The following is a 115343-nucleotide window of genomic DNA, read 5'->3' as shown; positions in this document are numbered from 1 at the left end:
TCGGTGTTCAAGGAGCCGTCTGCATTCGTTCCGAACTGGTCGGCAGTCTGCATCGGCATGCCGCAGCTCTGGCAGAACAGGTTCATGTATTTATCGTTCTTCACGAATGCGTTGTCGATCCAATAGGTCGCCAACTCGGGTGTAAATTTCAGTACGCAATACTCCGGGTCCTCCACACCGCCGGGAAAATGGTCGAGCATCCAGTCGCCCCAGAGCGACCGCTTCACAGCCTCGTCCGTAACAATCTCCATTTTACCCGTGTAAACGATGCTGTCGCCGCCCCTGACAATCGAGACCCCCGCTTTGGGATTGGCCTTGAAATGGGCCGTCTTCGCCGAACTGGTTCCGGTCGAAACATAGATCGCACCGTCTTCGTCCTTGAGTTTCACCATCGCCACCGGACGCGGATAACCGTTTTCGTCGACGGATGCCACCGTAATAATTTGTGCCGTTGCGACCATCTGGGCCGCCTTTTCCTGGATCTTCATAGTCGTTTCTTAGTTTGTTAGCGTCTTCCGACAAAAATAATCATTTATTCCGGATTATCGCTTATCCGGATGCTCCCGGACAGAACATTCCGGCGCCGATTTATTTGCTTATCGGATTTTATTTTCATACCTTGCGGAAAAGATGCAAGGGGGGGGGAAGCCGAGACAAAACCCTCATTTTCAGGATACAGACACAGCCCTGAACTGAATTTTTCCCGACAAACCTCCGCTCCCGGTTGTTTAACTAAAACTCATTTAGTATGAAACATTGGGGACTTTTTCTTTTTGCGCTCGCATTTGCCGCCTGCCACGACGACAATCAGCCCGAACCACAGCCCGACTACTACATTACGCCGGAAGAAGACGAAATCGAAACCGACTGCAACGGCGTGAAACAACGTATCGCCGTCAGTTCGAACTGCGACTGGCATCCGGGTGCAGTCCCGGAGTGGTGCGTCGTGCAGAAAATCACAGCCGACGGCAAGGAATACCTCGATGTGGAGGTTTTACCCAACACCGAGGAGACTTCACGCGATACAACCATACCACTCCTCTATGGCAGGCGCATCGCAACGGCCACACTGACCGTTACCCAAAGCGGGAAAGAACCGGTCGATCGTTTGAAATGGTCCTTATTCTCGATTTACCCGGTTCTCTACAATCCCGATGCAACATATGAAGTGCTGGAAGACAACATTACGCGCAGGTATCGAATCTCCGGCAAGGCAGTCTTTACCAATCCATCGTGGCGAAAGCAAATTTTTCCGGGCAACGCGATCAGTTGCCGTTCCGACATGCTGACATTGACGGATTACCAGGATAAATTCACCTTCAACCCAATAACTCTTTGCACGACGGCGGCAGTCGGAAGCGAACTCGCATTCAGAGACCTGCCGGAGCCTTCCTACGAAAAATTCAACGAATGGATCCGGGAGATCACGGTGGCATTACCGAAAGAAGGCCTCGGACTCATTTATAATAACATTCCAACGCAGTATTATTCATACAGACACCTGCACCTGTTGGGCGTCGGCAACTTAGGATTAAAGCTGGATGAGTTGATAAGCGGAAAACCCTATACCGAAAAGGAGATGGCAAAATCGACGGGGTTGATCTATGATTTTACCTATAATTGGTTCAGCACCATTATGGATTTCCCCGACAAACCGATCAATGAAACGATCAGCGACGAGGACCGGCGAGATCTACGGTTTATAAACAACGTATATTTCGGAATCACGGCATTGCTGTTGGTCGAAACCAATTACGGGTATACCGAGGCCAACCGTGTTACCCGGAAAATAATGAAAGGGGAGGAATTAAACGGCGAAGAGACGAAGATCGGGAACGACCTCACCGCCTATTACATCTATTTCGACAAGAGCGGCACTCTGCGGACCGAAACGGGCGGCAGAATATTGATCGGAAAATACTTTCACGACATAACGACTTTGGAGGGCGGCATTGTTCCGCTGTGTTTTACGACCTTTACAGCCTCCGGTAACGAAGGCCAGATGGAAATAACCTTCGATTTGCCGTAATCCAGCGACGGAAAGCGCAAAACCAAAGGCAGGGACTTTATCCCTGCCTTTATCGTTATCGCGTGCAAAGCCGGATCGTGCTCCGGATCAGAAGTTCCGCCCCGTGTCCCACCAAAGGCGGGTTCCGCCGTCGTCCGGTCCCGCGAGCTCCTTGACCAACGCCGCATACTGGTCGGGATCGGAGGTTTCCAGCGTCGCAGGATAAGGCAGCCGTCGGATCATCGTCTCGGTGTCGATACTCTGCCCTTTGCTGTGGTTGTAGCGCACCGGAAACAGCCGCGGATAGCCCGTGCGGCGCTGTTCGGCCCATGCCTCGCAGCCTTCGGGATACATGGCGATCCACTTTTGGGTGATGATCCGTTCGAGTTTCAACTCGGGGCTCGCCGTCTCGTCCCAGCGGGGCGACACACGACACCGCGCGGCAATGTCGTTTTCCGGGGCCAGGGGATCGCTGTAATCGGCCGCCATAGCATCGCTCGCAAGGTATTTTTCATACCCGGGCGCCTGCCACTGGGCGAACGACATCGTCACGCCGTTGCGGTAACACGTCTCGGCATCTTCGTCGGTCCAACCCCGCAGGGCCGCTTCAGCCCGCAGGAACCACACCTCCGCCGCCGTCATCAGCACGGCATCGGTCGTCGTTTCGATCGCCAGCCGCGAAAAAGCGGCGTAATAATTATGGGAAAAACAGGTTCCCTGACGGATGCCGCGAAAGTCGCCTTTAAGCGCCACCGTCACCAGTTCCCCCGATTCATCCGGGATGACCAGGTCGCTCTTGCAGGGCTCGAAGAATTTCCCGAGCCGCGGATCGCCGTATCCTCCCATTATCGACTCCATCGAGGCATTCATCGCCGCTTCGTTCCAATTGCGGTTGATCTCGCCCAACGGGTTCATATAGGTCCCCGACGTGGATACCGCAGCGTTCGCTGGGTTCGCCTCGATCACTCCGAAAGGCCCCGCAAGGGATTTGCGGAACTCGGCAGCGCCCCGTTCGGGCATAACGCCCGACACCCGCATCGCCAGACGCATGCGCAGCGAGGCGGCAAAGCGAATCCACGACGTATAGCTGCCGTCGAGCAGCAGGTCGAATTTTCCGAACTCTTCGGACGGACCCCGGCTTTGGACGACGGCGGTGAGAATCTCCTCCGCCTCGTCCAGGTCGTTGAAAAAGTGGCCGTAAACCTCTTCCTGACTGTCGGGCACATACTCGTTGCCGCGATTACCGAAATGGGTGTAGATCACCGGACCGTAGTAGTCGGTCACACGATGCATGACAAGCACCTTGAGTATTTTCGTAATGGCGTAAAACGCCGGCATCTGTTCCGGCGCAGTCTGTTCCAGCCGGTAAATCTCAGGCATGATGTAGGAGTAGGTGAACTGCCACATGGCGCTGTTCCAGCCGTCCTGCAGGTTGTAATCGGAATTGTGGCTGCCGCCCTGCAGCGGTTTGGGGTCGTGCATATACCCCGAAAACATGTCCGCACTGAGGTTCTGGGTCATCTGGAACGGCCAGTTTTTCCCCTTGCCGTAGTCGTAGTTGAAATAGACTCCCTGCTGGATGATTCCCAGGCGATAGCCGAGGCCGTTGTTGTCGGCCTCCAGTTCCTTGTCCGTAATTCCGGACCGGTCGTCGTTCAGGTCGCGGAAATTCCCCGTGCAGGCCCCGAGGGCAACCGCACAGCATCCGGCGAACAGATAGGTATACCAACGTTTCATCCGTTAAAACTCCAGTTTAATGTTAAATCCGAAACTCCGGACCGTCGGCATGCCGAATACATCGATTCCCTGGTTGTCGTTGCCTGTCGAGAGGATAAGGTCGGGATCGAACGGCGCGGCATTGTAGATGAAAAAGAGGTTACGGGCCACAAACGATACCGTAGCGCCGCTGAACACGCCCGTTCGCCGCAACAGCTTGCCGGGCAGCGCATAGGAGAGCGACACTTCGCGCAGGCGGATGTTCGTCGCATCGTACATGTAATATTCCGTCACCCCGGCGCGGCCTCCGACCAGTTTGTAGAAACTCCGCACATTCTCGATCCGCTGCCCTTCGAGCGTCACATAGCCCCGGTCGCGCGCATCGGCCGTCGCTTTTGTAACGCCGTAGGAGTCGAGGTCGGCCATCGTCTGCGACAGCACATGGCCTCCGTAGCGGCAATCGACGAGCATCGACAACGACACGCCCTTGTAGGAAAACGTATTGTTCCACGACAACGCGAACACCGGATTGGCGTTGCCCACCTTGACGGTGTTTCCCTCGCCTCTGGTCCGGGGCAGCCCGGCGTAATCCCCGTCGGTCTCGTAGACGATAGCCCCGTTTTCGTCGCGTTCGAACGCCCGCCCGTAAATATCTCCGATCGAACCTCCTTCGACCAGCTTCATGGCATAGGACGAAGAGAAGCTCGACGGACCGTAGACATATTCGCGCAGTTCGTCATGGAGCTTGATTACGCGGTTCTTATTATAGGAAAAATTGACCGTCGACTGCCACGTCAGCGCCTTTCCGTAGACCGGATAGGCGTTGAGCGAAATCTCCACGCCTTCGTTCTCGATGTTTCCGGCATTCTCGTACCGGAAAGCATAGGCTTCGCCCGAAAGCGCCGGCAACTTGAAGAACTGGTTGCGGGTGTTGGTCTTGTAATAAGTCGCATTGACACCCAGCCGGTCCCCGAAGAAGCGCCATTCGAGACCGGCCTCGACAGCCTGGGTCATTTCGGGCTTGAGTTCGGTTCCGGGCGCCGCATCCGCAGCGTTTATGCCTCCGCCGGCCGTCACGTGGGCTTTCGGATTGGTAATGAACATCGGAATATCGTTGCCCACGCGGCTCCACGTCAGGCGCACCTTGCCCAGCGAAATCCACTCCGGCAGTTTGAACATCTTGCCGATCACCCACGACGTACCCAGCGAGTAGTAAAAGTAGCCCCTGCCCTCGGCCGAAGTGTAGGCCAATGTCGAAGCCCAGTCGTTGCGCCCCGTAACCTCGAAGGTGAGGCTTTCGGCATATTTGACCGACGCCGTGGCGAACAGCGACTGTATCTGGCGGCGGGCGTCGATCTGTTCGTCGACATAGGCCGAACTGTTCATGACGATGTTGGCGACGTTGAAAACATTGGGATAGTAGAGCGACGCGGTTTTCGAATCCATCCGCAGCGAGTTGACCGTACGGTCGTTGAGCGACGCCCCGGCTGTCGCACTGAAGATCCACTTCTCCGAAAAGCGCTTGTCGAACAGGGCCAGCACCTCGCCGTTGAAAAGCGTCTCCGAGAAACTGCTCTCGACATAACGCCCGTTCGCCCCGGCCAGCGCCGGAGCCGTCGACGCATAGAACTTCTGGCGGACCTTGTCGCTGAAGTGGTCCACATTGGCGCGGGCCCTGATCCGAAGCCAGTCGTTCACCTTCCAGTCGGCCGACAGCGAAGCCATCACCCGGTTGCGGACGCTCCGGCTGCGAATACGGTTGACGATCCAGTAGGGATTTTGCTCGAAATCGTCGCTCGGGGCGATCCACTGCTGCACACCCAGCTTGCGGTCCTGGTCATAGACCTCGAAATGCTCCCGGTAAGGAGTTATGTCCTCACCGCGCGGAAACCGGTAAAGCCCGACCAGCGGATTCATGTAGAAGCCGCCCGGCACGGGTTTATCCTCCACGGCCTGGCGCATGAAACTGATGTTCCCGTCGAGGCGGAGCCGCTCGCGGAACAACTCCGATGTCGTGCGCAGGTTGAAATTATGGCGCATCAAACGGTTCTTCCCGGTGATGCCCCGTTCGGCGGTATTGGCGTAGGAGAAATAGTTCTGAAGTTGTTTCGACCCCGTCGAGACCGAAACGGAGTTTATCGCCGTTATGCCCGTACGGAAAAACTCCCCGGCGTTGTCGTAAGCCTTTACCCCGCCGCGTGCGCCCCAACTCTCCACACCGCCGCTCGCTCCGTAACGGTCCTGGAACTCGGGCAGGCTGAAAGGAGTCTGAAAGGTAAGGTTCGTCGAGAATATCACGGGCTGCTGCTTCCCGGCTGAGCCTTTCTTGGTCGTAATCAGGATGACGCCGTTCGCAGCCTGGCTACCGTAGAGCGCAGCCGCCGGAGCGCCCTTGAGTACCGAAACGCTCTCGATGTCCTCGGCATTGAGGTTCGAAATACCGTCGCCGCCATCGCGGTTTCCGGCGTCGGCGATTCCGCCGATGGCCGAATAGGCCTGCTCGGGCGAGGAGTTGAGCATCGGCATGCCGTCGACCACATACAAGGGCTGGTTGTCGCTGGCCACCGAACGAACGCCGCGGATGCTCACCTTGGCCGACGATCCCGCCCCCGAGGAGCTCTGGTTGACCTGCATTCCGGCCGATTTACCGGCAAGCGAGAGGATCAGATTCGGCGATTTGACCGCCGTGAGCTGCGAACCTTTGATCTTGTCGGCAGCATAAGTCAGGTCGACGTAGTTGCGTTCGAGGCCCAGGGCCGTCACGATCACGTCTTCGATGGACTTCACGTCCTCCTGCAAGACGATCTCCAGTTCGGTGCGGCTCCCCGGCACGATGCGGCGCGGAAGATACCCCAGGCATGAAAAGTCGAGTACGGCGCCCGGACGGACGCTGATCGAGAACCCGCCGTCCGAGAGCGTAGCCACCCCGTTCGGGGTTCCGTGTTCCACGACGGTAACCCCGACCAACGGATTCCCCGCTTCGTCGGCTACACGGCCTTTAACGACTGTTTTCTGCGGCGCAGATTGTGCACGGGCCACAGGACCGGGCGCAAAACACGACCAGACGACCAGGAGCAAAGCGGCTGTAAACCTCACATATCCCGGACGCAATTTTTCAATACCATGCATAAGGGCGTCACTTATCACAGAATAATCCGCCACAAAAATAGCAAATTTAACATAAACGGCATAAAAAAGCACAAAAAAGACCAATTTATCTCATACATTTACGTTTATCAGGTCGGGCCGGGAAACAAACCGGTAAAAATGGTAGCTACGACCGTAATTCGTATAACCGCCGTTGTCCCGGAATTTAGGTATCTTTGCAGCATACAATCTGCAAATCATGTCTGTCAAGAAAAAAAGAAGAAAAATGGGAATGATCATAGGTCTGGTCCTCGCGGCGGCGATTGCCGCCGGGATAATCGCCGTCCTGCCGGGCTTCGGACGCCTGCCCCGGGGTGAACGGCGCGAACGGGTCCTCAATTCGCCGAACTACCGCGACGGCCAGTTCCGCAACCTCGAACCCAGCCCCCTGATGGCCGGCGGCAAAGGACGCGTGCGCGGCATGCTCGAATTCCTGTTCGGCAAAAAGGAGGGACTGCGCCCCGAACGCCCCGTGACGGCGATCCGCACCGACCTCAGGGCGCTCGCGCCGGAGAGCGACCTGGCGGTCTGGTTCGGCCACTCCTCCTGCCTGATCCAGGCCGACGGGCGGCGCGTGCTCGTCGATCCGGTTTTCCTCAGCGCGGCGCCCCTCCCGCTGCTTAACCGGCCGTTCAAAGGCGCCGATCTTTACCGTCCGGAGGATATGCCCGACATCGACTACCTGATCATCACCCACGACCACTGGGACCACCTCGACCGCGGGACCGTCACAGCGCTCAGGCCGCGCATCCGGACGGTCGTCTGCCCGCTGGGCGTCGGAGAACATTTCGAATACTGGGGCTTTCCCAAAGAGCGAATCGTGGAACTCGACTGGCACGAGCAGGCTGCGCTCGACGACGGCTTCACCATCCACTGCCTGCCCGCGCGCCACTTCTCGGGACGCGGGCTGAACTCCAACCAGACGCTCTGGGGATCGTTCCTGCTGCAATCGCCTTCGCGGAAAATCTACATAGGCGGCGACGGCGGTTACGGGAAACATTTCGCCCAGATCGGCCGCGAATTCCCGGACATCGACCTGGCGATACTCGAAAACGGACAATATAACGAAGCGTGGCGGTACATCCACACCCTGCCCGGCCAACTGGCGCAGGCGGCCAAAGACCTCGCGGCAAAACAAATCCTGACCGTTCACCACTCCAAATACGCTCTCGCCCGGCATCCCTGGGACGAACCGCTGAAGACCGAAGCGGCGCTGGCCGCCGACACCACACTGCACGTCCTGCGCCCCGAGATCGGCGAAGTTGTTCGGCTCGCAGCCCCGCAAGCGGCCGCCGTATCCCGCTAAAACAGGTCCGGCCCGAAACGCCGGGGTCCGCCGCCCGGCCCCGTACTACCCCATCCCGCCCCGGTCTCACGGCATTCGGCTGATTATCCGGACTTTTCCTCGCATCAGCCCAGGCGTCTCTGGTATGCAAATTGCTCGAAGAGGAAGAAATTCCTTATACCATGGACAATATTTCCTCACTGATCGAAAATTCGAAGCAGGCCGTCCGCTACTGGTGGCTGCTGCTGATCATCGGCATCGCGCTCTTCGTCGTCGGCGTGCTGACCTTCGTCTATCCGGCCCAGAGCTACCTGGGCATGTCGCTCCTCTTCGGCTGGCTGATGCTGCTTTCGGGCATCCTGGAGGTCGTACTCTCGTCGGCCAACAGGCACTTCATCACGGGCCGCGGCTGGATGATGGCCGGAGGCATCATCGAGATCATCCTCGGCATCATCCTGATCTTCAACGTCGGGCTCTCGGCCGCCACGCTGCCCATCTTCCTCGGGTTCTGGCTCATGATGCGCGGATTCAGCGCCATCGGCCTGGGCGGCGACATGAGCGCCATGGAGATCGCCGGCTCGGGCTGGACCATCTTCACGGGCGTTTTGCTGCTGCTCTGCTCGCTGTGGATTTTGTTCCAGCCGTTGGTTATCGGCACTACGGCCGTCATCGTCTGGGTCGGCATCACATTGCTGCTGGCGGGCATCACGGCCATCTCGCTGGCCCTCCAGCTCCGCAACGCCCACCACTGCCTGCGCGGCGACTGCTGACGCCCGCCGACAAAAAAACCGGGACGATCCGTTGTGGGTCGTCCCGGTTTTTCATTCCCGCAGCAGCTATTCGAAATCCTCTTTGAACAACCCGTACTTACGGATCAGGCGGGAAATTTCGGGATCGAGGTTCCCGCGGAATTTCAGGCTTTCACGCAATTCCACCGAGCGCAGGAAATATTTCACGGCCTGCTCCTCGTCGCCCAGACGCGCCGCGAGAATCGCCAGCATGTACTGGATATCGGGTGTCGAGGCCGCCCCCGACTCGGCGCGCAGGATGCGGTAGGCGGCGGCATCGTAGCCCAGCGACATGTAGGCCAATGCCGTATTGCGGTCTTCGTAGGGACGCAGGATCGCGAGCGCCTCTTCGTAACGGCGCTTTCGGAGCAACTCCACGGCGTGCATGTAGTTCGAATCGACCTCGGTCGTGTAGACCGTGTCCTGCTGCATGCCGCGGCGGTGGAGGTTAAACCTGAAATCCACGGCACGCATCTGCGGGTAGATCACCCGGCGCAGGCGGTCGTAGGCTTTGGGATACTTCATCCGGATACGCCATTCGCGGGTATCGGGATTCCCCTCCCACTTCATCATGGCGAGCACCTCCTGCTTGTCGGCGATCAGCGTATCGGCAACAGCCAGCCGGTAGAGTTCGTCCCAGTCCTCGGCCAGCCACTTCGTACGCAGCAGGTTCGGCAGGTCGGGAAGTTCTTCCGCCGGCTTAACGAGTACCTGCCGGCCGTTTTCGTCGAGCGTATAGCTGGCTGAAACCTTGAGCGAATCGTACAGCGTGCGGAACTCCGACACGAGCACACGCCGCAGCGCCTCGGCGCGTTCGCGGGCCAGCCGGTCGTTGACCTGCCAGGTTCCTTCGGGCGACGCCGTGGCCCGCAGCGTGATGCTGTCGATGATGTAGACCGGATCGGTCATCAAATCGCGCGTCAGCGACCGCACGGCGGCAATCTGGCGGCGGTTGGCGGTCAGCGTGTCCACGAGGGTCGACTTTCCCGAGGGGAAGGTGAAGAAGAAACGCGCGTTGGCCTCCGCGTCGCGCAGCACGATGCGCTGCATGTAACGGGTCGTCTCGTCGAGGAACGTGGTCATCGAAGCGACGTTGTAGGTCAGCGTATCCGACCGGGTGATGCGATACGTCCGCCCGCTCCGGTCCTCGACCTCTCCGGCAAGGCAGAGGTAAAGTTTCGAGGAGTTTTCGTCGGCCTGCACCTGTTCGGTATAGTAATAATCCACCCGTCCGTCGGGCCGGTAAATCACCGTATCGAGCCGGGCATCGGCATAGTAGGGATGGCGCACGAGACGCGCAAAAGCCGCAGGGCTGTTCGCCGCCAGCTCCCGGTTGCGCTGAACCTCGGCGTCGCGGAGCATGTTGCGCTGCACCTCCGCCGTGTCGATACCGTTCAGGTTCGCCAGGCGGTCGGCGACATAGAGTTTGCGAATCCGGTAATTCTCCCGGGCGGCGCTGTCGCCGGTCTCGCGCAGCATTCCTTCGACCGCCGGACGGCGCAGCCCCGTGTAGGCGAGCCGCTGTCCGGCCAGTGTACGTATCCGGGCATTGTCGGCCGTATAAACATCGCCGTACACGCGTCCCGGAGTCTCTGTCAGCGAACGGATGTAAGCCTCGCGTCGGCGGCCTCCGCCGACCGGGTATTCTCCCTCCACACGGGTATACACCTCGCCGCCGGGCAGCACGTCATCGCCCTCGTAGGCATGACGAAAACGGGGTGCGAAATAGTCGTTCAGATGGTCGAACTTGTCGTTCGCATCAGGCACATAGGAGGTCCGCTGCTGCACCTTGCGGTCGGTCGTCAGCACATACCTGCGCAGCCGGGCATACTGCCGGCGGCGTTCGCCGCGGGTCGTCCAGCCCACAACCTTGTCGAACATCGCCTCTTCGGGCTCCATGTGTTCCAGGCGATCCCGAGCATCGGCATACTTCGCCCGTTCTTCCGCCACATAGTTCATATACCGGAAATACCCCTTTTTGTCGCCGAAGCGCGCGAAATAATCGGCGCTGTCGACGATTCGCCCGAGGTAATGGTCGTAACGGGCATATTCGCGCCGCTGCATCGTGCGGAAGCGGTCGCCGCTGTAAACCAGCGGATCGAACGGAAGCGTATCCGCCCCTTTGAGCAGTTGCGGATCGACCACCAACTGCCAGTTCCTGGCCTGCAGTTCCTGCGGAACCGACACGATGAACTCGACGTTGATCTTGCCGTTGCGCTCCACCAGGTTGCGGCGGTTCGAGGCCGAAATGACCACCTCGTCGATGGCCACCGACATCATCTTCTCGCCCGACACCGAATCGACGGCAACCGGCGTAATGAAGAGTTCCGTGCCGTCCTGCTTACGATAGGTAATGATTTTCTGCGTCCGGACCGTATCGGCCGCCGCCGTCACAGGGGTCTGCGCCGTCCGGGCCGGCAGGTGCACCCCCACTTCGGGATCGCTCTTGCTCAGTTTGCGGATGTTTCCGCATCCGGACAGGAACGCGCCCGCGGCAACGACTGCCGCGGCATATCCTATCCATTCTCGCCGTTTCATCTCCGGAGGGGATTATTTGCGGGAGGTGTCGACCGCACCGTTCACATCGGCCGTAAATACCCGCCGGACACCGCCCGGCGAAGTCTGTACCTGACGCAGCACGAGCGTAGCGCCGGCCATCCAGCTTTCATAGGGGACCTTCATCTCGTAGCGGAACACCTGGTCGGTTTTCCGGTCGGCATTGATGGTCATATACGGCTGCCGCTCGGCCCAATAGGCGCCCGAAAGACGGCGGCGGCGCTCCTGCATGTGCTGCTGGTAGCGTCCGTTGATCAGGATATGGGGGAAGAGTTTCACCGACTTGCGGTCGGGAGTGCTCAACTCGGGCAGGATCGTCCAACTCTGCGAACGGGTCACGGCCTTGCGCGACACCGCGATTTCCAGTACCATGTGCAGTTGGCCGTTGCTTTCGGAGAGCACCTTGCGGGTCACGGCGACATCGCCTACGATCTGGGCTCGAAGCGAAAGCGCGGCCAGGAGAAATACGAAAAGGAGGCAGTATTTTTTCATGGGTCGCAGCGTTTATTTCTTGGAATTGAACAGGTAGACGAACGTAACGCCGACTTCGGTGGGAATCGGCAGGAACCGTTTGGTATCGACATACGATTTGCGTTTCGGACCGTTCACCGGCTCGGTATGGTAGCTCAGGCGCGCCAGTCCGGCCCCGGCCGAAAGTTCGAGGTTCCAATGGGGGCTGACGTAAAACTGATAACCGATGCTGAAGCCCGCGCCGACGAACGAACCCTTGTAGTAATTCGTCTTCAGCCCTTGCAGAATCCGGTTGCCGATGATCGGGAGCTTGAAACCGCCGACCTCGAACTTGCCGCCGATGGCATGCACCCCGAAAAAGAGACGCGTGTACTTCTCGGTCACCCAGTAGCGGTACTCGGGGCGAATGAACCAATGCTGGATTTTGTTGTCCGAACCGATGGTCCAGGGGTTGTAATTGGCCGAAAAGCCCACTGTGGAGTGTTTGCTGACAGCCACTTCGGCCCCCACGTTCAGGGTCGTCGTAGCCCAGTAAAGCAGGTTGGTCTTCACGGCCACCTGCTGCGCAGACGCTCCCGGCCAGCCGCACACAGCCAGCAGAAGCATCAGAACGATCTTCTTATTCATAATACACAGATTGATTCGCGTTTGCACCTGTCCGAGCGGGCCAAAATAGCCGTTCCCGTCGCCTTCTCAGACAATTATCGATACAAAAGTGGCCATAAAACCCAAAAATATGTGTATCATAAACAATACAAAACACCGGGAGGTTCAAAAAGTTCCGGACGCGAACCCGCTGGTTCTGAATACTTCCGTGTGAAGAATTTGGCTTTTCAGCCGGAAACAGCTACCTTTCGTACGCAAAAATACCCGATTGATGCTGAAACTAACGATCGCAATACTCGCGGCAACCCTGCTGACCGCCTGCGGAGGTCCGGGACGACGGGCCGAAAAGCAACCCCAAAAAACGGTTTTGTGCGGCGGCTATACCCAGCAGCGCCCCCTCAGCGACGCCGAGCGAGCGCTGTTCCGCCAGGTGACTGACAGTTTGACAGGCGTGAGCTACACCCCGGAAAGCGTCGCCACGCAAGTCGTGGCGGGAACCAACTACCGCTTCGTCTGCACGGCGAAGGCCGCAACGCCCGACCCCGCGACCTACGAGGCCGAAATCGTCGTCTACCAGCCGCTGCCGGGACGGGGCGAGCCGAAAATCACGAAAATTACGCGTCTGTAACGCGCTCGACCGCTTTCTGCAAATACTCCTGCAAGATAAGCGCATGGTTCTCCGCCGCGTTCTTCGAGGCGTAGAGCAGCGTCACCGTGTCCGCATCGCCGATATTGCGGATAAATTCCCGCACGGCCTGCGAAGCGCGCAGTTCATCGGTATAACGGCGGCGGAACTCCGCCCACCGCCCCGCGGGATCGGCGTGATACCAGATGCGCAGTTCGGCCGAGGGCGCCAGGTCCTTGGCCCAGATGTCGTAATGCAGCGCATCCTTGCGTACGCCCCGCGGCCAGAGTTTGTCGACCAATACCCGGCAACCGTCATCCGGCGCCGGCGCTTCGTAAACCCGTTTTATTCGTATTCGTGCCATAATACCCGATTGATTATTTACCAGATGCGGTGCAAAAAACAGACCGGAGCACCGCGAGCCCGTTCCCTGAAAGGACCGCATTATCCCAAACAAATGAAGGGCGCCTCCCGGCGCCCTTCCCCATCAAAAATTAACCCTTAAAAATTATCTCCTTTTCGGAAGACCTCCGAGAGGTAATGGTGTAAATAGCATAAATCCGCATCACCCTGTACAACCTCCCGCATCATTAAATCTTCGTCCTCGGAGATGCCGTTGTCTGAAACTTCATTTTTGTCAATCTCCTCCATAGGCCTTAATTTTAGCTTGCTTGCATTTATATAACGCAACCCATTCGGGAATATTGTGCGGAATCAGCTCAAGACCATATTTTTTTCCTTGATCATGCGGCGCAGGTTGATCAGCGCGTAACGCATGCGTCCCAGCGCCGTGTTGATACTCACGTCGGTCTGCTCGGCTATCTCCTTGAAGCTCAACCCGGAAAAGTAGCGCATGATCACCACCTCGCGCTGCTCTTCGGGCAGCAGTTCGACCAATGCGCGCACGTCGCGTTCGATCTGGTCGCAGACCATCGAATCCTCGATCGTACGCTCGGCCAGCTTCAGCGTCCCGAGTACGTCGTAACCGGCCTCCGCCTCACTCACGGACTTGTTCTGCCGCTGTGCGCGGAAGTGGTCTATCACCTGGTTGTGGGCGATGCGCAGAATCCATGAAAGGAACTTGCCGTTATCTGTATAACGGCCTTCGTCGATCACACGGACGGCTTTGATAAATGTCTCCTGGAAAATATCATCGGCCACGTCACGGTCCTTGACCATCATGTTGATGTAGTCACGTACGCGACGACTATGGCGTTCGATGAGTTTGGATATGGCACTTTGGTCACCTGAAAGGTAGTGATTAAGCAATACCTGGTCACTTAATACTTGCACGTTCATACTCTTGTCTCCTAATTAGTTACTAAGAGTAGATTTCTGTCCCGATAGGCAATCCTTTTTAGTGTTAGATGTCGTTACTGCTGTGTTCGGGCCTCGTCAAACATCGGAGTTTCCGGAGGCTTCACGTGGACAAGATAAGCACTTTTTCCGAAAATACCAAATTTTTCTACTCTGCCGGAAAATTTTCCGGCCCGTTCTTCCTGCCCGAAATGAACAAAATCCGTGCCAGAAAATACCCGAATCCGAACAAAATAAAAAACGGCTCTCAGTGAAAGGGCAGAACCGGCGGGTAAAATTCCACTCCGGTCGCACATACCTGACCCCGGCCGCCACACACCGCTGCTCGATACCGTGCGCCGCTTATTTCATCGGCTCGACATGAATGGCGATCATCGTCCCCTCGCCGAAACGGGCGCGCAGACGGTGTTCGATGTCGACCGTCAGGGCGTGGGACTGCGCCACGGTCATCGCCCCGTCCATACGGACATGAACCTCGATGGCGATCGAAGCCCCGATACGACGGGTCCGCAGGTTGTGCGGCTCCCGCACGCCGGGTTCGGCCGTCACGATTTGCAGGATCTCCTGCTCCACGTCCGCCGGAAGCGAACATTCCAGCAGTTCGTCGAGCCCCGTGCGAATCAGGTCGAAGGCCACCTTGAAGATGAACACCGCCACGATGAGCGCTGCGATCGGATCGGCGATGCGCCACTTCTGGCCCAGGAAATAGGCACAGGCGATACCGACCAACGTACCCAGCGACGACAGTGCGTCGCTGCGGTGATGCCAGGCATTGGCCACGACGCTCGGACTGTCGACCGCGCGGCCTTCGCGAACGGTATAACGGTAGAGAATTTCTTTGGCGACGATCGACAACACGGCCGCCACAAGGGCGATCAGTCCCGGCCGGGGCAGCAACCCGCCGTCGACCACGACCCGGATGTCCCGGATGCTGTTGACGAGAATCCCGGCCCCCACGACTCCCAGCGCAAGGCTTATGATGATCGTGGCGAGGGTCTCGTATTTGCCGTGGCCGTAATCGTGACCGTCGTCACGGGGCTTGGACGAAATCCGAACGAAGGCGATCACCACGACATCGGTCGCAAGGTCCGAAAACGAATGCACGGCATCGGCGATCATCGCCCCGCTTCGCCCGACGATTCCGGCGGCGAGTTTCGCAAACGACAATACGAGGTTGACCACAAACCCGACAAGGGTCACGCGGTAGATTCTGCGCTTCCGGATTTCCGCTTCACTGGACATAGGCGTAAAAGTTAAAATTCAAAAATACGTTTTTTTTCGGTTCCGACAGGAGCGGCCGGCAGTTTTTGATTTTAGATGAGCAGATTTGCACTTAACCGAAGGCGGCTCCTGAGCCATTTTTGATTTTAGGCGAGGTAGTTTCGTGTATCGCGAGGAACGGGACGGATGGGTAGTATAAGAATACGTCCCATTCGTCCCGTTCAGGGGATATGCGAAAATATGCGCCTAAAGCCGAAAATCAATAGCTGCGGGCAAACAGGACCCGGCGGTGCGACGGCTTGCCGGAGAAGACGCAAACGCCTTCCTCGTCGGGCGCATCGACCGGAATACAGCGGATCGTTGCCTTCGTGGCGTCCTTGATCGCCACCTCGGTCTCGACCGTACCGTCCCAATGTGCCAGAAGGAAACCGCCCTTCTCGTCGAGCACACGCTTGAACTCTTCCCACGTGTCGACCTTCGTGATCATCGACTCGCGGTAGTCGGAGGCCTTTCGGAAAATATTCTCCTGAATCTCGGTCATCAGACCTTCGATACGTTCGACGAGTCCTTCCTGCGAAACGGTCTGCTTTTCCAGCGTGTCGCGGCGTACCAGTTCGATCGTACCGTTCTCCATGTCACGGGGACCCATTGCCAGGCGCACGGGTACGCCCTTGAGTTCGTATTCCGCGAACTTGAAGCCCGAACGCACATTGTCGCGGTCATCGATCTTGACCGAAATACCTTTGGCCTTGAGCTGTTCGGCAATCGCCTCGAAACGCGCGCGAATCTCGACGAGCTGGTCTTCGCCCTTGTAAATCGGAATCATCACCACCTGGATCGGGGCGAGTTTGGGCGGCAGAACCAGACCGTTATTGTCCGAGTGGGCCATGATCAGCGCCCCCATCAGGCGGGTCGAAACGCCCCACGAGGTCGCCCACACATATTCGAGTTTACCCTCCTTATTGACATACTGTACGTCGAACGCCTTGGCGAAGTTCTGGCCCAGGAAATGCGACGTACCGCTCTGCAGCGCCTTGCCGTCCTGCATCAGCGCTTCGATCGTAAGCGTATCCTCGGCGCCCGCAAACCGCTCGTTGGGCGACTTGTGGCCCACGATCACCGGAACGGACATCCACTCCTCGGCGAACTTCTGGTAAACGCGGATCATCTTTTCAGCCTCCTCGATCGCCTCTTCACGCGTGGCGTGCGCCGTATGCCCTTCCTGCCACAAGAACTCGGCCGTGCGCAGGAACAGACGCGTACGCATCTCCCAGCGCACGACGTTGGCCCACTGGTTGCACAGGATCGGCAGGTCGCGGTAGGACTGAATCCAGTTTTTATAGGTGTTCCAGATAATCGTCTCCGACGTAGGACGCACGATCAGTTCCTCCTCCAGTTTGGCGTCGGGATCGACCACGACGCCCTTGCCGTGGGGATCGTTCTTCAGACGGTAATGCGTCACTACGGCGCACTCCTTGGCAAAGCCCTCGACGTGGTGGGCCTCCTTCGAGAAGAAGGACTTGGGAATAAAGAGCGGGAAATAGGCATTCTGGTGTCCCGTATCCTTGAACATCTTGTCCAGTGCGGCCTGCATCTTCTCCCAGATGGCATAACCGTAAGGTTTGATGACCATACATCCGCGGACGGCGGAATTTTCCGCGAGTCCCGCCTTCACGACCAGGTCGTTATACCACTGCGAGTAGTTCTCGTCCGACTTCGTGAGGTCTTTAAGTTCCTTTGCCATATCGTATTGGTTTTTACTTTTATTTCGGACTGCAAATATACAAAAAAATAAAGGTCCGTTGCAAAGACGAACCTTTATATTCCATGTATCTCTCCTTAGAAGCGGAATCCGAGCGTCAGCGCCACGTTGTGGCGGTTGATATCGGTCGAATAAACCGCGCTCTCGGTATGGCCGCCCTTATCCTCCGCATAGAACAGGTAGTAATCCGTGGTCTTCGACGACATGTACTGGTAAGCCACGTCGAGCAGTACGCCCCGGGCCAGCACGAAGCCTATGCCGGCGCCGTAATAGGTCGTCTGCTTGATGGCAGGCGACGCCAGCACCGTCTTATCGTCCTTGAGCATCGAACCGCTGTAACCGAAGCCCGCACGCAGCGCCAGCACCGGCAGGGGTTTGAACTCGGCGCCTACGCGCAGGATGTTCGAGCCTTTGAACACATCGCGGAACGTATCGTTGTACCACGACTGCGAATCCAATCCCGAAGGATTGTCCTTGATGCGGATACCGTTGTACCAGTCGCGCTCATAGTCCACCGAGATCACGCCCCGCTCGCCGAACGTATACGACGCGCCGAACATCAGCCGTGTCGGCGACACGAACGACCAACTGTTGGGACCGTCGTCGACCAGCAGCGGCGAAGTCATGTTGGGATCGCCGGCCGTCGAGATATAGCCTTCATCGTCGGGCTTCACGTTCGGGTCCGTATCGTTGTTGGCATAGGCCAGTCCGGCCGCAGCGCTCTGGAATTTCCGGTCGAGCGAATAGTAGGTCGGCGTATGGATCGCCACACCGAGGCGCAGGTTGGCCGTGGGACGATAGACGACGCCCGCCTTGAAGTTGACGCCCGTGCCGTCCACGATAACGCTCTGGTTAAGCTTCCAGCGCAACAACTGGTAATCCAGGCCGGAGTTGCCGAAATCGGGAATCGCCTGGCTCGGATCTGAATAGAAATATTCCTCGACATAGTCGATGTACTTGCGCTGGTAAACGCTCTGGATACCCAGCGACGCACCTATATAAATCTTATTGTTGATATTGGCGCCCACCGACAACACATATTCGCCGATCGAGCCTTTGCTCCGCAGCATCGTATAATGGTCGACATCGGCATTCGGAGTGACCCACGTCGGCTGCCACGAATCGGGTTTGTTCGGATCGACCTGGTCAATCAGGAATCCGCGGTAAGCCAGTGCGGCGTTCCAGTACTCGGGAGCGATATTGTTCCAATTCCAGTTGCCCGAACCGCCTCCGTTGTAAAAGCTGTTCTTCGAAATACCGCCCCAATACAACTGGCGCGCATAGGCGTCGCCAATGGTCGCCGCCTGATTCTGTCGCTGGAACGCATAGTCGTAGTTCAAGTCGGCGATACGGTTGTAACCGAAACCGATATTGAGGCTGACCAGCGAACGCGATCCCTCGTAGGCATTGATTACGACGCCGATGTTCGCCATCGAAAAACGGTCGCGCGAATTGTTCCCGTACTCCGGGGCGTTGGTCTTGCTCCGTGCAAAAGACATCATCGGAGTAACCGAAATGTCGTTATGGCGGTACATACCCAGACCGGCCGGGTTGATCGACATCGACGAAAGGTCGGCGCCCAGCGAAGTAAACGCCCCAGCCATGGCCATAGCCCGTGCCGTACCGAAATTGAACTGCGTCTGCGACAACTCGAACATGTCGGACGGCATCAGCAGGTCTTTGTCCATCAGCAAGCCGCCCGATTGCTGAGCCGCGGCCGCAGCCGTCGTTGCGACGGCTGCAAGCGTGATTATCAATCGTTTCATACTATTTTCACAGTTAAAGGTTTCAGCCGTTACCGGCCTCCGGAGTTACGGTAGCTGCCTCCCGAAGAGGTCGTTCCCGATCCGCCGCGCGACCCGCCGCCGGAACTGCTGCCCGAAGAAGACCCGCCACGGTTATAGGACGGCGAACTGCTGCTTCCGCTGTTATAGCTTCCGCCGCGATTGTAGGTATTGCTGCCGGAATTGCGGTAGTTATCGTCGTTGTAACGGCTGCTGCTGTTACCGCGCGACGAACTTCCCGAATTATAGCGCCCGCCCGACGAACTGCTGCCGCTGCTGCTCCGCACGCCGAAATTACCCCGGCCGCTGGAACTGCCGCCCCGCATCGATCCCGTCGACGAGGAGCCGTAACGCGAGCCCACTCCGTAGCGGGTTCCCGAAGGCGACGTGTAGGGATTGGGCCGGCGCACTATATTCGACTGGTAAGGACGCCCGTGTCCGCCGCCCCAGCCGTAATTCGGCCCCCAGTGGTGATGTCCGCCGTGCCATCCGGGCCCCCAGCCCCAACCGGGACCATACCAGGGATTATACCACGAACTGTACCACGGGCCCCAAGGTCCGTACCAGGGATTGTTCCACGCATTCCATCCGAAGCTCCAGCCCCAGCTTCCGATCGAGAAACTGGGCCCCCACGGCCGGTTCCAGCCGTAGTACCAGGGATCGGAGTAGACCACCGTACCCCACGAACCGAACATCGAAGTGACGTACTTGGGCTCTACCCACACCTGGTCGCCCATGACGATGATGTTGTAGAACGCCGGATCGTAAGCCGAAGCGTAGTTGAACGCCGAACTGTAACGGGCGTTCATGTAACTCGACGGCATCTTGTAGGTCGGCGAATCGAATCCGCGCAGACGGCGTGCGTAAGCGCTTTCATAATCGTCGGCCAACACGCTTTCATAGGGATTGGCGTCTGCCGAACGGTACTCGTAATAGCTATTTTCTGCGGCTGCAGCCTTCGCTTCGGCGATCCGCGCCTCCCATTCGGCCTTGCGGGCTTCGGCGGCAGCACGCTGCGCTTCGGCTTCGGCCTGCTTCCTGCGGGCGATCTCCGTCTTGTCATGCACGGCATAGAGATCGTCGGAAGCATACCCCGCCGAGGCGTAGTAAGCCGACGAGCAGCTTGCGAGGCCTGCCGACAGAAGAATGGTTCCGAATAAAATTTTCAACTTTTTCATAGCGCACATAGTGTTTGCGTTAGTTCTTTAACTACAAACGAAAACCATACCGGTTTTAGTATTGTTTACTATATAAACGGCCGCGCACGGGAAATACTGCGCACACGATGAGGGTTTGTCTGTTTACAAAGATACGAATTATTCCGGAAAAGTGCTAAACCCAGGGCCTTGCAAGGCGTTTTTTCAACCAAAAGCAATTTTTTCCGCATGAAAATGTGCGAAAATAAAAAATATGTCTATATTTGCAGTCCCAAAACAACAGTTTTGGATCGGGAGTCCGGGCGCAAGTCCTCCTCCCGCGACCGAAAAGGAGAGGTGCCGGAGTGGTCGATCGGGCCGCACTCGAAATGCGGTGTACGGGCAACTGTACCGGGGGTTCGAATCCCTCCCTCTCCGCCAGGGAAAGCGGGTAATGTTACAGATTAGGAGGTGAACAGTTAACTAACTGTAAATCATCCCAAGAACCTAAAAAAATTAGAGCAATAAAGACGATCTTTGGGTCGTCTTTATTATTTTTGTGCCCTAAAAATCGAGATAAATAAGTCGAAGGTCTCGAAAATTGACCTTCATGTTACAGATTAGGGGATAAACAAAATGAAATGCAGATTTTGTGGCGAAGAATGTATTAAAGACGGACGCCAAGCAAACAGGAAGCAACGATATAAATGTAGCCATTGCCACAAAAGACAACAGGAACATTATTCTTATAACGCATATTCTCCCAATTTAAACACAGATATAACAACCTTAACAAAAGAAGGCGTAGGAATAAGAAGTACCGCTCGGATTCTTCAGATATCTCCGACAACGCTTTTGCACCGCATCATCTTAATTGCCAAGTCTATTTCACGTCCCCCAGTTGTCAAACACCGGATTTACGAAGTGGATGAAATCAAGAGTTTCGTCCGTCGAAAATCGGAGTTCGTGTGGATTGCATATGCTCTTGACCGAAAATCGAAGGAAGTAGTCAGCTACAATATCGGCCCCAGAACAAATTCAACCCTGAGCGTTGTTTTGGAAACACTAAAACTATCTGAAGCTAAGCGCATATACACAGACCGATTGCGAAATTATCGGTCGTTAATCGACCGAAAAATACATCGGACATCATTATACGGAACAAACCACATAGAGCGCAACAATTTGACATTGCGCACACACTTGAAACGACTTACCAGACGCACGATCTGTTATAGTCGAAGTATGGTGATATTATCCGCTATTCTGAAAATTTATTTCTGGGGATAATGATTATATCAATCGGGAAATTCTATTGACAAGCGTTAAAAATGGTAAACTCTTGTTTAGACTTTAACCCGCGTTGGCTACTAACCAGAAAGGGTAATATGATCAATACAGAGCCGGGGTAAGCGTTGCCGGGCAGTTTCCTTTACGAACAGTTCAGACACAGGGTTTGCAGAATGGGGCTCTTTATGAACTCGACATTGCGGCAGGGCAGTGTACATACGAAGTAATTCTACGTAACCACTCCTGCAAAACGGTGATATTCATATCAATGATATGCGGTATTATTTGCACTCACAGGCCGACGCGAACGCAGACACGCAAAAACGCATGGCATCAGCCCTAAATCGTAAGACATGGATGCAGAGTGAAAAATGCAACCTGAATTTATGATCCGGGCGCACTATTCCCCGACATACATATCGAAAATACCGTGGCGGTCGAATTCAAGCCAGTATTGCAAGGCCAATCCTCGGACATACAGCCAATAAGGTTCGGTCAGGTTACCGTAAAGTTCAATTCCCTTTTCTACGTCCCGACGGATGCGTCGGGCATATTCAGGCTTCAAAGCCAGCCGGATCGTTTTACCCTTGAAACTGAACCGGGCTTCGGGACGCGGCGGATCGTTTTCCGCCACGGTGATCAGTCCGTGCCCGACGGATGCTCCGGTTCCGACCTGCAAGCCGTCGTTCATACAGCTTATGGGCGGATTATGCCCAGCATAAGTCGTCACCTCGATGTCATCCACTCCGATATTGAAGTATTCACGCGCCCGGATTCCCATCTTGACTCCGATGGTGGCGTAGATACCCAGATGGCCATGCAGTTCGTTGGTCAGCACGCCTGCACGCCACTCACTCGGCCCATACCGGGCAATCGTCTCGTCGACCATCGGCACGACATCTGCGGCATAGAGCTCGTGCTGAACGGGGAATCCGTAGAACACGCGGCTCTCACTGTCGGGTTTACCCCGGAGAATACGAAGTATCTCCTCCGGAATCTGCGCAGCAGCAACCTGATCCGACAGGCTGCAAACCTCGACGGTTTCGCTTATTTTCCGGGTAGCGAACAATTCCGGAGCGAACAGCCGGACCGCGGCCAAATCGTCCCATGCCTGCAAATGCCCCGCATCAACCAGCTTCGCCAGCGGAGCGGCACGGTGCGTATCGGCGATCTTCCGGGCGTAAACGGTCGGAACTGCGGCCGCCGAATCGAGCAGGGCGGGAGTGACGACAACCGGACAATCCGGATTGGCCGAAACGACCGTCACGGGAATCCCGCTTGCCAGCACGCGGCTGGCAGCTTCTCTGTCTGTCTCGTAATTAGCCCCAGCCAGAGGTTCCACCCGGGTGTTGTACCAAACCACCCGTTCGATGCGGCCACCGAGAGCGGGATTCGCCTGCAATACGTCGGATAGGTTCGTCAGAGCACCCAATGCGATAAAAAAGACTTTTTCCTCTTCGTTTTCGAGCGTTTCCCCGATCAGCGTCTGCGCCAAAGGAAGGGCGGCCGAACCGGACGAGGGATCGCCCCACTCTATCTGCCGGGAATGCGTCCGCCACGCCGGAGCCGGCGCATTCACGGCTCTGCCCGCTCCGACCGGGACGCCTTCGTGGTAGAAGGAGTCGAGCAATGCACGCACGCGGACGGCGGCGCTGTCGGGGAGCAACGCCCCTTCCGAAGTCGTGATGGCGAGTACTTCGACCTCCCGGTTTCCCAGCAGCATACAGAGCGTGCGCAGGTCGTCCGCAGCTCCGTCGGTGTCAATGATCGCATGAAAGCGCGCCTTGCCCGAATGCGCATGGCCTTCCGGGAGCAGGAAAATTAAGCATACGATGGTGAATATAGTTCGTAAAAGCGTGTGTAAATGAATTGTCATATCTTCCGATTCCATTAAAAGGTTACGTTTACGCCGCCCAGTGCCGTGGCTTTCGGCATCGGGAAGCCCGTATTGATTTCATAACGCTGCGCCAGCAGGTTCTCGCCGCGGACGAACAGATCGAGCCAGCGGGTTACGCGGAAGGTCACGTTGGCGTTCCACAGCACGAAGTTGTCGGTCAGCTCCTTGGGTTTGACCTGCGTATAAAGCCCGTGCACGTACTGAATGCCTGTCGAGGCGTTCCACCGTCCCCGCGTGAAGGCGCCGCCGACGTAGAGTTTGTGCTCGGGAGCGGCGACGACCGGATAGGCCATATGCAGATAGCTGTAATTGGCCGACACCGACCACGCGGCACAGATCCGCCAGGCAATGTCGCCTTCCACGCCCCAGTTCTCGATCCGGCCCGTATTGATGTTCATCGGCCGGCCGTTGACCGGGAGGGTCTGAATCATGTCGTCGCCGTCGGTGTAGAAGACGTTGACTCCGTAGGAAAGGGCACCGCCGAGGAGCCGCTGGGTGAACGAAAGTTCGTAGTTCATCAGTTTCTCGGGTTTCAGATCCGGATTCTGCGGCGGAAACATATACATTTCGCGGATGGTCGGAAAGCGGAATCCCTTGCTGACCATTGCCTTGATCTGGGCGTTGCGGGGCAGCAGGAACGACAGGCCGCCCTGCGGAATCCACTCTGTTCCGGCGTGCGAATGGTGGTCGAGACGCAGCCCGGCATCGAACGTCAGCCAGTGTGTCAGGCTCTGGCGGAAATCGATGTATCCGGCCACTTCGTCCATCGTCTTGTCGGCCGTGGTCTTGTCCGGATCGCCGTTGAGATAGCGGTTCCAGGCCTTGCCTCCGAAGTGCTGGTAGTCGGCGCCCATGGTCAGACGGTTGCCCGTGAAGAGCGACGCGCTCTGATACCACGATACACCCAGCATCCTGTCGCGGGAATTGAAGCGGTAATCGAGCGGTTCGGCGCCGGGCGAATAGCCATCGTTGATCTTGTGGCGGCCCCAGTTATAGAAAAAGCTCAAGGCTCCGGAGGTCTTTCCGTAGTCGTTGCGCAGCGCGAACGAAGTCATGCCGCGGGTGATGTGCTGTTTGTTGTCGAGAATGGGCGCCGACACAGCTCCCGGATTCTGAGCGTTGAAATGCGTGAGGTTCACGTCGGCGTAGACGTCCCACTCCTTCGTAATCTGATAGCCCAGCTTGGCATAGCCTCCATACTGCTCGAATCCCATATCCTTACGGTGTCCGTCGGTGCGATTGTACGATCCGGTGACCGTACTGGTGAAACGCCCGTATTTCAGTTGGTTCGTGGCTTCGGTCTCCAGCGTGTTGTAGGAGCCGTAACCGGCGTGGACATTGGTTTTCACGCCGTCTTCGACCTTTTTTCGCGTCACGATGTTGATCACGCCGCCCATGGCGTTCGAACCGTACAACACCGAAGCGGGGCCGCGCACGACTTCGACCCGGTCGGCCAGCATCGACTGATAGGCATCGGCAATGGGATGCCCCATCAACCCCATGTACTGGGGATGGCCGTCGATCAGCACCAGCAGACCCGTTGTGGGACCTCCGCCGACACCGCGCAGCGTCATCTGCCCGGCCGCGCCGCCTGAAACGCCGTAGCCCATGATGCCGCGTCCCGTAACGAACAGTCCCGGAATCTGTTCGGTAAGCGTTGGCAGCAATGATGGCTGAAACCCGTTCTCGATCTTCTTCCGGTCGACGACGGAGATGGTCATCGGCAAATGCCGGATGTCGGTTTCGTGGCGGGTTCCCGTGACCACGATCTCTCCGATGGGATAGGTTTTCTCTTTACGCATGCTGTCGGCGATCTCGGACCGCACAGCACACACGGGGGCGATGCTGCCGCATAGCAGCAGGGCAAACATTTTAAACTTCATTTTCTTGCATTATGTTTTACTTGGATACTTATTCCATCTCTTTGCAACGCATATGTGGCGACATGATTCTGTTCCTCCCCAATTCTTGTTCCAAATCCGCCGTTAGAGCAAAGGAAAGTGTAAATTCCGGATACGAGCCTGGAACAGACGGTCGTCTTCCTGTTTCGGCGCGTTTCTTGTTCTGAGCCGGACAAAGCGCTCATTATGGAAAACACCCGGCAACCGATCCCACTTAGGATCCGGCAGTACCTGCGCGATGCCGTCGGACGCATGCACCCTTCCGTCTCGTTCGTCTCCTGCATCGGCGTCCTGCTGGCTTATCTGACGGGCGTCTACATAACAGGATCGCTGCACGAGGCATCGCGCTGGATGGGAGCCATGCTGGCCTGTACGTCACTGGTAGTCGTTCTGCAATCGCACAGTTACAAGGAGTCGCTGCGTGCCGGATGGACCAGGGTGCTGGGGACTTTCCTCGGGGCGCTTATTGCCTACATATACCTCGAGAACTGGCCCTTTTCGATCGTAGGAATGCTCGCCTCAGTCTTCGTGCTGGAGATGCTCTGCATGCTGGTCGGAATCTATCAGAACAACCGCATCGCCACCATCACGCTGCTCATCATCCTGCTCGTCTCGCAGATGACGCCCCACGTCTCGCCGGCCGTAAACTGCCTGCTACGCTTTACCGAATCGGTCGTCGGCGTCGGGGTGGGCGTTGCGCTGTTGTGGGTACTCGAACGGTGGAAACGATGGCTCGAACCGCCCGAAAATACGAACATACATTCCGATAAAAACATGAATATGGACACGATGCCCTTGCGCTGGGGCCATTTCAGAGTGCTTATCGTCGCTTCGCTCGGACAGATAACCGGAGCGGGTTTGGCGACGCTGGTCGGCGTCATCCTGCCGATGATCCAGATTTTCCGACATCCCGGACTTACGTCTCTTCAGCAGGGACTTGTGGCTGCGACCAGCCTCGTCGGAATCATGGTCGGTTCGGTGCTGTTCGGACAATGGAGCGATAAAAAGGGGTACCTGTTTTTCTTTCGTTTCTGCCCTGTACTCATTCTCGCTGCCTCACTGTTTGCCTTTTTCACAGCCAATCTCTTCGGTCTGGTCGCAGGGCTGTTTTTTATGGGACTGGGTATCGGCGGCGGTTACAGCCTCGATTCAGACTATATTTCCGAGATCATGCCCCGGCGATGGAAACTGCTGATGGTAGGCGTGGCGAAAGCCGCTTCGTCGTTGGGCAGCATCGCGGCGGCGGGCATCTGTTTCTTCCTGCTCCGGGAGTGGAACGATCCGCATCTTTGGAATCGTCTGCTGCTGCTCATCGCAGTTATGGCGGTCATCATGCTGCTCTGCCGCATCCGTTTCGAACAAAGTCCCGGATGGCTCATCGCCCACGGCCGCGTACCTGAAGCCGAGAAGGCGGTGCGTTATTTCCTGGGGCCGGACGTAGAGATCGGCGAAATCCGCAATCGGCCGAAGAAAACGGAAATGCCGAAAGTCGCATGGAGCGACCTTTTTAAACCAGGCCAGGTAAAGAAAGTGGTGTTCAGCGGTATCCCATGGGCTTGTGAAGGACTGGGTGTTTACGGCATCGGGGTATTCCTGCCCGTGCTGGTCATGGCGCTGGGACTGGAAACGGGTTCCGAATCGGCCTTTTCCAGAATCACCGATTCGGTATTGCTGACTACCTGGATCAACCTTTTCATCCTGCCGGGATTCGTTCTGGGCCTGCTGCTCGTCAACCGCTGGTATCATGTGCGGACCCAGACCTGGGGCTTTATTCTCTGCGCAGCGGGCATGGGCATCCTGCTGGCGGCCTACCAGCTCCATTGGCCGGTCTGGATTGCTGTGGCCGGGTTCATGTTGTTCGAGTTGTTTCTCAACGCCGGCCCCCACCTGATGACTTTCATCATCCCGCCTCAGATTTATTCCGTCGCCGAACGCGGTTCGGGAGCGGGATTGGCCGCAGCTTTCGGCAAACTGGGAGCCGTTGTCGGCGTCATTTTTATTCCGATACTGCTCAAATGGGGCGGAGCTTCGCTGGTGCTTTGGGTGACAATCGGCGTACTGCTCGCCGGAGCCCTGGTTACGGCCGTTGTCGGCCGGGAGGTACTTCCCGACCAAGGCAGGTCGATACGTCCGGAAATCCGGCGCGACTGACCGTCAGAGAGCATATTCCTTCTTCAGCGCACGTTTCATCCGCAGTTCGTAAGGCTGCTCTAGTCCGCAGTCTTCCAGCAGAGCCAGATCGGCAAATACATGCCGTGTGTTACCGTCGGCTACGATCCGACCCTCTTTCATCACGATCGTGCGGTCGCAAAGGTCGAGCACCATCTCCATGTCGTGCGTAGCGATCAGCGTCGTATGGCTGAAACGGCGGATCAGGTCGATGATCTGTCGCCGGGCGCGGGGATCGAGGTTCGAAGTAGGCTCGTCCATGACGAGTACCGACGGCTCCATCGAAAGTACCGTGGCGATTGCAACGCGCTTCTTCTGGCCGCCCGAAAGCTGGAAAGGAGACGATTTGCGCAGATGCAGCGCACCGACGGCCTCAAGCGCCTCCGTGACACGGCGTTCGATCTCTTCGGATTCGAGTCGCATGTTCGAGGGACCGAAGGCCACGTCTTCTTCGACAGTGGGCATGAAGAGCTGATTGTCCGAATCCTGAAACACCAGTCCCACCGACTGTCGCACCAGCGGCAGCGTCTTGCGTGTGAGCGGGATCCCACCCATCACTACTGTGCCCTGAGAAGGCATCAACAGCCCGTTGATGTGCAGCAGCAGGGTTGATTTCCCGGCTCCGTTTGCGCCTACCAAAGCGACTTTCTCCCCGTGAGTAATGTAAAACGACAGACCGCAGAGGGCTTCGTAACCGTTGGGATAACGGTAATGCACATCGTCGAATTGGAGGTAATGGTGACTCATGTCAGAGGTTGTTTATCAGCATCGAAAAAGTTTCGACCGGATGGAACAGACGTAACAGAACGAGTGTCGAACTCCACACGGCGAGGAATAGGGTATCGCGCATTTTCCAGGCCGGATGTTCGAAGACATCCGCCGGAATACGTCCTGAGAATCCCCGTGCGAGCATCGCCCGGCTGATCAGCTCGGCCCGGTCGAAGGTGCGGATCAACAGTTGTCCGACAAGCGTTCCCCAGACTTTCAGCGGATAGGATCTGCGTCCGAAACTCCGCGCGTCACGGGCCCGCTGCATGGCTAAGGCTTCTTCGACCAACACATAGATGTAGCGATAGACGAAGAGCAGCTGTGTGGTAAAGACCGACGGCACGCCCAGTCGCTGCATACTCCGGCAAAGGCGGTAATACCCGGTGCTGTTAACGAGGATAAGCAGTGCCTGCACCGACAACAGGCCGCGCAGGATGATCGAGAGGAACGAGACCCAGCCTGCGGTGACAACTAACGCGCCAATCCGGAAAACCGGTTCACGGTCGTATAGGAGGTTGAAGACACCGATAAAGGCGACGAACGGCAGGACGATGAGCGACCGCCGGAATACCGTTCCGTAACTCATATTGCCCATCGCACAGGTAATGATCGGAAAAACAAAAAACAACAACAGGTTCGGGAGCCGGACGAGCGGCACGGAGAGCATCGTTAAGAGGAAAACCAGCGTAACGAGCAGTTTGGCCCGTGTATCCGTACGATGGAGCGGACTCTGCATTCGCGCAGTCCGCTCCATCGCATCCAATGCACAAAGTACGTGCTGCAGCCTGTTTTTCATCCCTGCTTTTGTCCGGTGCGAAACAGGTAGGAAACGCCTAATACGGCCAGCAGAATAGCTCCGCTGCCTATAATCCCCGCAAATGTTGTGTTATAATCCGGTATCACGGCTGTTTTTTGCTGAATAGCGGCGGCCTTTCGGTGCAGGCCGTCGGGCACTGTTTCGAGTTCTGCCTGTCCCGTTGTTTTTTCAATCGACCACTCCAGCCCGTCGGGGTCGGACGAGGCGATCCACGAGAACGACCCGCCGATCAGCAGCGCCGCCAGCGAGATCGCCGCAAGGACCTTTCCGAACCTCCGCTTTCCGGGAGTGCGCTCCCTGCGGACACCATACAACAACTCGGGCTTGTATTTCTGTACCACGTAGATCACGGCAGCCGTGGCCAGCCCTTCGCCGACGCCGATAAACAGGTGGATCGGGAGCATGAACAGCAGGAACTGCCCCATAGGCAGCGCCGTAATACCCGAAGCTTCGGTTTCGATTGTCACAGCCAGCGCACCCAGTTCGAGCCCGACCACCGAAGCGATCATCGACGCAGCCAAAATCCGTCCCGGCGATGCATTGCGTTTCATCAACGGCCTGAACAGCAACGGATAGGCCACCAGACACGACAATACGGCCATGTTGAGGATATTGGCCCCAAGGGCCATAAATCCGCCGTCGGCGAAAACAAGGCACTGGAGCACCAGCACCGAAGCCAGCGTAATCAGCGCCGCCCAAGGACCCAATATCGCCGAAAGCAGGATACCCCCGACCAGGTGGCCGCTTGAACCCGTGCCCGGAATGGAGAAGTTTATCATCTGTGCGGCGAAGATGAACGCACCCATCACCCCCATCAGCGGAACGATGTGTTCGTTCTGCCCGTCTGGTTCACGGCTGTCGCTTCCCGTGTGCTTCACTTTCCAAATCGCCGCCCCGAGCAAGGCCAGCGATACGGCCCCCGTGACGGCAAATACCGGCGGGGATACCAGTGCGTCGGACATATGCATGGTCTGTCGTTTTTCAGGTTTTTCAAATTCGTTTTCGCAGCCCGGCAGGGACCGGACAATTCCGGCCCCTGCACACATCAGCCGGAATTTCCGCTATTTCTTTTTCGCACCGGGCTGCTGCATGGCCAGGTGCTTTTTGTTCTCCGGGTTCCAGTTCGAATGGTCGGGTTTCTCCTCGTCGTCGAACTTGATGAGCGGCAGCAGGAACAGCCATGTGGCGATACAGAACGGTCCTGTTAAGGTAGCGATACCCACGGGCGCCATCAGCATATACATGCCCGCCTGGATGAACACCGTGACCAGAATGCCCAGAATGGCCCACAAGGCCGAGCGGAAATTCGGTTTATAGAACACCGTAGCGAGCGCTATGGCCGTCAGCACGGGACTGTAACCGTAAAGTCCGTCCGAAATATCCGAGCCCGAAGCCTTTAAAACGATGACCATTAGCAGCGCCAGCGCCGAACCGATTGCTGCCCATAGCGCCGCCCAGCGGCTGCAGAGGAACAGTCCCACGAGAAAGCAGATGCCTGTCACCCAGGAGTTGATCAGGAAGACCTGCCCGATACCCTTGAGCCAGTAAACCAACAGATCGACGAAACGGATGCTTTCGAACGACGAGAACGCCGCCGGAAGCGCCGGATCGGCCATATGCGTCGTGGGAAGCCCATGCATGGCGCGCGCCGCCAGCAGGAACATCCAGGTGCAGAAGACGAACGGGAAGGTGAACGAGTTGACTTTCCAGGGCGCCATTACATTGTTGAATCCCGTGCGCACCCAGGTCGTAAGCGCCGAACAGAGCACTAACGCCAGCCACATCCAGACGGTGTTGCCCATGAAAGTAGGAAACGCACATCCCACCAGCACGCCGTTGAAGCCCCAAAGCCCCTGCTCGCCGTCCTTGGCGGGAAAACCGAGGATGTAACCCGTTACCGTCGAGACGATCACACCCAGCAGGGCGCCCCAGGCAACGAGTCCCTGGCCTTCGATGTACGCACCCCAGAAAATGCCAACCATGAACAGCAACCCGGTCCATGCGCTGTTCTGAAACATCACTTGCCCAGTTCCGCGCAACAGAATTTTAATGAAGTCGAAGCCGCCGACGGCGTCTTGCGAAGAAGAAATTGTGTTTGCCATACGCTCAGAATTTGAATATTGATAAGGCTCCTACCGCCAGGGAAACTCTTCGGGCAAAGGTTTGCCCTTGACTTCCTGCCGGACCGAAGAACAGAATTCGCGGATGAGTTTCTTCACGGGCGCCGTCTCCTCGCCTAAAACTTTATAGAGCAGCCCTGCTTCGTTCGGCAGGCGCGTAATACCGGCGGCCAGCCGGCGATCGCGGTCGATGAATGCCTGCGTCCGTTCATAGATGCTGTCGGCATGTTCCGGAGGCGTCAGTACGATCACGTTGGCAAAAACGTCGTAACCGTTCATTGCGCCAAGCGTCGACGGCGGGTACATTTCGGGGCGAATGATGAATTTTTCGCGAAACAGTTGTTCCCCGTCGGGTCGTTCGGCATGGGAGCAGACAGACAGAATGTCGTACTGGAAAGTTTCGCCCCGGTCAAAATATTTGCGGCCGCTCATATAAATCTCCGAATAGAAAAGCGAGGCCGACGGCGCGATACGGATAGCCGTATCGGCGATGAACCGGGTATGGCGGCACGGAATCGTCGGTTCGGGCAGATATTCCAGATAGGAGTCCTCTTCAAGTTCGATTACCTGTGTCAGTCCCGAATAGTTGTAGCGCATCTCGGCAAGTTTAGTCGCCGCACCGGTTGAAATATGGGCATAGGCACCTTCGCGGACGACGAAACGCTGTTCATAGCGATCGCCGTCCACGTTGGGGCCTCCCGAGGATAGGATGTAAACGCACGGCATCTCGGGCATGCCTTCATCGAAATAGAGTTCCTGCTGAACGATCAGCGGCGCGTGCCGGTCCAGATCGCGCATGATCGACTTGCCGTCGTCATCGAGTTCGAATCCCAGGAAAAGATACCCCATCTTGCCCGGAGTGCCCACGGGCATCGCCTTCGGCTCTTCGAGATAGGGACTCATCTCTTTGGCTGTTGCAAAATTCATTGTACGGTGCTGGTTACGGGTTCCGAAACTTCCTGTTTATTTTTGTCGATGTCGAAAAGCGCCATCCGGCGGATCAGGGCGACCAGCGTATCAATCCCCTCACCTGTCATACAGTTGGTGAATACGAAGGGCTTGCCCGGGCGCATCAGCTCGGAATCGTGCCGCATTACTTCGAGATCGGCACGGACATAGGGGGCCAGATCGGTCTTGTTGATGACCAGAATATCAGACTGGGAGATGCCCGGTCCGTCCTTGCGGGGAATTTTGTCGCCTGCGGCCACGTCGATCACGTAGATGAAGAAGTCCACCAGTGCAGGGCTGAACGTGAGGGTAAGGTTGTCGCCGCCCGACTCGATCAGCACCACATCGCCGTCCGGGAAGCGGGCCTCCATCTCCTCGACCGCGGCAATGTTCATCGAAGGGTCTTCCCGTACGGCCGTATGGGGACAGGCCCCGGTTTCGACGCCGATGATACGCTCTTCGACCAGAACGCCTTTCAGCATCTTGCGCACGTGTTTGGCATCTTCCGTTGTCACCACGTCGTTGGTAATCACCAACACTTTGTACCCCATGTCCAGAAGCCGCGGGGTGATCGCCTCGATCAGCGCCGTTTTGCCGGAACCTACGGGGCCGCCGATTCCGATTCTGCAAGTTGTATTGTTGCTCATAATTATATCTTTCTGTTTTTACATTCGTTTATCCCGGGGTGGCAGCGCAAATCCGGCTCCGAACGACCCGGCCTGCCATCGCCCTTAAATAAGGCTTCTTAAGCCTTAATTCATAAACATGCGTTTGGTTCCTTTTTCGTGCAGCGAGGCGAGGATGTCGATTTGCGGCACAAAGGTGTACATATCGTCGAAATCCATGTCAATCACTTTGTTATAGAGTTCGCCGAGGCTTTCAGCAGCCCGGAACAAGATGCGCTGCGTGTCGTAATGCGATACGCGCACGCAGCGAAGAGCCGCGCTGACAACCATGTTGACCACGCCATACTGGTGGGAGCAGAACAGTTCTTTTTCCGGAATTCCGCAGGCTGCGAATACGATGCCCTGCGCCACGGGATAGGTGCCGGGCGTGCGGTCGTCGGCAATGTCGCCGAGCCACAGCGCTACGGTTTCATCTGAAAAGATATGTTTCGACAGTTCAGCCAGTTTCTTACCCATGCGCCGGGTCATTAACCGAGCCTCGGCATTCATTTTACAGAGTATGACCTGACGGTCGGCGTTGAGGATACCTTCGTAATGACCGAGATTGTAACTGCGAAAAGCGTGCAATGCCGCGACTCCGTCGGTAAAGGCGGCCTGCCGGGCAATATCCTGCGTATATTTTTCGAGCGTCGCGGCATCGTGCACCAATCCCTCCTCTGCGGCTGTTTCCAGTCCGTTGGAGAAGGAGAAGGTTCCGACCGGAAAGGCCGAGTCGGTAAATTCGAGCAGCCGCATGACAATTGTCGCGTTGTCGGTCATAAGAGCCGGTTTAATGCGCATGCGCATGTTCATAATGGTGATGTACGTCGCTGTCGGGGCCCGTGCCACCGAACAAACGCCGGATTTCGTGGGGAGCCAGGTAGGGAATGACCTCCGAACCGGGCTGGAACGAATAGGTTACATTCTCGATGTGATGTGTACGCATCACACTGTCCATCACATTTTTGTCCACCGTCAACGGAACGTATACCTTTGTTCCCTTCACCACGGCCGGCCAATGCTGGTTGCCGATGGCATGGCCGAGTTCCACCGAAATATGGATGATCGTTTCGGGTTTCTCGCGGGCCAGCGCAGAGAGGTCTGCGACCAGCACGTCGTTGAGCCGGATGCGAATGGCCACAATCTTATGTTGTTCGGGCAGATATTCGATAATATCGCCGTCGAGCATCTGCGAATGGCGTTTCAGCGCCACGGCATATTCGTTCGCATGATCGCTGCTGACCACGAAGCGGCTTTTCTGGGCTGTCCACTGGTCGAGGTCGATGTATTCGATTTCGGAATTTTGCGATTTCTTCACCCATTCGGGAGTTTGAAGATTACCTATGATTTCCGTATATATTTTCATCGGATTATTATTTAGTTGGTTTTTAATTTCCGGGAGCATACCCTACAGCATGCTCCCGGAAATCGAAAGGTCGGTTAGCTGAACCAGAGCAACTGGCTCAGGGGGAATTTGTCTGCAGGCTTGACATAAGCACGGATATCGTTGACCAGCACGTCAAAGGTCTCTGGATTGACATCGATCTTCGGCACACCGCCGTTGCGCACCATGTCGAACTTGGTCAGTTGGCGGGTGCGGCGCACGGGCTTTACCATGCGTTGCAGGCAGAGTCGGTCCTTGATGCCGCTCTGGAAAGCCGCATTGGAGACAAACGACAGGCAGCTTTCGGGCATTGCCTTACCGAAACCGCCGTACATCGGACGGTAGTAGCATGGCTGAGGCGTCGGGAGCGATGCGTTGGGGTCGCCCATGTTCGCCCAGTTGATCATGCCGCCCTTAATGACCAGCTTCGGTTTGGCACCGAAAAACTGCGGCTCCCAGAGCACGAGATCGGCGCATTTACCTTTCTCGACCGAGCCGAGGTAGTCGGAGACGCCGAACGTGATGGCCGGGTTGATCGTGATCTTGGCGATGTAGCGCAGCACGCGGAAGTTGTCGTTCCCGTCGGCATCCTCGGCGAGCTTGCCGCAGGCGTTTTTCATGAACGATGCCATCTGGAACGTGCGCATGAACGATTCGCCGATACGGCCCATGGCCTGCGAGTCGGACGAAACCATCGACAGGACACCCAGATCATGCAGCACATTCTCCGCTGCCTGCGTTTCGGGACGCACACGGCTCTCGGCGAAGGCCACATCCGACGGAATCTTCGGATTGAGGTTGTGGCAGACCATGATCATGTCGAACAGTTCAGCCTGGGAGTTGATGCCGAACGGCAGTGTCGGGTTGGTCGACGAGGGCAATACGTAGGGCATCGACGCCACTTTCAGCAGGTCGGGGGCGTGTCCGCCGCCAGCGCCTTCGGTGTGGTAGGTATGGATCGTGCGGCCGTCCATGGCGGCGATCGTATCCTCGACATAACCGCTTTCATTAAGCGTGTCGGTATGAATAGCTACCTGCACGTCGAAACGATCGGCGACGCCCAGCGCGGCGCGGATCGCAGCAGGGGTCGAACCCCAGTCCTCGTGGATCTTCAGACCGCAGGCGCCGGCTTCGATCTGCTCTTCGAGCGGTTGGTTCATCGAGCAGTTGCCCTTGCCCAGCAGACCGACGTTGATGGGAAGACCCTCGACCGATTCGAGCATATGCTCGATGTTCCAGCGGCCCGAGGTGATGGTAGTTCCGTTACTGCCGTCCGAGGGGCCTATGCCGCCGCCGAAAACGGTCGTGATGCCGTTGCTCAGGCAAGCATAAGCCTGCTGCGGGGAGATCATGTGTACGTGACCGTCGATGCCGGCCGCCGTCAGTATCAGGTGTTCACCCGAAATGGCGTCGGTCGCAGCACTGGTCACCAAATCGGGATGCACGCCGTGCATGATGTTGGGGTTGCCCGACTTGCCGACACCCGCGATCTTGCCATTCTTAATACCCACGTCGGCCTTCACCACGCCCAGTTTGGCGTCGATGACCGTAACGTTGGTGATCACCAGGTCCAGCGAGCCTTCCTCTGAAGTCATCGTATTCGCAAGCCCCATACCGTCGCGGAGGGTTTTGCCGCCTCCGTAGACGACTTCATCGCCGTATTCGCGCAGGTCCTTTTCGATTTCAACGTACAGGTCGGTATCGCCAAGCCGGATTTTATCGCCGACGGTTGGACCGAACAGGTTGTTGTATTCTTGACGTGAAATTGTTGCCATATCCTCTATTTTTTGGTGTTGTTACTCTGTTTCAAAGCGGCCTCGGCATCACTCTCCGGAATGCTTTTGAAACCTCTCTTCCGGGCTTTGGCCACGGCTTTGATGCGCGCCGGGAAATAGGTGGGAGCATCTTCCTCGCCGGTGTAGCCCATCACCAGACCGTTGAAACCGATCACGCGACGCTTGCCCGAATAGGCGACGACTTCGACCTCCTTCTGGTCGCCCGGCTCGAAACGGACGGCGGTCGTGGCGGGAATGTTCAGGTGGCAGCCGAACGCGGCTTCACGGTCGAATTCCAGGTAGCGATTGACTTCGAAGAAATGGAAATGCGAACCGACCTGGATGGGACGGTCACCGGTATTGCGCACGACCAGCTTTACGGTTTTACGCCCGGTGTTGTACTCGATCGGGTCGCTCATCAGAATTTCGCCTCCGACAATGACGGGCTGTGCAGGTTTAAACCCCGGTTTATTCGGATAGAGACTCGCCGCCTGTGCCTGATTGTTCGCAGGGGCGGGATTTGTTGTACTCATAAATTCGCTTGTTTAAAATTACTTAATCGGATGGTGAATGCTCACCAGACGGGAACCGTCGGTAAACACGGCTTCGACCTGCAACAGGTCGATCATATCGGCGACGCCCTCCATAACGTCGCTTTTCTTCAGTACGCTGGCCGCTCCTTTCATAACCTCTTCTACGGTTTTGCCTTCACGCGCTCCCTCCAGTGCCGTGGACGTAATATAGGCTACGGCCTCCGGATAATTCAGTTTCAGCCCTTTCTTCATGCGCCGTTCGGCAACCATACCGAGTGAAAGCAGCATCAACTTGTCAATCTCTTTCGGTGTCAAGTGCATAGTAAATGATTTTTATAGTTAATCCGGCTCCGCATCCCCGAAGGCCATCTCGCAGCCCACCGGAGCAGCAGTTCGCCGATACTGTTATGGGAGGTTCCAAATAGGATGCCAAAGCTTGACCTGAAATATTTGACAAAAAGCCCGAAAGCCGGTGGCATTAAATTTGCCCGGAGAAAATTCCGAATGGTAGAATCAACTAAAAATGTGAGAATTATGTTCAAAGCAATGATTATTGCAGGTTTCGGTGGCTTTATCGGCACATGCCTGCGCTTTTTGACAGGGAAACTGGCTCATGTCATCACGGTTTCGGCTTTTCCCTGGGGCACATTCGCCGTCAATATAATCGGCAGTTTCGTGATCGGCATCTTCTTCGGCCTGGCCGAGAAAACCCATGTTATCTCCCCATCGATGAACGTCTTCCTGATCACTGGATTCTGCGGCGGATTCACCACCTTCTCGTCGTTCGCCGATGACATGTACCTGCTCCTGCAACAGAAACACTGGCTCTATTTCGGTCTCTACGTCGGATTGAGTTTTATTCTGGGATTGATATTGGTATGGCTGGGTCGCTCGCTGATAAAGGCGATATAGTGTACTCAATACAATAAAAGGCTCCCCGAAAATACTTGGTTCTCGGGGCGCTTTTTAATATCTTCATTCCCATATTTTCCACTTATATTTTGCAATAAAATTGAGGCATAAATCATTATTCGCCAAGCAATATCGATAAAGACAGCGGGCATATAGGTATTTATATACCTTATGCCCGCTGTCTTACAAACGACCTAAATTGGAAAAAACTCATTCCCGGTCGCAGCTTGCTCCTACATTCAGTCCACCACCCAATAAAATATTCAATAATATACTCGAATTCCACATTGCCTGCATAGAATATATAATGTTGAATACATGTCAATTAGGTGGTATTTCATTAAAAAAAACCTGCAATTTATTTTGCAATGACATGATAGTGTTGTATATTCGTATTGGTAATAGGTTCTTTCTGGACAATTAGAGCAAAAAATCGATAGTGTTTTAAATTAGGGGATGACTTCAATTCAATGATTAAAGCACTGGCTTTCAATACAAATTTTCCGTTCACAGGTAAAACAAAAGCGGCTATTACAGCAGTCATGGTCGGAAGAAAAATCTTCCGGCCATTTTTTTATGTTTTGAATACTATAGCTGGATCACCACCACATTGCAGCACAATCATCGCGATAGCCAAATCTCTAATTTCCATTGCGAATCGTCGTTTAGCAGTTTTGTAGCTGATCTTATTTGCATGTTTGTATATCAAAACCAGCATGGCCACGATAAGCATCATGTAGAGTGTTACTTGTATTCCATTTCGGTTTAACGACACCAGATGACTGACATTCAACTCCTGCTTTATAAAGCGAAAGAACACCTCGATATCCCACCTGCGTCGATAAGCGTCCGTAATTTCTTTAGGAGAAATTTCAAATTCGTTGGTTATAAACCAGTATTGTTGAGCAGTATCTTCTTTTGCATGAGCGACAATCAGCCGTAAAGGATGTTCAACCAGCTCCTCTCTATAGTGCACATTACCCCGCTTGTTGTTTATGCGTACGCCCGAGTATAGATAAACCTTTGAGTCTTTGACCAGCGTCAATGTCTCTAAATCTGTTTGGTCGGTAAGTAAAGATTCCAATTCAACGTACTTGCGATTTTCTTTAGCCCTTACAATAAACATAGTCGATTCTTTATCCAGCTCTCGCATAGTCCGCGAAGACTGCAATCCGCGATCTATTACATAGATGTTGCGATGATCGGAATCATGCTTTACGTGAGTACGAATCACTTCAGGCAAAGCCACATCTTCACTGGCGTATGCCGGCGAAGTAAATGTCTGAACTCCACAAGGCAAGATGCCGTCGAATGTTATACTATATTTTACCGCCTTCTTGCCATTTTTATAGTCGATACCTTCGAGCAACTTGCTTGACGCTTCATAAACCATCGAACTATCTACCCGAATCAGGTTGTAGGTTTGACGCTCGGAAACGGAATAAGCCGTACAAAACTGTCCGTAGACACAATCGTATATCTGACGGAAGTAATCGGCATCTATTTTAGACAACCGTTCCGATATAGAACTTCGGCAGATGCGCTCCTGTGCGTCCAACTGAAAAAGCGTTTTAAAAACAGAGTCGTTAAATGTGTCTTCGAGGGTGCGTTGGCTCAAACGATCGTTTTCCAAAATACCATATAGCAGCAGGTAGAACATCTTTTTGCCATGCAGCACTTTACTGCAATAATCAACGGCGGTGTGGGTAGACAGATGACTCAACAGCCCTTCCGGAATAACCCCCAGAAGTTGCGTTGCCGTCACCTTGTGAGTCGTAAACTTTGACATACAAGATTGATTATCAATACATAAATATAATCAAAAAAAACGACAACACCAAACTTAAAACACTAATAATCAACAAAATAAATCAATGAAATCACACGCGGAATCTCGCACGAAACAATAGCAAAACATAAAAAATGGCCGGAAGAAAAATCTTCCGACCATGACTGGCTATTACAGTCGCCTTTTGTATTTTTGTGCCCTTAAATCCTTCGAAAACGAGTTTTCAAAACGGATATTCAACCTTCATGTTTCAAATTAGGGGATAGCAAAAATGGAATGCAAATATTGCGGAGGCACATGCGTAAAAGACGGAACGCAAAGTAACGGCAGGCAGCGCTATAAATGCAAATCGTGTCATCATAAACAGCAGGCACTATATAGTTACAACGCCTACCAGAAAGGAATCAATGACGAGATTGTAACATTGACCAAAGAGGGAGTCGGTATCCGAAGTACAGCACGGATCCTGGATATCTCTCCCACAACACTACTCAGCAGAATTGTACAAATTGCCCATACGATCTCGCGGCCACCAGTCATTATTCAAAGGACCTATGAAGTAGATGAAATAAAGAGCTTTGTACGAAGAAAGTCCGAACACATCTGGATAGCATATGCCCTGGATAGAAAATCCAAACAAGTCGTCAGTTACAATATCGGACCACCGACAAATGCCACCCTTAACGTAGTTCTCGAAACACTCCGTCTATCCGATGCTAAACGGGTTTATACCGATAGATTAAGAAATTACCGTTCTCTGATCGAGACAAAGATCCATCGGACATCATTATACGGAACCAATCATATCGAACGACATAATTTAACGATCCGGACACATCTGAAACGCTTGGCTCGTAAAACCATCTGCTTCAGCAGGAGTGCTGTTATTCTGTCGGCAATCTTGAAGATTTATTTCTGGGGATAAGACTACCTTATACATGCCGAAATAATTCAAGTTTTATTGAATCAGACACACATTGAAATTATTGATTATCTTTCAAAGGTCCCGATTGCCATAAGATAACGACGGACATTTCCATTGTATTAATCCATAAGAAGGTAAATCAGATTAATAGGCTGATTGCAAACATTTAAAGAGGAGACAGCTTGCGGTCGGGAGTGGCATAGAAGTTTTGAGAATTGAAAATATTGTCACCTACAAAAGTCTTAATTGCATAAACAACCTCATTGAAAGATGTCAGTGTAATGACTTTTTTGCATTAAATTTGTCAATCCAATTAGAAATACTATATTCGTAACTAAAGAAGAAACATTATGGAGCCGATAAAACGATTATTGCAGGACAGGATAGCAGCCAGAATAGAACCGAATAAAGCAATTCTTATCTTCGGTGCACGAAGGGTCGGAAAAACGGTATTGATACGCCAATTGATAAATGGCTTTGAAGGGAAAACAATGCTACTTAATGGAGAAGATTACGATACATTGGCGTTGTTGGAAGAACGGGCTGTCTCTAATTACAGGCATCTGTTGGAAGGTGTAGATCTGCTAGCGATAGATGAGGCACAGAATATTCCTGAGATTGGCACTAAACTAAAACTTCTTGGATTCTTTTGAGAAAAGAAATGTTTATTTGCGCAAAGATCAAGAGAAAAAAGAAACAAGACAACGGGTATTTTATCGGGGACTTACAAAACTTTACAGATTATAGCAAAAACTCAATCACTATTGATGAAAGACAGCATCGAACTCCTGTGTCTAAGGACCACTATTTGCGGCTTTTATTTAATTGTAAGTAATCTAAAGGAAGAATTTCATCCTCAGTAAACCAATCATTGTCTATTGCTGTATTCTTTACGGCATCAACATCGTTGGTGTATGCAACAATTGCAAGACTTTTCACAGCTCTACTACATATCACATAGAATAATCGGCGAGTTCTATCTATACTAGTTTCCGTTCCAACTTTCATATTTCTTTTATCGGCATCGCTAGCATCTTTAGCTCCAAACAATTTTTCATAACTGAACAAAAAGCCTCTGGCTTCATCATCATCAAGAATAGCTAATACCCTATCGAACTGTAAACCCTTAACACCTTGATGCGTACCAAACATCGATTTATCGGAAATGTAGTCGTTATATTTAATAATCTTCTCAAACGAAGTTGATAGTGCTTCATCCCATGCAGCAATTGACTCATCAATATCTTTGGATGAATCATCGACTATTATAGGGTCCTTATCTGTACGCTGTGCAATAACTTTAAGGCTATCAGGAATAGCAAACAGTTTGGATTTTGCAATGTTATTTAAAATATCAAGTAACTTTGGATTACCATTATTCTTCCATAGCGAAAACAAGCTATTAACAGCAGCATTAGCATTTTTGATAACATCAGTTTGTTTTTCATGGAGTTTTATATTTTCTCTCTTAAACATAGGCGAATTCTGTCGAACAATTCTTGAAACAGCAAACTCAGCTCCATTCCTTTTCGCCTCGATAAGAGGAAGAACGAATTGAGTAAAGAATCGTATTCCAGGTAGAGAGCCATCCAATAACCCGATTCGATAGCGTTCAACTTTATATAAAGAAGCAAATAAATCGTCGAATCCCATTCTTTTAGCAGCCATATGGTGTTCCAGTGTCAGTGTTTTTACGACCTTCTCATCGCTACAATTAGCCCACAAATCATCCCCTGTTATTTCTGCCATCTTATGTTTTATCGCATTTTCAATAGCTATTTTGTTATCAACATCAGAAGGAATAATGAAGAAACGAACAAAACCATCTTCTTTATCAGTTCTGGGAAGTTGTTCAATACCATCTGCATCACTGCGAATCTTATTGATTAGGGTAATCACTCTTTTAGGGCATCTATGGTTTAATTTCTTTTCAGGCTTATACCAGTCATTAGGTAGATTGGTACCTAGATTCTCTTTCCCATCAGTATATATCCTTTGCATAGTATCCCCAAACAACCCAAGAGAAAAGTTTTTATTCTTTTCTTGAACCATGAATAGCGCATTTATTAATTCTTTCTTAGTGTCCTGACTTTCATCAACCAACAAAATAGGATATTTCTGAATTAATATTTTTTGAAAGAGAGGCTTATTTTCTAAGAAAAAAGCACTTATGCTAATGACCTCAGTATGACTTAACGAGTTATCTTCTATATTGTCGCCATTAGGGTTATATGCAAATTTTGATATTCTATCTAATGTCGAAAGCCGATTTTTCTTATTCTCAATCTTCCTTTTTCTATCAACAGATGTTTTAGTTCCAGGACGCCCTTTCGATTCTTCAATCTCTAATTCGTCTATTTCTTTGTTTAGTGTATTACGTAGCCAGTTCTTAATATCTGCCGTGTAATGTCTGATTAATTCCCATGCAAAGCTATGTATTGTTGAAACGGCAAATGTGGGATCATTTTTTAAGCGATGAATAATTTCATCACAGGCAGCATTTGTATAAGTTATTATGGCAACATTCTTTCTACGGAGTTTCAATTCGTCTCCGTACTTATCTTTGATTTGCTCTAGAACATTGACTAGTGACCTTGTTTTTCCGGAACCTGCACCAGCAAATAGGAAGAAACTTTTAGGATTTTGAAGATTCAAACAAGCCAAAAGTTCTTCATCCACTTTGTCATCTAGGCAATTATCGTAATCTGTTATCATTTTATAGCATTTGAAGAAACCGACATACTACAGTTACTGCTGTTTTTCTCTAATGTTTCTGAAAGCCATTTTAGACCTTCTGAAATATATGTTGGAGTTTTGATTTTTTTCGTGTCATCAATGAAAAGTAGATTCAAAGAAAATTCTGCCTTTTTCGCATTATCCAATGCTTTAAACATTTTTTTTAAACATTCTTCAATTGTCGATTCATTCAGTGCTTCCGAATATTTCTTTATCAAACCATCTCCTTTCATTGATTTGAATAGATCAATGTTGTCAAAAACAAGCGCTTCTTCAAATGTATAGGGATAAACAGTGACTGCTTTATTTTTAAAAGTGATTTTAGTGCCATATTGGTATGCGACTCTCACCAAACCATTTGAGGATTGCTTTTTAATTGATGCTAAATCAACAAGCTCGTCAATAGATTCTTTAGCAGGAGTCCATTGTTTTAACGTAGAACTATTAGTGACGTAGTTTTTCCCCTTTTCGGGACGAACTGATCTCCTATGTGCATTTGGATCAACAGAGTCTATATCAGTTACAATCAAGGTGATTATACCAAGATCATCAATTAGTGATCTTAGTCGATGAGCATGACTTCCGCCGATTTCCAGCAATGAAATATATGCAGAAGCGAGCTTCGGAAATTCTTGATTAATAAAGAAAGGTAGTAGCATTCTTTCCGCTTGCCCTTCTATGAGAATTGCAGCATCTGCAAAGAACAAATCACAGTGGATCGTTTTCAAGTACCTTTTTGCAAATTTTGTTGTTTCATCTTCCGCACCAAATGTTTTGGACAAGTTTATAACTGTTGAAGTCGGAATTTGGTTTTGGGTAATATTCCGTTTAAAATAGCGCAAAGACTTAAAATCACATTCATGTGCGATGTGACTTGAATGTGTACTGATAATTAATTGTGTACAGAAGTCTTTCTTCTCTTTAAGATGATCATGATTTCTTAATACATCATATGCTTTACGTATAAACACTTGTTGCACTTGAGCATGTAAATGTGCTTCCGGTTCTTCCACCAGAATAATATGTAAAGGTTCTATCTCATGAGTCGAATTTTTGGCAATTTTCCCGACTTTCATCCACTCATCTCTAAATCGAATGAGTTTGAAAATCATAGAAATTAGATTCTGATATCCTAAACCATTGTATTTTTCCGATAACCTTAGGCATTGTTCGTCTGTTCCCCCTTTTTGAACATTGAAAAGGACTGCCGAATCATGTTTGAGTCCATCAACCGGACTGACTTTGGTTGAAATGCTTATTTCCGGATTACCAAATCCAGGGTAATTCAGGTTTCTCAATTCATCGAGAGAGGAAGAAAAGCCAGCTTCTAATCGTATGTCAAAAGCCTTATTAGCTTCCTCGATTGCCTCCAGTGCATCCAAGTCAGTGGCATCTATAGTTTCTGTTGGATTTATATGTTTTGAGTAGTATTCACGTAGTTGGCTGGACAAGTTACTAATACCCGTTTCAGGAGTATTAGGGTCTGAGAAACCTCTTTGAGCATTTATTATGTCAATCTTTACTAAACCTTGAAAAGGATCGAAATCAATAGGTATATTATCTTCTGAAAGTAGTTGAGGCGTATCTCCCTGCCCAAATTTACTAGGATCAAGAATATATGCATTGATTGTAAAATATGTGTGTAATTTCTTCTGTAAAAAATCCCATAAGTGAATAGGCCATAATTTCGTTGCCTTTTTGCTTCGATCTTTCGTTAATTCTTCAATTGTAGATTTGGCTGTAGTATAATCTGTATACAGAGTTTTTATATCTTTAGGCTCAAACCTTAATCGAATACCCAATTTTCCACCAGCCCAATCCAACGTAGGAATAATCCGGTTCACGTAATGTATCTCATTTTCTTCCACATTAATCCACACATCTAATTGTGGGACGAATGGTTGCCAAGCAGAAATAGATAACTTGTTTTCATCTAAATCAGTTTCTTTAGAATAGGCTATGTAATTATTCCCAATTTTATTGATTTCTCTCCAATTGGATAGAGTAAAATCTTGTGTAGTAAAACTCTTCTTGTCTCTGAAAAATAAAATCAAACAATCCATAGCAGAAGTTTTACCACTATTGTTAGCCCCGACAAATATAGTTCTATCATCTGCAATATCAATTCGACAAGATTTTAATTTTCTGAAATTTTGTATTTCAAGACAAGATATTCTCATAATGTAAAATTTATATTACTTGCTTTTCCTATTAGTTCTTCTGCCGGATAGTTTCTTCCATATCCCTCTTAAAGTTTTGACCTCTTTCTCTGAAAATTTGAGTTGTTTGATCAACAATTCTCTATCAACAATATCAAGAACTTCTTCAATCTTTCTCTGTCGGATTAAAGAATCTACTTGTTTAAAGTCAATATTATGCTTCCCCAATATGGGCAAAGGTAGTTCCTCTATCTCGGTTGGTTCAAAAGTAAGAACTCCGCCACCATAACTTCTACCGGTTATTTCGGAAAAAGCAAAAGTTAAAGAATTAAGATATGAGAGAGCAATAGTTTCCCCACTTATGGCTTTTGTTTTAAATCGCACCCTATGAATTGTATCTGTTGAAGATGCGTCTGCTTGGTTAAGTATAAGTTTTGGATAATCCCCAACCTGTCTTAAAACAAAGGCGTCCGGTGTCCATAGAGAAGGTGTCAAATACCAGAGTTTTCGGATACTGCACTTATAACCTTCATGGTATTTTTGTGTTACCCCATAAGAAATATAGTCCCGACATTCTTTAGGTAATGCAGCATAATCCTTTGCAGGAGGAATAAATAGATAAACAGGAAGATTTGCCTCTGAGTTTTTCTGAAAGTCTTCCTCATTGTATACAATTCCTTTGAAATAATTTGATCTGCCTACCACATGCGTTGTGTAGGGCATGAGCTTTTTCTCGAAAACTGTTTCTTTATTAAGCATAAAGAAATTATTTTTCCCGGTAACGATACCTACATCAACGTCCATAATCGTTGAACATGGCAAGATTCTGTTATCAGCTTTGATCTTTCTTAAAAGCTGAATTTCATCTTCATTCAAAAAATATTTTGTCCATTTTTCTGTCGAATGGTCAAGATACTTCACGTCTGATTGATGAATAATATCAAAATCAATATTTTCAAGTTCAACCAAATTCTCGACTTCAATAACCCTAATTCCATGGTTGTCAGCTACATCTTTCTCGCAAAGAAGCAATACTACTTCCTGCTGAATATCATCAAAAACTAACTTTCTAAATGTAACAATAGTAATCCTCGAAAAAAAGTTAGAGAGGAATACTCTTGTTTCCGCGGCATATTTTACTTGGAATAATTCTGCCGGAATAACCATTGCTAACTTTCCAGAGGGGTTTAATTTACTGGCGGAAATAACGAGAAATGGAACCCAGATATTTATAAGTTTATTGGGATGCAGTTTTAATTCATGCATCATTTTAAGTGCCAACTCCCGATGTTCTTCAGGGAAGTTTTGATAACGGATGAAAGGAGGGTTACCAATAACCACATCAAATTTTCCCTTAGCTGTTGAAATATAGCTAAAGAAATCTTCGTTCTGAATCGTATTTGAATTTAAACCGTATTTTGCTGCTCTTATTTTGGATTTTTGGGCTTCTTTATCGATCAACTCAATTCCCTTTATCAATCCAGATAAATTATTGCCGTCAACTCCCAATTTATTAAACCGACGTATGGCAGACTCTATAAAATTTCCATCGCCACAACTTGGTTCTAGGACTTTCTGTGCCGGGCTGTTGATTGCCCATTTACAAATAAAGTCAGTAATCTCCTGTGGTGTGTAATACCCACCACGAAGTTTCTTCGAATCTATGTTCTCTATTTTCTCCACTACTATATCAGTCTTCATTTATGTCACTATTTAACAACTCATCAGTCTCAATCTCTCTTACATCTTCATCTGATAATCCATAGAGCAAATTGACTTTTGAAATAAGTAAATTCCGAAGTAAGTTCATTTTACGTTGAAGAACCTTTCTCTCGGATATCATATATATACCCTTACTTGCCTGCTTCGTCTCTATTAATCCGTTGACGGCTTTGATTATCTCTTTATATAGAGTAACCTCTGATTTATTATTAAAATCGATCAATCGGATTGGTAAATTCTCGATAAACTGCTTGCCATGAGAATAATATGCCCCTCTGAATTCACTGGCACCGGATTTAACCATGGCCTCGATTACTGGATGAGAAAGAATTCCCAATATGTAATGCAAAGAATAACTAGACTTAGCAAATAAAGAATAATATGGACCGTTTCCTCCTCCCGTAAATTGCAGATTGTTTGCATCAAATACATACCCTGGCTTCGTAGACAGAACTGACCAGATTAATTTGGGGGTATCATGAAATCGGTTTAAGCTTTGCGATCTTCCATATTGATACCATTTGGGTTCTTTGCTACCATTAATACTTCGTTTAACAAGTATGTCTTTATGCTCATTTAAATAACCCCATGTTAACGGGAAATTGGTTTGGAAATATTGTTCTGAAAAAACTTCGGCTTTCCCTCCTTGAATTATATACGGGAAAATAATTTTAGCGTTGGGTGCTACTGTATCAAATAATTCGAGCGAGAGATCATACAAACAAGGTTTGCATATAGCTTTTTCTACTTCGTATATATTGTTTTTGTATTTGAAACGATATGTGGTTTCAGTTTCCTCAATAGGTTTAAACATGTAAATTTTATCTGCGCTTGTTTGCAGGCCAACAGCAATCTCGGCAATTGAACTAAGCGGAGCCGTTTGTGGGCCTCTCAATCTGTTAAAAATACTTTCAGTGCTTTTAGAAACAAATACCCAGGGATTTTCCCTGAACAAAGCCGATTTATAAGTATCATATTTTATAGTTCCTGTTATAAATTCAGGAGAAAAAACACGAATGCGTTTAAAGTAAAAATCATCTCTTTTTTTCTTGTCAAGTATTAAAATCGCAGTATAAGTACTACGATTGGGGAACGCCTGACTAACTCCAAAATGCATGATTTTCAGTATCGATGCTTTTTGAATTATAAATCGGCGAAGAAATTTGCCCCCTTTTACAATGAAAAATTTATGCGGAACGATGTAGCCTAACATCCCATTATCGTTAAGTAATTCAATTGCTCTTTGAATAAACAAGTAGTATTTATCAAAAGCATCAGATGCGGCAACTTCATAACCAGAAATTTCATTCTGAAAAAAGAAAATCTCTTCACTTGAAAATTTTGCTATATTCTGGATTCTTACATATGGTGGATTACCAATAATTGCATCAAAACCGTTGGATTGCCTCAAGAAGTCAAATTCATCATTCCAGTTAAAGGGCTTTATTTTGAAAAGTAAACTATTGTCTTCTATGGCTTCTGGCTTATAGGTGAAGTAAGTGTCATCAATTAATGAGTTCCCACACTTGATATTACTATCCAAATTAGGAAGTGCTCTTGTGTCATATTTGGCAAGGAAATCATCTATTGAACCAGCATTCTCGTTTTCCAGAAGTTTGAGTAACAAGCTAAATTTAGCCACTTCTACAGCATAGGGATTGATATCTACTCCGAAAATATTATCGGTTAGAATCTGGTGTTTTGCTCGCATTGTAAGGTGATAAGAACCATCAAAGGATTTATATATTACTTGTGAATTACCAACCCCCATTTGCACCAAACTCAAAATGATTTTTTCCAAAAAATAATCATATGCCGAAATAAGAAATGTACCAGAACCACAACAAATATCAGCAATTCTTAATTGTTGGATTTGTTGCAATGATTTTCCGGCGAATAAAGGATTTAGTGTTTCGTTAATGATATTTCTTACAATGAGTTTAGGCGTTGGAACGACACCACTTGATGCAGCCACTTCCGGTTCTTGAACAACAGAAATCGTATGATCATCTATGATATTAATCTTACTCCCTAAATATCTTTCATAGATCTGACTTAAAATAGCCGGATCAACAACTGAAAAATCATAAGGACTTTTGGGATAATACAGTTCATTGAAGATGCTAATAAGAATACCTGGATTAATTTTGATGTTAAGAGAGAAATTATCTTCAATAAAATCAAAAAGTCCAGAATTGTATTTTCTATCAGAACGCACAAATAACGCTTTTAGTTCGTCATAACTCTTAATCTGTTTAAGAGTTTCGTATTTCTCTATTTCTCTGTCTTCGCAGATACGAAGGAAGATGATTCGATTGAGCAATCGTTGAACGAGGAAATTTATCTCTTCGTTATTAAATCCCGTATTATTTGCGATAATATCAGTTGCTAAACCTTCTCTCCAATTTTCTATTTGTTTCAAAAAATACTCATCAAACGTAATAGTTTCTTTTTGCGCAAGAGAGAAATATTCGTCAATATAACCTGATGCTATTGATTGGAAAGAAAGAATTCGATACAATTCATCAAAATCAGTAATAAATTGAGAATAGTGAAATGATTTATAACGAGCCGTATTAACACTATCGTTCACTACAGGTTTAAGCCTACAATCATAAATAGAAAGTATCTCAAAATTAGTAAGAATTGAGATTCCCAGGTTAGCATTCCAACCATATCGGCGTGTTTGGAAAGCTGGCTTATTTGTTTTATCCAGATTGATAGATACCTTCTTTGCCTCAATGAAAAGTTTTCTAATGCCTTGAATTCGTAAAGTGTAATCAGGGTTTTTCTTGGTTACCACATCTTCTTCCTCAACATCGATACTTTCTTCTTGTATTACTTCACGGAGAAATTGTGATTTGCCTTGTTCGTTATCAACGTCCCATCCAAATGTTTTTAGTAATGGGTTAAGAAAATCTATCCGTAGTTGAGCTTCGCTATATTTGGTATTTTTATATATGGCATATTCTCTTTCGAAAGCACTTATCAGCACCTTCAACTGCTCCAAACTTTCTTCTTTAGATTGTGTTACTTTATATGCCATAAGCCATTATAATTAAATAAAAACTCTATTTATTTTTATTTGCTTTTAAATATTCTACTTTCTCTTCTGCCAATCTTAATATTTCATGGCTATACTCCTGTGACATAACTTCATAAGCTACCTTGTCACTAATAAAGCTAATATGTAGTTCTTTTTTATCAATACTAAAAATAGCAGATAGCTTCTCTATTAATTCTGCATTGGGTTTACGTTCTCCACGTTCAATCTTACTTAAAGTAGATTGATCAATATCTAATAATGCAGCCAACTTACGCAACGGCATATCTGCCTGCTCTCGAAGTTTGCGTACTCTTTCCCCAAAACTATCCGTTATCATAGTTGACATTTTTAATCTTGACAAACATTGTCCAAATATACAAATTTCTTTTAGGCTAACAAAAATTATCACCTATTTTTTCTTATCATTCGTTGTCAAATCAATTTTACAGCTTGCCAATATCCTACTAATCAACTGTTAATTAGCCATATATGTATAGCCGAATAAGTGAGTTATAAAGAAAATATGGGGCTAGCGGTTACCGTCAGCCCTATTTTTTCATGCCCATTTTTGAAAACTTTGCAACCGAAGAAAGATAAATAACCCAGTGGAACAAAGGAATATTATATGGAAGAGAACAGCAATGATATTGTCATCGATCACGTGGAGATATACATGACAACGCTATGGAGTCATATTCCGGAAGAGTGTGCACAATATGCACAACATATATTGAATGATTTTCGCAATAATCGATATGATGCTAAACGTCTGACAATAGATATTTATAACCAATTACACAGACAGTCATTAACATGGTTGACTACTGCATTGAAAAAATCATCATCTTCCTGTAAAATTGTCGTAACCCATCATTGTCCAACTCTTCTAATGGGAGAACCGTCTTATTCAGAGGATCCGATGAATTCTGCTTTCATCACGGAATTATCAGAATTTATAGAAACTCACGATATCGATTATTGGATTTGCGGTCACACTCATTACAATTGTCCTTCGATTAGAATCGGGAAGACTACCTTGGTGAACAATATGCTCGGATATGTGAAATACGAAATGCTACATGAAAGTTTTAGGCATGATGTGATATTGGATTTATAAGAAAATGCACATTATATAACCTTACTATAATTAAGAATAACTAAAACATAAAGAGGTCTACATGTGTCAGATTAGGATATGGGAAAAATGACTTACGCATTTTACGAAAACATGTGTGTAAAAACGGACGCTAGAAAAACAGCAAACAATAACTATAAATACAAATATTATCGGACAAGCAGGCCGGCTATTAAATATCAGACATATATAACAGAACTAAACATAGGTGTCAAACATATATCAAAGAAGTTATAGAGCAGAAATATAACAAGGACCAACAATATCGACAGAGAGTATGCAAGAATGCGCAGGACACAAATAAGTTTGGACTCTCCTCTAGAATATATCCAACTCTCAGTACCTGAACGCCTTCGCCATGGTATCCTGCTCAGACTTGGAAATACCATATTTTGTAGCGAGTTTTCTCCAGCCTGAAACAGCATGCCTAACCTCTGCAAGAATCACTTCTGCACGTGCCAGTTCCAGACCGAAATACGGAGTGATACTCATGGCCAAATCGAAATCCAACGAATTATCGTTCTCCGAGATATTAAGTTTCAATCCCGCGCCGTACTCGTCGGGGTTCATGTCGTAAGCCGGTGACAACCGCCAACCCTGCGGGGTAAGCAGGAAGCCGTGGTTACGCAGATGGTCGTCGCAGTTTGAAACGGCGATATTAAATACGATCCTGCGCCAGAGCTGTTCCAGGTTCCGGTCCGTATCATCGCAATTGGCAATGATCCATTCGGCCAGTTCAAGGTAACTGGCACCCTCCGTATGGCTCACGCCGTCCGTATATCCGAGCAAAGTCATGGCCGAAGCGAAGTGTATCCGCCGGCCGGTATCAGTCCGGTCGAAACGCTTGGTCATAAAACTATGGTGGCTGCCGAACCGCTGTGCCTGACATTCGGTCATCTCGATGCCGCACGAGCGGGCCATCTCGGCTGTGACCATCTCCCAAGCCCCGGAGTCTTTCACATCTCCGGTGCTCGGAAACTTGACAATCCACAGGCGTCCGTTTTCGTCCACCACGTTGGCTTTGGGTCTTGCACCGCCCAACGAAGAACCGGGAGCGACAAGCATATTGATCCATCGTGTATGCTCCGGCGTAACGGTATCATCTTCCCGTTCGATTTGCAAGCTGGCATGTTCCAACTCCCGGATCGACGTCCAGGGCGGCGTTGCCAACAAACGGTCGTTATCCATGAAATCCCCCTCTTTCGAGAATTTGAAACGGAGGCCCCCCATACGGTTGCCGTCGTACACGCCCATCAGATAATCCGCTTCGGTAAGCGTTCGCGGTTTCCTATCCTGCAGCCGTGCATTGATTGCCTCCCGCCTGCGCATAAGCATACGGCCCCAGCGGTCTGGTGCGGAGTCGAGGAACAACCCGAAGTTGTTTTTGTCCGAAGGCTGGTATTGCTTCCCGGTAAACGCCGACAGGTTAGGATCCAGCGCCCGAAAATATGGGTAGACCAGCCATGTGGGATCGTTTTCATATGAAAAGACCTCTTTACCCCGGATTGTTTCGCTATGCAGTACCCCCATATAGACCGGCTCCGCATCTTCGGACCAGTCCATATATACGTATATGTCGCGCTGCGTTACCATGTTCACCGTTTTTTGGAAACCCTTTCCCCGACCACGAGTTTGGCATCCTGAAGGGCACGCCCCAACTCGTCGTCCTTAGCCACAAGCAATAAATCTTTTTCCAAGCCAAGGATAGCCAGCACCCGGAAATAGTGTCCCATTGCAACCCCCTCTTCGCCCCGCTCAATCTTGGTCAGGGTGTTACGGGATATTCCGGCACGCTCGGACACCTGCTCCGAGGATAATTCCCGGCGTAGGCGTGCCAGTTTTATATTTTCGCCCAGAGCCGTAAGTGTCTTCCGTTGGCTCGGCAGTAATGCCCGTTTCATAGCATAACATTAATTATCTTGTGCAAAGATAAGTATTATTGCTCAAAATAATTAGCATTATATAAATTTATTTTTTGTAGCTATTTGCGAACATTTGTTCTTGGAGGAATTAAGCAATAACGAACGCTAATATATGACATTCCGCTGTTATCGCAAAGCACATTGAGCGATTACGATTTCGCCAAATACTCATAGGCAGGAAATATCCGGACAACCTTTCATAAACAAAATTGAAATTCAGAAAATTATTACGCAATTCCAAGCAGTGTTCATTTTTTTAGTCCGTTCACGATTAGTAAACAAACAAGAAACAATGAACAATTAATGAAACACTGCATAAAAATTTCAGACACGATGCAATATTTAATTTATAAAACCGTATCTTTGCGCTTGTAATAGGTTCTTTCAGAACGATTAGGCCTGAATTAGTTTTGTATCCAAATCGTAACCTACTTGAGAAAGGCATCTGTCAAATATTTGATCTTAGGATATTTAGGAGAATAGGTTCATAGTCCTCCCTCTCCGCCAGGGAAAGCGCCACGAGGCGATAACAAAATGCCAAATCCTGCAAGTTCAACGACTTGCAGGATTTTTATTTATTCCTGTCAGACTTCCGAAAGACCCAAAAAACCAATCCCAGGCCTCCGGCCGCCTCCCTACCGTTCGCTCAACTCCAACCAGCGCATGGTTTTTTCGTCGATCAGACCGATCAACTGCGCAATCCGCTCCGACTGGGCCGTCAGTTCGGCTATCGAGAGCGTTCCCGACGACATCGACGTTTCCAAGGCCGCCTTCTCGGCCTCCAGGGCGGGGATCTCGGTCTCCAATACTTCCAGTTCGCGTTTCTCGTTGAACGAAAGTTTGCGCGGGGCCGCATCGGAGGTTCCGGAGCGCGACGACTGCACTTTGGGCCGCGCCTGCGCCTCCTCACTCCGGCGTGCCGACTCATATTCACGTTTCCACGCCACGTATTCCGAATAAGTTCCCGCAAAATCCTTGATCTCGCCTCCGCCGCAGAATACGAGCAGGTGGTCGGCGACCTTGTCGACGAAATAGCGGTCGTGCGACACGACGATCACACACCCCTTGAAGGCTCCCAGATACTCCTCCAGAATACCGAGCGTAACAATATCCAGGTCGTTCGTCGGCTCGTCCAGCACCAAAAAATTCGGATTGCGCATCAGCACCGTGCAAAGGTACAGACGCCGCCGTTCGCCGCCGCTCAACCGCGCCACAAAATTATATTGAGTCTCGGGCGTAAAGAGGAAATACTGCAGGAACTGCGACGCGCTCATCTTCCTTCCGTCGCCCAGGTCGATCTGTTCGGCGATCTCCGTCACCACGTCGATCACGCGCATCCGCTCGTCGAATTCCAGTCCCTCCTGACTGTAATAGCCGAACCGGACCGTTTCGCCGACATCGATCACACCGCTGTCGGGCCGTTCGATTCCCGTGAGCAGCTTCAGGAACGTCGATTTCCCGCAGCCGTTGTCGCCGACGATTCCCAGCTTTTCATAACGGGTGAAATTGTAATTGAATTTATCGAGAATCTTCAATTCGCCGAAGCTCTTGCAGACATCCCGGGCTTCGAATATCTTGGTTCCGATACGCGAGGCCTTGACATCGAGACGCACTTCGCCCCGGTTCCGCGTCGATTGCAGGCGCGATTCGAGATTGTGAAAGGCATCGATCCGCGCCTGCGCCTTCGTGGCCCGCGCCTGGGGCTGGCGGCGCATCCACTCCAGCTCCCGGCGGTAGAGATTCAGTTCGCCGGCCCGCAGTGCGGCCTGCGCCGTCTCGCGTTCCTGCTTCTTCTCCAGATAGTAGGAATAGTTTCCCGCATAGTGGTAAATCCGCCCGTCTTCGATCTCAAGAATATCGCTGCACACTTTATCCAGAAAGTAGCGGTCGTGCGTCACCATCAGCAGACCGGCACTGCTCGCAGCAAGATACTCCTCCAGCCATTCGGTCATATCGGTGTCGAGGTGGTTGGTCGGCTCGTCGAGAATCAGCAGGTCCGATTCGCTGATGAGCACGTTGGCCAGCGCCACACGTTTGAGCTGCCCGCCCGAAAGCGTCTCGATACGCTGGTCGAAATCCCTGATTTTTAAACGCGAGAGAATCTGTTTAGCCCGTAGTTCGTAATCCCACGCTTCGAGGGCGTCCATGCGGGCCATCGCCTCCTGCAATCCCCCGCCCGACGGATCGGCGATTGACCGTTCGTATTCGGCGATTGCTTTCAGCGCCGGGTTGTCGGAGTAAAAACAGGCTTCGAGAACGGTCAGACCCGCCGGGTAGGCCGGGCTCTGCTCCAGATAGGCGATGCGCAGGTCGCGGCGCGGCACGATCGAACCGCCCTCATGGCTTTCGCGCCCCGCAATGATATTCAGCAGCGTCGTTTTCCCCGTACCGTTTTTGGCGACAAGGGCGGTACGACGGCCGTCTTCGACGGCAAACGATATATTTTCGAAGAGCACCAGGTCGCCGAACGATTTGGTGAGGTTCTCCACTTGCAGACAACAGGCCATAGCGTGAATTTTGAATATGCAAAGCTACGCAAAAATCCCGAACTGCCGCTGCCGCCCGGCCAAAACGACACGTATCGAATGGAAAACCCCGGTCCTCTGAATGCGGAAGCGACGATCCGAGCCCCGTGAAATGACGGGAAATACCTCGAATAGGTCCGTTTGTTCGGAAGATTCCGTTGTTCGGGAGGCGTTTTTTTTGTAATTTGCGGCGATTTTACCGGTTTCGGGCAAAACATTCCTGCAATCATGCGCCAACGGTTTGACCTTTGCAGGATTACGAAACAGGGAAATTCCGCAAATGCTGAAAAAGATACTCAAATATACGCTCCGGACACTGCTTGTCCTGCTCGTCGTGCTGCTGCTGGTCCCTGCGCTGCTCTACGTCCCCGCGGTCCAGAACCTGGTCCGGCGCCGGGCGGTCGATTATGCATCCCGCGCCCTCGGGATGGATTTGTCGGTCGAGCGCATCCGCCTCGCCTTCCCGCTGCGGCTGACGGTCGACAACACCTTGCTGGTCGACAAATCCGACACGCTCCTGCGCTGCGGCAAACTCTCGCTCGATGCGGCCCTGTGGCCGCTGGTCCGGAAAGAGGTCGTCATCCGGGACTTCGCATTGGAACACCTCGCCGCCCACTACAAGGACTCGCTGGCGGGCATGGACATGCGCATCGCCGCCGGGGAACTCTCCCTAAAAACAGCCAAAGCCGACCTTTCGTCCCAGACGGCTGACATCGCCCGGATTGTCCTCTCCGGCGCGGACATCCGGCTGGACCTGACCGAAGCCGCCCCCACGGAGAAAACGGACAGCACCGCCGCCCTGCCGTGGACAATCGGCGTCGGACGACTCTCGGTCACCGACCTGGCTTTCGGGATGCGAACCTCGCCCGCCGTCTCCGAACTCTCCGTCCAGCTGGCCGACGGCACAGTGGACACATGCCGGGTGCAACTCGACAGCCAGCAGGTCCGCGTGCAAAGCGTCCTGCTCAACCGGGGCGACTATTCCTACCTGACGGGGCCCGCCGGGTCCGAAGAAATACCCGAAGAGACAACGGCTCCGGAGTCCGCAGCGCCATCCATGCCGTGGACCGTCCGGGTCGGCAGCATTGCCCTGACCGGCAACAGCGCCGAATACGGCCGACTGCACCACCGTCCCGCCGCCGGATTCGACCCGGCGTTCATCGCCGTCGCACCGCTCGACCTCACCGTCGACTCGGTTTACAACCGGGGTGCGGACATCGCCCTACGGATCCGCCGGATGGCCTTCACCGAACGCTGCGGGCTCTCGGTCCGCGACCTGACCGGAAGCATCGGCATGGACGCTGCGGGCATCTCCCTCTCCGGCGTCGACCTGCAAACCGACCTTTCCCGAATCCGGGCCGACCTCTCCGCCGGACCCAGCATCCTGAAAATGGAGCCGGATTCACCGCTCGACGCCAGCCTTTCGGCCGACCTGAATACGAAAGACGTAAAACGCCTCTTTCCGGCGGCAATCCCGCCCGTGCTCAACGACCGGGTCGTCCGGATGACCTTCACCGCGACAGGGACGCTGGCCGACATTGCAAAAACACAACTCGACGTTTCGTCGCCCGGACATATCGCCCTGCGGGCAGACGGAGCGGCAAAGAACGCGCTCGACCCCGACCGGATGGAAGCCTCGGCCCGTTTCGAGGGAAATTTCACGGACCTCTCGTTCCTGAAGGCATTGCTGCCCGACTCGGCCTTGCGCCGCCGTGTGGCAATCCCCCGACAAATCCGGCTCCGCGGATCGGCGGGAGCAGACAAGGGTGCATTCTCGGTCGCATCGACACTCTCGGCCGACGGCGGCGAACTGGCCCTGAAAGGACGCCTCGACCCCCGCAAGCAAACCTACGACGCCGAACTGCGGTGTGACAGCCTCCCGCTCAACCGGTTCCTCCCGGCCGATTCGCTGGGTATCCTCGACTTGTCCGTGCTGGCCCGCGGCGCGGGGTTCGACCCATTCCAGTCCCGAACCCGGGCGAGTCTCCGGGCCCAGATCGACCGCGCGGAGTACCGCGGACACGATTTCGGAGGTATCGAACTGGATGCCGCACTCGACAGCCAGCGCTTCACCGGACGGCTCTCCGACCGCGACGAGGCCCTCCGGCTGTTGCTGCTCGTTTCCGGAACGCTGACCCCGCAGCAACAGCACATCGACCTTTCGGGCAACGTCTTCAGCTTCGACCTGGCCGCACTGGGCTTCACCCCCGAGCCCATCGGCGGATCGTTCGCGCTGAAAGCCGACGCATCCGCCGCCGGAAAAGGCAATTACGCCGCCCGCATCGCCTTCGACAGCCTCGAAATCCGGAACAAATACCGCACGGACCACATCCGTCCGACGAGCGTCGCGTTCCGTACCGACACCGTCTCGACCCGGGCCGAAGCATCCTCCGGCGACCTTGCACTGACGTTTACCTCCCCCGACCCCCTCGACTCGCTGATCGCGGCCCTGAGCCGGAGCGCCGGGGTGCTGGCGCAGCAGATCAGCGCCCAGAGCGTCGACATGGAGCAACTGAAACCCGCACTGCCCGATTTCCGGCTGCGAATCGCTGCGGGGCGCGACAACATCCTGAACAGTTTCCTCAGAGCCCGCAACATCTCCTTCGGCAAACTCGCCGTCGAGGGGGACAACTGCGACTCGCTGCCCGTGTCGGTCCATATGCGTACTGAACGGCTGGCCTACGGAAGCGTCGTCCTCGACACCGTGACAGCCGGCATTTTCCAGCAGGGCAACCGGCTGAAATACGCCCTTCGGCTGGCGAACGCTCCCGGAAACCTCGACAACATAGCCGTCGCGGGGCTGTACGGACACATCGTGCAAAATACAGGGCAGGTCAACCTTTACCAGCAAAACCAGGCCGGGCGGGAAGGCTTCCGCTTCGGATTCGACGTAGCGTGGAACGACAGCCTCGTCCGGGCCGGCATGACGCCCTTAAATCCCTTGTTCGGATTCGAACCGTGGAGCGTCAATCCCGGCAACTACTTCGTCTACCGGTTCGACAAACGCCTGGAAGCCGATCTCGACCTCACCCACGGCGACCAGCGGGTCGCGCTCCATACGACTCCGGGCGACGGATCGGCCGACGATATCCGGCTCGACATCGCCGGACTGAACATCGGTTCGGCCCTGGGGTTGTTCCCCTCGGCCCCGCCTGTAGACGGTGTGCTGGGGGCGAACATCGCCCTGGACCTGGCAACCGACAGCCTCTCGCTCCGGGGCGGCCTCTCGGTGGCGGAACTGACCTACGACAAACAACGTTTCGGCAACGTCGACCTCGGGCTTTTCTACAAACAGGACCAGGGACATCTCGCCGACGCACGCCTGACGCTCGACGGCGCCGAGGTGCTCTCCGTCCGGGGAAACTACCGCACCGGGCGCGAAAGCCCGCTCGACCTCACGGTGACCGTCCCGGGTTTCCCGCTGCAACAGGCCAACGTTTTCCTGCCTGCCGACCTGCTCCGCCTTTCGGGCAGCCTGCAGGCGAAAATCCATGCAGGCGGCACGCCGGACCGGCCCAAACTCGACGGAGGGGTACGGTTCGCACAGACCGACATCCGCGTCCCGATGATCGGCACGTCGTTCCGCCTCTCGCCCGACACCATCCGCATCGCCGGCAGCCATATCCTGTTCAGCGATTACGCCCTCTACGCCCCGAACAAGAAAGCGCTGACGATCGACGGCGAGGCTAACCTCTCCGACTTCAGCCGCATGACCGCCGACCTCGCACTGCGGGCCTCGGATTTCCAGGTCGTCAACGTGGCCCGCAAAGCCGGCACGGCGGTCTACGGCAAGGCCTACCTCGACCTCGACGCGACAGCCAAAGGACCGCTGGACGAACTCGTCGTCCGCGGCAACGTCGCCCTGCTGGGCGGCACGGACATCAACTACGTCATGCAGGACTCTCCGATGGACGTGAAGGAGCGCCCGCAGAACATCGTGACATTCGTCTCGTTCAGCGACCTGGACACCCAGATTCCGGACGAAGCTCCCCGGGAAGTCCGGATCGGAGGCATGGACGTACAGGTCAACGTCGACATCAACAACGACGTGCAGGCCGCCGTCGATCTCTCCGCCGACGGCAACAACCGCATCGACCTCAAGGGCGGCGGCAACCTGACCTACACGATGAATCCGCTGGGCGACGTGCGCCTTTCGGGGAAATACGTGCTCTCGGGCGGAACCGTACGCTACAACCCGCCCGTCATCTCGCAGAAAATCTTCAAGATCACACCGGACAGTTACGTCGAATGGATCGGCAACATCGCCGACCCGGCGTTCAACATCACGGCCGTCGAGACTGTCCGGGCCAACGTCTCCTCCGACGGGCAGGACAACCGCCCGGTCAACTTCGACATCTCGATCAACATCCGCAATTCGCTCAACGATCTCGAAGTAAGTTTCGGGCTCGCCGCTCCCGAGGACCTCACCATGCAGAACCAGCTCAACTCGCTCACCGCTGAGCAGCGCGCCAACCAGGCGATGAACCTTTTGATATACAATACCTACACCGGCCCCGGAACGACCGCCAAGGTAAGTTCCGAAAATCCGCTCAACTCGTTCATCCAGAAAGAACTGAACCAATGGGCGCAGAACAACCTCAAGGGCGTCGACCTCAGCTTCGGCATCGACTCTTACGGGCAGGACGACCCCAACGGCCAGCGCACCGACTACTCCTACCGGCTCTCGAAGAACCTCTTCAGCAACCGCGTGCGCGCAGTTATCGGCGGCAAGTTCAGCACCGACGCCGATCCGTCGCAAAACCTCAAAGAGAACCTGATCGACGACATTTCGCTGGAATACATGCTCACCAAACGCGACAACATGTACCTGAAGGTGTTCCGCCATACGGGCTACGAGAGCATCCTCGAAGGCGAGATCACCGAGACGGGCGTGGGTTTCGTCATCCGCAAGAAGCTCTCGCGGCTGGGCGACCTGTTCAAGCCGACGCGGCCCAAAACCAAAAAAACGAAAAAATGAGTCCGCAGCACATTCGAAATATCGTCCTGTTCATTTGCGCCGTGCTGTTCGCGGCGGCCTGCTCCACGACCCGGCGGCTGGGAGCGGACGAAGTGCTGTATACCGGCGTGAAGAAAATCCGCATCGAGCCCGACTCGGGCGTCGTGCTCACCGCAGCAGCCGAATCCGCCGTGAAAGAACCCCTCTCCGTCGCCCCCAACAACCCGCTTTACAGCCCCTACATCCGCACCCCGCTGCCTATCGGGCTGTGGGCCTACAACTACCTCTATACACCCAGGGAGAAAGGGTTCAAGTACTGGTTCTACAAACGGTTGGCCAAGCAGCCGGTGCTGATCTCCAAGGTCCAGCCGCAACTGAGGACCAAGGTCGCCGAGCAGGTCCTCGAAAACTACGGCTATTTCGGCTCCCGGGCCGCAGATTCGCTGCTCTACCGCAAGCAGGGCCGCAAAGCCAAAGTGTACTATACACTCGACATCGCCCCCGCGTGGCACTATTCGTCCATCTCCTACCCCGAAGTCGACGGCGGCATGCGCCACCTGATCGACAGCCTTTACGCCACCTCCCTGCTGCGCACGGGAGCGCAGTACAACCTCGACAGCCTCACGCTCGAACGCAGGCGCATCTCCCAGTTGCTCCGCAACCGGGGCTACTACTATTTCCGCCCCGAATACATGGAATACCTGGCCGACACGACCGGCGGAGGGCGGCGGGTCGCCCTGCGCCTGAACCTCAAGTCCAACCTCCCGCCCGTGGCGCTCAAACCCTACCGGGTGGGCAGTGTCACGGTCCGGCTGACCAACATCAAGCCCGGACCGGCAGACACGCTGCGCCTGAAAAATGCAACGGTTATCGCCCAGAAGCCGCTGAAAATCCGTCCCAAAATCCTCTCCCGGGCCCTCACGCTCGAACCCGGACAACTCTTCACCGTAGACGCCCAGAACCAGACGCAGACCGAACTCAACAAACTGGGCGTCTTCCGCTCGGTCAACCTGAGCGTCACACCGCTCGATTCGCTGCGCGGCGCCGATACGCTCGACGTGGCGATCGACGCCCAGTTCGACTACCCGCTGGAAGCGGCCCTGGAAACCGACGTAACCTCCAAGTCGAACAGCTTCATCGGCCCGGGCATCACCTTCCGGGTCAGCAACAACAACCTGTTCCGCGGCGGCGAGGTCCTGGCCGTGAAACTCAACGGCTCGTACGAATGGCAGACCGGCAACAAAAACTCCGGCGGACAATCTTCGCGGCTCAACTCCTACGAACTGGGCCTGAATGCAAACCTCAGCATCCCGAGGCTGCTGCTCCCCCGAAGCATGACGCGGCGGCTGAAATACCCCGCCGGAACGACCTTCCAACTGGGCGTCGACCTGATGAACCGTCCCAGTTTCTTCCGGCTGATCGCATTCAGCGGTTCGGCGGGCTATAACTTCCAGACCTCGCCTTACAGCCACCATTCGCTGACCGTATTCAAGCTCACCTATAATAAACTCCTGCATACGACCGAGTCGTTCGACAAGACGATGGATGAGAACCCGGCCATCGCCATGAGTTTCCGCAACCAGTTCGTGCCCTCGATCAACTACACCTACACCTTCGACAAAACCTACGGCGCCACGGGCAACCGCCGTTTCTACTGGCAGAACAGCGTCACCTCGGCGGGCAACCTCCTTTCGGGCATCCTGCGGGCCTTCGGCCAGCGGCAGCCGCAAACCCTCTTCGGCAACCGCTTCTCGCAGTTCGTCAAGGAGGTCAGCGAAGTGAAGTTCTACCACCGCCTCGGACGCCGGAACAACTGGCTGGCGACACGTTTCCTCGTCGGCGTGGGCTACGCCTACGGCAACTCCGAAGTGATGCCTTACAGCGAACAGTTCTACATCGGCGGCGCCAACAGCATCCGGGCCTTCACCATCCGGTCGCTGGGACCGGGCAGTTACCGTCCGCCCGCCGACGACCGCAACGGCTACCTCGACCAGACGGGCGACTTCAAGCTGGAGGCCAACGTCGAATACCGCTTCGGCATCATGGGACGGCTCAACGGCGCCGTATTCCTCGACGCGGGCAACATCTGGCTGTTGAAAAGCGACCCCAAGCGCCCCGGCGCCGAACTGAAGTGGAAAGGGCTGCTCGACGAAATTGCACTCGGAACGGGTTTCGGACTGCGCTACGACATCAGTTACCTGGTCATCCGCGCCGACCTCGGCATCGGACTGCACACACCCTATCCCAATCCCGACAAGAAAGGCTACTACAACATCTCCAGTTTCAAAGACGGGCTCGGGTTCCACCTCGCCATCGGCTACCCGTTCTGATTTCCCGGACCTGTTTTCAGCCCGAACCGCCCTCGCACCCGAGGGCTGAAACCCGTTCTCAGGCACAGCAGGCCGGGCCGGAAGCAATCCGGGCCGGCTTCAGTAAAAATGTTTTGCCCGGCATGTATGGAATCCCGGAAATTCGTCTACATTTGTAACCTTATATTGCGTCTCTGTACATTTAAACCTAATCCGGTTCCACCACACATGCAAAACGATTTCCTCACGCTGATCCCTGAGTACATTCCTCAATATTCGGCACGACGTTCGGGGAGGTCCTCGGCATCCATATTTTCGATGACCCGAACATCGGTGGCGAAGAAAAGGCGCCACTGAAAAAGGGACAGGATGCCTCGTTCGAAACCGACTTCGACTCCGACAAGGACAATGCGCTGACTGCGGGATGCAGTTACTTTATGACTAAACCCATAAAAAAACAGGAACTCATACAACTGCTCTCCATCCTCTTGCCGCGGGTCTAAAAACCACCTCCGCAGATTAAACGCCCGGTTTTACGAATTGTAAAACCGGGCGTTTTTCAGTCCCACACCGGATAAACCGCCCCGCCCCGAATTTCGACATACCCCGGCATAGCGACCACCCCTGTCCCGGCATATATCATATTGATTCCATCTCCAAAACAACTTTTCAACCCCCGAACCATGCAAATTTTTGATTTATGTAATTAAATAACTTATTAGTAAATTTAACCTTAAGGATTAGGGTTGTAGTTGCCCGTGCAAATTCTAATCTGCACTTTTGTTTTAATCCACTCTCTATGAGGGACAAAAAGCCAACGATGACTACAACTCTTCCCGAAACATCGCATGCCTCGCAAATATTGCTTATCAATAGATCCAAACCTCCGTCATCGCCGTTTCAGCGAACCTGTGGTAGTTTTTGTTGGCTGTATATCAACCAATTCAAATTATTACACCATGTACGTACCCGAACACCTGAAATGGCGCATCCTGATTGCGCGAATCCTCAAATCGTTCTATTTCGAGAACGAAAACTCCAGCCGTAACCTCAAGCGGGTCTTCGAGAGCTTCGGCAGGTATCTGCTCGGCACGACCTACGACACCTTCCTGGGTTACCTCAACAAGGAGAAATACGACCTCTCCGATCTGAAACTGCCTTCGTTCATCGTAACGGCCCTCGGGCTGCTCGACGACCTGCGGATCACCTGCGATCACCTCCACGCCCGCAAGCCGAACGCCTCGTGGACTCCGGTAGAAATCGTCGAGGAACTGCTCGCCGTCGTACGCGAAAGGGCGAAAAAGAGCCCCAACCGTAAAATCCACATCGACTGATCCGGGCAGCCCCGACACCACTCCTGCCATCAACCGCACCCAACGCCAAACGCCCCTGCAAACAGCCCCGCGACAGAAAAAAAGGGTCTCAATTTGCAGAATCGGGAAATATTGCGTACTTTTGGAGCGCCTTTCGGAAAGATGCAGGAGTGGTTGAACTGGCCCGCCTGGAAAGCGAGTAAACCCCTAAAGGGTTTCAGGGGTTCGAATCCCCTTCTTTCCGCAACACGGAAATGCAAAGGAAAAGGTTGCAACAATCGTTGCAACCTTTTTGTTTTTTCCCATTTACGGACACCTCCGGCCGGATCGGGGATCGACGAGCGGCAACGCGGAACGAAGCAAAGTCAACTCCCTCGTCGCGCCCCTTTTCTACCTGATAAAACTCGTCACGATCCGCTCTTCCGATTCGGGACGATCTTCCGAAGCCCGAGGCCCGCCCCGAAGCATCCGCGCCATGTTGCGGGCCAGGACGCGCATCGTCTGCAATCCTTCGCCATCCTGCGCCGCCTCGCCCGGCAGCCGTCCGTGCACGCTGTTCCAATACTGCGACGATACGACAGGCATGTTCGAAATCGTGAAATACTTGTTCAGCCGGTCAAACGTCGCGCTCGCTCCGCCCCGGCGGCATACGGCCACCGCTGCTGCGGGCTTGTAGGCCAGCAGCGGTCCGCAGGAGTAGAACACGCGGTCGAGCAGGGCGCACAGCGATCCGTTCGGCCCGGCGTAGTAAACCGGCGAGCCGACCACCACGGCATCCGCCCCGGCGAGTTTCTCACGAACTTCGTTATAAAGCGCGTCGTTGAAGACGCAACGTCCCAGTTCGGCACACTTCCCGCAGGCGATGCACCCCTGCACGGCTTTGGTCCCGATGGAAACGATCTCGGCGGCGACACCCTCCGATTCGAGTGTACGGGCCACTTCGGACAATGCGATAAACGTATTCCCCTCCCGATGGGGGCTTCCGTTGATAAGCAATACTTTCATAATTACAGGTTTTACCACAAAATTAAACATTTTTCCCGTTCCCGGTGCACATTTCGCACCGAACGAAAAAAACGCACGGTCCGACCGCACGGCAACAAAAAAGGGGGATTCCTAAGAATCTCCCTCACTCTCAATCCTAACCTCGATTACTTGTTGGCCTCGGCCTTCTCGCAGCAAGCGGTCTTCTCAGCGCAGGCAGCGGTCGAATCAGCCTTCTCAGCGCAGCAAGCAGCCGTCGAATCGCACTTCTCAGTGCAGCCGGCGCAGGCAGCAGCCTCGGTAGCGGTTGCCTGGGCAGCAGCAGCGCCTTCGGCAGCCTTCTTGTTCGAATTGCCACAGCAGCTTACCATAGCGACGGCAGCCAGAACAACGACAAAAGAGAAAATCTTTTTCATAGCGTTAAATCTTTAATTATGAGTTATTCTATTAACGCAGCAAAGTTAGATATTCGCCCGAAAAAAGCAAAGAAAAATGAAATATTTTTCAAAAACGGGCTTTTATTAGTCTAAAAGGTTGGAAATCGGGGATTTTTCCTTCTTCAACTGCTTCAGGAAGGCTTTCGGGAATGTCGCCGACACACGGCCTTTGAGCATGATAGCCTCCTCCTTGGTCAGGCAATTGCCCGCCGAAACGATGAAATAGGGAATTTCATAATCCACGTAAACTTTCACGTCGGGATAGGTCTCCTCGAAAAGCGCCTTGGCCGCAAAAGCCCCGTCGCGCGCCGAAGGCCCGTTGTCCGAGAAGACACAGACCCGGTGATAACCCTCGAAGTAGAGGCGCTGCCCGGCATGTGCAGCGTCGGCCACGGCACGTGCGGCATCGCCGTGCTCGGTAACATGCACCTGCGCCCGGCCGAAAAGGGTCGCTCCGGGCGCGGGTTCCGCCAGACGCTGTTTGAAAGCATCGAGCGACTGCGCGTGCGCACAAACGGCCGCGCACAGGAGGGTTAGCGTAAGAAACAACAATCTGCGCATCATTTCAAATAGTTTTTAACATCCTGAATCGTAAGGCCAAAGGTATTCAAAAATTCCGACAACGGCATCCTCTCACGCGAAATTTTCACGGGAGCCGGGCCTCCGCGCCCCTCTACGGCATACGACACCGCAACCTGCGACAAGTCGCCCGACTGCACTTTTTTCGCCAGGACATAGACCGCCAGCGGGTCGGAAATCTTCAGCCGCCACAGGGTCCGGAAACTGTCCGTCGTCCGGCGCGGCACTTCGACCGCCTCACGCAGCACGACCGAACCCACGCGGCCGCCGGCGTAGTAAATCCCGATCTCCGCCGCATCGAGCACCAGTTTGTAACCCGTGTTGTTCATCACCCTCACAACGACCTCGGCGCCCGTCAGTCCCTGGCGTTCGACCTTCTCGATCCCCTCGAAGCGGATGTTGCGCTGGGCTTTCTCGACAGCGCGGCGGCACGAGGACATCGACACCACCACCGCCAACAGCAATACGTATATTAAATATCGTTTCATTTTTCACCTATATATATCTGTGCAATGCCGAAACTCTGGCTCCGGGCCCGGCACTTGCCGAATCCCGCTTGGGCCATCATCTCCAGGAAGACCTCCGGGGCCGGAAACTCCCCGACCGAAGCCGGAAGATACTCGTAAGCCTGCTTGTCGCGCGACACCAGTCCGCCGATGCGGGGCAGGATTTTGTAGGAATAAAATTCGTACAGCGCCCGGAACGCCCGGTTGCGGGGCCGCGAGAACTCCAGGATAACGACTTTACCCCCCGGTTTTATTGTGCGGGCCAGTTCGCGCAGCCCGGCTGCGAGGTCCCCGAAGTTGCGCACCCCGAAGGCCACCGTCGCCACATCGACCGACGCGTCGGCCACGGCAAGGTGCTCGGCGTCGCCGCGGTCGAGGACGATGCGGTTGTCCAGCCCCCGGGCTTCGACCTTGCGGTGCGCCACGGCGAGCATCTGCTCCGAAAGATCCACTCCGAGCACCTGCACGTCGCGGATGCGGCGGGCCATAGCGATCGCCAGATCGCCCGTTCCGGTCGCCACGTCCAGGATGCGGCGAGGCTTCGTGCGGCGCACCTCGTTTACCACGCGGCGGCGCCACACACGGTCGATGCTCATCGAAAGCGTATGGTTCAGCAGGTCGTATTTCGACGCGATGTTGTCGAACATCTCGCGCACCTCTTCTTTCTTGGTCCGGTCTGTATTATTGTATGGTTTCATTCGTATCTTATCGTTTCTTCCGGTTTCACCGTAGAGACCACGGCCGTCGGGATCACCAGCAGGGCCACAATCGCCGCGACGAACCCCGCATTGAGAGCCAGCCACCAGCCCCATCCCAGCGCCACGGGCACTTCTGAGAGCAGGTAACCTTCCGAACTGAGTTTCACCACATGCGTCCACTTCTGCACGAGGCACAACAACAGCCCGACGGCATTGCCCCATGCCAGTCCGCGCAGGGTTACCAGCGCCGCCCGCCAGAGGAAAATGTGCCGCAGTTCACCGTTGCGCATCCCGAGAGCCTTCAGCAGGCCGATCATCCGCGTCCGCTCCAGCACGAGGATCAGCAGCGCCGAGGTCATGTTGAAAAAGGCCACGACCAGCATGATCACGATGATCACCGCGGCATTCACGTCGTGCGCCTTCAGCCAGTCGAAAATATTGGCATAGCGCTCCCTCACGCTCGTCACGGCGAGGTTCCCGGAATCGTCGGAATCATCGTACAACAACGTCCGGCCCAGCGTCCGGGCGAACGTGTCGGCATCGGCCAGGTCGCTCGTCAGGATCTCGTAACCCGAAATTTCGTCCGGCCCCCACTCCGAGAGCCGCTGCACGTTGCGGATGTCCGTAACGACCACGACGCCGTCCATCTCCTCCATTCCCGACGCATAGACGCCCGCCACCTTGAACCGGTCGCGGCGGGGCATCTCGCCCGGTTCGACGAACAGCATCTCGACCTTGTCGCCCACGCCGAGCTGCAATTCGTCAGCCAGCGAGCGCGACAGCAGGATATCCTTCGTGCGGACCGAATCGCCCACGCGGGGCAACTCTCCTTCGACGAGCCATTCCCGGAAATACGACCAGTCGTAATCCGCCTCGACGCCTTTGAGCATCACCTCGCCTACGGCGTCCGCCGTGCGGACGATGCCGCCCTTCACGGCGTAAGGGGCCATCGCCACAAACCCGTCGGTCGCGCGGATCAGGTCCTCGACATGCGCGCTGCGATGCACCGGCTGCGCATCGAGGGCATTGACGCCCCGCACGTCGGTCACCGAAACATGGGCCGCAAAACCCGTCATCTTGCGCGCCACCTCGCGTTTGAAACCCATGATAACGGCCATCGCAAGGATCATCACCGCCATCCCCAACGCCACCGACACCACGGCTATACGCTCCATCACCCCGGGCTTGTTCCCGGGGGTAGGTTTTGCCATGCGGCGGGCAATGAAAAAGGCGAGATTCACGGCTGCGCTATTTTATCGAAAATTTGTACAAAGTAACATATAAATTTCGTATTTTTGGTGTCGTAACGACACTTTTTATCAGTCGGAAGGTTTTACGGAACCATACGTGATTCTGTCTTGCAAGCCATTCGACTTTTTCATATCTTTGCGGAAAATAAAAGGTTTATATGCAAAAACAGGCATTGATAACAGGAGCCACTTCGGGCATCGGACGCGCCACGGCGCTCCGGCTGGCCAAGGAGGGTTACGACATCACCGCCACGGGCCGCCGCGCCGACCGGCTCGCGACATTACGGGCTGAAATCGAGGCGGCAGGCGGCCGCTGTACGACACTCGTGTTCGACGTACGCTCCGAAGAGGAGGTGCGCCGCAACCTCTCTCCGCTCGAACGCATCGACCTGCTGGTCAACAACGCGGGCCTCGCCGCCGGACTGGAACACATCGACCGGGGCGACACGCGCGACTGGGACGCCATGATCGACACCAACGTCAAGGGCCTCCTCTACGTCACGCGCGTCGTCGCTCCCAAAATGGTCGCCGCGGGCCGGGGACATATCTTCAACATCGGTTCGATCGCCGGCACGGAGCCGTACGAGAACGGTGCGGTCTACTGTGCTTCGAAGCACGCCGTGCACGCCATCTCGCAGTCGATGCGCGCCGACCTGCTTTCAGCCGGCATCAAGGTGACGGAGATCCGCCCGGGCATGGTCGAAACCGAATTTTCCGAAGTGCGGTTCCACGGCGACCGGGCGCGCGCCGATGCGGTTTACAAGGGCGTCGAACCCCTCACCGGCGAGGATATTGCGGAAGCAATTGCATGGGCGGCACAATTACCCGCCCGCATGAACGTTAATGATATGGTACTAATGCCCTCGCAGCAGGCGGGCGCTCACTATACGTATAGGAAATAGTGCGTCGATTTCCAACCGGATTCCGCCGCAGGCAGGGGCCTGTGTGCCGAAAGCGGCAAACGCTTTCGCCCGTGATTTAAATTAAAAGAACAAAAAAGACACATACAACTATGGTACAACCCCTCATCACCCTGCTCCAGGCAGGCTATTACACCCAGGAGAGCGCCGGCGCCGGCTATTCGGCCGCAACGATGGGCATGTTCATCCTGATCATCGCCATCGGCGTCATCGGATTCATCGTGCAGGCGCGCCTGCAATCGGTATTCAAGAAGTACTCGAAAGTGCAGTTCCCCGGCGGGCTGACCGGCGCCGAAGTCGCCGAGAAGATGCTGCGCGACAACAACATCCACAATGTGAAGGTAACGCACGTGGGCGGACACCTCACCGACCATTTCAACCCGCAGACGATGACCGTCAACCTGAGCGATTCGGTCTACTCGTCGTCGAGCGTCGCCGCAGCGGCCGTTGCGGCCCACGAGTGCGGCCATGCCGTGCAGCACGCCCGCGGTTACGCCCCGCTGACGCTCCGCTCGCAACTGGTTCCCGTCGTGCAGTTCGCGTCGTCGGCCGCCACATGGATCATCATCCTGGGACTCATCATCCTCGCCTCGACACAGAACGAACTGCTGTGCTGGATCGGCGTGGCCATGATCGGCATGTCGGCCGTCTTCTCGATCGTCACGCTGCCCGTCGAATACAACGCCTCGGCCCGCGCCGTGGAGTGGCTCCAAACCAGCCATACGATGCAGGGCGCACAGCTCGCCCAGGCCAAGGAAGCCCTTTCGTGGGCGGCCCGCACCTATCTCGTGGCGGCGCTCAGCGCCATCGCTTCGGTACTCTACTACGTCTTCCTGATCCTCGGACGGCGCGACTAAACCGATGAACAACCCCGAAAAAGACTGCACCCACCACAGTTGGCTGGCGGCCGTGGCACTCGTCGCAGTGCTTGTGGCCGTAAGTTTCATACCCCCGCAGAGCGTCGGGAGCGTGAAACTCCGCCGTGCCAACATCCTCTCGGACATCCTCGCGTTCGACGATACCGCCGTCTCCGAACCCGCTTCGGAACCGGCGCTCTTCGACGAGGAGGAGTTCCGCATCGACATGGCGGCCGTTGCCGAACGGATCGAGGCCGACACCACCCCGCACGAAGTGCAGACCACCTACGAGTGGCTCCTGGCGCAGGATACGGTCCGCCGCGAACGTATCATCCCCGACTCGGCGCGTTTCGTCCCCACGCCGGTCCCCATCGAAGACTTCAGCGACAGCGGACGCATCAGGGCCTTCTGCGACACGCTGCTCAACGCCGTGCGCCCCGTGCGCATCGCATTCCTGGGCGACTCGTTCGTCGAAGGAGACATCCTCACCGCCGACCTGCGCGAACGGCTCCAGACAGCCTTCTCGGGCAGCGGTACGGGATTCGCCCCGATGGCCTCGCCCCTGACGGCTTTCCGCCGCACCGTCAAAACCCAGTCGAAAGGCTGGACGGCCTACAACATCATGCAGCGCAAAGCGGCTCCCGAACGCCTGCGCGAAAACTTCTACGTCTCGGGCTGGGTCTGCCAGCCCGCCGCCGGAGCCTCGACCCGTTGGGAAAGCACCGACTACCGCAAACGGCTCGACTCGTGCACCACGGCACGCATCCTCTTCCTCTCGCCCAACGACAGCCGCGTCGAGGTGACGCTCAACGACGGCGAGAGCCGCGAGTTCGATATCCCGGGCAACGCCGCCGTGCGTCAGATCAGGGTCTCGGCCCCGCATATCCGCTCGCTCGCCTTCAAGGTGATTTCCGGTACAGAGGACTTCGTCGGCTACGGTGCGATCTTCGAAGACGGCGGTGTCGTCGTCGACAACTATTCGGTGCGCAGCAACAACGGCCAGGCGATGTTCTGGACCAATCCGTCGGTCAACGCCCAAATCAACGCCATGCTGGGCTACGACCTGGTGATCCTCCAGTACGGGCTCAACATCATGCAGCCGGGCGTAACGAACTACACCAACTACGCCGCACAGATCGAGAAGATGATCGCCTACGTCCGCCAGTGCTTCCCGGGCGCCGCGGTGCTCGTGCTGGGCGTCAGCGACCGCTCGGTGAAGACCGACGCCGGATTCGAACCGATGGACGCCATCCCCCACATGCTCGACTACCAGCGCGGCGCGGCCCGGAACACAGGCGCAGCCTTCTGGCCCACGTGCGACGCGATGCGCGCTTTGGGCGGCATGGAACAGTTCGTCAAGAACGGCTGGGCGGGCAAGGACTACACCCATATCAACTACGCGGGCGGCCGCCGCGTGGCGTGGGCCCTGTTCGACGCCATCAACGCCGGGGTCTGCGAAGTTTACGCCGAACAGCAGATCGCCGAACAACGCCGCCGCACGGAACAGGCCGTTCTCGACTCGGTACGCAAAGCCGCCGTCGACCGCCGCATTCTCCCGGCCTCGGCCCCCGAACTCCTTAATTCGCCCCTGCAATGACCTTTCCTGCGACGGACGGAATCACAGACAAGCTCCAGGCGTTGTTTGCCTACGATGCTTCGTCGCCGCTGATTTTCAGCAGCGGGCTGTTCCTGTTCCTCTTTGCAGGTTTTTTGCTTATATACAGCGCATTCCGTCGCGCGCCGATGGCCCGTATCGTCTACGTCATCCTCTTTTCACTCTACTTCTATTACAAGTCGAGCGGAGTCTATTTCCTGCTGCTCGTCTTCGCCGCGGTGAGCGATTTCCTGATCGCCCAAGGCATCTACCGGGCACGCCTCAAGTGGACGAAACGCTGGCTGGTGGTGCTGAGCATAGCCGTGAACCTCGGCATGCTGGGGTACTTCAAATACACGAACTTCCTCATCGACATCTCCAACCAACTGTTCGGACAGGGCTTTCTCCAGTTCCAGAACATCTTCCTCCCGGTCGGCATCTCGTTCTTCGTTTTCCAGTCGATGAGCTATACCATCGACATTTACCGCGGTCAGTTAAAACCTTTGTCCAACTGGCTCGACTATCTCTTTTATCTGTCGTTCTTTCCGCAGCTCGTCGCCGGCCCGATCGTCCGCGCCCGCGACTTCATCCCGCAAATCCGGCAAAACCCGATCGTCGTCACGAAAGAGATGTTCGGAACGGGCGTTTTCCTGATCCTCACGGGATTGTTCAAAAAGGCGATCATCTCGGACTATATTTCGCTCAACTTCGTCGACCGCATCTTCGACGAACCGCTCCTCTACTCGGGATTCGAGTGCCTGATGGGCATTTACGGCTATGCGCTGCAAATCTACTGCGACTTCTCGGGCTACTCCGACATGGCCATCGGCATCGCCCTGCTGCTGGGATTCCGCTTCCCGAAGAACTTCGACGCACCCTACAAGTCGGCGACGATCACCGAGTTCTGGCGGCGGTGGCACATCTCGCTCTCGACGTGGCTGCGCGATTATCTTTACATCTCATTGGGCGGCAACCGCAAGGGCCGCATCCGCACCTACGGCAACCTGCTCCTTACGATGCTGCTGGGCGGACTGTGGCACGGCGCAGCGGTGCGCTTCATCCTCTGGGGCGGCCTGCACGGCGTAGCCCTCGCACTGCATAAACTCTGGATGGCAGTCGTCCCGGGCGCCAAAGCCACCGGGGCCCAGATGCACTGGTGGAGCCGCATAGCAGGCATCGTCGTGACGTTCAACATCGTCTGCCTGGGCTGGCTGATGTTCCGCGCCGAGTCGATGCAGACCGTTTCGCTGATGCTGCACCAGATATTCTACAACTTCAACGCCGCAATGATTCCGCAGGTCGTGACGGGGTATGCCGCCGCTTTCGCACTGATCGCCGCGGGTTACGTCCTCCATCTGCTGCCGGCTACGGTCGACGCCGTCGCCCGGCGCATCGTGGTCCATGCACCGCTGGTCTTGCAGGTCGTGATGGCCGCGGCCATGATCTGGTGCGTTATGCAGATCAAATCCAGCGACATACAGCCCTTCATCTACTTCCAATTTTAGCTGAACGATGTACGACTTTGACCATCAACTCTTTCTCGCACTGAATTTCGACGGAGGCCCCGCCGTGGACCGCCTGATGCTGATCATCTCCGGCACGACGATGTGGCTTCCGCTGTATGCGCTGATCCTCTGGCTCGTATGGCGCCGGGGCGGACTGCGCAACGTAATAATATTCACCCTGCTGATGATCGCCGCACTGGCCCTTTCGGACATGGTTTCAGGCATCTTCAAGCACAACGGCCTGCTGGGCGGACTGATGCCCGACTTCGAGCCGCGCTGGCGGCCGATGTTCACCCCGGCGCTCGAAGGACTCGACATCGCACCCGATTCGCTGCGCAAACTGCGCTGGCTGACGCCCGACTCGCTCGCCGCAGCCGGCATCGCCCACGACTGGACGGTGCACGTCCCCATCGAAGCTGTCAGCGGCCGCTACGGAACCGTCTCGGCCCACGCCGCCGTCATCGTCACGCTCGCCGTACTGTCGGCCTCGGTCATCCGCCGCAAGTGGTTTACCTGGCTGATGGTCTTCGCCACGCTGCTGATCTGCTACTCGCGCATCTACCTGGGAAAGCACTTCCCGATGGACCTCGTGTGGGGAACGGCAGTCGGCATCGCGCTGGGCTGGGCCGCCTCCTGGGCCTACCGGAAATTATCCTGATCGAAAAAGAGCTGAACCTAAAGTTCAGCTCTTTTTCGATCAGTACCACGCCGAAAGCGTGCCCTTTCTGCTCTTGGCGGCATCGGGAATCCCCGGGAAGAATTTCATCCCCATCGCCGTCTCGATCTCCGATATGGGAACGATAAACTGATCCAGTTGCGACTTGTCCGTCGCCGTGCTCTTCGTCAGGCTCTCGACCCAGAAGGCGATGGTCTCCAGTTCATCGGCCGTGCATTCCTGAATGGGTTTGCCCACCTGTACCGTTTTCTTGCGCACGGCCATCTTGAACTGGCGGGTCGGCATGACGCAATCCTTCGAAAGCGAACTCAGCGCACCGTTGTTCGAAGCGTCCTTCTCCTTCCAGTTATTATCGTTCTCGTAATAGCATCCCGCCACGATGTAAAGCGTGTCGGCAGGAATCGTACCGCCCGAAATCGCCTCTTCGATATTGCCCCAGATCTTCCCGAAAGCACTCGGCTCGGAAGCCTGCGGCGCGACGTTGGTCGGGCGGAAGGTCTGCACGTTGATCTCCAGTCCTTTGCCGGGCCGCTCGCGCGACATGCAGAGGTGACCGCGCGACCAGTAACCGCTGCCATAAGCGCCTGTCACCAGATCGGCCGTCCAATACTGGTACGTGTCCCCGGTCGAAGAGGCGTAAATCTTCGACTGCTGCGACTCGGGAAGCGCCGGGTCGGCCGCCCACGGTTCGTCGGAACGTCCCGAACCCTCCATATAGCAACGGTGGTGCGGGTAGGCCACCCAGACGGGATTGTGGCGCCGCGTGTCGTAGCAATAGGTGTAGTTGCGCACACGCCTGCCGCTCGTTACGGTCGTGGTCCAGGTCGTATGCACGAACTGGTCGGCCGACGGGGATTCGAAGTTGGAGGGAAGCTCGGCCCAACGCAGGTCCGTACCCGCAACGGGATCGACCTCCTGACCGCCGCCGCCCGTCGTGAGGACGATATCGTCGAAATTCAGGCCATAGGTACGTTCCGTGCCCGTCGGGGCCAGGCGGATCGACAACTTCGCAACGGCCTGTTTGAGCGTGAAACCCACCGTCGCTTTGGCCCACGTGTTATAGGCCGAAGCACCCGTGTAGGCAAGCGGCCGCCAGACCGCGCCGTCGGCGCTCACCATCAGCGAAACGTCGGCCGCCGGGAAGATCGTCCCGAATGTCAGCGTATAATTGCGCTCGCCCTCCGGCAGCGTGATGTCGTGAATCGTGAAGTAATCGGTCGAGGCGTCGTAGAACATCTTGGCATAGGCTTTTCCCGAGGCTCCGGTATATTTGCCGGCCGAACCGAAGTTGTCGTTGTTGATGCGGACGTTGTTCACGGAATAGGTTACGGTCGATGCACCCGTGCCGGTCTGGGTCTTCCATTCGTCGTTGCTGCCAGCCCACACGCCATTCGTTCCGTTACCGAAATCGAGACTGAAAACCGTCTGGACGGGAACGTCCGCCTCCCGGAAGATTTCGACAGTCTGCTTCTTGGCGTCCGCACCCGTGCCGGCCGTAACGGTCAGCGTGCAGCGCACCCCCGCAGGCGCATCGGTAAACGCGATCGTAGCGTTGCCCGTACCGGAGGAAGGCGAGAACTTGAGTTTCGAATCGGGACACTCGGCCTTCCACGAAGCATTTGTCGTCACGGTGACGACATTCGATGAAGGTGAAGCCGGATCGTAGGTCAGGTCGGCCGGAGCGACCGAGAGGGTTACTTCAGTTTTCGGCGGCGGCGGCACTTCCGAAGAGTCGTCCCCTCCGCACGAAGCTAAAAGCAGCAGGCATCCCACGAATGCACCCAAGAGGCACGAAAGGAGGAAAGGGGAAACCAACGCGCTACGAAAAAGAGTAAAGAGTTGTTTCATAGTTCGTATTTTAGTTAGAGAAACAAATATAACGATAAAACAAGAATAAACAAAAACCGGGCACTGTTTTCCCGAACTGCGGTCATAGCGTCACAGCCGATTGCGAAAAAGAGTTGCTATTCTGTCCTTTTTTCACTAATTTTGCGCGGATACAAAAGCATACATCAAAAACACACGATATGGCAATCGAACTCAGCGAACAGGAACAGCTTCGCAGGCAGTCGCTCACGGCGTTGCGCGACCTGGGCATCGAACCCTACCCCGCCGCCCGTTACGAAGTGACGGCAACCGCGCGCGAAATCGCCGACAACTTCGACGACGAGAAGAAGAATTTCCAGGATATCCGCATCGCGGGCCGCATCATGTCGCGCCGCATCATGGGCAGCGCCTCGTTCTTCGAGTTGCAGGACCACACGGGCCGCATCCAGGTCTACATCCGCCGCGACGATATCTGCCCCGAAGGCGATCCGACGCTCTACAATACGGTTTTCAAAAAGCTGCTGGACATCGGCGACTTCGTCGGCGTGGAAGGCTTTGCGTTCCGCACCAACACGGGCGAACTGTCGGTGCACTGCCGTAAATTCACCGTGCTGTCGAAGTCGATCCGGCCGCTGCCCGTCGTCAAGGAGAAAGACGGCAAGACGTTCGACGCCTTCACCGATCCCGAAGTACGCTACCGCCAGCGGTATTTGGACCTGATCGTCAACCCGCAGGTGAAGGACACCTTCGTACGCCGCGCCAAGATCATGGCCACGATGCGCGAGTTCTTCAACTCGAAGGGTTACATCGAAGTCGAGACCCCGATCCTGCAGCCGATTCCCGGCGGCGCTTCGGCCCGGCCGTTCATCACCCACCACAACTCGCTCGACATCGACCTCTACCTCCGTATCGCCACGGAGCTTTACCTCAAGAAGCTGATCGTCGGCGGATTCGACGGCGTCTACGAGTTCGGCAAGAACTTCCGCAACGAAGGCATGGACCGCACGCACAACCCCGAGTTCACCTGCATGGAGATTTACGTCGCCTACAAGGATTACCTTTGGATGATGGAGTTCACCGAGCAGATGCTCGAACGGGTGGCCCGCGCCGTAAACGGCACGACGGAACTGACGATCGACGGCAAGCCGATTTCGTTCAAAGCTCCGTTCCGCCGCCTGACGATGACCGACGCCATCCGCGAAAAGACCGGCTACGACATCACGGGCCAGTCGGAAGAGCAGTTGCGCGAAGCCTGCAAGCGGCTCAACGTCGAGGTCGACGAAACCTACGGCAAAGGCAAGCTCATCGACGCCATCTTCGGACAGTACTGTGAGGAGGAGCTTATCCAGCCCACCTTCATCACGGACTATCCGCGCGAGATGTCGCCCCTGTGCAAACGCCATCGTTCGAACCCCGAACTGACGGAGCGTTTCGAATTGTTCGTCAACGGCAAGGAGCTCTGCAACGCCTATTCGGAGCTGAACGACCCGATCGACCAGTTGGAGCGTTTCCAGGAGCAGCTGCGCCTCTCGGAGAAAGGCGACGACGAGGCCATGTTCATCGACATGGATTTTGTGCGCGCCTTGGAATACGGCATGCCGACCTGCTCGGGAATGGGCATCGGCATCGACCGCCTGACGATGTTCATGACCGACCAGACCTCGATCCAGGACGTACTGTTCTTCCCGCAGATGCGCCCCGAAAAGAAAGCCGTGAACGATCCTGCGGAGGCCTACACCGCCATCGGAATCCCCGAAGAGTGGGTTCCCGTGGTCCAGAAGATGGGTTACGTCACCGTCGAATCGCTGCGCAAACTCGCCCCGGGCAAGTTCTTCAACGACCTGTGCGGATACAACAAAAAGAACAAACTCGGGCTGAAAGCCCCCTCGATCGACGAGGTGAAAAAGTGGATCGAAAGCGAAGAGTAGAAACGAATCGAAAAACCGCCCCGGTTTCTGGAAAACCCCGCGAGAAAGTCCCCTCCGAGGAGGGAGATTGAACACAAAAAAATATCGCCCACAGGCCGGCTGAAAATCCGGTTACGCCGCGACAAGTCCCTCCCGAGAGAGGGGTTCGGGGTGGGGTCAGAATCGGGGATGCGGCTAATGGCCGCGAATGCGAGACCGGGATTCTTGCTAAACAAAGGATAGACTTATTAACATAAAAAAGATTACAACTATGAGAAAGAAAATTGTTGCCGGCAACTGGAAGATGAACACGCTTCCCGCCGAAGGTGTTGAGCTTGCAAAAGGCATCGTTGCAGGCCGCGGCGAGGTTTGCTCGTGCGTAAACTTCATCGTTTGCCCGCCGTTCACCCACCTCTCGATGGTTGCCGAGGCCCTGAAGGGTTCGGACATCGCACTCGGCGCGCAGGACTGCGCTACGGAGGCCAAAGGCGCCTACACGGGCGAGATCGCAGCTTCGATGATCGCTGCCGTAGGTTGCAAATACGTGATCCTCGGCCATTCGGAGCGCCGCCAGTACTACGGCGAGACTTCCGCTACGCTCAACAAGAAGATGGCGCAGGCTTATGCCAACGGCCTGATTCCGATCTACTGCGTAGGCGAGAACCTCGACGAGCGTGAGGCCGGCAAGCACTTCGACGTGGTGAAAGCCCAGATCGAAGAGGTGGTTTACAACCTCACCGAGGAGCAGTACAAAGAGCTGGTAATCGCTTACGAACCCGTTTGGGCTATCGGCACGGGTAAGACCGCAACGGCCGAGCAAGCACAGGAAATCCACGCTTACATCCGCAAGGTGCTGGCCGCGAAATTCGGCGCTGCTGCCCAGGAGACGGCAATCCTTTACGGCGGTTCGTGCAAGCCCTCGAATGCAGCCGAAATATTCGCCAAGGAAGATGTGGACGGCGGCCTGATCGGCGGCGCAGCCCTCAAAGCCGAGGACTTCCTCGGAATCGGCAAAGGGTTCTCGAAATAATCCCGCAAGAGCGAACAATTATCGAGAGAGGCCCCCGACAAAGGGCCTCTCTTGTTTTATCCAACCGAAAACCAACCGACCCATGAAAAAACTACTGCTCCTTTCCGTCGCCCTCACTGCGATTTGCGCCGCAAGCGCACAGCATTACTACACCGACGCCCACAATCCCGACATCACGCGCCACTCCGGACGCATCACCGCGCAACGCGCGGAGTTCGTACTGCCCGCAGTGAACGGCTACACGGTCTATAAGGCCGACCTGCACACCCACTCGATCTATTCCGACGGCGACTGCACGCCCGAATTCCGCGTGCGCGAAGCGTGGTACGACGGCCTGGATGTGCTGGCGATCACCGAACACGTGGAATACCGCCGCCACGAAGGCAAGATGCTCAACTTCCTGAAAGGCTATGTGCCCGAAGGCACGGAAGCCTTCAACAACAACGTCATCCGGAAGGCTGCCGACGAGCAGGGCATCCAGTCCGACCTGAACCTCCCGGTAAAACTGGCGCAGGAAACCGCCGTAAAATACGGCCTCACGATCATCCCCGGCGCCGAGATCACCCGCGAGCCTGTCGCCTACGGCCATTACAATGCCCTCTTCACCACGGATAACAACACCCTCTACGCCACCGACGCCCTGCAATCGCTCCGCAACGCCAAAGCGCAGGGAGCGCTGGTGATGCACAACCATCCGGGCTGGAGGCGCAAGAGCCTCGAACATCCCGAATTCGAGATCAAAGCCTACGGCGAAGGGCTGATCGACGGTATCGAGATCATGAACGGCGCGGAGTTCTACCCCAAAGCCATCGCACGCGCCCATGCCCGAAACCTGTTCGTCTCGGCGAACACCGACATCCACGACGCGACGGCCGAAACCTACCGGCTCCAGGGTCATCGCCGCAACATGACGCTGATTTTCGCCCGGGACAACTCGCTCGCATCGCTGCGCGAGGCGCTCGAAGCACGCCGCACGCTGGCCTACTCGTTCGGCACGATCGCAGGCGACGAACAACTGCTGAAAGACCTCTTCACGGCATCGGTCCGTACGAAGGTACTCTACACCGACCCGAAAAACGGCCATCGCACGGTGAGCCTCACCAATGCCAGCTCGGTGGAGTACGTCCTCCGCTTTCCGGGACAGAACCCGATCGTTCTCAAGCCATTCTCGACGCTGACAACCTCCGTGGCTCCGAACAAACCGCTCGGCTTCACCGTCGAAAACATGTGGTACTCCGAAAAGGAACATCCGCAAATCGAAATTGCGCTGTAACCAGGACACTGTCCAAAAATCCCGGAGCGTAAACTCCGGGATTTTCCATACCGTCCACAAGATTGTTCAAATGCAGCCCCGATGCGGCCGGGACAAACTTTTTTCGTATATTTGCAACATAGATCAAAAACACCATGAGTCAGTTAATCATCAACAATTTCGACGAATTCGCCCAGTACACCGGCCAGGAACTGGGAGTCTCCGACTACCTGAAAATCACCCAGGAGCAGATCAACCTCTTCGCCGACGCGACGCTCGACCACCAGTGGATTCACGTGGACACGGAACGAGCCAAGACGGAGAGCCCCTATAAATCGACCATTGCGCACGGTTACCTGAACCTCTCGGTACTTCCCTACCTCTGGGCGCAGGTCCTGAAGGTCAACAACGTAAAAATGCTGGTCAACTACGGCATCGAAAAACTGCGTTTCAACCAGCCCGTACTGGTCGGCAGCGAAGTCCGGTTGCGCGCCTCGCTGCTATCGCTCACCAACCTCCGCGGCATCGCCAAGGCTGAGATCAAAGTATCGCTGGAAATCAAGGATTGCCCCAAAACGGCCCTCGACGCGACAGTCGTATTCCTCTACCATTTTCAGTAGTCCGCAAAACGGATCACACAAAACCCCGGGACTGTTTACACAGTTTCGGGGTTTGTTATGCAAAGACGCCCTCTGAAACCAAAACCGATTTTTCGTCAGAGTGGTGCAGTTGCGGTGCTTAAACGAAATGTGGCGCGGATGGGTAGTATAAAGTACGTCCATTCGCGGATTTCGACGGAAGCAATTTTTGATTTTAGAGAAACAGCTTTGTGCTTAAACGAAGTGTGGCGCGTATGGGTAGTACTCAGGTACGTCCCCATTCGCGCCACACGAGAGCAAGTGCAAAGATGCCCTATAAAATTGAAAATTTACATTTTCTTTCCTACATTGGTCTTCTTCGCAACCTTCGGGGCAGCAACCTTTGCGCCACCCTTCGGAGCTGCGGGCTTCTTCGGAGCGGCAGCCTTCTTGGGAGCAGCCTTCTTTGCCTCGCCTTCGACTACGGTAGCCTCCTCGACAGCGTCGGTTGCCTTGGCAGCCGGCTTGCGCGAACGACGCGTCTTCGGCTTTGCCTCCGCAGCAGCAGCGGGAGTGATACCCAGCGTGTAAGGCTCGTTGAAGTCAACGAACTCGATGATGCACATGTCGGCAGCATCGCCCAGACGGAAACCGGTCTTCAGGATGCGGGTGTAACCGCCCGGACGCTCCGAGATCTTCGGGGCGATCGTACGGAACAACTCCGTAACGGCCTCTTTCTGTTTCAGGTACGAGAATACGATACGGCGCGAGTGCGTCGTGTCCTCCTTCGACTTGGTTACCAGAGGCTCGATGAAACGCTGAACGGCTTTGGCCTTGGCAACCGTCGTTTCGATGCGCTTGTGCAGGATCAGCGACGTGGCCATGTTCGAAAGCATGGCCTTGCGGTGGCCCGCCTGACGGCCCAGGTGGTTGAAATTCTTATTGTGTCTCATAATTAATCTTTGTCAAGTTTGTAGATTGATACGTCCATACCGAACTTCAGGTTGAGCGAGGTCAGCAGCTCGTCGAGCTCCGTCAGCGACTTCTTGCCGAAGTTGCGGAACTTCAGCAGGTCGTTGCGGTTCAGCTTCACGAGATCCCCCACGGTATCGACATCGGCAGCCTTCAGACAGTTCAGGGCGCGGACCGAAAGATCCTGGTCCGAGAGCTTCGTCTTCAGCAACTGACGCATGTGGAGTACATCCTCATCGAACTCCTCGGCACCGTTCGTGTCTTCCATGTTGACGGTGATCTTCTCGTCGGAGAAGAGCATGAAGTGCTGGATGAGAATCTTTGCGGCCTCTTTCAGAGCCTCTTTGGGGTGAATCGACCCGTCGGTAGTAATTTCCAAATTCAGCTTCTCGTAGTCGGTCTTCTGCTCGACACGGTAGTTCTCGATCGAGTACTTCACGTTCTTGATAGGCGTGAAGATCGAGTCGATCGGAAGCGTTCCGAACTCGCTTTCGGCGGGAGCGTTCTCCTCGGCCGGCACGTAGCCGCGGCCTTTGCCGATCGTGAGCGTCATCTGCATCTTCGTTCCCGGGGCCAGGTGACAGATCACCAGGTCGGGATTGAGGACCTTGAAGAACGACAGGTAATTCGAGATATATCCGGCAGTCAGCTCCGTAACACCCGCAACGTTAATGGATACTTTTTCGGCATCCTGATTATCGACTGTGCGGATAAAACGAACCTGCTTCAGATTGAGGATGATGTTCAACATATCCTCCATCACACCGGGGATAGCGGCAAACTCGTGATCGACACCGGCTACCTTGACAGTCGTGATTGCGTAACCCTCCAGCGAAGAGAGCAGAATACGACGCAAAGCGTTACCGACAGTCATACCGAATCCGGGCTCCAGCGGTCGGAACTCAAACTTTCCGAACGACGAAGTGGATTCAAGCATAATAACCTTCTCAGGTTTCTGGAATGCTAATATTGCCATAATAAGTGAATTTGTTTTGATTACTACTTCGAGTACAACTCGACGATGAGCTGCTCCTTGATGTTCTCGGGAATCTCCTCACGCTCGGGCTTCTGCAGGAAACGGCCGCTCATCGAGGCGTTGTCCCACTCCAACCAGGCGTAACGGCTCTTCGACGAGCCGGCCAGGGATACCGTGATCACTTCCAGGCTCTTCGACTTCTCGCGAACCGATACCACGTCACCCGCACGCAGCGAGTACGAGGGAATGTTCACGACGTTGCCGTTCACACAGATGTGGCAGTGCGAAACGAGCTGGCGGGCAGCAGCACGCGTCGGGGCGATACCCAAGCGGTAAACGACGTTGTCCAGACGGCACTCCAGCAGCTTCAGCAGGTTCTCACCCGTGATGCCGCCCATGCGCGACGCCTGGTCGTAGGTGCGCGAGAACTGCTTCTCCAGCAGGCCGTACGTGTACTTGGCCTTCTGCTTCTCGCTCAACTGCGTGCCGTACTCCGACACCTTTTTGCGCTTACGCGCCAGACCGTGCTGTCCGGGAGGATAGTTGCGCTTTTCGAGCACCTTATCCGCACCATAGATAGCTTCGCCGAATTTACGGGCGATTTTCGATTTAGGTCCTATGTATTTTCCCATTGTTCTGACTTTTTTTAAAACCTTGAAATTATCCTTAACCTATGCCTGAATTATACACGGCGGCGGTTAGGAGCACGGCAACCGTTGTGCGGCAGCGGAGTAACGTCGATGATCTCCATCACCTCGATACCTGCGCCGTGGATGGTGCGCACAGCCGACTCGCGACCAGCGCCCGGGCCCTTGACATAAACCTTCACCTTGCGAAGGCCCATATCGTAAGCGACCTTTGCGCAATCCGCCGAAGCGGTCTGTGCAGCATACGGAGTATTCTTCTTCGAACCACGGAAACCCATCTTACCGGCCGACGACCAGCTGATGACATCGCCCACCTCGTTGGTGATGGTGATGATTACGTTGTTGAAAGTGGAGTGTACATAGACATTGCCCAGTGCACTGACCTTAACAACTTTCTTTTTAACTGTTCCAGTTTTCTTTGCCATAATTCTCTAAAGATTACTTCGTTGCCTTTTTCTTGTTTGCGACAGTCTTCTTGCGGCCCTTGCGGGTACGTGCGTTGTTCTTGGTCGACTGACCGCGAACGGGAAGACCCAGACGGTGACGGATGCCGCGGTAGCAGCCGATATCCATCAGGCGCTTGATATTCAACTGGACCATCGAACGGCATTCGCCCTCGACCTTCAGACCCAGGTCAGCGATCGTCGAACGGATCGCACCGACCTGGTCGTCCGACCAATCCTGTACTTTGAGATCGTAGCTGATGCCAGCGGTCTCGAGAATTTTACGAGCCGTCGAGCGACCGATACCGTAGATATAGGTCAGGCCGATCTCGCCTCTTTTGTTTTTCGGTAAATCTACACCGACTATACGTGCCATATAAATTCTTTTTCTTTTTTGACTTGTTTAAAAAACATTACCCCTGGCGCATTTTAAACTTGGGATTCTTTTTGCAAATGACGTAAAGTTTGCCTTTACGCTTTACAATCTTGCAATCCTCGCTTCTTTTCTTGATGGATGCTTTAACTTTCATGATTTTCAAGCAATCTAATTATTTGTACCGGAAAGATATACGTCCCTTCGTAAGGTCGTAGGGCGTCATCTCCACTTTCACTTTATCTCCGGGAAGGATTTTGATGTAGTGCATACGCATCTTTCCCGAGATATGGGCCGTGAGCACGTGGCCGTTGTCCAGTTCGACGCGGAACATCGCATTGGACAACGCCTCGATAATCGTACCGTCCCTTTCAATAGCAGTTTGTTTTGCCATAGAGTCTTAGTTGTTTATTGCTTTTTCGATGATACTGAAGTCCGTCAGGACATCGGGTCCCGATTTGCGGACCGCAACGGCGAACTCGAAGTGCGCCGCCGGTTTGTGGTCCCGCGTGCGGACCGTCCAGCCATCCCGTTCGAAAACCACCGCTTTGGTTCCCATGTTGATCATGGGCTCGATGCAGATGACCATGCCCTCTTTCAAGAGCGGGCCCCTGCCGCGTGCACCGTAATTGGGAACACCCGGGTCTTCGTGCATTTTCCGACCCAATCCGTGTCCTTCCAATTCGCGCACGACTCCGTAGCCGAAACTTTCGGCATACTCCTGCACGGCTGCCGACACGTCGCCTACGCGGTTGCCGGCTTTGGCCTGCGCCGTACCTTTATAAAGAGCCTCTTTGGTGACATCCATCAGCTGCCTTACTTCCCCGGCAACCTCTCCAACGGCAAACGTATATGCCGAATCACCAACAAACCCCTTCATAAACGTACCGCAATCGACCGAAACGATGTCGCCCTCTTTGAGGACGCATTTCGAGGATGGAATACCGTGAACTACCTGTTCGTTTACCGATATACACAACGAAGCGGGAAATCCCTGATATCCGAGGAAGGCAGGAACTGCTCCGTGCGCGCGGATAAAATCCTCGGCAATCGAATCCAACTCCTTGGTGGTGACACCCGGGCGGATGTGGCGCCCCACTTCCGCCAGTGTCTCGGACACCAGGATGTTGTTCTCGCGGAGCAGCTCTATCTCCTCGTCTGTCTTTAAATATATCATTTCTTCGCTTAAGAACTCTTCGGAAAAACTCCTAATGACGACCCTGAATACGTCCGGTCTTCATCAGACCATCGTAATGGCGCATCAGCAGGTAGCTCTCGATCTGCTTCAGAGTGTCGAGTACCACGCCGACCATGATCAGCAGCGACGTACCTCCGTAGAAGTAGGCGAACGACTGCTGGATGCCGAGGAACTTCATCGCCAGCGCGGGCAGGATAGCCACGATCGCCAGGAAGAACGAACCCGGAAGCGTAATACGCGTCATGATGGTGTCGATGTAGTTCACGGTCTGCTTACCCGGTTTCACTCCCGGGATAAAGCCGCCGTTTCGCTTCATGTCATCGGCCATCATTTGAGGGTTGATGATAATCGCCGTGTAGAAGTAGGTGAAAGCGATTACCAGCACTGCAAGCGTAAAGTTGTACCAGAAACCGGTCATCGAGCTGAAAGCAGCCGCGAAAGCCGTACCGGAGAACAGCGCCGGAATAAACATCAGAGCCTGCGCGAAGATGATAGGCATCACATTCGCAGCATTCATCTTCAAGGGGATGTACTGACGTACACCGCCATACTGTTTGTTACCGACGATACGCTTTGCATACTGTACAGGAACCTTGCGGACAGCCTGTACCAGGGCGATCGTTGCCATGAAGACAAGGAACAGCAGGATCAGCTCGAGGATCAGCATGATGGCGCTACCCGAGGCAGTCTGGAAACGGGCGTTGACCTCGGCCAACAGCGCGTGCGGAAGACGTGCCACGATACCGATCATGATGATCAGCGAGATACCGTTACCGATACCCTTGTCGGTGATCTTCTCGCCCAGCCACATGATAAACATGGTTCCGGCGATCAGGATCGTCGTCGCATAGGCAACGAAGCCGAACGAATTGCCGTAAACGAACGCGGTGGGGACCTGGTGATACAGGTTGGCGATATACGCCGGGCCCTGCAGTACCAACACACCAATCGTAAGGAAGCGTGTCCACTGGTTCATCTTGCGGCGGCCGCTCTCACCCTCCTTCTGCATTTTCTGGAAATACGGAATCATCATACCCATCAACTGGATGATGATCGAGGCGGTGATGTACGGCATGACTCCGAGCGCGAAAATAGCGGCGTTACCGAATGCACCGCCGGAGAAGACGTTCAACAGACCCAGAAGTCCGTTGCCTTCCAACTGGCTGGCATACGCCGAACCCTCGCCCAGGGCGTTGGGGTTGATGCCCGGAATCACGACGAAACTACCCAAGCGGTAGACCAGCAGCAGTCCGATCGTGTAGATGACACGTTTACGGAGCTCCTCAATCTTGTAGATATTCTTGAGCGTTTCTACCAATTTCTTGTTGGTCGCCAAAAGAGCGATTACCACCAAAAAGACGACACCAACAACGAGATACTGATTCATAATTTTTGGGTTCTAAGGTTGCTTACAGTTTTTCGACGCTGCCTCCGGCTGCCGTGATGGCCGCTTCGGCGCTCTTCGAGAACGCATGAGCCTTAACGGCCAGCGCTTTCGAAATCGTGCCGTTGCCCAGGATCTTCACCTTGTCGTTCGACGAGATGAAACCTGCCGAAATAAGCGTGTCGACCGTAACCTCCGAAAGCGACTTCTTGGCTGCCAACTCCTCGAGCGTCGAGAGGTTGATGGCCTTGAATTCAACGCGCTTCAGGTTCGTGAAACCGAACTTGGGGAGGCGACGCTGCAGCGGCATCTGGCCACCCTCGAAGCCGAGCTTGCGCGAGTAACCCGAACGCGACTGTGCACCCTTGTGTCCACGGGTAGCCGTGCCACCGTGGCCCGAACCTGCACCGCGGCCGATTCGTTTATCGTGATGCGTTGAACCCTTTGCGGGTTTGAGATTATTGAGTTCCATTGTTTATAATCCGTTAGCTGTTAAACTTATTCTGCGGCCTGTGCAGCCTCCTCCTTGACCTCGGCCTTCTTGGCCTTCGGGGCAGCCTTCTTGACAGGGGCTACCTCTTCGACTTTGACGAGGTGCTTCACGCGCTCAATCATACCTTTGATGATTGCCGAGTCGTCGTGCTCGACGCTCGCGTTGATCTTCTTCAGACCCAGCGCGTCAAGGTTCTTGCACTGACGCTCCGTAGAGCCGATGCGGCTTTTGACCTGGGTGATTTTCAATCTTGCCATGTTCTTCTTGAGAATTAACCGTTAAACACCTTGTCCATCGAGATACCGCGCACGCGGGCAATGCTGTGGGCATCGCGCAGTTCGCACAGGGCAGCGATGGTCGCCTTCACCAGGTTGTGGGGGTTCGACGAACCCTTGCTCTTGGCAAGCACGTTCTTGATGCCCACCGACTCGAGCACGGCACGCATGGCTCCGCCGGCGATGATACCCGTACCGGGAGCGGCCGGACGAATCATCACGAGCGAACCGCTGAAACGCGACTCCTGCTTGTGGGGGATCGTACCGTTGATAACCGGGATCTTCACCAGGTTCTTCTTTGCGTCTTCCACGCCTTTGGCGATGGCCGACTGAACCTCCGAAGCCTTGCCCAGGCCGTAGCCTACGACACCGTCCTCGTTACCTACGACGACGATGGCCGAGAAACTGAACGTGCGGCCACCCTTGGTTACCTTGGTTACACGCTGAATGCTTACGAGCCGGTCCTTGAGTTCGAGGTCGCTCGTACGTACTTTCTTTATGTTGGTATTTGACATAATCGCTTAGAATTTAAGTCCGCCTTCGCGTGCTGCTTCGGCCAGCTGTTTAACTCTTCCGTGATACAGGTAGCCGTTACGGTCGAAGGCTACGACGCTGATGCCTTTGGCTGTGGCGCGCTCGGCGGCCAGTTTGCCCACCAGGGCGGCTACTTCGCACTTGTTCTTGCCTGCAACCGCTTCGGCAACCTCCTTGTCCAGCGAGGAAGCCGTAGCCAGGGTAACACCTGCGAGGTCGTCGATAAACTGTACGTAGATCTGCTTGTTGCTACGATATACAGTCATGCGAGGCTGTGAAGGCGTTCCGCTAACGATCTTGCGGATACGCATCTTGATCCTCTCTCTTCTTTCTATCTTGTTCAATGACATAACTTCAGACTATTTACTATTTAGCACCTGCTGATTTACCTGCCTTGCGACGGATCTGCTCGCCGACGAACTTGATACCCTTGCCCTTATACGGCTCCGGCTTGCGCAGCGAACGGATCTTCGCGGCAACCTGGCCTACGAGCTGCTTGTCGATCGACTTGAGCGTTACGATAGGATTGCCCTTCTTCTCGGTAACGGCCGTAGCGGTCACCTCTTTGGGCAGAAGGAAATGCGTATCGTGCGAATAGCCGAGGCTCATTTCGAGCACCTGACCCTTCACTTCGGCCTTGAAACCGACACCTACGAGTTCCTGTTTGATTTCATAGCCCTTCGATACACCGACAACCATGTTGTTGATCAGTGCGCGGTACAGACCGTGCAGCGAACGGTGGCGGGGCTGGTTGGTGGGACGGGACACCAGAACGGCGGGAACTTCCTTGTTCGTGTGAATGTCCATGTGCGTGCCGACCTCTACCTTGATATCCGAGTCCACTTTCTGGCTCAGCGTCCCGAGTGGCCCTTTCACGCTTACCGTATTGTCGGCGGCCACCTCTACGGTAACGCCGGCAGGCAGGGTTACAGGTAATTTACCAATTCTTGACATTGTGTTGTTCTTTAATAATTTGCGATTAGTAGATGTAGCACAGTACCTCGCCGCCCACATTTTCCTTGCGGGCCCGGGCGTCGGTCATGATACCTTTCGACGTGGAGATGATGGCGATGCCCAGTCCGTTGAGAACGCGGGGCATGTCCGAAACCGAAACATACTGACGCAGACCCGGGCGGCTGACGCGCTTGAGGTCCTTGATAGCATTGGTCTTGGTGGCAGCATCCCACTTCAGAGCGATTTTGATCGACGGGTGACCTTTCTCGTCCTTGTCGAATTTGTAAGCGAGAATATAACCCTGCTCATAGAGGATCTTGGTCATCTCCTGCTTAATTTTTGAACCGGGAGCTTCAACCACTTTGTGGTTGGCTTTCACCGCGTTTCTAATTCTGGTCAGAAAGTCCGCAATAGGATCAGTCATAACGAATAGAAGTTAAAAATTAATAATTGGTTTGTTTTTTATTATTCTGGCTTTCAGCAAATTAGCTCACCACCAATCGCTTTACAGCCTTTTTGCCCGTCCCCCGTTCGCATACGCACACGAGGGTACAAAGCGCGCAAATATACGCATTATTTCCCAAACGGCCAAGTTATCGCCTGATTTTTAGCGATTTTAGCGTTACCTCCGGAATGCAGACAATGTTAGCACCCAATGTTGCTAACATGTATCTGCACAAAATTTCCTTTCGGCAACCGCCCTTCGGTTCTTCCGGCACGGCATCCGCCGCACTTTCGGGTCCGATTCCAGCCCTTCGGGCCTGAGCCCGGAACGTCATATGCGTTCCTGCGTCAGCCCTCCGTTCCGGCAGCCTCCGGCCTCTACTTCCGCTGCATTGCGCAACTTCGGTATCACCCTTCCGACTGAGCCTTCCGGCATCCGCCCGGCTGCTTGCGCAACTCCGGCATCGGCCTCCGGCCCCTGGTCCGAGAAATTTGTAACCAAGTGTCCAACCTTTCGTTACGCCCCACATATCGGGAAGTTACCGCTTGCGGCGGCACTTTCCCCGATACTGTGACGTATCTACCGGGTTATACACCCCTATCAGCTCCACTTCCTTTGGAGAGACATGCTCCCCACAGGCTCGACACCTTCCGGAAGGTGGAACATATTCGAGTTGCCGGTTCCGGTTCCGGGATCCGCATACACGCATCCCCTCGCCGCACCCCGGCGACTACCAGCTAGCTTTCGTAACGCCCGGGATCAGACCCTTCGAGGCCATTTCGCGGAACTGGATACGGCTGATGCCGAACAGGCGAATATAGCCCTTGGGACGACCCGTGATCTTGCAGCGGTTGTGCTGGCGGATGGGATTCGAGTTGCGGGGCAGCTTCGCAAGCGCCTGCCATGCCTCTTCGTGATCCATCTCACCGCTCTTCACCTTGGCAGCGATCTCCTCGCGCTTGTGAGCATAGCGGTTTGCGAGCTTCGCACGCTTCACCTCGCGGGCCTTCATCGATTCTTTTGCCATAGCTTATTGATTCTTTTTAGCGTTTTTGAAAGGAAGACCGAACTCGCGGAGCAGGGCATAAGCCTCCTCGTCGGTTTTGGCCGTCGTTACGAACGTAATCTCCATGCCGAAGATCTTGGTGATCTTGTCGATGTCGATTTCCGGGAAGATGATCTGCTCGGTGATACCCAGGGTGTAGTTGCCCTGGCCGTCGAACTTTTCATTGATACCCTTGAAGTCGCGGATACGCGGCAGAGCCACGGCGATCAGACGCTCCAGGAACTCGTACATCTTCGTATCGCGCAGCGTCACGCGCACGCCGATAGGCATGCCCTTACGCAGCTTGAAGTTCGAGATGTCCTTGCGCGAGCGGGTCTGAACGGCCTTCTGGCCGGTGATTGTCGTCAGCTCGGCTTCAGCCACGTCGATAAGTTTCTTATCGGCGACGGCCTGGCCCATACCCTGGTTGATTACGATCTTTTCGAGCTTCGGGCACTGCATAATGCTCGAGTAACCGAACTCCTTCATAAGGGCAGGCTTGATCTGCTCCTTATACTGTGTCTTGAGTGTAGGTACGTATCCCATTATTTGATCTCCTCCCCTGACTTTTTAGCGAAACGAACTAATTTACCTTTTGCATCCGTCTTGCGGCCGACCTTGGTAGGCTTGCCCGACTTGGGATCGATGAGCATGAGGTTCGAAACGTGAATCGGAGCCTCTTTCTCGACGATGCCTCCCTGGGGATTCTGTGCATTGGGCTTCGTGGCCTTCTTGCAGAGGTTCACACCTTCGACGATGGCACGCTGCTTCGAAACCTCGACCTTCAGGACTTTGCCCGTCTGGCCTTTGCTGTCACCGGCGATGACCTGAACCTGATCCCCTTTCTTAATATGTAATTTCATTGACATATCCGAAATAGTTTTTATGATTACAATACTTCGGGTGCGAGGGAGATAATCTTCATATACTGGTCACGCAGCTCGCGAGCTACGGGGCCGAATATACGAGTACCGCGCATTTCACCCTGGTTGTTAAGCAGCACCACGGCGTTGTCGTCGAAACGAATGTACGAACCGTTGGCACGTCTGATTTCCTTCGTGGTTCTTACGACTACAGCCTTCGATACGGCGCCCTTCTTGACTTCGCCCGAGGGAGTCGCGCTCTTGACAGCCACGACGATCTTATCGCCGATGGATGCGTAGCGACGTTTCGTGCCGCCGAGCACCCGGATGCAGAGGACCTCCTTCGCACCGCTGTTATCAGCTACAATGAGTCTACTTTCCTGTTGTATCATAACTACTTAGCTCTTTCAATGATTTGTACTAATCTCCAACGCTTGGTCTTGCTCAGCGGGCGGGTTTCCATAATGCGTACGGTATCGCCCTCCTTGCAGGTCTCGTCGAGCGACTCGGCCACAAACTTCGTCGTCTTGTTCACGAACTTGCCGTAGATAGGATGCTTCACCTTACGTGCTACTGCAACCACAATGGTCTTTTCCATCTTGTTGCTGACAACCACACCGATACGCTCTTTTCTAAGATTTCTTTCCATAGTTGTTCTCGTTATTTAGCGTTTTTTTGACGCAGAACGGTCAGCATGCGAGCTATATCTCTGCGGTTCTTCTTAATGATCGACGGGTTCTCGACGGGAGACACTGCGTGCTGCACCTTCAGCTTTGCGAGCTGGGCCTTTTCGGTCTCGATGCGCTCCTGCAGGTCCTTTGTCGAAATATCCTTGATTTCTGCACTTTTCATTTTGTGTATCCCTTAAATTGTGGTTTCGACGTAGTCACGTCTTACGATAAACTTGGTGGTAATAGGCAGCTTCTGAGCACCCAGGCGCAGCGCTTCCTGAGCAACTGCCAGGGGCACACCCTCTGCCTCGAAAAGAATACGTCCGGGCGTAACAGGCGCCACGAAGCCTTCGGGATTACCTTTACCCTTACCCATACGCACCTCGGCGGGCTTCTTCGTGATGGGTTTGTCGGGGAAGATGCGGATCCACAACTGACCTTCACGCTTCATGTAACGCGTAATGGCCTGACGTGCCGCCTCTATCTGACGACCCGTGATCCAGGTCGATTCAAGTGCCTTGATTGCGAACGATCCGTATGCAAGCTGGTTACCTCTCTGAGCGATACCCTTCATACGGCCTTTCTGCATTCTTCTAAATTTGGTCTTTTTCGGCTGTAACATGTTAGTTCTGCTTTAAAAAGGTCCTACTTACTGATTGTTATTGCGACGGTCCCCACCACGGCGGTCGCCACCGCGACGGTCTCCGCCACGACGGTCGCCACCACGGCGGTCTCCGCCACGACGGTCGCCACCACGGCGATCACCACGCTCACCGCGGTCGCCCGAAGGAGCCTGCGCCGAAGCGCCTGCGATTTCGAACAGGTCGCGCTGACCGTATACGATTCCCTGGCAGATCCAGACTTTCACGCCCAGGATACCCACTTTCGTGAGCGCCTCGGTCAGGCAGTAGTCGATGTCTGCGCGGAACGTGTGCAGCGGAATACGTCCTTCCTTGATCGTCTCCGTACGGGCCATCTCGGCGCCGCCTACACGGCCGGCAACCTGGATTTTGATACCCTCGGCGCCCATGCGCATGGTCGAAGCCACGGCCGTCTTCACGGCACGGCGGAACGATACGCGGCCCTCGAGCTGACGGGCGATGTTCTGACCTACGATGACGGCATCCACCTCGGGACGCTTTACCTCGAAGATGTTGATCTGGATCTCCTTGCCGGTGAGCTTCTTCAGCTCCTCCTTCAGTTTGTCGACCTCCTGGCCGCCCTTGCCGATGATGATGCCCGGGCGAGCCGTCGAAATCGTAACCGTGACAAGTTTCAGCGTGCGCTCGATGATGATCTTCGAGATGCTAGCCTTCGCCAGACGGACATTCAGATACTTGCGGATCTTGGCGTCCTCGACGAGTTTGTCGGAGAAATCCTTGCCTCCGAACCAGTTGGAATCCCAACCGCGGATGATACCAAGACGATTTGCTATCGGATTAACTTTTTGTCCCATCTGATTACTTGTTTTCTTTTTCTACGATTACCATTTTGTCAACTACGATCGTTACGTGGTTCGAACGCTTACGGATACGGTGTGCGCGACCCTGGGGCGCTGCCTGAATACGCTTCAGCATGCGGCCGCCGTCGACGAATACCTCTTTAACGCAGAGTTTCGTGTCCTCCAGACGCTCCGATTCGTTCTTGGTCTCCCAGTTGGCAATCGCCGACTTGAGGAGTTTCTCCATCCGGATCGACGCTTCCTTCTTCGAGTAACGAAGGATACCCAGAGCCTTGTTGATTTCCACACCGCGGATGATGTCGGCCACCAGGCGCATCTTGCGGGGAGAGGTCGGGCAATCACGCAGAACGGCGATAGCCTTCTGCTTCTTCTCAGCCTTTAACTGTTCGGCTTTATTTGCTTTTCTTGCACCCATTTTCTACCTATTTTTTCTTGTTACCTGAGTGACCGCGGAAGTTACGCGTGGGAGCAAACTCACCGAGTTTGTGTCCTACCATGTTCTCTGTTACGTACACCGGAATAAATTTGTTTCCGTTGTGGACGGCTACCGTCTGACCTACGAAGTCAGGGGAGATCATACTTGCTCGCGACCATGTCTTAATTACCGACTTTTTATTTCCTTCGGCCTGAGCGACGATCTTCGCTTCCAGCTTGGGGTCGATAAACGGTCCTTTTTTTAATGAACGGCTCATTATGTACTCTTATTTAATTATTTTTTCTTCTTGGAAATAATAAACTTCGAGGTCGTCTTCTTCGGGTTACGAGTCTTATAACCCTTGGCAAGCAGACCCTTGCGCGAACGCGGGTGACCACCCGACGCACGGCCTTCGCCACCACCCATCGGGTGATCCACCGGGTTCATAACGACACCGCGGTTGCGAGGACGGCGACCGAGCCAACGCTCACGTCCTGCCTTACCCGAGCTTTCGAGGCTGTGGTCGACATTCGACACAACACCCACCGTAGCACGGCAAGTTACGAGTACCATACGAGTCTCGCCCGAAGGCAGCTTGATGATCGCGAATTTGCCTTCGCGAGCCAGCAGCTGGGCGTAGGAACCGGCCGAACGTGCCATGGCGGCGCCCTGACCGGGGTAGAGTTCAATGTTGTGGACAACCGTACCCAGGGGAATCTCGCTCAGGAAGAGCGTATTTCCGACCTCGGGAGCAACGCCTGCGCCGCTCATTACGGTCTGGCCCACCTGGAGTCCGTTGGGTGCGATGATGTAGCTCTTCTCACCGTCGGCGTATGCCAGGAGTGCAATGCGTGCAGTACGATTCGGGTCGTACTCGATCGACTTTACAGTTGCAGCGATGCCATCTTTCGAGCGTTTGAAGTCGACGTTACGATACATCTGCTTGTGACCGCCGCCGATGTAGCGGACCGTCATTTTGCCGTCACTGTTACGTCCACCCGAGCTCTTCTTGGGGCTGAGCAGCGATTTCTCCGGTTTGTTCGTCGTGATTTCGTCGAACGTGCCGATAATCTTATGTCTCGTACCTGCGGTTACAGGTTTAAATTTTCTTACTGCCATCTTCGTTAGATATTACTGTAAAAATCGATCTTGTCTCCATCCTTCAAGGTGACGATAGCCTTCTTGAAGTTGTTAGCGCGACCCTCAAGCAGGCCGGCTTTGGTATAGCGGCTCTTGAGTTTGCCCATGTAGTTCACGGTGTTCACGTCCGTAACGACGACGTTGTACATCTGCTCTACGGCATTGCGAATCTGCAGCTTGTTAGCCCTCACGTCAACGATAAAACCGTAGCGATTCAACTTTTCGCCCTGAATCGTCATTTTCTCGGTCAAAACCGGCTTAATAATAATGTCCATTGTAACTATGCGTTTTTAAGCTAACATCGTATTCAATACATTCTCGGCGCCTTCCACCAACACGATGGCCGATGCGTTCATCACGTCGTAAGTGCAGACGTTCTGAGCCAGCACGGGCTTCACGTAAGGCAGGTTGCGGCACGACAGCTGGAGGTTTACATTCGATTCGGGAAGAATCAGCAGAACCTTCTTGTCGTCAACCTTGAGAGCCTCGGCCAGAGCCACGACCGACTTGGTCTTGGGAGCCTCCATCGAGATCGTCTCGACGATGCTGATCGAACCGGCCTGGGCCTTGTAGGTCAGCGCGCTGCGGCGAGCCAGCTGCTTGAGCTTCTTGTTGAGCTTGAAGCTGTAATCGCGGGGCTGGGGACCGAAGATACGGCCGCCACCCGGGAACAGGGGCGACTTGATGCTGCCTGCACGGGCGCCGCCTGTGCCTTTCTGGCGCTTGAGCTTGCGGGTCGAACCGGCAACTTCGTTGCGCTGCTTCGACTTGTGCGTGCCCTGACGCTGGTCAGCGAGATACTGCTTCACGTCGAGGTAAATAGCGTGGTCATTAGCCTCCACGCCGAAGACAGCATCCGAAAGGACTACCTTACGACCCGTCTCTTTTCCTTGTGTGTTTAATACAGCTAATTCCATACTATTTTTCAATCGTTAAATAAGCACCTTTTGCTCCCGGAATCGACCCTTTCACGAGGATCAGGTTGCTTTCGGGAATTACTTTCAATACACGCAGGTTGAGAACCTTCACCTGCTCACCGCCCATCTGGCCGGGCAAACGCTTGCCCTTGAAGACGCGCGAAGGATAGGACGATGCGCCCAGCGAACCCGGCTTGCGGGCACGGTTGTGCTGGCCGTGAGTCTGGCCGCCGACGCCGCCGAAGCCATGACGCTTCACTACGCCCTGAAAACCTTTTCCTTTCGAAATCCCGGTCACGTCTACCCAGTCCTCCTCCGAGAAGAGGTCTACGGTCAGCGTGTCGCCGAGATTCACTTCGGGCATGTCCTTGAATTCCGCAAGTTTGCGTTTCGGGGTCGTGCCGGCTTTCTTGAAGTGACCTAACAAACTGCTGGTGGCGTGCTTTTCACTTGTCTCGTCATAGGCAATCTGAACCGCCTCGTAGGTATCCTTCTCGACGGTCTTGATTTGCGTAACAACGCACGGTCCAGCCTCAATGACAGTGCATGGTATGTTCTTACCCTCGGCACTGTAAACGGAAGTCATTCCGATTTTCTTTCCAATAAGTCCTGACATTTGTTGTCAAATTGTTTGTTATAAATAAAAAAGTGATCTTTCGTTAGATGGTCATCGATCCTATCACACTTTGATCTCTACCTCAACACCCGAGGGAAGCTCCAGTTTCATCAGCGCGTCGATCGTTTTGGGCGTCGACGAGTAGATGTCGAGGATACGCTTGAAGGTGCAGAGCTGGAACTGCTCGCGGGCTTTCTTGTTGACAAAAGTCGAGCGGTTGACCGTAAAAATCTGCTTGTGCGTGGGAAGGGGCACCGGGCCGCTTACGACGGCGCCCGTGCTCTTCACAGTCTTCACAATCTTCTCGGCCGATTTGTCCACGAGATTGTGATCGAATGACTTTAACTTGATTCTAATCTTCTGGTTCATATTGTTTGCTTATTCTATATCCTTACGTTTACCACTCGCTTTCTCGATGATCTCCTTAGCCAGGTTGGCAGGAACCTCCTCGAAGTGCGAGAACTCCATGGACGAGGTTGCGCGGCCCGACGAAATCGTACGCAGCACGGTTACATAGCCAAACATCTCCGACAGGGGGACTTTGGCTTTCACCACGCGGGCAGTACCCTTCGACTCCATGCCGGTAACCTGTCCGCGGCGCTTGTTCAGGTCGCCGATAACGTCACCCATGTTCTCCTCGGGGGTCACGACCTCCACGGACATGATAGGCTCCATAATCACCGAACCGGCCTTGGGGGCTGCTGCACGGTAACCGTTGCGGGCTGCGATCTCGAACGACAACTGGTCGGAGTCCACGGGGTGGAACGAACCATCCTTCAGCGTAATCTTCATCGAGTCCATCTTGTAGCCGGCCAATGCACCGTTGGTCATCGCCGAAGCGAAGCCTTTCTGCACGGCGGGGATAAACTCCTTGGGGATGTTACCGCCCTTCACCTCGTCGACAAACGTAAGGCCCATGGCGCCGTCGTCGGCGGGACCGATCTCGAAGATGATGTCGGCAAACTTACCGCGACCACCGGTCTGCTTCTTGAAGACCTCGCGGTGCTGAACCGTCTTGGTGAGCGACTCCTTGTAGTTAACCTGGGGAGCGCCCTGGTTGATCTCCACGCCGAACTCGCGACGCAGACGGTCGACGATGATGTCGAGGTGAAGCTCACCCATGCCGCTGATCACCGTCTGGCCCGAATCCTCGTCGGTGTGAACCGTGAAGGTGGGGTCCTCCTCAGCCAGCTTGCCCAGGGCGATGCCGAGCTTGTCGAGGTCCTTCTGGGTCTTGGGTTCTACGGCCAGGCCGATAACCGGCTCGGGGAAGGTCATCTGCTCCAGAACGATAGGTGCGTTCTCGGCGCAGAGCGTGTCGCCCGTGCGGATTTCCTTGAAACCTACGGCTGCGCAGATGTCGCCGGCGCCGACAGTCTCCATCGGATTCTGCTGCTTGGCGTGCATCTGGTAGATGCGGCTGATACGCTCGCGCTTGCCGCTGCGTGCGTTGAGCACGTAGGAACCTGCATCGAGCTTACCCGAATAAACGCGCACGAAAGCCAGGCGGCCTACGAACGGGTCGGTAGCGATCTTGAACGCAAGGCCGCAGAACGGATCGCTCTCCGAAGCGTTGCGCGTCTCCTCCTTGTCGGTCTTGGGGTTGATACCCGTAACAGCGGGTACGTCCAGCGGCGAAGGCAGGAAAGCCATTACATAGTCGAGCAGTTTCTGTACGCCCTTGTTGTGGAACGACGAACCGCAAAGCATCGGAACGATCTGCATCGAGATCGTCGCCTTGCGGATTGCGGCGAGCAGCTCCTCCGGGGTGATCGAATCGGGATCCTCGAAGAACTTCTCCATCAGCGCATCGTCGGTCGAAGCGACCTCCTCGATGAGCTTGCCGCGCCACTCGGCGGCCTCTTCCTTCATCGACGCGGGAATCTCCTTCAACTCGAAGTTGTCGCGGACGCCCTTGTCGTCGTAGTAATAGATAGCGTTATTATATATAAGGTCTACCAGTCCTTCGAACTTGTCTTCGGCGCCGATAGGCAGAACGACCGGCAGGGCCAGCGCTCCGAAGTGCTCTTTGATCTGCGCGCAAACGGCCAGGAAGTCGGCGCCCGTACGGTCCATCTTGTTGACGTAACCGATACGGGGAACGTTGTACTTGTCAGCCTGACGCCATACGGTCTCCGACTGGGGCTCTACGCCGCCTACGGCACAGAACGTAGCGACAGCGCCGTCCAGCACGCGCAGCGAACGCTCCACCTCGACCGTGAAGTCGACGTGTCCCGGGGTATCGATCAGGTTGATCTGATACTGTTCGCCCTTGTAGTTCCAGAAGGCGGTCGTTGCGGCCGAGGTAATCGTGATGCCGCGCTCCTGCTCCTGGACCATCCAGTCCATCGTAGCGCCGCCTTCGTGTACCTCACCGATTTTGTGGGTTTTACCCGTGTAGAAAAGGATGCGCTCCGACGTGGTGGTTTTACCGGCATCGATGTGAGCCATGATACCGATATTACGAGTATATTTTAAATCTCTTGTTGCCATCTGTCAGTCTCCTTATTAGAATCTAAAGTGTGCGAATGCCTTGTTGGCTTCGGCCATGCGGTGCATCTCCTCCTTACGTTTGAAGGCTGCGCCCTGCTGGTTGTAGGCATCCAGTATTTCTGCTGAGAGTTTGTCTGCCATCGTCTTGCCGGCGCGCTTGCGGGAATAGAGGACAAGGTTTTTCATGGAAATAGAAATCTTGCGCTCCGGACGAACCTCCATCGGAACCTGGAACGTTGCGCCACCGATACGCTTCGATTTTACTTCGACTTGGGGCGTGATGTTCTCAAGGGCCTGTTTCCAGACTTCCAGCGGAGATTTATCAGCATCCTTCATCTTCTTGCCGACGATTTCGAGCGAGTCGTAGAAAATCGTGTAGGCAATACTCTTCTTACCATCCAGCATGAGGTTGTTCACGAAACGGGTCACAGCCACGTCTCCGAACTTCGGATCCGGAAGTAGAATTCGCTTTTTTGGCTTAGCTTTTCTCATTGTATTTGCTAAAAATTAATTTGGTCTTGGTAGAACTTTTATTTCTTCTTTGCAGGTGCTGCTGCTCCTGCCTTGGGGCGTTTTGCACCGTACTTCGAACGACGCTGGCGACGTCCGTCGACGCCTGCCGAGTCGAGTGCACCGCGCACCAGGTGATAACGTACACCGGGGAGGTCCTTTACACGACCGCCGCGAACGAGCACGATCGAGTGCTCCTGCAAGTTGTGGCCTTCTCCGGGGATGTAGGCGTTGACCTCCTTGCCGTTGGTCAATCTTACACGTGCTACCTTACGCATTGCCGAGTTCGGCTTCTTCGGGGTCGTCGTGTACACACGCGTACATACGCCTCGGCGCTGGGGACACGCGGCCAGTGCGGGAGACTTCGACTTGTCCTCCATCTTCACGCGGCCGTTTCTCACTAACTGTTGAATAGTTGGCATTTCTAAAACTGTCCTTTAATTGTTAAAAAATCTATCTCCATTGTCCAAAATGGACTGCAAAGGTACGCAATTTTTCGGAAATACAATATATATGCACGTCTTTTTTCGCCATTTTACAGGATTTTGCGCCATTCGCGATACTTTTTACCTATGCAATTTTACACATAATAAGTTTTAATTATGCCAAAACAAGCAACAGATTTATTATCAAGGCCATAAACCGAATATTCCCGACCCCGAACCCCGGCATGAACTTTGCCCTGCAAACGGGATGCAGGCAGACCGTCCCCACAGGACGCCCCGAAAACCCCTGCACCGCAAACCAATGACGATCACCATGAAACGACTTTTACGCAACTTTTTGCCCGTGCTCCTCGCCGCACTCGCCAGCCCCGCAGCATGCAGTTCGGACGACGACGGTCCGAAACCGCCGAAACCCACCGGTTATGACATTTACACCGCAGGCTACACGACGCCTGCGATGAAGGCCGTCGCAACGGTCTGGAAAAACGGCGAAACACTCTACACGCTCACCGACGGCACGAACGACGCATGGGCCTATGCGGTCTGCGTCTCGGGCAGCACCGTCTACGTCGCGGGCTATGAACAGCAGGGTGACGAAATCGTGGCCAAAGTATGGGAAAACGGCACGCTGAAATACACCTTGGGCAGCGGCAGTGCAGATTCCTACGCCTATTCGGTTTTCGCCACGAACGGCAGTCTCTACACGGCCGGAAGCGCGCAAAACGACGGATCCCTGACGGCGACCGTCTGGAAAAACGGCGACGTGCTCCACGCCTACTCGGTCAGCCCGGCCGTCTCGCAGGCCCGGTCGGTCGTCGTCTCGGGCAGCGACGTTTACGCCGCAGGCAGCCTGCAAAGCGGATTCACCAAACCGCTCGCCGTCGTCTGGAAAAACGACAAGGCGCACTACACCCTCACCGACGGGGAATCCGAAGCCGGAGTAAACGCACTCTGTCTTTCGGGCAGGACGATCTACGCCGCAGGACATTCGGGCAACAGCGCTACGGTCTGGAAAGACAAGGACCTGCTTTACACCCTGACCGACGGCAGTTCCTACGCCGAGGCCATGGCCGTCTGCCGGTTCGAAAACACGCTCTACACGGCCGGCTACTATACCGACACCGACGATTTCGAGGAGGAGGGCGTCGTCTGGAAGAACGGGCAGGAACTCTTCGACCTCTCCGACGGTTCGGGCAGCGGCTCGATGCCCTATTCGATAGCCGCCTGGTACGACGACGTATTCACCGCCGGGACCCTCTTCGGCACGACGCGGACCGCCGTCGTCTGGCACGGCAACGACATCCGCTACACGCTCTCCGACGGCACGGGCCACAGCGAGGCCTATTCGATGTACGTCGTGCCGCTTTACAACTGACGCACGACGACCTGAAATCACGACGGGACACGGCTATAAAGCCGTGTCCCTCCTTTTTATGCCATTCCGACGGACGAAAATGAGTCAATCCAAGAAACTTTTGCTATTTTTGCAGGAAAATCCGCAACAAAAACACACGAGATATGGAGTACAATTTCAAGGAAATCGAGCCCAAATGGCAGCGCCGCTGGCGGGAGAACAAGACCTACAAGGTGGAGACGGACCCCTCGCGGCCCAAATTCTACGTACTGGACATGTTTCCCTATCCGTCGGGCGCAGGCCTGCACGTCGGCCATCCGCTGGGCTACATCGCCTCGGACATCTACTCGCGCTACAAGCGCCTCAAGGGCTTCAATGTCCTGCATCCGATGGGCTACGACGCCTTCGGCCTGCCCGCCGAGCAGTATGCCATCCAGACGGGCCAGCATCCGGCCGTAACGACCGACCAGAATATCGCCCGATACCGCGAGCAGCTGGACAAGATCGGATTCTCGTTCGACTGGGACCGCGAGGTACGCACATGCGATCCCGGGTATTACAAGTGGACACAATGGGCGTTCCTCAAGATGTTCTCCTCGTACTACTGCTACGACAAGCAGCAGGCGCGCCCGATCGAAGAGCTGATCGCCGCATTCGAACAATCGGGAACCGAAGGGCTGAACGTCGCCTGCACGACCGAAATGCACTTCACGGCAGACGAATGGAACGCCAAAAACGAGCAGGAAAAGGAGCAGATCCTCCAGAACTACCGCCTTGCCTTCCGCGCCGATACCCAGGTCAACTGGTGTCCGAAACTGGGAACCGTGCTTGCGAACGACGAAGTACACGACGGACTTTCGGTCCGCGGCGGCTATCCGGTCGAACAGAAACGCATGAAACAATGGCTGCTCCGCGTGACCGCCTATGCCCAGCGCATGCTCGACGGACTGGACAAACTCGAATGGAGCGACTCGCTGAAGGAAATCCAGCGCAACTGGATCGGCCGTTCGGAGGGCGCCCAGGTCTTTTTCGACATCCAGGGCTCGGCGAAGAAACTGGAGATTTTCACGACCCGTCCCGACACGATTTTCGGCGTGACGTTCATGGTTATCGCCCCCGAACACGAATGGGTCGACTCCCTGACGACACCCGAAAACAAGGCTGCCGTCGAGGACTATATCTGCCAGACCAAGAAGCGCTCCGAACGCGACCGCATCGCCGACACAAAACGCGTCAGCGGCGTAGCCACAGGCTCTTACGCCATCAACCCCTTCACCAACAAAGCCATTCCGATCTACATCTCCGACTACGTGCTGGCGGGCTACGGAACGGGCGCCATCATGGCCGTTCCGGCACACGACTCGCGCGACTGGGCTTTCGCCCGGCATTTCGGCCTGGAGATCATCCCGGTGGTCGAAGGCGGAGACGTTTCGGTCGAGTCGTACGACGCCAAATCGGGCAAAGTAATCAACTCGGATTTCCTCAACGGAAAGGATGTAAAAGAAGCGATCGGACTAATGTTCGCCGAAGTCGAGCGCCGCGGATTGGGCAAGAAGCTCGTCAACTACCGTCTGCGCGACGCCATTTTCTCACGCCAGCGCTACTGGGGAGAGCCCTTCCCGATCTACTACAAGAACGACGTAGCCTACCCGCTGCCGGAAGACAAACTGCCGCTGGAGCTGCCTCCGATCGCGGACTTCGGTCCCACCGAGCAGGGCGAACCGCCCCTGGCCCGGGTCAAGGGCTGGGAGACGCCCGAGGGATATCCGTTCGAACTTTCGACCATGCCCGGATTCGCCGGATCGTCGGCCTACTACCTGCGCTACATGGACCCGCACAACGACCGGGCGCTCGTCGGCAAGGAGGCCGACGAATACTGGCGCAACGTGGACCTCTACGTCGGCGGCATCGAGCACGCCACGGGCCACCTGATGTACTCGCGCTTCTGGAACATGTTCCTCTACGACCTGGGAGCCGTCTGCGAACCGGAACCGTTCCGCAAGCTCGTCAACCAGGGCATGATCCAGGGCCGCTCGAACTTCGTCTACCGCATCGTCGGGACCGACAAGTTCGTGTCGCTGGGCCTCAAGGACCAGTACGAAACGCAGGCGCTCTACGTCGACGTGAACATGGTCCGCAACGACATCCTCGACCTCGACGCCTTCCGCGCATGGATGCCCGAATACAAGAACGCCGAGTTCATCCTCGAAGACGGCAAGTACGTCTGCGGCTGGGCCATCGAGAAGATGTCGAAGTCGTTCTACAACGTCGTGAACCCCGACTACATCGTCGACAACTACGGCGCCGACACGCTGCGCATGTACGAGATGTTCCTCGGTCCGCTGGAGCAGTCGAAGCCGTGGGACACCAACGGCATCGACGGCGTGCACAAATTCCTGCGCCGCTTCTGGCGCCTGTTCTTCGACCGCGACGGCCGCTTGTGCGTCACCGACGAAAAGGCGACCGAACAGGAGCTCCGCACGCTGCACAAGACCATCAAGAAGGTCTCCGAGGACATCGAGAATTTCTCGTTCAACACCTCGGTGGCCGCCTTCATGATCTGCCTCAACGAACTCGGCGAATGCTCCAAACGCGAAGTGCTCGAACCGCTGACCATACTGCTCGCCCCCTTCGCTCCGCATATCACCGAGGAACTGTGGGCCGCACTCGGACACACCGGTTCGGTCTGCACGGCCTCCTATCCGGCCTTCGACGAAAAGCACCTGGTGCAGAACTCGTTCGAATACCCCGTTTCGGTCAACGGCAAGCTCCGCTTCAAGAAGGAATACGCCGCCTCGATGACGCCCGCCGAAATCCAGGCCGATGTCGTGACCGCTCCCGAAGCGCAGAAATGGCTCGAAGGCAAAGCCCCGAAAAAAATTATCGTCGTGCCGGGCAAGATCATCAATATCGTGATCTGAACAGCATCCTGACACCAAAAACTTCCATTATGAAACGGATCATCCTACTAACTTTCGCAACGATTCTCGCCATGGCTACAACATCGGCAAAAGACTACGGACAGGCCGCGACAATCAAAATCTGGGACAACGCGACCGCTCCCCACAGCAACGGCATCACCACGCCGGAAACGGAAACCGAGCCCAACCGGCTGAGGAACACCTCGGAGGCGGTTCTCTACATCTTCCCGGCCGACGCGGCCAAGGCTACCGGCCAGGCTGTCGTAATCTGCCCCGGAGGCGGTTACGGCATGCTCGCCATCGACCATGAAGGCTACCAGATGGCGAAGTGGTTCGCCGCCAACGGCATCACGGGCGCCGTGCTGAAATACCGCATGCCCAACCACCATCCCGAAGTACCGCTCGAAGACGCGGAACAGGCCCTGCGCATCATGCGCGGCGACGTTTCGGGCGCCGAAGGCTACACCTGCCCGAAGGTCGGCATCGTAGGCTCCTCGGCCGGCGGACACCTCGCAGCGATGGCCTCGACGATCGGCAGCGTCCGCCCCGCCTTCTCGGTGCTCTTCTACCCGGTCATCACGGCCGTGCAGGGCAAGCGCCACCAAGGGTCGTTCATCAACCTGCTGAGCGAGGAACGCACCCCCGAGCAGGATGCGGCCTACTCGCTGGAAAGCCGCGTAACGGCCGACACGCCGCCGGCCATCCTGCTGCTCTCGGACGACGACAAATCGGTCCCGCCCGTCAACAGCACGCTCTACTACAACGCCCTGAAAGCAAACGGCATCGTGGCTTCGATGCACATCTACCCTTCGGGCGGCCACGGATGGGGCATCCGCGACAACTTCCGCTACAAGGAGGCATGGCAGGACGCCGTGCTGGACTGGCTCCGCCGGATCAACGAATAATCCCCCTGCAAGCGTATACCGGAGGGAATCCCGAGCCAGGGGTTCCCTCCGTTCGTTTTTTCGGTCGACGCATTGCCGTTTGCCGATTATTACGTATCTTTATGCCCAAAATAAAACAGATATGGCAGACAACACCATTTTAAACCGCCTCGACGGTTTGAAGCTCAAATACGAAGAGACGGGGCAGAAACTGACCGACCCCGAAATCATCGCCGATGTCAAACAGTTCATCCAGCTCACCAAGGAATACAAGGAACTGGAGCCGATCATCGAGACCTCGGAACGCTACCGCACGGCCATCGCCAACCTCGCCGAAGCCAAGGACACGCTGGCCACGGACAAGGACGAGGAGATGCGCGAAATGGCCCGCGAGATGATCGCCGAACTGGAGCCCCAGCTCACGCAGATGGAGGAGGAGATCAAGCTGTTGCTGATCCCCAAGGACCCGCAGGATTCGAAGAACGCCATCGTCGAGATTCGCGGCGGCACGGGCGGCGACGAGGCGGCGATCTTCGCCGGCGACCTGCTGCGCATGTACACCAAATACATCGAGTCGAAGGGCTGGCGCTACGAAATCACCTCGTCGTCGGACGGCGCTGCGGGCGGTTTCAAGGAGGTGGTGCTGAAAGTCTCGGGACAGAACGTCTACGGAACGCTCAAATACGAATCGGGCGTGCACCGCGTGCAGCGCGTACCCCAGACCGAGACGCAGGGCCGCGTGCATACGTCGGCCGCATCGGTCGCCGTGCTGCCCGAAGCGGAAGAGTTCGACATCGAAATTTCGATGAACGATGTCCGCAAGGACATTTTCTGCGCCAGCGGTCCCGGCGGACAGTCGGTCAACACGACCTATTCGGCCATCCGCCTGACGCACATCCCGACGGGCATCGTCGTACAATGCCAGGACCAGAAGTCGCAGTTGAAGAACTTCGACAAGGCCTTCGAAGAGCTGCGTACGCGTGTCTTCAACCTCGAATATTCGAAGTGGCTCGACGAGATCGCCTCGAAGCGCAAAACAATGGTTTCGACGGGCGACCGTTCGGCCAAAATCCGCACCTACAACTACCCGCAGGGCCGCATCACCGACCACCGCATCAACTATACGATCTACAACCTCTCGGCCTTCATGGACGGCGACATCCAGGACTGCATCGACCACCTGATCGTTGCCGAGAACGCCGAGCGTCTGAAGGAGAGCGAATTATAGCCGTACGATGGGCATTCCAGACGGTTTCGACGCGGAGGTTTACGACGTTGTCGCGCAGATACCTGCGGGCCGGGTCGCGACCTACGGCCAACTGGCCCGGCTGGTCGGTATGCCCGGTTATGCGCGCCGCGCAGGGCGCGCGCTGGCATCGGCCCCCGAAGGAGTTCCCTGCCACCGGGTCGTGAACGCCGCAGGCCGCACCGCACCCGGCTGGACCGAACAGCGGGAGCTGCTCGAAGCGGAAGGCGTCCGGTTCCGGCCGAACGGCTGTGCGGACCTTGTCCGCTCGGGCTGGGACCCCGCTTAAAAAGCAGGGTTCGGCGGGGCAGCGGCCGGCTGCAAGAAATTTTGTCCGGCTCCCGCCCCCGCCGAAGAAACGCTTTAGGGCAATAACGCGGCCTTACCGGCCGTTTTGCAAAAAAAGATACGGCATGAAAAGATACGTCCTGATTCTATGTGCGCTGTTCTGCGCCGCGACCCTCCGGGCCGCGACTCCCAAACCGCAGCCCCTGTACATCGTCAACGGCAAAGAGACGAAAGAGATACGCTCGATTCCTCCCGAAGACATCGAGCACGTCGAAATGCTCCCTGCCGACGAAGAGACCATCGCCTGCTACGGCCAGCGGGCCGCACACGGCGTCATGCTCATCACGCTGCGCTACGACCAGCCTGCCGCCTTCCCCGCAGATTCGACCTTCGGCAGTTACATCGCCCGGCAGGTGCGTTGGGACGCAAGCGAACCCACGGCCCGCGTGGTGCTGCGCTACAAAATCACCCCCGAAGGCGAAATCGTCATCCAGCAGGAACTCGAATCGACCGACAACCGCCTCAAGCGGCGCGTGTTGAAAGCTGTGGCGGAGGCCCCGCGCTGGCAGCCGGCGCAAAAGAACGGTTCGCCCATCGAAAGCGAAGGCGTACTGAGCATCCAGCTTCCCGAAGGCCGGCATCTGCCGCGGCAGATGGAACTGGTCATCCGCTGATCCCGTCCTACCCCGAAAATTAACCCCGAAACGTGAAAACCAACTCCCTATCCGCCTGGATTCTGGCTGTACGGCCTTACAGCCTCGGCAACTCGGTCATCCTCGTTCTGATCGGCTCCGCACTGGCCTATACCGACCATTCGTTCCACTGGCTGCCAGCCGTGCTGTGCCTCGTGTTCGCCGTGCTGATGCAGTGCACGGCCAACCTGGTCAACGACCTCTGGGATTTTCTGAAAGGGGCGGACAAACCCGACCGGCTGGGTCCCGACCGCGCCTTCGCCAAAGGATACATCACCTTCCCGGCCATGAAGGCAGGCATTGCGGGCTTCACCCTCGCGGCCTGTGCCGCGGGCATCGGACTGCTCGTCTGGGCGCTCCGCGCCGGCATCCTCCGCTACGGAGGCTGGGAACTCATCGCCGCAGGCGCCGCCTGCATCCTCTTTGCCTATTTCTACACCGCAGGACCCTGGCCGCTGGCTTACCACGGACTGGGCGACATTGCGGTCATTCTCTTTTTCGGACTGGTCCCCGTGGGATTCACTTACTACATCCAGACCGGAGCATGGACCTGGGAGGTCCTCGTGGCGGCGCTGGCCTGCGGACTGGTGATCGACACGATGCTGATGGTCAACAATTTCCGCGACCGCGAGGAGGACGCCCGCTGCAACAAGCGCACGATCGTCGTCTGCCTCGGCGCAGGCGTCGGACGCTGGGGCTACTTCGCCCTGGGGGCCGCAGCCGTCGCCCTGTGCCTCACGCTACTGGCCGGCGGCCGCATCTGGGCCGCCCTGCTTCCCCTTCCGTACCTCGCCGCACACACCGCCACATGGCGCAAACTGGTGCGTATCGACCACGGCGACGCCCTGAACGTCTGCCTGGGTGAGACGGCCCGCAACATCATGCTGTTCGGGGCGTTGCTAACCATCGGAATCCTGCTGGGCTGATGGCTGAATCACAACATATTACCCTGCGCGAGTTACAGCGCCGCGTGAAGTCGGCGCTCGAAGGGCAGTTCGCATTGCCCGTCTGGGTAAGTGCCGAAATCTCCGAAATAAAGGTCAACTACTCGGGCCATTGCTACCTCGAACTCGTGGAGAAGGGCGGCGACAACGGCGTCCCGACGGCGCAGGCCCGGGCCGTCGTATGGCGTTCGCACTACCCCCGCATTTCCGGTTATTTCGAGGCCGAAACGGGCCAGCGGCTCGCATCGGGCATCCGGATACTGGCCAAGGTGCTGGTCTCCTACCACGAGCTCTACGGCTTTTCGCTGCAAATCACCGACATAGACCCCTCCTACACGCTGGGCGACATGGAGCGGCAGCGGCAGCAGACCATCGCACAGTTACAGCAGGACGGCGTCTGGGACATGAACCGCGAGGCGACGATGCCCGCAGTCGTGCAGCGCATCGCGATCGTGTCGAGCGCCAACGCCGCCGGTTACCAGGATTTCTGCAAAGAGATGGACAAAAGCCCCTACCGGTTCACCCTCACACTGTTCGACGCCTTCATGCAGGGCGCTGCGGCCGAGGAATCCATCATCGAAGCCCTGTGCAGCGTCGCCGCCCGGATGGAAGATTTCGACGCCGTGGTGCTGATCCGCGGCGGCGGTTCGAGGAGCGACCTCAACTGTTTCAACGCCTACCGCCTCTGCGCCCATGTGGCACAGTTTCCGCTGCCGGTGGTGACGGGCATCGGGCACGACAAAGACACCAGCGTCGCCGACATGGTGGCCCACACGGCGCTCAAAACCCCGACGGCAGTGGCCGGATGGCTCGTCGGGCGCATGGCCGAAACCGACGGGTGGCTCGACTACGCGGCCCTGCAACTGCACGACACCACGACCGCGGCGATGCACGCCTCGGAGGTGCGCCTCGAACGCCTTTCGGGCGAGGTACGCCGGCTGAGCGGCGAACTCCTGACGCGGCAGTCGCTGCGGCTGGAACACCATGCGGCACTGCTGCCCGACGCGGCGCGCGACTTCCTCGCGCGGCAAAACGTCCGGCTCGGCAATGCCGCGGAACTCATCGCCGGGCGTTCGCCCGAACGCATCCTCCGCCTGGGCTTCGCCGTCGTGCGCACCGGAGGCAAAGCCGTGACCTCGGCCCGGGAAGTCGGAGCCGGGGAAAACATCGAGATAGAAGTTTCCGACGGCCAAATAGAAGCAATCGTAAAAGCTGGAAAAATATGGCAAAAAAAGAGCTGACCTACGCCGCGGCGATGGCCGAAATCGAAAAGATACTCGCGCGCCTGCGCAACGAAGAGATGGATGTCGACAACCTCGCCGCCGAGGTGAAGCGCGCGACGGAACTGATCGCCTCGTGCAAGGCGCGGCTGCGCAAAGCCGAAGAGGATGTGAACAAAATCCTGGAACCATGACAAAAGAAACGATAACCCTCCGGGAAACGAATCCCACGGATCTCGCCGAAATCGTCCGCGTACAGAAAGAGGCGTTCGGCTACGACAAGGAAGCGGAACTGACCGCGGCGCTCCTCGGCGACGCCAGCGCCCGGCCGTACGTGTCGCTGCTCGCATTCCGCGGCGGGAAGGCCATCGGGCACATCCTGTTCACCCGATGCCGCATCGAAGGCGCACAAACGGCGCAGGAAGGACACTACATCCTCGCCCCGCTTGCCGTCGTCCCGGAGTGCCAGCGGCAGGGCGTCGGGGGAGCGCTGATCCGAAAGGGGCTGGAACTCCTGCGCGAAAGGGGTGCGAAGCTCGTTTTCGTGCTGGGCCACAAGGAGTATTACCCGCGTCACGGATTCGTCCCCGACGCCGGGAAACGGGGCTTTCAGGCGCCTTATCCCATCGCGGAACAGGATGCCGACTATTGGATGGTACAAACCTTGCCGGAAGCAGGATTCACGGAACACAAAGGACGGGTGCTGTGCGCCGAAGCACTGGACCGTCCCGAACATTGGCGGGAATAGAAGGCTATGAAAAAACTGATTCGCTGGTCGCTCAACCACATTCCGCGTCCCGTCCTGCAACGCATCGCGGGATGGGCCGTGCCCGTGGCGGGGCTGTTTTACAAAGGCCGCGGGGTCCAGTGCCCCGTGTGCGGCTCGAAGTACCGCAGATTCATGCCCTACGGCTACGTGCAGTCGCGCCCCAACGCGCTGTGCCCCAAATGCCTGTCGCTGGAACGCCACCGCCTGCTGTGGCTCTATCTCACGCGTGAAACCGATCTGCTGACGGCTTTTCCGCGCACGCTCCACATTGCCCCCGAGGTCTGTATCATGCGCCACTTAAAGCCCCACTTCAGGTCGCACCCCGGACAATATGTCACGGCCGACCTGGAAAGCCCGCTGGCAGACCTGCATTTCGACGTACAGCAGATTCCGCTGGCGGATAATTCGGTGGATGTCGTGCTCTGCAACCACATCATGGAACATGTCGCCGACGACCGGAAAGCGATGCGCGAACTGCACCGTATCCTCAAACCCGGCGGCTGGGGCATCGTCCTCTCGCCGGTGGATGCGGATTACGAGCGGACCTACGAGGACGACACGATCACCGACCCCGGCGAGCGCACGCGCATCTTCGGGCAGTACGACCACCGGCGCATCTACGGCGCCGACTACGCCGACCGCCTGCGTGAAGCGGGCTTCGAAGCCGCAGACATCGACTATGCCGCGACTTTCTCCGACGCCGAGCGCAGGTTATACGCCCTGCCGGCCGATCACATTTACGTGGTTTACAAAGTCTGACAGGCGGCCGTCGAAGCGGCCGTCCGCCGGAAAGCGTCCGATGGCGATCCGCGGCTTGGTCTTGCCGTGAAAATCGCTTCCGCAAGTCATGAAAGCTCCCTTGGAGAGTACCAGCGAGGTGAAATAAACGGCCTGCTCCGGGCTGTGGTAGTTGTTGAAGACCTCCAGTCCGGCGGCCCCGCGGTCGAGCAGTTGCCCGGCGATCTCTTCGCGGCCCCGGAAATTGAGCCCCGGATGTGCGACGACGGGGATTCCCCCGTTGTCCCGGACCAGGGAGAGGGCTTCGCGGTAATCCATATATTCGACGGGGACGAACGCCGGACGGCCCTGCGCGAAATAATCGAGATAGAAGTTGATATACGGCATGTCGCTCCTGTCGCCACCCTCCATATAGGGCTGCAACAGAGGCGTATGGTACTTTTCATCGGCAAGCATCACCTCGGCGATCAGTTCGCCCGTAGGCAGTTTGCCGCCGGCGGCGGCCAGCACGGCATCGGCGTCGATCCGAAAACCCAGTCGGAGCAGGTTGTCGACCATGCCGCCCAGCGACGCCGTCACCTTTGCGGCGACGGACTCTTCCAACCGGGCGAAATCGGACGACCGCCAGTCGATGCCGTAGCCCAGCAGGTGGAGGTCCGTACCCCGGTAGTTGCAGTCGATCTCGATGCCAGGAATAAAGCACAGGCCCGCGGCAGCGGCCGCTTCGGCGGCTTCGCTGACGCCGCGCACCGAATTGTGGTCGGTCAGGGAGAAAGCGCCCAGCCCGCAGGCCGAACACATGCCGGCGATTGCAGCGACGGAAAACTCCCCGTCACTGCTGTATCCGGAGTGGATATGCAGGTCGAAAGCAGCCATAATCAATAGAGATAAAACACGATCCCGACGAAGTGCGCCGCAACCGCGAGGTTAATCAACAAATGCCACACCATGTGGTGGTAGCGAAAGCCCTTGCGGGCGTAAAACCAGGCGCCGAGCGTATAGAGTACGCCGCCCAATGCGATCAGCACCACGAGGGGCGTCGAGGCGTGGTTCACGAACAGCGGCAGGAAGAAGACGATCGTCCAGCCCATGACCAGGTAAATGGTCAGGCTGATGGCAGGTATCGACTTGCGGGACAGCGACTTGTAGAAAATCCCGAAAATTACCATCGCCCATTGCAGGACCGTGATGAAAATACCCTGCCAGCCGCCGATGACGGACAGCGCGATGGGCGTGTAACTGCCCGCGATGGCGACGTAGATGAAAATGTGGTCGAGGATGTGGAAAACCTCTTTGTGTTCCGACTGCGGGTTCATCGAGTGGTAGAGCGTCGAGGCGAGGAACATCAGGAAAATCGAAATGACGAAAACCGACACCGACGCCGACGCCAGAATCGCGTCCGGATCATGCACATAGGCCCACACGGCGGCAAAGGGAAGGGCCAGAAGCGCCAGCAGCGACATCACGCCGTGCGACACGGCATTGCCGATCTCCTCGCCTACGGTCGGCACATAAATCTCCTTTTTCTTTCCCATCGCATAACGTATTGGTTCAACGTTACAAATTTATAATTTTTTTTCATATCTTTGCCAAAGTTACTTACGCTCGGACGGGCTATGCCCCGGCACAGTTGCGGACGCACTGCCGCCGTTGGCCGGCATCGTCTTTGCCGTCAAGGATTTAGGTTAGGTAAAAATGGACTTCTCACGTTACGAAAAACTCCGCTCGCTCGTGCGCGCGAACTTCTCGGAGCAGACCCAGAAACTCGTCGACGAGGCGCTGGAGTATGCCGACGCGAAGCTCGCCGGATTGGTGCGTTACGACGATACGCCCCTTTTGGAGCATGCCGTCGCGGTAGCTTCGATCGTGATCTCGGAGGTGGGCCTGGGCCGCAACTCCACCATTTCGGCAATCCTCCACGATGTCGTGCGGCTGGCCCACAAGCAGCTTCCGCCCGAGGAGTTCCTGGCCCTGAGCACCGACATTCGCAAACGCTTCGGCGACGAGGTCGTGGGCATCACCCTCGGGCTGGCGAACATTTCGGAACTCAAGCTCAAGGTCGCCAAGGAGCAGGCCGACAATTTCCGCGACCTGATCGTAAGCTACTCCGAGGACCCGCGCGTCATCCTGATCAAACTGGCCGACCGGCTCGAAGTGATGCGTTCGCTGGAGATGTTCCCCCGCGAGAAGTGGCGCAAGAAGAGTTGGGAGTCGATGAACCTCTACGCACAGATCGCCCACAAACTGGGTCTTTACAACATCAAGAGCGAATTGGAGGACATCGCCCTGCGCTACCTCGAACCGAAGGATTACGAGCACATCGTCCTGAAACTCGAAGAGAGCGCCGAGGAGCGCAAAGCCTTCATCGGGCGGTTCCTCGTCCCCATCGAGCAGCGGCTGACCAAACTCGGCATCAAATACCACATCAAGAGCCGCACCAAGTCGATCTTCTCGATCTGGACCAAGATGCACAAACAGCACGTCCCGTTCGAAGGCGTCTACGATATTTTCGCCATCCGCATCATCATCGACTGTCCGCGGGAAGCTGAAAAGCAGATGTGCTGGACGGCCTATTCGGTGGTGACGGATTTTTATACCCCCAACCCCAAGCGCCTGCGCGACTGGATAGCGATCCCCAAGTCGAACGGCTACGAATCGCTGCACACCACCGTATCGGCCGAAAGCCGCTGGGTCGAGGTGCAGATCCGCTCCGAGCGCATGGATGCCGTGGCCGAACGAGGCATCGCGGCGCACTGGCGTTACAAGGGAGTCAACCAAGGGGCGCAGACGAGCGAAATGTGGCTGGGACACCTGCGCGAACTGATCGAAGACACGACGCACTCGCTGGCGCAGCGTTTCGACGCGAAGCCCGCCTCGGGTGAAATCTTCGTTTTCACGCCCAACGGCGACCTGCGCAAGCTGCCCGAAGGGGCTACGCTGCTCGACTTTGCGTTCGACATCCACACCTCCCTCGGCTCGACGTGCGTGGGCGGAAAGGTCAACGGCCGCGCCGTGCCGATCCGCGAACAGATGCGCAACGGCGACATCGTCGAGATCACGACCCAGAAGAACCAGACGCCCAAAGCGGACTGGCTGTCGTTCGTGGTGACCTCGAAGGCCCGCAACAAGATCAAATCCTTCCTGCGCGAAGAGCAGGCCAAGCATACGCGCATGGGGCGCGAGGAGCTGGAACGCAAACTCAAGAACTGGAAATTCGCCATCACCATCGACGAAGCGGTGGCTTACCTGGCCAAATATTTCAAGCTGCGCCTCGGAACGGAGGTCTATGCCCTGATCGCCACCCAGAAGCTCGACTTCGGATCGATCAAGGAGATCCTCGCACGCCACCTCTCGGGGGAAGCCGCCGAAGAGCGCCGCGCCGCGGCCGCCGAGATCGAACGCCAGAAGGCCGCGCTGCACGGCACGCAGGAAAAAGCCGCGCCGCAGGATGCGCTGGTAATCGACGACGACATCTCGAAGATACAATACAAACTGGCCAAGTGCTGCAACCCGATCAAAGGCGACGACGTGTTCGGCTTCGTGACGATCAACGCGGGAATCACCATCCACCGCTGCGACTGTCCCAACGCCAAGCGCATGCGTGAGAATTATCCCTACCGGGTGATCGACGCCCGCTGGCGGCAGTCGGCCGAGGGGGCGTTCCGCGTCTCGATCCGCATCGTGGCGGCCGACACGACCGGCATGGCCAACCACATCACCGAGGTCATCATCCGCGACCTGAAACTCAATATCCGCACGATGAACTTCGCGCCGGCCGGAAACGGCTGCGTCGCGGGAATCGTCGCCGTCGAAGTGCCCGGCACGGGCGTCGTGGATACGCTCATCCACCAGATCATGCGCATCAAAGGCGTACAGCGCGCCTATCGCATCAACTAATTCGTCAACTTTTTTACCCACACAAACGATAAATGAATAACAACACAATCAGCGTCGTATTCGCCGACTCATCGCACGCACATTTCGCACCGCGCATTTGTGATCTGATCTATGAGTCGGCCCTGCAGCGGGGTACGGGCATCGCAAAGCGGTCGCCCGAGTACATCGCCGCAAAAATGACCGGTGGCAAGGCCGTCGTGGCGCTGGACGGTGAGAAACTGGTCGGGTTCAGTTACATCGAGTGCTGGGGTCACGGCGACTTCGTCGCCACCTCGGGACTGATCGTCGATCCGGAGTACCGGCATATGGGACTCGCGGAGCAAATCAAGCGACGAACCTTCGAGCTGGCCCGACGACGATTTCCGTATGCCAAGTTATT

Annotated in this window: 110 protein-coding genes, 2 tRNA genes and 3 pseudogenes (2 of these 115 cut by a window edge); 37 read left to right on the top strand and 78 right to left on the bottom strand. The window is 54.9% G+C overall.

Annotation, left to right across the window (positions count from 1 at the left end; translation table 11 throughout):
* Window positions 1-86 carry the 5' portion of a zinc ribbon domain-containing protein gene (locus I2E69_RS06445; RefSeq protein ID WP_195460089.1) on the bottom strand. The gene continues 190 nt to the left of window position 1, outside the view, so only the first 86 of its 276 coding nucleotides appear in the window; it begins with the start codon at window positions 84-86; its stop codon lies off the left edge, out of view.
* Between the two features lie 39 nt (window positions 87-125).
* Window positions 126-488, bottom strand: a pseudogene (locus I2E69_RS06440) (pyridoxamine 5'-phosphate oxidase family protein); the annotation flags it as partial.
* A gap of 260 nt (window positions 489-748) precedes the next feature.
* On the opposite strand from I2E69_RS06440, the gene I2E69_RS06435 reads away from it, so the two are divergent.
* A complete protein-coding gene (locus I2E69_RS06435) occupies window positions 749-2029 on the top strand; it encodes a BACON domain-containing protein (protein ID WP_195460032.1) in 1281 nt (426 codons plus the stop codon).
* A gap of 87 nt (window positions 2030-2116) precedes the next feature.
* Here the strand turns inward: I2E69_RS06435 and I2E69_RS06430 are convergent, their stop codons facing one another.
* Both I2E69_RS06430 and I2E69_RS06425 read right to left on the bottom strand, forming a co-directional pair.
* Window positions 2117-3745, bottom strand: coding sequence for a SusD/RagB family nutrient-binding outer membrane lipoprotein (locus I2E69_RS06430; protein WP_195460030.1), 1629 nt, complete (start codon window positions 3743-3745; stop codon window positions 2117-2119).
* Window positions 3746-3748: 3 nt separating this feature from the next.
* Window positions 3749-6763, bottom strand: a complete 3015-nt coding sequence (locus I2E69_RS06425; RefSeq protein ID WP_410489104.1) for a SusC/RagA family TonB-linked outer membrane protein — start codon at window positions 6761-6763, stop codon at window positions 3749-3751.
* A 307-nt stretch (window positions 6764-7070) separates the two neighbouring features.
* On the opposite strand from I2E69_RS06425, the gene I2E69_RS06420 reads away from it, so the two are divergent.
* Together I2E69_RS06420 and I2E69_RS06415 are read left to right on the top strand one after the other, a co-directional pair.
* Window positions 7071-8177 (top strand): MBL fold metallo-hydrolase, encoded by a 1107-nt coding sequence (locus I2E69_RS06420; RefSeq protein ID WP_317191085.1) that lies wholly within the window; start codon window positions 7071-7073, stop codon window positions 8175-8177.
* A gap of 161 nt (window positions 8178-8338) precedes the next feature.
* Window positions 8339-8926 carry an HdeD family acid-resistance protein gene (locus I2E69_RS06415; protein WP_195460024.1) on the top strand — a complete coding sequence of 196 codons (588 nt, stop codon included), beginning with the start codon at window positions 8339-8341 and terminating at the stop codon, window positions 8924-8926.
* A gap of 66 nt (window positions 8927-8992) precedes the next feature.
* Here I2E69_RS06415 and I2E69_RS06410 read toward each other — a convergent pair whose 3' ends face one another.
* The 3 genes from I2E69_RS06410 to I2E69_RS06400 are packed head-to-tail and all read right to left on the bottom strand — an operon-like array spanning window position 8993 to window position 12598.
* Window positions 8993-11482 carry a hypothetical protein gene (locus I2E69_RS06410; protein WP_195460023.1) on the bottom strand — a complete coding sequence of 830 codons (2490 nt, stop codon included), beginning with the start codon at window positions 11480-11482 and terminating at the stop codon, window positions 8993-8995.
* 12 nt (window positions 11483-11494) lie between these two features.
* A complete protein-coding gene (locus I2E69_RS06405; protein WP_195460021.1) occupies window positions 11495-11992 on the bottom strand; it encodes a DUF3868 domain-containing protein in 498 nt (165 codons plus the stop codon).
* Between the two features lie 12 nt (window positions 11993-12004).
* Entirely contained in the window at window positions 12005-12598 is a 594-nt protein-coding gene (locus I2E69_RS06400) for a DUF3575 domain-containing protein (protein WP_195460020.1), read from the bottom strand.
* 250 nt (window positions 12599-12848) lie between these two features.
* On the opposite strand from I2E69_RS06400, the gene I2E69_RS06395 reads away from it, so the two are divergent.
* A complete protein-coding gene (locus I2E69_RS06395; protein WP_195460018.1) occupies window positions 12849-13205 on the top strand; it encodes a hypothetical protein in 357 nt (118 codons plus the stop codon).
* Here I2E69_RS06395 and I2E69_RS06390 read toward each other — a convergent pair.
* The 7 genes from I2E69_RS06390 to I2E69_RS06360 form a co-directional block, all read right to left on the bottom strand.
* Complete coding sequence (locus tag I2E69_RS06390; RefSeq protein WP_195460016.1) at window positions 13192-13566, bottom strand: DUF488 domain-containing protein; 375 nt, start codon at window positions 13564-13566, stop codon at window positions 13192-13194. The genes I2E69_RS06395 and I2E69_RS06390 overlap by 14 nt on opposite strands.
* A 137-nt stretch (window positions 13567-13703) precedes the next feature.
* A complete protein-coding gene (locus I2E69_RS06385) occupies window positions 13704-13853 on the bottom strand; it encodes a hypothetical protein (protein ID WP_195460014.1) in 150 nt (49 codons plus the stop codon).
* A 63-nt stretch (window positions 13854-13916) separates the two neighbouring features.
* On the bottom strand, window positions 13917-14501 hold the full coding sequence (locus tag I2E69_RS06380) for an RNA polymerase sigma factor (protein ID WP_195460012.1): 585 nt from the start codon (window positions 14499-14501) through the stop codon (window positions 13917-13919).
* Between the two features lie 360 nt (window positions 14502-14861).
* Window positions 14862-15761: a cation diffusion facilitator family transporter gene (locus I2E69_RS06375; RefSeq protein WP_195460010.1), complete on the bottom strand. Its 900-nt coding sequence runs from the start codon at window positions 15759-15761 to the stop codon at window positions 14862-14864.
* Window positions 15762-15999: 238 nt separating this feature from the next.
* Window positions 16000-17484: a proline--tRNA ligase gene (proS, locus tag I2E69_RS06370; protein ID WP_195460008.1), complete on the bottom strand. Its 1485-nt coding sequence runs from the start codon at window positions 17482-17484 to the stop codon at window positions 16000-16002.
* 95 nt (window positions 17485-17579) lie between these two features.
* Window positions 17580-19268, bottom strand: coding sequence for an OmpP1/FadL family transporter (locus I2E69_RS06365; RefSeq protein ID WP_195460006.1), 1689 nt, complete (start codon window positions 19266-19268; stop codon window positions 17580-17582).
* A gap of 29 nt (window positions 19269-19297) precedes the next feature.
* Entirely contained in the window at window positions 19298-20464 is a 1167-nt protein-coding gene (locus tag I2E69_RS06360) for a hypothetical protein (protein ID WP_195460004.1), read from the bottom strand.
* Window positions 20465-20773: 309 nt separating this feature from the next.
* On the opposite strand from I2E69_RS06360, the gene I2E69_RS06355 reads away from it, so the two are divergent.
* Both I2E69_RS06355 and I2E69_RS06350 read left to right on the top strand, forming a co-directional pair.
* Window positions 20774-20863: transfer RNA gene (locus I2E69_RS06355), tRNA-Ser, on the top strand.
* A 195-nt stretch (window positions 20864-21058) separates the two neighbouring features.
* A complete protein-coding gene (locus tag I2E69_RS06350; protein WP_195460002.1) occupies window positions 21059-21712 on the top strand; it encodes an IS1 family transposase in 654 nt (217 codons plus the stop codon).
* Window positions 21713-22112: 400 nt separating this feature from the next.
* Here the strand turns inward: I2E69_RS06350 and I2E69_RS06345 are convergent, their stop codons facing one another.
* The gene (locus I2E69_RS06345; RefSeq protein WP_195460000.1) at window positions 22113-23588 is read right to left on the bottom strand and encodes a nucleoside hydrolase; all 1476 of its coding nucleotides are present in this window, start codon (window positions 23586-23588) and stop codon (window positions 22113-22115) included.
* 14 nt (window positions 23589-23602) lie between these two features.
* The gene (locus tag I2E69_RS06340; RefSeq protein ID WP_195459999.1) at window positions 23603-25492 is read right to left on the bottom strand and encodes a TonB-dependent receptor plug domain-containing protein; all 1890 of its coding nucleotides are present in this window, start codon (window positions 25490-25492) and stop codon (window positions 23603-23605) included.
* 204 nt (window positions 25493-25696) lie between these two features.
* On the opposite strand from I2E69_RS06340, the gene I2E69_RS06335 reads away from it, so the two are divergent.
* Window positions 25697-27661, top strand: coding sequence for an MFS transporter (locus tag I2E69_RS06335; RefSeq protein ID WP_195459996.1), 1965 nt, complete (start codon window positions 25697-25699; stop codon window positions 27659-27661).
* Between the two features lie 3 nt (window positions 27662-27664).
* On the opposite strand, the gene I2E69_RS06330 is transcribed toward I2E69_RS06335, so the two are convergent.
* The 11 genes and pseudogenes from I2E69_RS06330 to I2E69_RS06280 form a co-directional block, all read right to left on the bottom strand.
* Window positions 27665-28426 carry an energy-coupling factor ABC transporter ATP-binding protein gene (locus I2E69_RS06330; RefSeq protein WP_195459994.1) on the bottom strand — a complete coding sequence of 254 codons (762 nt, stop codon included), beginning with the start codon at window positions 28424-28426 and terminating at the stop codon, window positions 27665-27667.
* Window position 28427: 1 nt separating this feature from the next.
* The gene (gene cbiQ, locus I2E69_RS06325; RefSeq protein ID WP_195459992.1) at window positions 28428-29243 is read right to left on the bottom strand and encodes a cobalt ECF transporter T component CbiQ; all 816 of its coding nucleotides are present in this window, start codon (window positions 29241-29243) and stop codon (window positions 28428-28430) included.
* The gene (locus I2E69_RS06320) at window positions 29240-30226 is read right to left on the bottom strand and encodes an energy-coupling factor ABC transporter permease (protein WP_229095399.1); all 987 of its coding nucleotides are present in this window, start codon (window positions 30224-30226) and stop codon (window positions 29240-29242) included. The genes cbiQ and I2E69_RS06320 overlap by 4 nt, the downstream gene beginning before the upstream one ends.
* Before the next feature lie 99 nt (window positions 30227-30325).
* Window positions 30326-31366 carry an urea transporter gene (gene yut / locus I2E69_RS06315; RefSeq protein WP_195459989.1) on the bottom strand — a complete coding sequence of 347 codons (1041 nt, stop codon included), beginning with the start codon at window positions 31364-31366 and terminating at the stop codon, window positions 30326-30328.
* A gap of 30 nt (window positions 31367-31396) precedes the next feature.
* Window positions 31397-32311: an urease accessory protein UreD gene (locus I2E69_RS06310; RefSeq protein WP_195459987.1), complete on the bottom strand. Its 915-nt coding sequence runs from the start codon at window positions 32309-32311 to the stop codon at window positions 31397-31399.
* Window positions 32308-32979 (bottom strand): urease accessory protein UreG, encoded by a 672-nt coding sequence (gene ureG / locus I2E69_RS06305; protein ID WP_195459985.1) that lies wholly within the window; start codon window positions 32977-32979, stop codon window positions 32308-32310. Before ureG ends, I2E69_RS06310 begins: the two co-directional genes overlap by 4 nt.
* Window positions 32980-33084: 105 nt before the next feature.
* On the bottom strand, window positions 33085-33777 hold the full coding sequence (locus I2E69_RS06300; protein WP_195459984.1) for an urease accessory protein UreF: 693 nt from the start codon (window positions 33775-33777) through the stop codon (window positions 33085-33087).
* A gap of 10 nt (window positions 33778-33787) precedes the next feature.
* Window positions 33788-34363, bottom strand: coding sequence for an urease accessory protein UreE (gene ureE, locus I2E69_RS06295; RefSeq protein ID WP_195459982.1), 576 nt, complete (start codon window positions 34361-34363; stop codon window positions 33788-33790).
* Between the two features lie 74 nt (window positions 34364-34437).
* Window positions 34438-36156: an urease subunit alpha gene (locus I2E69_RS06290; RefSeq protein WP_195459980.1), complete on the bottom strand. Its 1719-nt coding sequence runs from the start codon at window positions 36154-36156 to the stop codon at window positions 34438-34440.
* A 146-nt stretch (window positions 36157-36302) separates the two neighbouring features.
* A pseudogene (locus I2E69_RS06285) lies at window positions 36303-36596 on the bottom strand (urease subunit beta); the annotation flags it as partial.
* Between the two features lie 111 nt (window positions 36597-36707).
* Window positions 36708-37010, bottom strand: coding sequence for an urease subunit gamma (locus I2E69_RS06280; protein ID WP_009597094.1), 303 nt, complete (start codon window positions 37008-37010; stop codon window positions 36708-36710).
* Between the two features lie 213 nt (window positions 37011-37223).
* Between I2E69_RS06280 and crcB the strand changes: the two genes are divergently transcribed.
* The gene (gene crcB, locus I2E69_RS06275) at window positions 37224-37601 is read left to right on the top strand and encodes a fluoride efflux transporter CrcB (RefSeq protein ID WP_195459975.1); all 378 of its coding nucleotides are present in this window, start codon (window positions 37224-37226) and stop codon (window positions 37599-37601) included.
* A gap of 574 nt (window positions 37602-38175) precedes the next feature.
* Here crcB and I2E69_RS06270 read toward each other — a convergent pair.
* The gene (locus tag I2E69_RS06270) at window positions 38176-39390 is read right to left on the bottom strand and encodes an IS4 family transposase (protein WP_195459973.1); all 1215 of its coding nucleotides are present in this window, start codon (window positions 39388-39390) and stop codon (window positions 38176-38178) included.
* Window positions 39391-39661: 271 nt separating this feature from the next.
* Between I2E69_RS06270 and I2E69_RS06265 the strand changes: the two genes are divergently transcribed.
* Window positions 39662-40315, top strand: a complete 654-nt coding sequence (locus tag I2E69_RS06265; protein ID WP_195459971.1) for an IS1 family transposase — start codon at window positions 39662-39664, stop codon at window positions 40313-40315.
* Between the two features lie 350 nt (window positions 40316-40665).
* A pseudogene (locus tag I2E69_RS06260) lies at window positions 40666-40956 on the top strand (AAA family ATPase); the annotation flags it as partial.
* Between the two features lie 163 nt (window positions 40957-41119).
* Here the strand turns inward: I2E69_RS06260 and I2E69_RS06255 are convergent.
* Genes I2E69_RS06255 through I2E69_RS06235 form a run of 5 tightly spaced genes read right to left on the bottom strand, consistent with a single transcriptional unit; the run spans window position 41120 to window position 50315 of the window.
* Window positions 41120-43030 (bottom strand): UvrD-helicase domain-containing protein, encoded by a 1911-nt coding sequence (locus I2E69_RS06255; protein ID WP_195459967.1) that lies wholly within the window; start codon window positions 43028-43030, stop codon window positions 41120-41122.
* Window positions 43027-45231, bottom strand: a complete 2205-nt coding sequence (locus I2E69_RS06250; RefSeq protein WP_195459965.1) for an ATP-dependent endonuclease — start codon at window positions 45229-45231, stop codon at window positions 43027-43029. Before I2E69_RS06250 ends, I2E69_RS06255 begins: the two co-directional genes overlap by 4 nt.
* Window positions 45232-45246: 15 nt before the next feature.
* Window positions 45247-46911: an Eco57I restriction-modification methylase domain-containing protein gene (locus I2E69_RS06245; RefSeq protein WP_195459963.1), complete on the bottom strand. Its 1665-nt coding sequence runs from the start codon at window positions 46909-46911 to the stop codon at window positions 45247-45249.
* Window positions 46901-49978: an Eco57I restriction-modification methylase domain-containing protein gene (locus I2E69_RS06240; protein WP_195459961.1), complete on the bottom strand. Its 3078-nt coding sequence runs from the start codon at window positions 49976-49978 to the stop codon at window positions 46901-46903. Before I2E69_RS06240 ends, I2E69_RS06245 begins: the two co-directional genes overlap by 11 nt.
* A 25-nt stretch (window positions 49979-50003) precedes the next feature.
* Window positions 50004-50315: a helix-turn-helix domain-containing protein gene (locus tag I2E69_RS06235; RefSeq protein ID WP_195459959.1), complete on the bottom strand. Its 312-nt coding sequence runs from the start codon at window positions 50313-50315 to the stop codon at window positions 50004-50006.
* Between the two features lie 288 nt (window positions 50316-50603).
* On the opposite strand from I2E69_RS06235, the gene I2E69_RS06230 reads away from it, so the two are divergent.
* Window positions 50604-51095 (top strand): metallophosphoesterase, encoded by a 492-nt coding sequence (locus tag I2E69_RS06230; RefSeq protein ID WP_195459956.1) that lies wholly within the window; start codon window positions 50604-50606, stop codon window positions 51093-51095.
* Between the two features lie 354 nt (window positions 51096-51449).
* On the opposite strand, the gene I2E69_RS06225 is transcribed toward I2E69_RS06230, so the two are convergent.
* From I2E69_RS06225 to I2E69_RS06215, 3 genes are all read right to left on the bottom strand, one after another.
* On the bottom strand, window positions 51450-52706 hold the full coding sequence (locus I2E69_RS06225; protein WP_195459955.1) for a type II toxin-antitoxin system HipA family toxin: 1257 nt from the start codon (window positions 52704-52706) through the stop codon (window positions 51450-51452).
* Between the two features lie 2 nt (window positions 52707-52708).
* Window positions 52709-53014 carry a helix-turn-helix domain-containing protein gene (locus I2E69_RS06220; RefSeq protein WP_195459953.1) on the bottom strand — a complete coding sequence of 102 codons (306 nt, stop codon included), beginning with the start codon at window positions 53012-53014 and terminating at the stop codon, window positions 52709-52711.
* Between the two features lie 656 nt (window positions 53015-53670).
* Window positions 53671-55542, bottom strand: a complete 1872-nt coding sequence (locus I2E69_RS06215) for an ABC-F family ATP-binding cassette domain-containing protein (protein WP_195459952.1) — start codon at window positions 55540-55542, stop codon at window positions 53671-53673.
* 298 nt (window positions 55543-55840) lie between these two features.
* Here I2E69_RS06215 and I2E69_RS06210 point away from each other — a divergent pair, with 298 nt between their 5' ends.
* From I2E69_RS06210 to I2E69_RS06195, 4 genes are all read left to right on the top strand, one after another.
* The gene (locus I2E69_RS06210; RefSeq protein WP_195459951.1) at window positions 55841-60538 is read left to right on the top strand and encodes a translocation/assembly module TamB domain-containing protein; all 4698 of its coding nucleotides are present in this window, start codon (window positions 55841-55843) and stop codon (window positions 60536-60538) included.
* Window positions 60535-62847 carry a BamA/TamA family outer membrane protein gene (locus tag I2E69_RS06205; RefSeq protein ID WP_195459950.1) on the top strand — a complete coding sequence of 771 codons (2313 nt, stop codon included), beginning with the start codon at window positions 60535-60537 and terminating at the stop codon, window positions 62845-62847. The genes I2E69_RS06210 and I2E69_RS06205 overlap by 4 nt, the downstream gene beginning before the upstream one ends.
* A 938-nt stretch (window positions 62848-63785) precedes the next feature.
* Window positions 63786-64160, top strand: coding sequence for a hypothetical protein (locus tag I2E69_RS06200; protein ID WP_195459949.1), 375 nt, complete (start codon window positions 63786-63788; stop codon window positions 64158-64160).
* 135 nt (window positions 64161-64295) lie between these two features.
* Window positions 64296-64383 (top strand) — tRNA-Ser (locus I2E69_RS06195).
* Between the two features lie 146 nt (window positions 64384-64529).
* Here the strand turns inward: I2E69_RS06195 and I2E69_RS06190 are convergent.
* From I2E69_RS06190 to I2E69_RS06165, 6 genes are all read right to left on the bottom strand, one after another.
* Complete coding sequence (locus I2E69_RS06190; protein ID WP_195459948.1) at window positions 64530-65144, bottom strand: flavodoxin family protein; 615 nt, start codon at window positions 65142-65144, stop codon at window positions 64530-64532.
* 146 nt (window positions 65145-65290) lie between these two features.
* The gene (locus tag I2E69_RS06185; RefSeq protein ID WP_195459947.1) at window positions 65291-65539 is read right to left on the bottom strand and encodes a hypothetical protein; all 249 of its coding nucleotides are present in this window, start codon (window positions 65537-65539) and stop codon (window positions 65291-65293) included.
* Between the two features lie 105 nt (window positions 65540-65644).
* Entirely contained in the window at window positions 65645-66124 is a 480-nt protein-coding gene (locus I2E69_RS06180) for a hypothetical protein (protein WP_229095398.1), read from the bottom strand.
* The gene (locus tag I2E69_RS06175) at window positions 66121-66627 is read right to left on the bottom strand and encodes a hypothetical protein (RefSeq protein WP_195459946.1); all 507 of its coding nucleotides are present in this window, start codon (window positions 66625-66627) and stop codon (window positions 66121-66123) included. Before I2E69_RS06175 ends, I2E69_RS06180 begins: the two co-directional genes overlap by 4 nt.
* Window positions 66624-67343, bottom strand: a complete 720-nt coding sequence (gene ubiE, locus I2E69_RS06170) for a bifunctional demethylmenaquinone methyltransferase/2-methoxy-6-polyprenyl-1,4-benzoquinol methylase UbiE (RefSeq protein WP_195459945.1) — start codon at window positions 67341-67343, stop codon at window positions 66624-66626. The genes I2E69_RS06175 and ubiE overlap by 4 nt, the downstream gene beginning before the upstream one ends.
* Window positions 67340-68584 (bottom strand): ABC transporter permease, encoded by a 1245-nt coding sequence (locus I2E69_RS06165; protein WP_195459943.1) that lies wholly within the window; start codon window positions 68582-68584, stop codon window positions 67340-67342. Before I2E69_RS06165 ends, ubiE begins: the two co-directional genes overlap by 4 nt.
* A gap of 167 nt (window positions 68585-68751) precedes the next feature.
* On the opposite strand from I2E69_RS06165, the gene I2E69_RS06160 reads away from it, so the two are divergent.
* From I2E69_RS06160 to I2E69_RS06140, 5 genes are all read left to right on the top strand, one after another.
* Window positions 68752-69495 (top strand): SDR family NAD(P)-dependent oxidoreductase, encoded by a 744-nt coding sequence (locus tag I2E69_RS06160; RefSeq protein WP_195459941.1) that lies wholly within the window; start codon window positions 68752-68754, stop codon window positions 69493-69495.
* Between the two features lie 110 nt (window positions 69496-69605).
* Window positions 69606-70370 (top strand): zinc metallopeptidase, encoded by a 765-nt coding sequence (locus I2E69_RS06155; protein WP_195459939.1) that lies wholly within the window; start codon window positions 69606-69608, stop codon window positions 70368-70370.
* Window positions 70371-70374: 4 nt separating this feature from the next.
* On the top strand, window positions 70375-71967 hold the full coding sequence (locus I2E69_RS06150; RefSeq protein WP_195459938.1) for a hypothetical protein: 1593 nt from the start codon (window positions 70375-70377) through the stop codon (window positions 71965-71967).
* On the top strand, window positions 71964-73469 hold the full coding sequence (locus I2E69_RS06145; protein WP_195459937.1) for an MBOAT family O-acyltransferase: 1506 nt from the start codon (window positions 71964-71966) through the stop codon (window positions 73467-73469). The genes I2E69_RS06150 and I2E69_RS06145 overlap by 4 nt, the downstream gene beginning before the upstream one ends.
* A 7-nt stretch (window positions 73470-73476) precedes the next feature.
* Entirely contained in the window at window positions 73477-74127 is a 651-nt protein-coding gene (locus tag I2E69_RS06140; RefSeq protein ID WP_195459935.1) for a phosphatase PAP2 family protein, read from the top strand.
* A gap of 39 nt (window positions 74128-74166) precedes the next feature.
* On the opposite strand, the gene I2E69_RS06135 is transcribed toward I2E69_RS06140, so the two are convergent.
* A complete protein-coding gene (locus I2E69_RS06135; protein WP_195459933.1) occupies window positions 74167-75993 on the bottom strand; it encodes a DNA/RNA non-specific endonuclease in 1827 nt (608 codons plus the stop codon).
* A gap of 179 nt (window positions 75994-76172) precedes the next feature.
* Between I2E69_RS06135 and lysS the strand changes: the two genes are divergently transcribed.
* The 4 genes from lysS (at window position 76173) to I2E69_RS06115 (ending at window position 80781) form a co-directional block, all read left to right on the top strand.
* Window positions 76173-77900: a lysine--tRNA ligase gene (gene lysS, locus I2E69_RS06130; RefSeq protein ID WP_195459931.1), complete on the top strand. Its 1728-nt coding sequence runs from the start codon at window positions 76173-76175 to the stop codon at window positions 77898-77900.
* A 250-nt stretch (window positions 77901-78150) separates the two neighbouring features.
* A complete protein-coding gene (gene tpiA / locus I2E69_RS06125) occupies window positions 78151-78909 on the top strand; it encodes a triose-phosphate isomerase (RefSeq protein ID WP_195459929.1) in 759 nt (252 codons plus the stop codon).
* An 82-nt stretch (window positions 78910-78991) separates the two neighbouring features.
* On the top strand, window positions 78992-80182 hold the full coding sequence (locus tag I2E69_RS06120; RefSeq protein WP_195459927.1) for a PHP domain-containing protein: 1191 nt from the start codon (window positions 78992-78994) through the stop codon (window positions 80180-80182).
* Window positions 80183-80316: 134 nt separating this feature from the next.
* Complete coding sequence (locus I2E69_RS06115; RefSeq protein ID WP_195459925.1) at window positions 80317-80781, top strand: MaoC family dehydratase; 465 nt, start codon at window positions 80317-80319, stop codon at window positions 80779-80781.
* Between the two features lie 308 nt (window positions 80782-81089).
* On the opposite strand, the gene rplQ is transcribed toward I2E69_RS06115, so the two are convergent.
* The 33 genes from rplQ to rpsL all read right to left on the bottom strand — a co-directional run bounded on the left by rplQ (window position 81090) and on the right by rpsL (window position 99987).
* Window positions 81090-81692 (bottom strand): 50S ribosomal protein L17, encoded by a 603-nt coding sequence (rplQ, locus tag I2E69_RS06110; protein ID WP_195459923.1) that lies wholly within the window; start codon window positions 81690-81692, stop codon window positions 81090-81092.
* 2 nt (window positions 81693-81694) lie between these two features.
* Entirely contained in the window at window positions 81695-82687 is a 993-nt protein-coding gene (locus tag I2E69_RS06105) for a DNA-directed RNA polymerase subunit alpha (RefSeq protein ID WP_044054329.1), read from the bottom strand.
* A gap of 23 nt (window positions 82688-82710) precedes the next feature.
* The gene (rpsD, locus tag I2E69_RS06100) at window positions 82711-83319 is read right to left on the bottom strand and encodes a 30S ribosomal protein S4 (RefSeq protein WP_195459921.1); all 609 of its coding nucleotides are present in this window, start codon (window positions 83317-83319) and stop codon (window positions 82711-82713) included.
* A gap of 50 nt (window positions 83320-83369) precedes the next feature.
* Window positions 83370-83759: a 30S ribosomal protein S11 gene (rpsK, locus tag I2E69_RS06095; protein ID WP_195459919.1), complete on the bottom strand. Its 390-nt coding sequence runs from the start codon at window positions 83757-83759 to the stop codon at window positions 83370-83372.
* Between the two features lie 13 nt (window positions 83760-83772).
* Complete coding sequence (gene rpsM / locus I2E69_RS06090) at window positions 83773-84153, bottom strand: 30S ribosomal protein S13 (protein ID WP_195459917.1); 381 nt, start codon at window positions 84151-84153, stop codon at window positions 83773-83775.
* 37 nt (window positions 84154-84190) lie between these two features.
* Window positions 84191-84307 (bottom strand): type B 50S ribosomal protein L36, encoded by a 117-nt coding sequence (gene ykgO, locus I2E69_RS06085; protein WP_010262443.1) that lies wholly within the window; start codon window positions 84305-84307, stop codon window positions 84191-84193.
* A gap of 18 nt (window positions 84308-84325) precedes the next feature.
* Entirely contained in the window at window positions 84326-84544 is a 219-nt protein-coding gene (infA, locus tag I2E69_RS06080) for a translation initiation factor IF-1 (RefSeq protein WP_195459915.1), read from the bottom strand.
* Between the two features lie 6 nt (window positions 84545-84550).
* On the bottom strand, window positions 84551-85327 hold the full coding sequence (gene map, locus I2E69_RS06075) for a type I methionyl aminopeptidase (protein WP_195459914.1): 777 nt from the start codon (window positions 85325-85327) through the stop codon (window positions 84551-84553).
* 31 nt (window positions 85328-85358) lie between these two features.
* The gene (gene secY, locus I2E69_RS06070; RefSeq protein ID WP_195459911.1) at window positions 85359-86735 is read right to left on the bottom strand and encodes a preprotein translocase subunit SecY; all 1377 of its coding nucleotides are present in this window, start codon (window positions 86733-86735) and stop codon (window positions 85359-85361) included.
* A gap of 22 nt (window positions 86736-86757) precedes the next feature.
* Window positions 86758-87204 (bottom strand): 50S ribosomal protein L15, encoded by a 447-nt coding sequence (rplO, locus tag I2E69_RS06065; protein ID WP_195459910.1) that lies wholly within the window; start codon window positions 87202-87204, stop codon window positions 86758-86760.
* A gap of 26 nt (window positions 87205-87230) precedes the next feature.
* Window positions 87231-87482 (bottom strand): 50S ribosomal protein L30, encoded by a 252-nt coding sequence (gene rpmD, locus I2E69_RS06060; protein ID WP_195459908.1) that lies wholly within the window; start codon window positions 87480-87482, stop codon window positions 87231-87233.
* A 14-nt stretch (window positions 87483-87496) separates the two neighbouring features.
* Window positions 87497-88015: a 30S ribosomal protein S5 gene (gene rpsE, locus I2E69_RS06055; protein ID WP_195459906.1), complete on the bottom strand. Its 519-nt coding sequence runs from the start codon at window positions 88013-88015 to the stop codon at window positions 87497-87499.
* 6 nt (window positions 88016-88021) lie between these two features.
* On the bottom strand, window positions 88022-88384 hold the full coding sequence (gene rplR / locus I2E69_RS06050; protein WP_195459904.1) for a 50S ribosomal protein L18: 363 nt from the start codon (window positions 88382-88384) through the stop codon (window positions 88022-88024).
* 16 nt (window positions 88385-88400) lie between these two features.
* Window positions 88401-88988, bottom strand: a complete 588-nt coding sequence (rplF, locus tag I2E69_RS06045) for a 50S ribosomal protein L6 (RefSeq protein ID WP_195459903.1) — start codon at window positions 88986-88988, stop codon at window positions 88401-88403.
* Between the two features lie 25 nt (window positions 88989-89013).
* A complete protein-coding gene (gene rpsH / locus I2E69_RS06040) occupies window positions 89014-89412 on the bottom strand; it encodes a 30S ribosomal protein S8 (protein ID WP_195459901.1) in 399 nt (132 codons plus the stop codon).
* Window positions 89413-90163: 751 nt separating this feature from the next.
* Window positions 90164-90460 carry a 30S ribosomal protein S14 gene (rpsN, locus tag I2E69_RS06035; RefSeq protein ID WP_044054318.1) on the bottom strand — a complete coding sequence of 99 codons (297 nt, stop codon included), beginning with the start codon at window positions 90458-90460 and terminating at the stop codon, window positions 90164-90166.
* A 3-nt stretch (window positions 90461-90463) separates the two neighbouring features.
* On the bottom strand, window positions 90464-91024 hold the full coding sequence (rplE, locus tag I2E69_RS06030; protein WP_195459900.1) for a 50S ribosomal protein L5: 561 nt from the start codon (window positions 91022-91024) through the stop codon (window positions 90464-90466).
* A complete protein-coding gene (gene rplX / locus I2E69_RS06025; RefSeq protein WP_195459898.1) occupies window positions 91024-91347 on the bottom strand; it encodes a 50S ribosomal protein L24 in 324 nt (107 codons plus the stop codon). Before rplX ends, rplE begins: the two co-directional genes overlap by 1 nt.
* Before the next feature lie 20 nt (window positions 91348-91367).
* Window positions 91368-91733, bottom strand: a complete 366-nt coding sequence (rplN, locus tag I2E69_RS06020; protein ID WP_195459896.1) for a 50S ribosomal protein L14 — start codon at window positions 91731-91733, stop codon at window positions 91368-91370.
* A gap of 2 nt (window positions 91734-91735) precedes the next feature.
* Window positions 91736-91990, bottom strand: coding sequence for a 30S ribosomal protein S17 (gene rpsQ / locus I2E69_RS06015; protein ID WP_009597655.1), 255 nt, complete (start codon window positions 91988-91990; stop codon window positions 91736-91738).
* Between the two features lie 11 nt (window positions 91991-92001).
* Entirely contained in the window at window positions 92002-92193 is a 192-nt protein-coding gene (gene rpmC / locus I2E69_RS06010; RefSeq protein WP_015547054.1) for a 50S ribosomal protein L29, read from the bottom strand.
* A 12-nt stretch (window positions 92194-92205) separates the two neighbouring features.
* Window positions 92206-92634: a 50S ribosomal protein L16 gene (gene rplP, locus I2E69_RS06005; protein ID WP_015547053.1), complete on the bottom strand. Its 429-nt coding sequence runs from the start codon at window positions 92632-92634 to the stop codon at window positions 92206-92208.
* A 27-nt stretch (window positions 92635-92661) separates the two neighbouring features.
* Window positions 92662-93468: a 30S ribosomal protein S3 gene (gene rpsC / locus I2E69_RS06000; RefSeq protein WP_195459894.1), complete on the bottom strand. Its 807-nt coding sequence runs from the start codon at window positions 93466-93468 to the stop codon at window positions 92662-92664.
* A 4-nt stretch (window positions 93469-93472) separates the two neighbouring features.
* Window positions 93473-93889 carry a 50S ribosomal protein L22 gene (gene rplV / locus I2E69_RS05995; protein ID WP_195459891.1) on the bottom strand — a complete coding sequence of 139 codons (417 nt, stop codon included), beginning with the start codon at window positions 93887-93889 and terminating at the stop codon, window positions 93473-93475.
* 7 nt (window positions 93890-93896) lie between these two features.
* Window positions 93897-94166, bottom strand: a complete 270-nt coding sequence (gene rpsS / locus I2E69_RS05990; protein ID WP_195459889.1) for a 30S ribosomal protein S19 — start codon at window positions 94164-94166, stop codon at window positions 93897-93899.
* 17 nt (window positions 94167-94183) lie between these two features.
* Complete coding sequence (gene rplB / locus I2E69_RS05985; RefSeq protein WP_195459887.1) at window positions 94184-95008, bottom strand: 50S ribosomal protein L2; 825 nt, start codon at window positions 95006-95008, stop codon at window positions 94184-94186.
* A 5-nt stretch (window positions 95009-95013) separates the two neighbouring features.
* Window positions 95014-95304, bottom strand: coding sequence for a 50S ribosomal protein L23 (rplW, locus tag I2E69_RS05980; protein ID WP_015547048.1), 291 nt, complete (start codon window positions 95302-95304; stop codon window positions 95014-95016).
* Between the two features lie 15 nt (window positions 95305-95319).
* Window positions 95320-95946, bottom strand: coding sequence for a 50S ribosomal protein L4 (rplD, locus tag I2E69_RS05975; RefSeq protein WP_195459885.1), 627 nt, complete (start codon window positions 95944-95946; stop codon window positions 95320-95322).
* A 1-nt stretch (window position 95947) separates the two neighbouring features.
* A complete protein-coding gene (rplC, locus tag I2E69_RS05970; RefSeq protein WP_195459883.1) occupies window positions 95948-96562 on the bottom strand; it encodes a 50S ribosomal protein L3 in 615 nt (204 codons plus the stop codon).
* A 63-nt stretch (window positions 96563-96625) separates the two neighbouring features.
* A complete protein-coding gene (gene rpsJ, locus I2E69_RS05965) occupies window positions 96626-96931 on the bottom strand; it encodes a 30S ribosomal protein S10 (protein ID WP_004329464.1) in 306 nt (101 codons plus the stop codon).
* Between the two features lie 9 nt (window positions 96932-96940).
* On the bottom strand, window positions 96941-99055 hold the full coding sequence (fusA, locus tag I2E69_RS05960) for an elongation factor G (protein WP_195459882.1): 2115 nt from the start codon (window positions 99053-99055) through the stop codon (window positions 96941-96943).
* Between the two features lie 15 nt (window positions 99056-99070).
* On the bottom strand, window positions 99071-99547 hold the full coding sequence (gene rpsG, locus I2E69_RS05955) for a 30S ribosomal protein S7 (protein ID WP_015547046.1): 477 nt from the start codon (window positions 99545-99547) through the stop codon (window positions 99071-99073).
* Window positions 99548-99585: 38 nt separating this feature from the next.
* Complete coding sequence (rpsL, locus tag I2E69_RS05950) at window positions 99586-99987, bottom strand: 30S ribosomal protein S12 (RefSeq protein WP_195459880.1); 402 nt, start codon at window positions 99985-99987, stop codon at window positions 99586-99588.
* Between the two features lie 337 nt (window positions 99988-100324).
* Between rpsL and I2E69_RS05945 the strand changes: the two genes are divergently transcribed.
* The 11 genes from I2E69_RS05945 (at window position 100325) to I2E69_RS05895 (ending at window position 111088) form a co-directional block, all read left to right on the top strand.
* The gene (locus I2E69_RS05945; RefSeq protein WP_195459878.1) at window positions 100325-101386 is read left to right on the top strand and encodes a hypothetical protein; all 1062 of its coding nucleotides are present in this window, start codon (window positions 100325-100327) and stop codon (window positions 101384-101386) included.
* 143 nt (window positions 101387-101529) lie between these two features.
* A complete protein-coding gene (gene leuS, locus I2E69_RS05940; protein WP_195459876.1) occupies window positions 101530-104286 on the top strand; it encodes a leucine--tRNA ligase in 2757 nt (918 codons plus the stop codon).
* Between the two features lie 29 nt (window positions 104287-104315).
* Window positions 104316-105191, top strand: coding sequence for an alpha/beta hydrolase (locus tag I2E69_RS05935; protein WP_195459873.1), 876 nt, complete (start codon window positions 104316-104318; stop codon window positions 105189-105191).
* A 121-nt stretch (window positions 105192-105312) separates the two neighbouring features.
* Complete coding sequence (gene prfA / locus I2E69_RS05930) at window positions 105313-106398, top strand: peptide chain release factor 1 (RefSeq protein WP_195459871.1); 1086 nt, start codon at window positions 105313-105315, stop codon at window positions 106396-106398.
* Between the two features lie 7 nt (window positions 106399-106405).
* Window positions 106406-106705: an MGMT family protein gene (locus tag I2E69_RS05925; RefSeq protein ID WP_195459870.1), complete on the top strand. Its 300-nt coding sequence runs from the start codon at window positions 106406-106408 to the stop codon at window positions 106703-106705.
* 124 nt (window positions 106706-106829) lie between these two features.
* The gene (locus I2E69_RS05920; protein ID WP_195459868.1) at window positions 106830-107378 is read left to right on the top strand and encodes an energy transducer TonB; all 549 of its coding nucleotides are present in this window, start codon (window positions 106830-106832) and stop codon (window positions 107376-107378) included.
* A gap of 32 nt (window positions 107379-107410) precedes the next feature.
* The gene (gene menA / locus I2E69_RS05915; protein WP_195459866.1) at window positions 107411-108322 is read left to right on the top strand and encodes a 1,4-dihydroxy-2-naphthoate octaprenyltransferase; all 912 of its coding nucleotides are present in this window, start codon (window positions 107411-107413) and stop codon (window positions 108320-108322) included.
* Window positions 108322-109581, top strand: a complete 1260-nt coding sequence (gene xseA / locus I2E69_RS05910; RefSeq protein WP_195459864.1) for an exodeoxyribonuclease VII large subunit — start codon at window positions 108322-108324, stop codon at window positions 109579-109581. Before menA ends, xseA begins: the two co-directional genes overlap by 1 nt.
* Entirely contained in the window at window positions 109563-109754 is a 192-nt protein-coding gene (gene xseB / locus I2E69_RS05905; RefSeq protein WP_195459862.1) for an exodeoxyribonuclease VII small subunit, read from the top strand. The genes xseA and xseB overlap by 19 nt, the downstream gene beginning before the upstream one ends.
* Window positions 109751-110308 carry a GNAT family N-acetyltransferase gene (locus I2E69_RS05900; RefSeq protein ID WP_195459860.1) on the top strand — a complete coding sequence of 186 codons (558 nt, stop codon included), beginning with the start codon at window positions 109751-109753 and terminating at the stop codon, window positions 110306-110308. Before xseB ends, I2E69_RS05900 begins: the two co-directional genes overlap by 4 nt.
* 6 nt (window positions 110309-110314) lie before the next feature.
* Window positions 110315-111088, top strand: coding sequence for a class I SAM-dependent methyltransferase (locus tag I2E69_RS05895; RefSeq protein WP_195459858.1), 774 nt, complete (start codon window positions 110315-110317; stop codon window positions 111086-111088).
* Here I2E69_RS05895 and I2E69_RS05890 read toward each other — a convergent pair.
* Entirely contained in the window at window positions 111041-111943 is a 903-nt protein-coding gene (locus tag I2E69_RS05890; protein ID WP_195459856.1) for a PHP domain-containing protein, read from the bottom strand. The two genes, I2E69_RS05895 and I2E69_RS05890, sit on opposite strands and share 48 nt — an antisense overlap.
* A gap of 2 nt (window positions 111944-111945) precedes the next feature.
* Window positions 111946-112602 (bottom strand): PAQR family membrane homeostasis protein TrhA, encoded by a 657-nt coding sequence (trhA, locus tag I2E69_RS05885; protein ID WP_195459854.1) that lies wholly within the window; start codon window positions 112600-112602, stop codon window positions 111946-111948.
* Window positions 112603-112762: 160 nt separating this feature from the next.
* On the opposite strand from trhA, the gene I2E69_RS05880 reads away from it, so the two are divergent.
* Both I2E69_RS05880 and I2E69_RS05875 read left to right on the top strand, forming a co-directional pair.
* Entirely contained in the window at window positions 112763-114964 is a 2202-nt protein-coding gene (locus I2E69_RS05880) for a RelA/SpoT family protein (protein ID WP_195459852.1), read from the top strand.
* 32 nt (window positions 114965-114996) lie between these two features.
* Window positions 114997-115343: the 5' portion of a GNAT family N-acetyltransferase gene (locus tag I2E69_RS05875; RefSeq protein ID WP_195459850.1), read on the top strand. Its footprint extends 274 nt past the window's final position; only the first 347 of its 621 coding nucleotides appear in the window; its start codon is at window positions 114997-114999; its stop codon lies beyond the right edge, outside the window.

The sequence above is a fragment of the Alistipes sp. D31t1_170403_E11 genome (assembly GCF_015553985.1).
Lineage (GTDB): Bacteria > Bacteroidota > Bacteroidia > Bacteroidales > Rikenellaceae > Alistipes > Alistipes montrealensis.
Note: the sequence above shows the minus strand (reverse complement) of the source record. Positions and strands in the feature narration are given on the sequence as shown.

What these genes read in the sequence shown, in the direction of transcription:
- I2E69_RS06200 (WP_195459949.1), top strand. Translation starts at nt 63,786, where the DNA reads ATGTACGTACCCGAACACCTGAAATGGCGCATCCTGATTGCGCGAATC.
- I2E69_RS06155 (WP_195459939.1), top strand. Translation starts at nt 69,606, where the DNA reads ATGGTACAACCCCTCATCACCCTGCTCCAGGCAGGCTATTACACCCAG.
- I2E69_RS06245 (WP_195459963.1), bottom strand. Translation starts at nt 46,911, where the DNA reads ATGAAGACTGATATAGTAGTGGAGAAAATAGAGAACATAGATTCGAAG.
- I2E69_RS06350 (WP_195460002.1), top strand. Translation starts at nt 21,059, where the DNA reads ATGAAATGCAGATTTTGTGGCGAAGAATGTATTAAAGACGGACGCCAA.
- I2E69_RS06205 (WP_195459950.1), top strand. Translation starts at nt 60,535, where the DNA reads ATGAGTCCGCAGCACATTCGAAATATCGTCCTGTTCATTTGCGCCGTG.
- I2E69_RS06380 (WP_195460012.1), bottom strand. Translation starts at nt 14,501, where the DNA reads ATGAACGTGCAAGTATTAAGTGACCAGGTATTGCTTAATCACTACCTT.
- I2E69_RS06360 (WP_195460004.1), bottom strand. Translation starts at nt 20,464, where the DNA reads ATGAAAAAGTTGAAAATTTTATTCGGAACCATTCTTCTGTCGGCAGGC.
- I2E69_RS06240 (WP_195459961.1), bottom strand. Translation starts at nt 49,978, where the DNA reads ATGGCATATAAAGTAACACAATCTAAAGAAGAAAGTTTGGAGCAGTTG.
- I2E69_RS06115 (WP_195459925.1), top strand. Translation starts at nt 80,317, where the DNA reads ATGAGTCAGTTAATCATCAACAATTTCGACGAATTCGCCCAGTACACC.
- I2E69_RS06220 (WP_195459953.1), bottom strand. Translation starts at nt 53,014, where the DNA reads ATGAAACGGGCATTACTGCCGAGCCAACGGAAGACACTTACGGCTCTG.
- I2E69_RS06405 (WP_195460021.1), bottom strand. Translation starts at nt 11,992, where the DNA reads ATGAAAAAATACTGCCTCCTTTTCGTATTTCTCCTGGCCGCGCTTTCG.
- rpsD (WP_195459921.1), bottom strand. Translation starts at nt 83,319, where the DNA reads ATGGGAAAATACATAGGACCTAAATCGAAAATCGCCCGTAAATTCGGC.
- leuS (WP_195459876.1), top strand. Translation starts at nt 101,530, where the DNA reads ATGGAGTACAATTTCAAGGAAATCGAGCCCAAATGGCAGCGCCGCTGG.
- I2E69_RS06385 (WP_195460014.1), bottom strand. Translation starts at nt 13,853, where the DNA reads ATGGAGGAGATTGACAAAAATGAAGTTTCAGACAACGGCATCTCCGAG.
- I2E69_RS06150 (WP_195459938.1), top strand. Translation starts at nt 70,375, where the DNA reads ATGAACAACCCCGAAAAAGACTGCACCCACCACAGTTGGCTGGCGGCC.
- I2E69_RS06290 (WP_195459980.1), bottom strand. Translation starts at nt 36,156, where the DNA reads ATGGCAACAATTTCACGTCAAGAATACAACAACCTGTTCGGTCCAACC.
- I2E69_RS06175 (WP_195459946.1), bottom strand. Translation starts at nt 66,627, where the DNA reads ATGAAACGATATTTAATATACGTATTGCTGTTGGCGGTGGTGGTGTCG.
- yut (WP_195459989.1), bottom strand. Translation starts at nt 31,366, where the DNA reads ATGGCAAACACAATTTCTTCTTCGCAAGACGCCGTCGGCGGCTTCGAC.
- I2E69_RS06145 (WP_195459937.1), top strand. Translation starts at nt 71,964, where the DNA reads ATGACCTTTCCTGCGACGGACGGAATCACAGACAAGCTCCAGGCGTTG.
- rplC (WP_195459883.1), bottom strand. Translation starts at nt 96,562, where the DNA reads ATGTCAGGACTTATTGGAAAGAAAATCGGAATGACTTCCGTTTACAGT.
- I2E69_RS06335 (WP_195459996.1), top strand. Translation starts at nt 25,697, where the DNA reads ATGGAAAACACCCGGCAACCGATCCCACTTAGGATCCGGCAGTACCTG.
- ykgO (WP_010262443.1), bottom strand. Translation starts at nt 84,307, where the DNA reads ATGAAAGTTAAAGCATCCATCAAGAAAAGAAGCGAGGATTGCAAGATT.
- ureE (WP_195459982.1), bottom strand. Translation starts at nt 34,363, where the DNA reads ATGAAAATATATACGGAAATCATAGGTAATCTTCAAACTCCCGAATGG.
- I2E69_RS06420 (WP_317191085.1), top strand. Translation starts at nt 7,071, where the DNA reads ATGTCTGTCAAGAAAAAAAGAAGAAAAATGGGAATGATCATAGGTCTG.
- rplF (WP_195459903.1), bottom strand. Translation starts at nt 88,988, where the DNA reads ATGTCAAGAATTGGTAAATTACCTGTAACCCTGCCTGCCGGCGTTACC.
- I2E69_RS06210 (WP_195459951.1), top strand. Translation starts at nt 55,841, where the DNA reads ATGCTGAAAAAGATACTCAAATATACGCTCCGGACACTGCTTGTCCTG.
- I2E69_RS06410 (WP_195460023.1), bottom strand. Translation starts at nt 11,482, where the DNA reads ATGAAACGGCGAGAATGGATAGGATATGCCGCGGCAGTCGTTGCCGCG.
- rplP (WP_015547053.1), bottom strand. Translation starts at nt 92,634, where the DNA reads ATGTTACAGCCGAAAAAGACCAAATTTAGAAGAATGCAGAAAGGCCGT.
- cbiQ (WP_195459992.1), bottom strand. Translation starts at nt 29,243, where the DNA reads ATGAAAAACAGGCTGCAGCACGTACTTTGTGCATTGGATGCGATGGAG.
- I2E69_RS05890 (WP_195459856.1), bottom strand. Translation starts at nt 111,943, where the DNA reads ATGGCTGCTTTCGACCTGCATATCCACTCCGGATACAGCAGTGACGGG.
- I2E69_RS05920 (WP_195459868.1), top strand. Translation starts at nt 106,830, where the DNA reads ATGAAAAGATACGTCCTGATTCTATGTGCGCTGTTCTGCGCCGCGACC.
- rpmC (WP_015547054.1), bottom strand. Translation starts at nt 92,193, where the DNA reads ATGAAAAGTGCAGAAATCAAGGATATTTCGACAAAGGACCTGCAGGAG.
- I2E69_RS06365 (WP_195460006.1), bottom strand. Translation starts at nt 19,268, where the DNA reads ATGAAACGATTGATAATCACGCTTGCAGCCGTCGCAACGACGGCTGCG.
- rpmD (WP_195459908.1), bottom strand. Translation starts at nt 87,482, where the DNA reads ATGGCAAGATTGAAAATCACCCAGGTCAAAAGCCGCATCGGCTCTACG.
- rplW (WP_015547048.1), bottom strand. Translation starts at nt 95,304, where the DNA reads ATGGACATTATTATTAAGCCGGTTTTGACCGAGAAAATGACGATTCAG.
- rpsK (WP_195459919.1), bottom strand. Translation starts at nt 83,759, where the DNA reads ATGGCAAAGAAAACTGGAACAGTTAAAAAGAAAGTTGTTAAGGTCAGT.
- I2E69_RS06415 (WP_195460024.1), top strand. Translation starts at nt 8,339, where the DNA reads ATGGACAATATTTCCTCACTGATCGAAAATTCGAAGCAGGCCGTCCGC.
- I2E69_RS06320 (WP_229095399.1), bottom strand. Translation starts at nt 30,226, where the DNA reads ATGTCCGACGCACTGGTATCCCCGCCGGTATTTGCCGTCACGGGGGCC.
- I2E69_RS06105 (WP_044054329.1), bottom strand. Translation starts at nt 82,687, where the DNA reads ATGGCAATATTAGCATTCCAGAAACCTGAGAAGGTTATTATGCTTGAA.
- rpsQ (WP_009597655.1), bottom strand. Translation starts at nt 91,990, where the DNA reads ATGGAAAGAAATCTTAGAAAAGAGCGTATCGGTGTGGTTGTCAGCAAC.
- I2E69_RS06395 (WP_195460018.1), top strand. Translation starts at nt 12,849, where the DNA reads ATGCTGAAACTAACGATCGCAATACTCGCGGCAACCCTGCTGACCGCC.
- rplQ (WP_195459923.1), bottom strand. Translation starts at nt 81,692, where the DNA reads ATGAGACACAATAAGAATTTCAACCACCTGGGCCGTCAGGCGGGCCAC.
- I2E69_RS05900 (WP_195459860.1), top strand. Translation starts at nt 109,751, where the DNA reads ATGACAAAAGAAACGATAACCCTCCGGGAAACGAATCCCACGGATCTC.
- I2E69_RS06180 (WP_229095398.1), bottom strand. Translation starts at nt 66,124, where the DNA reads ATGATGCGCAGATTGTTGTTTCTTACGCTAACCCTCCTGTGCGCGGCC.
- I2E69_RS05945 (WP_195459878.1), top strand. Translation starts at nt 100,325, where the DNA reads ATGAAACGACTTTTACGCAACTTTTTGCCCGTGCTCCTCGCCGCACTC.
- xseA (WP_195459864.1), top strand. Translation starts at nt 108,322, where the DNA reads ATGGCTGAATCACAACATATTACCCTGCGCGAGTTACAGCGCCGCGTG.
- I2E69_RS06330 (WP_195459994.1), bottom strand. Translation starts at nt 28,426, where the DNA reads ATGAGTCACCATTACCTCCAATTCGACGATGTGCATTACCGTTATCCC.
- I2E69_RS06265 (WP_195459971.1), top strand. Translation starts at nt 39,662, where the DNA reads ATGGAATGCAAATATTGCGGAGGCACATGCGTAAAAGACGGAACGCAA.
- tpiA (WP_195459929.1), top strand. Translation starts at nt 78,151, where the DNA reads ATGAGAAAGAAAATTGTTGCCGGCAACTGGAAGATGAACACGCTTCCC.
- rplN (WP_195459896.1), bottom strand. Translation starts at nt 91,733, where the DNA reads ATGATACAACAGGAAAGTAGACTCATTGTAGCTGATAACAGCGGTGCG.
- rplV (WP_195459891.1), bottom strand. Translation starts at nt 93,889, where the DNA reads ATGGGTGCAAGAAAAGCAAATAAAGCCGAACAGTTAAAGGCTGAGAAG.
- I2E69_RS06430 (WP_195460030.1), bottom strand. Translation starts at nt 3,745, where the DNA reads ATGAAACGTTGGTATACCTATCTGTTCGCCGGATGCTGTGCGGTTGCC.
- fusA (WP_195459882.1), bottom strand. Translation starts at nt 99,055, where the DNA reads ATGGCAACAAGAGATTTAAAATATACTCGTAATATCGGTATCATGGCT.
- rpsJ (WP_004329464.1), bottom strand. Translation starts at nt 96,931, where the DNA reads ATGAACCAGAAGATTAGAATCAAGTTAAAGTCATTCGATCACAATCTC.
- I2E69_RS06375 (WP_195460010.1), bottom strand. Translation starts at nt 15,761, where the DNA reads ATGTCCAGTGAAGCGGAAATCCGGAAGCGCAGAATCTACCGCGTGACC.
- ureG (WP_195459985.1), bottom strand. Translation starts at nt 32,979, where the DNA reads ATGAGCAACAATACAACTTGCAGAATCGGAATCGGCGGCCCCGTAGGT.
- I2E69_RS06235 (WP_195459959.1), bottom strand. Translation starts at nt 50,315, where the DNA reads ATGATAACGGATAGTTTTGGGGAAAGAGTACGCAAACTTCGAGAGCAG.
- I2E69_RS06250 (WP_195459965.1), bottom strand. Translation starts at nt 45,231, where the DNA reads ATGAGAATATCTTGTCTTGAAATACAAAATTTCAGAAAATTAAAATCT.
- rpsS (WP_195459889.1), bottom strand. Translation starts at nt 94,166, where the DNA reads ATGAGCCGTTCATTAAAAAAAGGACCGTTTATCGACCCCAAGCTGGAA.
- rplB (WP_195459887.1), bottom strand. Translation starts at nt 95,008, where the DNA reads ATGGCAGTAAGAAAATTTAAACCTGTAACCGCAGGTACGAGACATAAG.
- I2E69_RS06215 (WP_195459952.1), bottom strand. Translation starts at nt 55,542, where the DNA reads ATGGCCTGTTGTCTGCAAGTGGAGAACCTCACCAAATCGTTCGGCGAC.
- I2E69_RS06225 (WP_195459955.1), bottom strand. Translation starts at nt 52,706, where the DNA reads ATGGTAACGCAGCGCGACATATACGTATATATGGACTGGTCCGAAGAT.
- I2E69_RS05880 (WP_195459852.1), top strand. Translation starts at nt 112,763, where the DNA reads ATGGACTTCTCACGTTACGAAAAACTCCGCTCGCTCGTGCGCGCGAAC.
- prfA (WP_195459871.1), top strand. Translation starts at nt 105,313, where the DNA reads ATGGCAGACAACACCATTTTAAACCGCCTCGACGGTTTGAAGCTCAAA.
- rpsC (WP_195459894.1), bottom strand. Translation starts at nt 93,468, where the DNA reads ATGGGACAAAAAGTTAATCCGATAGCAAATCGTCTTGGTATCATCCGC.
- rplE (WP_195459900.1), bottom strand. Translation starts at nt 91,024, where the DNA reads ATGGGATACGTACCTACACTCAAGACACAGTATAAGGAGCAGATCAAG.
- I2E69_RS05925 (WP_195459870.1), top strand. Translation starts at nt 106,406, where the DNA reads ATGGGCATTCCAGACGGTTTCGACGCGGAGGTTTACGACGTTGTCGCG.
- I2E69_RS06340 (WP_195459999.1), bottom strand. Translation starts at nt 25,492, where the DNA reads ATGAAGTTTAAAATGTTTGCCCTGCTGCTATGCGGCAGCATCGCCCCC.
- secY (WP_195459911.1), bottom strand. Translation starts at nt 86,735, where the DNA reads ATGAATCAGTATCTCGTTGTTGGTGTCGTCTTTTTGGTGGTAATCGCT.
- I2E69_RS06390 (WP_195460016.1), bottom strand. Translation starts at nt 13,566, where the DNA reads ATGGCACGAATACGAATAAAACGGGTTTACGAAGCGCCGGCGCCGGAT.
- I2E69_RS06120 (WP_195459927.1), top strand. Translation starts at nt 78,992, where the DNA reads ATGAAAAAACTACTGCTCCTTTCCGTCGCCCTCACTGCGATTTGCGCC.
- I2E69_RS06185 (WP_195459947.1), bottom strand. Translation starts at nt 65,539, where the DNA reads ATGAAAAAGATTTTCTCTTTTGTCGTTGTTCTGGCTGCCGTCGCTATG.
- I2E69_RS06160 (WP_195459941.1), top strand. Translation starts at nt 68,752, where the DNA reads ATGCAAAAACAGGCATTGATAACAGGAGCCACTTCGGGCATCGGACGC.
- crcB (WP_195459975.1), top strand. Translation starts at nt 37,224, where the DNA reads ATGTTCAAAGCAATGATTATTGCAGGTTTCGGTGGCTTTATCGGCACA.
- I2E69_RS06435 (WP_195460032.1), top strand. Translation starts at nt 749, where the DNA reads ATGAAACATTGGGGACTTTTTCTTTTTGCGCTCGCATTTGCCGCCTGC.
- rplD (WP_195459885.1), bottom strand. Translation starts at nt 95,946, where the DNA reads ATGGAATTAGCTGTATTAAACACACAAGGAAAAGAGACGGGTCGTAAG.
- I2E69_RS06400 (WP_195460020.1), bottom strand. Translation starts at nt 12,598, where the DNA reads ATGAATAAGAAGATCGTTCTGATGCTTCTGCTGGCTGTGTGCGGCTGG.
- I2E69_RS06135 (WP_195459933.1), bottom strand. Translation starts at nt 75,993, where the DNA reads ATGAAACAACTCTTTACTCTTTTTCGTAGCGCGTTGGTTTCCCCTTTC.
- xseB (WP_195459862.1), top strand. Translation starts at nt 109,563, where the DNA reads ATGGCAAAAAAAGAGCTGACCTACGCCGCGGCGATGGCCGAAATCGAA.
- I2E69_RS06310 (WP_195459987.1), bottom strand. Translation starts at nt 32,311, where the DNA reads ATGAATTTTGCAACAGCCAAAGAGATGAGTCCCTATCTCGAAGAGCCG.
- proS (WP_195460008.1), bottom strand. Translation starts at nt 17,484, where the DNA reads ATGGCAAAGGAACTTAAAGACCTCACGAAGTCGGACGAGAACTACTCG.
- infA (WP_195459915.1), bottom strand. Translation starts at nt 84,544, where the DNA reads ATGGCAAAACAAACTGCTATTGAAAGGGACGGTACGATTATCGAGGCG.
- rplO (WP_195459910.1), bottom strand. Translation starts at nt 87,204, where the DNA reads ATGGAACTCAATAATCTCAAACCCGCAAAGGGTTCAACGCATCACGAT.
- I2E69_RS05935 (WP_195459873.1), top strand. Translation starts at nt 104,316, where the DNA reads ATGAAACGGATCATCCTACTAACTTTCGCAACGATTCTCGCCATGGCT.
- rplR (WP_195459904.1), bottom strand. Translation starts at nt 88,384, where the DNA reads ATGTCATTGAACAAGATAGAAAGAAGAGAGAGGATCAAGATGCGTATC.
- lysS (WP_195459931.1), top strand. Translation starts at nt 76,173, where the DNA reads ATGGCAATCGAACTCAGCGAACAGGAACAGCTTCGCAGGCAGTCGCTC.
- I2E69_RS06345 (WP_195460000.1), bottom strand. Translation starts at nt 23,588, where the DNA reads ATGACAATTCATTTACACACGCTTTTACGAACTATATTCACCATCGTA.
- ubiE (WP_195459945.1), bottom strand. Translation starts at nt 67,343, where the DNA reads ATGAAACCATACAATAATACAGACCGGACCAAGAAAGAAGAGGTGCGC.
- I2E69_RS06270 (WP_195459973.1), bottom strand. Translation starts at nt 39,390, where the DNA reads ATGTCAAAGTTTACGACTCACAAGGTGACGGCAACGCAACTTCTGGGG.
- I2E69_RS06140 (WP_195459935.1), top strand. Translation starts at nt 73,477, where the DNA reads ATGTACGACTTTGACCATCAACTCTTTCTCGCACTGAATTTCGACGGA.
- I2E69_RS06300 (WP_195459984.1), bottom strand. Translation starts at nt 33,777, where the DNA reads ATGACCGACAACGCGACAATTGTCATGCGGCTGCTCGAATTTACCGAC.
- I2E69_RS06280 (WP_009597094.1), bottom strand. Translation starts at nt 37,010, where the DNA reads ATGCACTTGACACCGAAAGAGATTGACAAGTTGATGCTGCTTTCACTC.
- rpsM (WP_195459917.1), bottom strand. Translation starts at nt 84,153, where the DNA reads ATGGCACGTATAGTCGGTGTAGATTTACCGAAAAACAAAAGAGGCGAG.
- rpsH (WP_195459901.1), bottom strand. Translation starts at nt 89,412, where the DNA reads ATGACTGATCCTATTGCGGACTTTCTGACCAGAATTAGAAACGCGGTG.
- trhA (WP_195459854.1), bottom strand. Translation starts at nt 112,602, where the DNA reads ATGGGAAAGAAAAAGGAGATTTATGTGCCGACCGTAGGCGAGGAGATC.
- map (WP_195459914.1), bottom strand. Translation starts at nt 85,327, where the DNA reads ATGATATATTTAAAGACAGACGAGGAGATAGAGCTGCTCCGCGAGAAC.
- I2E69_RS06255 (WP_195459967.1), bottom strand. Translation starts at nt 43,030, where the DNA reads ATGATAACAGATTACGATAATTGCCTAGATGACAAAGTGGATGAAGAA.
- I2E69_RS05895 (WP_195459858.1), top strand. Translation starts at nt 110,315, where the DNA reads ATGAAAAAACTGATTCGCTGGTCGCTCAACCACATTCCGCGTCCCGTC.
- rpsE (WP_195459906.1), bottom strand. Translation starts at nt 88,015, where the DNA reads ATGTCAAATACCAACATAAAGAAAGTACGTACGAGCGACCTCGAACTC.
- I2E69_RS06190 (WP_195459948.1), bottom strand. Translation starts at nt 65,144, where the DNA reads ATGAAAGTATTGCTTATCAACGGAAGCCCCCATCGGGAGGGGAATACG.
- I2E69_RS06230 (WP_195459956.1), top strand. Translation starts at nt 50,604, where the DNA reads ATGGAAGAGAACAGCAATGATATTGTCATCGATCACGTGGAGATATAC.
- rpsG (WP_015547046.1), bottom strand. Translation starts at nt 99,547, where the DNA reads ATGAGAAAAGCTAAGCCAAAAAAGCGAATTCTACTTCCGGATCCGAAG.
- rpsN (WP_044054318.1), bottom strand. Translation starts at nt 90,460, where the DNA reads ATGGCAAAAGAATCGATGAAGGCCCGCGAGGTGAAGCGTGCGAAGCTC.
- rplX (WP_195459898.1), bottom strand. Translation starts at nt 91,347, where the DNA reads ATGTCAATGAAATTACATATTAAGAAAGGGGATCAGGTTCAGGTCATC.
- rpsL (WP_195459880.1), bottom strand. Translation starts at nt 99,987, where the DNA reads ATGCCAACTATTCAACAGTTAGTGAGAAACGGCCGCGTGAAGATGGAG.